At 43.7% G+C, this 115,343-nt stretch carries 129 protein-coding genes and 1 riboswitch (1 of these 130 only partly in view); of the genes, 16 read left to right on the top strand and 113 right to left on the bottom strand.

What is annotated here, in order from left to right; translation table 11 throughout:
* From JOC95_RS15395 to JOC95_RS15360, 8 genes are all read right to left on the bottom strand, one after another.
* Nucleotides 1-417, bottom strand: the 5' portion of a protein-coding gene (locus JOC95_RS15395) for a nucleoside recognition domain-containing protein (RefSeq protein ID WP_204418070.1). The gene continues 174 nt to the left of window position 1, outside the view; only the first 417 of its 591 coding nucleotides appear in the window; the start codon lies at nt 415-417; the stop codon falls past the left edge of the window.
* Nucleotides 414-1,565, bottom strand: coding sequence for a D-alanyl-D-alanine carboxypeptidase family protein (locus JOC95_RS15390; protein WP_204418069.1), 1,152 nt, complete (start codon nt 1,563-1,565; stop codon nt 414-416). The genes JOC95_RS15395 and JOC95_RS15390 overlap by 4 nt, the downstream gene beginning before the upstream one ends.
* A gap of 18 nt (nt 1,566-1,583) precedes the next feature.
* A complete protein-coding gene (locus JOC95_RS15385) occupies nt 1,584-2,156 on the bottom strand; it encodes a hypothetical protein (protein WP_204418068.1) in 573 nt (190 codons plus the stop codon).
* A 55-nt stretch (nt 2,157-2,211) separates the two neighbouring features.
* Nucleotides 2,212-3,096, bottom strand: coding sequence for a superoxide dismutase (locus tag JOC95_RS15380; protein ID WP_204418067.1), 885 nt, complete (start codon nt 3,094-3,096; stop codon nt 2,212-2,214).
* A gap of 120 nt (nt 3,097-3,216) precedes the next feature.
* Nucleotides 3,217-3,705, bottom strand: a complete 489-nt coding sequence (locus tag JOC95_RS15375; protein ID WP_204418066.1) for a YpuI family protein — start codon at nt 3,703-3,705, stop codon at nt 3,217-3,219.
* A gap of 95 nt (nt 3,706-3,800) precedes the next feature.
* Entirely contained in the window at nt 3,801-4,229 is a 429-nt protein-coding gene (locus JOC95_RS15370) for a hypothetical protein (RefSeq protein WP_204418065.1), read from the bottom strand.
* A gap of 75 nt (nt 4,230-4,304) precedes the next feature.
* Nucleotides 4,305-4,883 (bottom strand): SMC-Scp complex subunit ScpB, encoded by a 579-nt coding sequence (gene scpB, locus JOC95_RS15365; protein ID WP_204418064.1) that lies wholly within the window; start codon nt 4,881-4,883, stop codon nt 4,305-4,307.
* On the bottom strand, nt 4,870-5,652 hold the full coding sequence (locus JOC95_RS15360) for a segregation/condensation protein A (RefSeq protein ID WP_338083108.1): 783 nt from the start codon (nt 5,650-5,652) through the stop codon (nt 4,870-4,872). The genes scpB and JOC95_RS15360 overlap by 14 nt, the downstream gene beginning before the upstream one ends.
* A gap of 145 nt (nt 5,653-5,797) precedes the next feature.
* Between JOC95_RS15360 and JOC95_RS15355 the strand changes: the two genes are divergently transcribed.
* Nucleotides 5,798-6,325, top strand: coding sequence for a DUF309 domain-containing protein (locus JOC95_RS15355; RefSeq protein ID WP_204418062.1), 528 nt, complete (start codon nt 5,798-5,800; stop codon nt 6,323-6,325).
* Between the two features lie 73 nt (nt 6,326-6,398).
* Here the strand turns inward: JOC95_RS15355 and JOC95_RS15350 are convergent, their stop codons facing one another.
* From JOC95_RS15350 to JOC95_RS15220, 27 genes are all read right to left on the bottom strand, one after another.
* Nucleotides 6,399-6,746: a GNAT family N-acetyltransferase gene (locus JOC95_RS15350; RefSeq protein WP_204418061.1), complete on the bottom strand. Its 348-nt coding sequence runs from the start codon at nt 6,744-6,746 to the stop codon at nt 6,399-6,401.
* Nucleotides 6,747-6,893: 147 nt separating this feature from the next.
* Nucleotides 6,894-7,358 carry a 6,7-dimethyl-8-ribityllumazine synthase gene (ribH, locus tag JOC95_RS15345; protein ID WP_204418060.1) on the bottom strand — a complete coding sequence of 155 codons (465 nt, stop codon included), beginning with the start codon at nt 7,356-7,358 and terminating at the stop codon, nt 6,894-6,896.
* 32 nt (nt 7,359-7,390) lie between these two features.
* Nucleotides 7,391-8,584, bottom strand: coding sequence for a bifunctional 3,4-dihydroxy-2-butanone-4-phosphate synthase/GTP cyclohydrolase II (locus JOC95_RS15340; protein ID WP_204418129.1), 1,194 nt, complete (start codon nt 8,582-8,584; stop codon nt 7,391-7,393).
* A 24-nt stretch (nt 8,585-8,608) separates the two neighbouring features.
* Nucleotides 8,609-9,256: a riboflavin synthase gene (ribE, locus tag JOC95_RS15335; protein ID WP_204418059.1), complete on the bottom strand. Its 648-nt coding sequence runs from the start codon at nt 9,254-9,256 to the stop codon at nt 8,609-8,611.
* Nucleotides 9,257-9,268: 12 nt separating this feature from the next.
* Nucleotides 9,269-10,351 carry a bifunctional diaminohydroxyphosphoribosylaminopyrimidine deaminase/5-amino-6-(5-phosphoribosylamino)uracil reductase RibD gene (gene ribD / locus JOC95_RS15330; RefSeq protein ID WP_204418058.1) on the bottom strand — a complete coding sequence of 361 codons (1,083 nt, stop codon included), beginning with the start codon at nt 10,349-10,351 and terminating at the stop codon, nt 9,269-9,271.
* A 129-nt stretch (nt 10,352-10,480) separates the two neighbouring features.
* Nucleotides 10,481-10,629, bottom strand: a riboswitch (FMN riboswitch).
* 227 nt (nt 10,630-10,856) lie between these two features.
* Nucleotides 10,857-11,297, bottom strand: a complete 441-nt coding sequence (locus tag JOC95_RS15325; protein WP_204418057.1) for a peptidylprolyl isomerase — start codon at nt 11,295-11,297, stop codon at nt 10,857-10,859.
* 178 nt (nt 11,298-11,475) lie between these two features.
* On the bottom strand, nt 11,476-12,801 hold the full coding sequence (gene lysA, locus JOC95_RS15320) for a diaminopimelate decarboxylase (RefSeq protein ID WP_204418056.1): 1,326 nt from the start codon (nt 12,799-12,801) through the stop codon (nt 11,476-11,478).
* A 221-nt stretch (nt 12,802-13,022) separates the two neighbouring features.
* Entirely contained in the window at nt 13,023-14,498 is a 1,476-nt protein-coding gene (locus JOC95_RS15315) for a spore germination protein (protein WP_204418127.1), read from the bottom strand.
* Nucleotides 14,443-15,057 carry a stage V sporulation protein SpoVABEA gene (gene spoVAEA, locus JOC95_RS15310; RefSeq protein ID WP_239582939.1) on the bottom strand — a complete coding sequence of 205 codons (615 nt, stop codon included), beginning with the start codon at nt 15,055-15,057 and terminating at the stop codon, nt 14,443-14,445. Before spoVAEA ends, JOC95_RS15315 begins: the two co-directional genes overlap by 56 nt.
* Before the next feature lie 6 nt (nt 15,058-15,063).
* Nucleotides 15,064-15,414, bottom strand: coding sequence for a stage V sporulation protein AE (spoVAE, locus tag JOC95_RS15305; protein ID WP_204418055.1), 351 nt, complete (start codon nt 15,412-15,414; stop codon nt 15,064-15,066).
* On the bottom strand, nt 15,414-16,424 hold the full coding sequence (gene spoVAD, locus JOC95_RS15300; RefSeq protein WP_204418054.1) for a stage V sporulation protein AD: 1,011 nt from the start codon (nt 16,422-16,424) through the stop codon (nt 15,414-15,416). The genes spoVAE and spoVAD overlap by 1 nt, the downstream gene beginning before the upstream one ends.
* Before the next feature lie 12 nt (nt 16,425-16,436).
* Entirely contained in the window at nt 16,437-16,895 is a 459-nt protein-coding gene (gene spoVAC / locus JOC95_RS15295) for a stage V sporulation protein AC (protein ID WP_204418053.1), read from the bottom strand.
* Between the two features lie 14 nt (nt 16,896-16,909).
* Nucleotides 16,910-17,332 (bottom strand): stage V sporulation protein AB, encoded by a 423-nt coding sequence (locus JOC95_RS15290; RefSeq protein WP_204418126.1) that lies wholly within the window; start codon nt 17,330-17,332, stop codon nt 16,910-16,912.
* On the bottom strand, nt 17,322-17,942 hold the full coding sequence (locus tag JOC95_RS15285; protein WP_204418052.1) for a stage V sporulation protein AA: 621 nt from the start codon (nt 17,940-17,942) through the stop codon (nt 17,322-17,324). Before JOC95_RS15285 ends, JOC95_RS15290 begins: the two co-directional genes overlap by 11 nt.
* Before the next feature lie 147 nt (nt 17,943-18,089).
* Nucleotides 18,090-18,845 (bottom strand): RNA polymerase sporulation sigma factor SigF, encoded by a 756-nt coding sequence (sigF, locus tag JOC95_RS15280; RefSeq protein ID WP_204418051.1) that lies wholly within the window; start codon nt 18,843-18,845, stop codon nt 18,090-18,092.
* A gap of 12 nt (nt 18,846-18,857) precedes the next feature.
* Nucleotides 18,858-19,295 carry an anti-sigma F factor gene (spoIIAB, locus tag JOC95_RS15275; RefSeq protein ID WP_204418050.1) on the bottom strand — a complete coding sequence of 146 codons (438 nt, stop codon included), beginning with the start codon at nt 19,293-19,295 and terminating at the stop codon, nt 18,858-18,860.
* Nucleotides 19,295-19,645 carry an anti-sigma F factor antagonist gene (gene spoIIAA / locus JOC95_RS15270; RefSeq protein WP_204418049.1) on the bottom strand — a complete coding sequence of 117 codons (351 nt, stop codon included), beginning with the start codon at nt 19,643-19,645 and terminating at the stop codon, nt 19,295-19,297. The genes spoIIAB and spoIIAA overlap by 1 nt, the downstream gene beginning before the upstream one ends.
* Nucleotides 19,646-19,771: 126 nt before the next feature.
* Nucleotides 19,772-20,935, bottom strand: a complete 1,164-nt coding sequence (locus JOC95_RS15265) for a D-alanyl-D-alanine carboxypeptidase family protein (protein ID WP_204418048.1) — start codon at nt 20,933-20,935, stop codon at nt 19,772-19,774.
* Nucleotides 20,936-21,321: 386 nt separating this feature from the next.
* Entirely contained in the window at nt 21,322-22,626 is a 1,305-nt protein-coding gene (locus JOC95_RS15260; protein ID WP_204418047.1) for a pyrimidine-nucleoside phosphorylase, read from the bottom strand.
* 24 nt (nt 22,627-22,650) lie between these two features.
* A complete protein-coding gene (locus tag JOC95_RS15255) occupies nt 22,651-23,466 on the bottom strand; it encodes a purine-nucleoside phosphorylase (protein ID WP_204418046.1) in 816 nt (271 codons plus the stop codon).
* Nucleotides 23,467-23,478: 12 nt separating this feature from the next.
* Nucleotides 23,479-24,663, bottom strand: a complete 1,185-nt coding sequence (gene deoB / locus JOC95_RS15250; RefSeq protein ID WP_204418045.1) for a phosphopentomutase — start codon at nt 24,661-24,663, stop codon at nt 23,479-23,481.
* 192 nt (nt 24,664-24,855) lie between these two features.
* Nucleotides 24,856-25,746, bottom strand: a complete 891-nt coding sequence (gene xerD / locus JOC95_RS15245; RefSeq protein ID WP_204418044.1) for a site-specific tyrosine recombinase XerD — start codon at nt 25,744-25,746, stop codon at nt 24,856-24,858.
* Nucleotides 25,747-25,752: 6 nt separating this feature from the next.
* Complete coding sequence (locus JOC95_RS15240) at nt 25,753-25,980, bottom strand: YqzK family protein (RefSeq protein WP_204418043.1); 228 nt, start codon at nt 25,978-25,980, stop codon at nt 25,753-25,755.
* A 405-nt stretch (nt 25,981-26,385) separates the two neighbouring features.
* Complete coding sequence (gene fur, locus JOC95_RS15235) at nt 26,386-26,841, bottom strand: ferric iron uptake transcriptional regulator (RefSeq protein ID WP_204418042.1); 456 nt, start codon at nt 26,839-26,841, stop codon at nt 26,386-26,388.
* A 110-nt stretch (nt 26,842-26,951) separates the two neighbouring features.
* The gene (spoIIM, locus tag JOC95_RS15230) at nt 26,952-27,593 is read right to left on the bottom strand and encodes a stage II sporulation protein M (protein ID WP_204418041.1); all 642 of its coding nucleotides are present in this window, start codon (nt 27,591-27,593) and stop codon (nt 26,952-26,954) included.
* Nucleotides 27,594-27,726: 133 nt separating this feature from the next.
* Nucleotides 27,727-28,896: an endonuclease Q family protein gene (locus JOC95_RS15225; RefSeq protein WP_204418040.1), complete on the bottom strand. Its 1,170-nt coding sequence runs from the start codon at nt 28,894-28,896 to the stop codon at nt 27,727-27,729.
* A gap of 8 nt (nt 28,897-28,904) precedes the next feature.
* Nucleotides 28,905-29,456: an NUDIX hydrolase gene (locus JOC95_RS15220; RefSeq protein ID WP_204418039.1), complete on the bottom strand. Its 552-nt coding sequence runs from the start codon at nt 29,454-29,456 to the stop codon at nt 28,905-28,907.
* A 75-nt stretch (nt 29,457-29,531) separates the two neighbouring features.
* Between JOC95_RS15220 and mciZ the strand changes: the two genes are divergently transcribed.
* Both mciZ and JOC95_RS15210 read left to right on the top strand, forming a co-directional pair.
* Nucleotides 29,532-29,672 carry a Z-ring formation inhibitor MciZ gene (mciZ, locus tag JOC95_RS15215; RefSeq protein ID WP_204418038.1) on the top strand — a complete coding sequence of 47 codons (141 nt, stop codon included), beginning with the start codon at nt 29,532-29,534 and terminating at the stop codon, nt 29,670-29,672.
* A gap of 81 nt (nt 29,673-29,753) precedes the next feature.
* Nucleotides 29,754-30,674, top strand: coding sequence for an aldo/keto reductase (locus JOC95_RS15210; protein WP_204418037.1), 921 nt, complete (start codon nt 29,754-29,756; stop codon nt 30,672-30,674).
* A gap of 32 nt (nt 30,675-30,706) precedes the next feature.
* On the opposite strand, the gene JOC95_RS15205 is transcribed toward JOC95_RS15210, so the two are convergent.
* From JOC95_RS15205 to JOC95_RS15140, 14 genes are all read right to left on the bottom strand, one after another.
* On the bottom strand, nt 30,707-31,228 hold the full coding sequence (locus tag JOC95_RS15205) for a GrpB family protein (RefSeq protein WP_338083107.1): 522 nt from the start codon (nt 31,226-31,228) through the stop codon (nt 30,707-30,709).
* A complete protein-coding gene (locus JOC95_RS15200; protein ID WP_204418036.1) occupies nt 31,229-31,480 on the bottom strand; it encodes a YqkE family protein in 252 nt (83 codons plus the stop codon).
* A gap of 554 nt (nt 31,481-32,034) precedes the next feature.
* Complete coding sequence (locus tag JOC95_RS15195; protein WP_204418035.1) at nt 32,035-32,376, bottom strand: hypothetical protein; 342 nt, start codon at nt 32,374-32,376, stop codon at nt 32,035-32,037.
* Nucleotides 32,373-33,149 carry a class I SAM-dependent DNA methyltransferase gene (locus tag JOC95_RS15190; RefSeq protein WP_204418034.1) on the bottom strand — a complete coding sequence of 259 codons (777 nt, stop codon included), beginning with the start codon at nt 33,147-33,149 and terminating at the stop codon, nt 32,373-32,375. Before JOC95_RS15190 ends, JOC95_RS15195 begins: the two co-directional genes overlap by 4 nt.
* A gap of 7 nt (nt 33,150-33,156) precedes the next feature.
* Nucleotides 33,157-34,311 (bottom strand): FAD-dependent monooxygenase, encoded by a 1,155-nt coding sequence (locus tag JOC95_RS15185; protein ID WP_204418033.1) that lies wholly within the window; start codon nt 34,309-34,311, stop codon nt 33,157-33,159.
* A gap of 158 nt (nt 34,312-34,469) precedes the next feature.
* Nucleotides 34,470-34,823, bottom strand: coding sequence for a DUF805 domain-containing protein (locus tag JOC95_RS15180; RefSeq protein ID WP_204418032.1), 354 nt, complete (start codon nt 34,821-34,823; stop codon nt 34,470-34,472).
* Between the two features lie 181 nt (nt 34,824-35,004).
* Complete coding sequence (locus tag JOC95_RS15175) at nt 35,005-37,482, bottom strand: protein kinase domain-containing protein (protein WP_204418031.1); 2,478 nt, start codon at nt 37,480-37,482, stop codon at nt 35,005-35,007.
* A 27-nt stretch (nt 37,483-37,509) separates the two neighbouring features.
* On the bottom strand, nt 37,510-38,694 hold the full coding sequence (locus JOC95_RS15170) for a hypothetical protein (protein ID WP_204418030.1): 1,185 nt from the start codon (nt 38,692-38,694) through the stop codon (nt 37,510-37,512).
* 8 nt (nt 38,695-38,702) lie between these two features.
* Nucleotides 38,703-39,296, bottom strand: coding sequence for an FHA domain-containing protein (locus tag JOC95_RS15165; protein ID WP_204418029.1), 594 nt, complete (start codon nt 39,294-39,296; stop codon nt 38,703-38,705).
* 15 nt (nt 39,297-39,311) lie between these two features.
* Nucleotides 39,312-40,361, bottom strand: coding sequence for a serine/threonine protein kinase (locus JOC95_RS15160; RefSeq protein ID WP_204418028.1), 1,050 nt, complete (start codon nt 40,359-40,361; stop codon nt 39,312-39,314).
* A 19-nt stretch (nt 40,362-40,380) separates the two neighbouring features.
* Nucleotides 40,381-41,172 carry an FHA domain-containing protein gene (locus tag JOC95_RS15155; RefSeq protein WP_204418027.1) on the bottom strand — a complete coding sequence of 264 codons (792 nt, stop codon included), beginning with the start codon at nt 41,170-41,172 and terminating at the stop codon, nt 40,381-40,383.
* A 21-nt stretch (nt 41,173-41,193) separates the two neighbouring features.
* Entirely contained in the window at nt 41,194-41,922 is a 729-nt protein-coding gene (locus JOC95_RS15150) for a PP2C family protein-serine/threonine phosphatase (protein WP_275580569.1), read from the bottom strand.
* Entirely contained in the window at nt 41,922-43,241 is a 1,320-nt protein-coding gene (locus JOC95_RS15145; RefSeq protein WP_204418025.1) for a trypsin-like peptidase domain-containing protein, read from the bottom strand. Before JOC95_RS15145 ends, JOC95_RS15150 begins: the two co-directional genes overlap by 1 nt.
* A 1-nt stretch (nt 43,242) precedes the next feature.
* The gene (locus tag JOC95_RS15140; RefSeq protein WP_204418024.1) at nt 43,243-44,238 is read right to left on the bottom strand and encodes a PP2C family protein-serine/threonine phosphatase; all 996 of its coding nucleotides are present in this window, start codon (nt 44,236-44,238) and stop codon (nt 43,243-43,245) included.
* 256 nt (nt 44,239-44,494) lie between these two features.
* Between JOC95_RS15140 and JOC95_RS15135 the strand changes: the two genes are divergently transcribed.
* Complete coding sequence (locus JOC95_RS15135) at nt 44,495-45,004, top strand: phosphatase PAP2 family protein (protein WP_338083106.1); 510 nt, start codon at nt 44,495-44,497, stop codon at nt 45,002-45,004.
* A 56-nt stretch (nt 45,005-45,060) separates the two neighbouring features.
* Entirely contained in the window at nt 45,061-46,626 is a 1,566-nt protein-coding gene (locus JOC95_RS15130) for an alkaline phosphatase family protein (protein ID WP_204418023.1), read from the top strand.
* Nucleotides 46,627-46,862: 236 nt separating this feature from the next.
* Here the strand turns inward: JOC95_RS15130 and JOC95_RS15125 are convergent, their stop codons facing one another.
* The 20 genes from JOC95_RS15125 to JOC95_RS15030 all read right to left on the bottom strand — a co-directional run bounded on the left by JOC95_RS15125 (nt 46,863) and on the right by JOC95_RS15030 (nt 65,257).
* Nucleotides 46,863-47,522: a DUF421 domain-containing protein gene (locus JOC95_RS15125; RefSeq protein WP_204418022.1), complete on the bottom strand. Its 660-nt coding sequence runs from the start codon at nt 47,520-47,522 to the stop codon at nt 46,863-46,865.
* A 59-nt stretch (nt 47,523-47,581) separates the two neighbouring features.
* Nucleotides 47,582-48,019 (bottom strand): hypothetical protein, encoded by a 438-nt coding sequence (locus tag JOC95_RS15120; protein WP_204418021.1) that lies wholly within the window; start codon nt 48,017-48,019, stop codon nt 47,582-47,584.
* On the bottom strand, nt 48,020-48,535 hold the full coding sequence (locus JOC95_RS15115; protein ID WP_204418020.1) for a GNAT family N-acetyltransferase: 516 nt from the start codon (nt 48,533-48,535) through the stop codon (nt 48,020-48,022).
* Between the two features lie 175 nt (nt 48,536-48,710).
* On the bottom strand, nt 48,711-50,432 hold the full coding sequence (locus tag JOC95_RS15110; protein WP_204418019.1) for a WG repeat-containing protein: 1,722 nt from the start codon (nt 50,430-50,432) through the stop codon (nt 48,711-48,713).
* Nucleotides 50,433-50,853: 421 nt separating this feature from the next.
* The gene (locus JOC95_RS15105; protein WP_204418018.1) at nt 50,854-51,414 is read right to left on the bottom strand and encodes a hypothetical protein; all 561 of its coding nucleotides are present in this window, start codon (nt 51,412-51,414) and stop codon (nt 50,854-50,856) included.
* Nucleotides 51,415-51,460: 46 nt separating this feature from the next.
* Entirely contained in the window at nt 51,461-51,922 is a 462-nt protein-coding gene (gene tsaA / locus JOC95_RS15100) for a tRNA (N6-threonylcarbamoyladenosine(37)-N6)-methyltransferase TrmO (protein ID WP_204418017.1), read from the bottom strand.
* 5 nt (nt 51,923-51,927) lie between these two features.
* Nucleotides 51,928-52,452 carry a hypothetical protein gene (locus JOC95_RS15095; protein WP_204418016.1) on the bottom strand — a complete coding sequence of 175 codons (525 nt, stop codon included), beginning with the start codon at nt 52,450-52,452 and terminating at the stop codon, nt 51,928-51,930.
* Nucleotides 52,449-53,933, bottom strand: coding sequence for an FAD-binding oxidoreductase (locus JOC95_RS15090; protein WP_204418015.1), 1,485 nt, complete (start codon nt 53,931-53,933; stop codon nt 52,449-52,451). Before JOC95_RS15090 ends, JOC95_RS15095 begins: the two co-directional genes overlap by 4 nt.
* Nucleotides 53,934-54,058: 125 nt before the next feature.
* A complete protein-coding gene (locus JOC95_RS15085) occupies nt 54,059-55,060 on the bottom strand; it encodes a DUF3231 family protein (RefSeq protein WP_204418014.1) in 1,002 nt (333 codons plus the stop codon).
* A gap of 96 nt (nt 55,061-55,156) precedes the next feature.
* Entirely contained in the window at nt 55,157-55,612 is a 456-nt protein-coding gene (locus JOC95_RS15080; protein ID WP_204418013.1) for a hydrogenase maturation protease, read from the bottom strand.
* Nucleotides 55,612-56,991: a nickel-dependent hydrogenase large subunit gene (locus JOC95_RS15075; RefSeq protein WP_239582938.1), complete on the bottom strand. Its 1,380-nt coding sequence runs from the start codon at nt 56,989-56,991 to the stop codon at nt 55,612-55,614. The genes JOC95_RS15080 and JOC95_RS15075 overlap by 1 nt, the downstream gene beginning before the upstream one ends.
* 22 nt (nt 56,992-57,013) lie before the next feature.
* Nucleotides 57,014-57,919 carry a hydrogenase small subunit gene (locus tag JOC95_RS15070; RefSeq protein WP_204418012.1) on the bottom strand — a complete coding sequence of 302 codons (906 nt, stop codon included), beginning with the start codon at nt 57,917-57,919 and terminating at the stop codon, nt 57,014-57,016.
* Complete coding sequence (locus JOC95_RS15065; RefSeq protein ID WP_204418011.1) at nt 57,919-58,446, bottom strand: cytochrome b5 domain-containing protein; 528 nt, start codon at nt 58,444-58,446, stop codon at nt 57,919-57,921. The genes JOC95_RS15070 and JOC95_RS15065 overlap by 1 nt, the downstream gene beginning before the upstream one ends.
* 55 nt (nt 58,447-58,501) lie before the next feature.
* Nucleotides 58,502-59,518 (bottom strand): hydrogenase expression/formation protein HypE, encoded by a 1,017-nt coding sequence (hypE, locus tag JOC95_RS15060; protein ID WP_204418010.1) that lies wholly within the window; start codon nt 59,516-59,518, stop codon nt 58,502-58,504.
* Entirely contained in the window at nt 59,515-60,621 is a 1,107-nt protein-coding gene (gene hypD, locus JOC95_RS15055) for a hydrogenase formation protein HypD (RefSeq protein ID WP_204418009.1), read from the bottom strand. Before hypD ends, hypE begins: the two co-directional genes overlap by 4 nt.
* Nucleotides 60,596-60,829: a HypC/HybG/HupF family hydrogenase formation chaperone gene (locus JOC95_RS15050; protein WP_204418008.1), complete on the bottom strand. Its 234-nt coding sequence runs from the start codon at nt 60,827-60,829 to the stop codon at nt 60,596-60,598. The genes hypD and JOC95_RS15050 overlap by 26 nt, the downstream gene beginning before the upstream one ends.
* A complete protein-coding gene (gene hypF / locus JOC95_RS15045; RefSeq protein ID WP_239582937.1) occupies nt 60,802-63,174 on the bottom strand; it encodes a carbamoyltransferase HypF in 2,373 nt (790 codons plus the stop codon). The genes JOC95_RS15050 and hypF overlap by 28 nt, the downstream gene beginning before the upstream one ends.
* A complete protein-coding gene (hypB, locus tag JOC95_RS15040; RefSeq protein WP_204418121.1) occupies nt 63,126-63,785 on the bottom strand; it encodes a hydrogenase nickel incorporation protein HypB in 660 nt (219 codons plus the stop codon). The genes hypF and hypB overlap by 49 nt, the downstream gene beginning before the upstream one ends.
* Nucleotides 63,769-64,122 (bottom strand): hydrogenase maturation nickel metallochaperone HypA/HybF, encoded by a 354-nt coding sequence (locus tag JOC95_RS15035; RefSeq protein ID WP_239582936.1) that lies wholly within the window; start codon nt 64,120-64,122, stop codon nt 63,769-63,771. Before JOC95_RS15035 ends, hypB begins: the two co-directional genes overlap by 17 nt.
* Before the next feature lie 226 nt (nt 64,123-64,348).
* Nucleotides 64,349-65,257, bottom strand: coding sequence for an aminoglycoside phosphotransferase family protein (locus tag JOC95_RS15030; RefSeq protein WP_204418006.1), 909 nt, complete (start codon nt 65,255-65,257; stop codon nt 64,349-64,351).
* Nucleotides 65,258-65,386: 129 nt separating this feature from the next.
* On the opposite strand from JOC95_RS15030, the gene JOC95_RS15025 reads away from it, so the two are divergent.
* On the top strand, nt 65,387-65,689 hold the full coding sequence (locus JOC95_RS15025) for a hypothetical protein (RefSeq protein WP_204418005.1): 303 nt from the start codon (nt 65,387-65,389) through the stop codon (nt 65,687-65,689).
* A gap of 445 nt (nt 65,690-66,134) precedes the next feature.
* Here the strand turns inward: JOC95_RS15025 and JOC95_RS15020 are convergent, their stop codons facing one another.
* The gene (locus JOC95_RS15020; protein WP_204418120.1) at nt 66,135-67,391 is read right to left on the bottom strand and encodes an MFS transporter; all 1,257 of its coding nucleotides are present in this window, start codon (nt 67,389-67,391) and stop codon (nt 66,135-66,137) included.
* A 94-nt stretch (nt 67,392-67,485) separates the two neighbouring features.
* Entirely contained in the window at nt 67,486-68,643 is a 1,158-nt protein-coding gene (locus JOC95_RS15015; RefSeq protein WP_204418004.1) for a GNAT family N-acetyltransferase, read from the bottom strand.
* 100 nt (nt 68,644-68,743) lie between these two features.
* Between JOC95_RS15015 and JOC95_RS15010 the strand changes: the two genes are divergently transcribed.
* Nucleotides 68,744-69,472 (top strand): hypothetical protein, encoded by a 729-nt coding sequence (locus tag JOC95_RS15010; RefSeq protein ID WP_204418003.1) that lies wholly within the window; start codon nt 68,744-68,746, stop codon nt 69,470-69,472.
* Between the two features lie 20 nt (nt 69,473-69,492).
* On the opposite strand, the gene JOC95_RS15005 is transcribed toward JOC95_RS15010, so the two are convergent.
* Nucleotides 69,493-70,023: a GNAT family N-acetyltransferase gene (locus tag JOC95_RS15005; RefSeq protein WP_204418002.1), complete on the bottom strand. Its 531-nt coding sequence runs from the start codon at nt 70,021-70,023 to the stop codon at nt 69,493-69,495.
* A 202-nt stretch (nt 70,024-70,225) separates the two neighbouring features.
* Between JOC95_RS15005 and JOC95_RS15000 the strand changes: the two genes are divergently transcribed.
* Nucleotides 70,226-70,942 (top strand): vanadium-dependent haloperoxidase, encoded by a 717-nt coding sequence (locus JOC95_RS15000; protein WP_239582935.1) that lies wholly within the window; start codon nt 70,226-70,228, stop codon nt 70,940-70,942.
* A 278-nt stretch (nt 70,943-71,220) separates the two neighbouring features.
* Here the strand turns inward: JOC95_RS15000 and spoIIP are convergent, their stop codons facing one another.
* From spoIIP to JOC95_RS14965, 7 genes are all read right to left on the bottom strand, one after another.
* Nucleotides 71,221-72,228, bottom strand: a complete 1,008-nt coding sequence (gene spoIIP / locus JOC95_RS14995; protein ID WP_204418001.1) for a stage II sporulation protein P — start codon at nt 72,226-72,228, stop codon at nt 71,221-71,223.
* Nucleotides 72,229-72,491: 263 nt separating this feature from the next.
* Nucleotides 72,492-73,460 (bottom strand): DUF2268 domain-containing putative Zn-dependent protease, encoded by a 969-nt coding sequence (locus tag JOC95_RS14990; RefSeq protein ID WP_204418000.1) that lies wholly within the window; start codon nt 73,458-73,460, stop codon nt 72,492-72,494.
* On the bottom strand, nt 73,457-73,855 hold the full coding sequence (locus JOC95_RS14985) for a hypothetical protein (RefSeq protein ID WP_204417999.1): 399 nt from the start codon (nt 73,853-73,855) through the stop codon (nt 73,457-73,459). The genes JOC95_RS14990 and JOC95_RS14985 overlap by 4 nt, the downstream gene beginning before the upstream one ends.
* Before the next feature lie 53 nt (nt 73,856-73,908).
* On the bottom strand, nt 73,909-74,091 hold the full coding sequence (locus JOC95_RS14980) for a hypothetical protein (protein WP_204417998.1): 183 nt from the start codon (nt 74,089-74,091) through the stop codon (nt 73,909-73,911).
* A 290-nt stretch (nt 74,092-74,381) separates the two neighbouring features.
* Nucleotides 74,382-75,056, bottom strand: a complete 675-nt coding sequence (locus JOC95_RS14975; protein WP_204417997.1) for an HAD family hydrolase — start codon at nt 75,054-75,056, stop codon at nt 74,382-74,384.
* Between the two features lie 162 nt (nt 75,057-75,218).
* Nucleotides 75,219-75,380: a hypothetical protein gene (locus JOC95_RS14970; RefSeq protein ID WP_204417996.1), complete on the bottom strand. Its 162-nt coding sequence runs from the start codon at nt 75,378-75,380 to the stop codon at nt 75,219-75,221.
* A complete protein-coding gene (locus tag JOC95_RS14965; protein WP_204417995.1) occupies nt 75,373-77,082 on the bottom strand; it encodes an FAD-binding dehydrogenase in 1,710 nt (569 codons plus the stop codon). The genes JOC95_RS14970 and JOC95_RS14965 overlap by 8 nt, the downstream gene beginning before the upstream one ends.
* Nucleotides 77,083-77,280: 198 nt before the next feature.
* Between JOC95_RS14965 and JOC95_RS14960 the strand changes: the two genes are divergently transcribed.
* Nucleotides 77,281-78,213 (top strand): ABC transporter ATP-binding protein, encoded by a 933-nt coding sequence (locus JOC95_RS14960; protein WP_204417994.1) that lies wholly within the window; start codon nt 77,281-77,283, stop codon nt 78,211-78,213.
* A 1-nt stretch (nt 78,214) separates the two neighbouring features.
* Entirely contained in the window at nt 78,215-79,336 is a 1,122-nt protein-coding gene (locus JOC95_RS14955) for an ABC transporter permease (protein ID WP_239582934.1), read from the top strand.
* 79 nt (nt 79,337-79,415) lie between these two features.
* Here the strand turns inward: JOC95_RS14955 and JOC95_RS14950 are convergent, their stop codons facing one another.
* The 20 genes from JOC95_RS14950 to JOC95_RS14855 all read right to left on the bottom strand — a co-directional run bounded on the left by JOC95_RS14950 (nt 79,416) and on the right by JOC95_RS14855 (nt 97,851).
* Nucleotides 79,416-80,051: a YesL family protein gene (locus tag JOC95_RS14950; protein ID WP_204417993.1), complete on the bottom strand. Its 636-nt coding sequence runs from the start codon at nt 80,049-80,051 to the stop codon at nt 79,416-79,418.
* 67 nt (nt 80,052-80,118) lie between these two features.
* Nucleotides 80,119-80,961: a sugar phosphate isomerase/epimerase family protein gene (locus JOC95_RS14945; protein WP_204417992.1), complete on the bottom strand. Its 843-nt coding sequence runs from the start codon at nt 80,959-80,961 to the stop codon at nt 80,119-80,121.
* Nucleotides 80,962-80,996: 35 nt separating this feature from the next.
* Nucleotides 80,997-82,301, bottom strand: a complete 1,305-nt coding sequence (locus tag JOC95_RS14940; RefSeq protein ID WP_204417991.1) for an FAD-dependent oxidoreductase — start codon at nt 82,299-82,301, stop codon at nt 80,997-80,999.
* Nucleotides 82,302-82,335: 34 nt separating this feature from the next.
* The gene (locus JOC95_RS14935; protein ID WP_204417990.1) at nt 82,336-83,316 is read right to left on the bottom strand and encodes an ROK family protein; all 981 of its coding nucleotides are present in this window, start codon (nt 83,314-83,316) and stop codon (nt 82,336-82,338) included.
* Nucleotides 83,317-83,333: 17 nt separating this feature from the next.
* Entirely contained in the window at nt 83,334-84,116 is a 783-nt protein-coding gene (locus tag JOC95_RS14930; RefSeq protein ID WP_204417989.1) for a sugar isomerase domain-containing protein, read from the bottom strand.
* A 34-nt stretch (nt 84,117-84,150) separates the two neighbouring features.
* Nucleotides 84,151-84,933: an SDR family NAD(P)-dependent oxidoreductase gene (locus JOC95_RS14925; protein WP_204417988.1), complete on the bottom strand. Its 783-nt coding sequence runs from the start codon at nt 84,931-84,933 to the stop codon at nt 84,151-84,153.
* Nucleotides 84,934-85,905, bottom strand: a complete 972-nt coding sequence (locus JOC95_RS14920; protein ID WP_204417987.1) for a phosphotriesterase family protein — start codon at nt 85,903-85,905, stop codon at nt 84,934-84,936. It abuts the gene before it with no gap.
* 37 nt (nt 85,906-85,942) lie between these two features.
* The gene (locus JOC95_RS14915) at nt 85,943-87,022 is read right to left on the bottom strand and encodes a Gfo/Idh/MocA family protein (protein ID WP_204417986.1); all 1,080 of its coding nucleotides are present in this window, start codon (nt 87,020-87,022) and stop codon (nt 85,943-85,945) included.
* A gap of 37 nt (nt 87,023-87,059) precedes the next feature.
* Entirely contained in the window at nt 87,060-87,578 is a 519-nt protein-coding gene (locus JOC95_RS14910; RefSeq protein ID WP_204417984.1) for an NAD(P)H-dependent oxidoreductase, read from the bottom strand.
* A 36-nt stretch (nt 87,579-87,614) separates the two neighbouring features.
* Nucleotides 87,615-88,502 carry a carbohydrate ABC transporter permease gene (locus JOC95_RS14905; RefSeq protein ID WP_239582933.1) on the bottom strand — a complete coding sequence of 296 codons (888 nt, stop codon included), beginning with the start codon at nt 88,500-88,502 and terminating at the stop codon, nt 87,615-87,617.
* Between the two features lie 2 nt (nt 88,503-88,504).
* Nucleotides 88,505-89,398, bottom strand: a complete 894-nt coding sequence (locus tag JOC95_RS14900) for a carbohydrate ABC transporter permease (RefSeq protein WP_239582932.1) — start codon at nt 89,396-89,398, stop codon at nt 88,505-88,507.
* Between the two features lie 132 nt (nt 89,399-89,530).
* Complete coding sequence (locus JOC95_RS14895) at nt 89,531-90,814, bottom strand: ABC transporter substrate-binding protein (protein WP_204417973.1); 1,284 nt, start codon at nt 90,812-90,814, stop codon at nt 89,531-89,533.
* A gap of 48 nt (nt 90,815-90,862) precedes the next feature.
* Nucleotides 90,863-91,663 carry a sugar phosphate isomerase/epimerase family protein gene (locus JOC95_RS14890; protein ID WP_204417971.1) on the bottom strand — a complete coding sequence of 267 codons (801 nt, stop codon included), beginning with the start codon at nt 91,661-91,663 and terminating at the stop codon, nt 90,863-90,865.
* A gap of 16 nt (nt 91,664-91,679) precedes the next feature.
* Complete coding sequence (locus JOC95_RS14885; protein WP_204417969.1) at nt 91,680-92,774, bottom strand: Gfo/Idh/MocA family protein; 1,095 nt, start codon at nt 92,772-92,774, stop codon at nt 91,680-91,682.
* 42 nt (nt 92,775-92,816) lie between these two features.
* Nucleotides 92,817-93,650, bottom strand: coding sequence for a phytanoyl-CoA dioxygenase family protein (locus JOC95_RS14880; RefSeq protein WP_204417967.1), 834 nt, complete (start codon nt 93,648-93,650; stop codon nt 92,817-92,819).
* Nucleotides 93,651-93,851: 201 nt separating this feature from the next.
* Complete coding sequence (locus JOC95_RS14875; RefSeq protein WP_204417959.1) at nt 93,852-94,772, bottom strand: YhfZ family protein; 921 nt, start codon at nt 94,770-94,772, stop codon at nt 93,852-93,854.
* Between the two features lie 162 nt (nt 94,773-94,934).
* Complete coding sequence (locus JOC95_RS14870; RefSeq protein ID WP_204417951.1) at nt 94,935-95,771, bottom strand: phytanoyl-CoA dioxygenase family protein; 837 nt, start codon at nt 95,769-95,771, stop codon at nt 94,935-94,937.
* Between the two features lie 340 nt (nt 95,772-96,111).
* The gene (locus JOC95_RS14865; RefSeq protein ID WP_204417942.1) at nt 96,112-97,173 is read right to left on the bottom strand and encodes an LLM class flavin-dependent oxidoreductase; all 1,062 of its coding nucleotides are present in this window, start codon (nt 97,171-97,173) and stop codon (nt 96,112-96,114) included.
* A 32-nt stretch (nt 97,174-97,205) separates the two neighbouring features.
* On the bottom strand, nt 97,206-97,385 hold the full coding sequence (locus JOC95_RS14860; RefSeq protein ID WP_204417940.1) for an antitoxin VbhA family protein: 180 nt from the start codon (nt 97,383-97,385) through the stop codon (nt 97,206-97,208).
* Nucleotides 97,372-97,851, bottom strand: coding sequence for a YkvA family protein (locus tag JOC95_RS14855; RefSeq protein ID WP_204417938.1), 480 nt, complete (start codon nt 97,849-97,851; stop codon nt 97,372-97,374). Before JOC95_RS14855 ends, JOC95_RS14860 begins: the two co-directional genes overlap by 14 nt.
* A gap of 138 nt (nt 97,852-97,989) precedes the next feature.
* On the opposite strand from JOC95_RS14855, the gene JOC95_RS14850 reads away from it, so the two are divergent.
* The gene (locus JOC95_RS14850; protein ID WP_204417936.1) at nt 97,990-98,454 is read left to right on the top strand and encodes a hypothetical protein; all 465 of its coding nucleotides are present in this window, start codon (nt 97,990-97,992) and stop codon (nt 98,452-98,454) included.
* A 24-nt stretch (nt 98,455-98,478) separates the two neighbouring features.
* Here the strand turns inward: JOC95_RS14850 and JOC95_RS14845 are convergent, their stop codons facing one another.
* From JOC95_RS14845 to JOC95_RS14825, 5 genes are all read right to left on the bottom strand, one after another.
* Nucleotides 98,479-99,243 (bottom strand): hypothetical protein, encoded by a 765-nt coding sequence (locus JOC95_RS14845; RefSeq protein WP_204417928.1) that lies wholly within the window; start codon nt 99,241-99,243, stop codon nt 98,479-98,481.
* The gene (locus JOC95_RS14840; protein ID WP_204417926.1) at nt 99,230-99,766 is read right to left on the bottom strand and encodes an RNA polymerase sigma factor; all 537 of its coding nucleotides are present in this window, start codon (nt 99,764-99,766) and stop codon (nt 99,230-99,232) included. Before JOC95_RS14840 ends, JOC95_RS14845 begins: the two co-directional genes overlap by 14 nt.
* A gap of 182 nt (nt 99,767-99,948) precedes the next feature.
* On the bottom strand, nt 99,949-101,973 hold the full coding sequence (locus tag JOC95_RS14835) for a prolyl oligopeptidase family serine peptidase (RefSeq protein WP_204417924.1): 2,025 nt from the start codon (nt 101,971-101,973) through the stop codon (nt 99,949-99,951).
* Nucleotides 101,974-102,172: 199 nt separating this feature from the next.
* On the bottom strand, nt 102,173-102,976 hold the full coding sequence (gene lepB, locus JOC95_RS14830; RefSeq protein WP_204417921.1) for a signal peptidase I: 804 nt from the start codon (nt 102,974-102,976) through the stop codon (nt 102,173-102,175).
* 5 nt (nt 102,977-102,981) lie between these two features.
* The gene (locus JOC95_RS14825; protein WP_204417919.1) at nt 102,982-103,485 is read right to left on the bottom strand and encodes an RNA polymerase sigma factor; all 504 of its coding nucleotides are present in this window, start codon (nt 103,483-103,485) and stop codon (nt 102,982-102,984) included.
* A gap of 169 nt (nt 103,486-103,654) precedes the next feature.
* Between JOC95_RS14825 and JOC95_RS14820 the strand changes: the two genes are divergently transcribed.
* The 3 genes from JOC95_RS14820 (at nt 103,655) to JOC95_RS14810 (ending at nt 105,630) form a co-directional block, all read left to right on the top strand.
* On the top strand, nt 103,655-104,641 hold the full coding sequence (locus JOC95_RS14820) for a glutathione S-transferase family protein (protein ID WP_204417917.1): 987 nt from the start codon (nt 103,655-103,657) through the stop codon (nt 104,639-104,641).
* Nucleotides 104,642-104,654: 13 nt separating this feature from the next.
* The gene (locus tag JOC95_RS14815; protein ID WP_204417915.1) at nt 104,655-105,161 is read left to right on the top strand and encodes a GNAT family N-acetyltransferase; all 507 of its coding nucleotides are present in this window, start codon (nt 104,655-104,657) and stop codon (nt 105,159-105,161) included.
* A gap of 97 nt (nt 105,162-105,258) precedes the next feature.
* Nucleotides 105,259-105,630 (top strand): VOC family protein, encoded by a 372-nt coding sequence (locus tag JOC95_RS14810; protein ID WP_204417913.1) that lies wholly within the window; start codon nt 105,259-105,261, stop codon nt 105,628-105,630.
* Between the two features lie 95 nt (nt 105,631-105,725).
* Here JOC95_RS14810 and JOC95_RS14805 read toward each other — a convergent pair whose 3' ends face one another.
* From JOC95_RS14805 to JOC95_RS14790, 4 genes are all read right to left on the bottom strand, one after another.
* On the bottom strand, nt 105,726-105,914 hold the full coding sequence (locus tag JOC95_RS14805; RefSeq protein WP_204417911.1) for a hypothetical protein: 189 nt from the start codon (nt 105,912-105,914) through the stop codon (nt 105,726-105,728).
* A 78-nt stretch (nt 105,915-105,992) separates the two neighbouring features.
* Entirely contained in the window at nt 105,993-106,361 is a 369-nt protein-coding gene (locus JOC95_RS14800; protein ID WP_204417909.1) for a YybH family protein, read from the bottom strand.
* A 140-nt stretch (nt 106,362-106,501) separates the two neighbouring features.
* Nucleotides 106,502-107,695, bottom strand: coding sequence for an SLC45 family MFS transporter (locus JOC95_RS14795; protein WP_204417907.1), 1,194 nt, complete (start codon nt 107,693-107,695; stop codon nt 106,502-106,504).
* A 283-nt stretch (nt 107,696-107,978) separates the two neighbouring features.
* Nucleotides 107,979-108,857, bottom strand: coding sequence for a proline iminopeptidase-family hydrolase (locus JOC95_RS14790; protein WP_204417905.1), 879 nt, complete (start codon nt 108,855-108,857; stop codon nt 107,979-107,981).
* Nucleotides 108,858-109,099: 242 nt separating this feature from the next.
* Between JOC95_RS14790 and JOC95_RS14785 the strand changes: the two genes are divergently transcribed.
* On the top strand, nt 109,100-109,450 hold the full coding sequence (locus tag JOC95_RS14785) for an ASCH domain-containing protein (RefSeq protein ID WP_204417903.1): 351 nt from the start codon (nt 109,100-109,102) through the stop codon (nt 109,448-109,450).
* A gap of 9 nt (nt 109,451-109,459) precedes the next feature.
* The gene (locus JOC95_RS14780) at nt 109,460-109,903 is read left to right on the top strand and encodes a DUF2269 domain-containing protein (RefSeq protein ID WP_239582931.1); all 444 of its coding nucleotides are present in this window, start codon (nt 109,460-109,462) and stop codon (nt 109,901-109,903) included.
* A gap of 48 nt (nt 109,904-109,951) precedes the next feature.
* On the opposite strand, the gene JOC95_RS14775 is transcribed toward JOC95_RS14780, so the two are convergent.
* The 5 genes from JOC95_RS14775 to JOC95_RS14755 form a co-directional block, all read right to left on the bottom strand.
* On the bottom strand, nt 109,952-110,356 hold the full coding sequence (locus JOC95_RS14775; RefSeq protein WP_338083103.1) for a YbaN family protein: 405 nt from the start codon (nt 110,354-110,356) through the stop codon (nt 109,952-109,954).
* A 124-nt stretch (nt 110,357-110,480) separates the two neighbouring features.
* On the bottom strand, nt 110,481-111,197 hold the full coding sequence (locus tag JOC95_RS14770; RefSeq protein ID WP_204417901.1) for a YwaF family protein: 717 nt from the start codon (nt 111,195-111,197) through the stop codon (nt 110,481-110,483).
* 123 nt (nt 111,198-111,320) lie between these two features.
* A complete protein-coding gene (locus JOC95_RS14765; RefSeq protein ID WP_204417899.1) occupies nt 111,321-112,424 on the bottom strand; it encodes a DUF4236 domain-containing protein in 1,104 nt (367 codons plus the stop codon).
* A 51-nt stretch (nt 112,425-112,475) separates the two neighbouring features.
* On the bottom strand, nt 112,476-113,423 hold the full coding sequence (locus JOC95_RS14760; RefSeq protein WP_204417897.1) for a formylglycine-generating enzyme family protein: 948 nt from the start codon (nt 113,421-113,423) through the stop codon (nt 112,476-112,478).
* A gap of 87 nt (nt 113,424-113,510) precedes the next feature.
* Complete coding sequence (locus JOC95_RS14755; protein WP_239582930.1) at nt 113,511-114,914, bottom strand: sulfatase family protein; 1,404 nt, start codon at nt 114,912-114,914, stop codon at nt 113,511-113,513.
* Between the last annotated feature and the right edge of the window lie 429 nt (nt 114,915-115,343).

The raw sequence follows: 115,343 nt of genomic DNA, 5'->3' as shown, positions 1-115,343 counted from the left end.
GTTGATGGCAAGGAACGTAACCATCGACCTGCTGGCTTCAATCTTCCCGCCGTTCAACTCCCTCAGCTGTTCCATCGCTTTTATCCCCATTGGGGTTGCTGCATTACCAAGCCCAAACATATTCGCAATCATATTGGAAAGCATATACCCCATCGCAGGGTGGTCGGGGGGAACCTCAGGGAAGATCCTTCTGACCAAAGGCCGGAAAAGCACTGCAAGTTTTTCCAACAGCCCTGCCTCTTGGGCAATCCTCATCAAACCCAACCAGAAAACAAGGATGCTGATAAATCCGATACAGATGGTCACTGCCTCTTTTGCCCCAAGAAAAATGGCTTCATTCACTTTATCCATCGTTCCGTTAATCATGGCAAAAAGAATGCCGATGATCGTCATTGCTACCCAAATGATATTGATCATGGCAGTTTACCACCGAAAATGAAAAAAATATTTTTGAAGATCGACCAGAAGCCTCCCGAATCTTCTTTTTCCTGTTCGAAATAGATCGGTGTTTCTATAACTGCCTCATTGTTCAGGATCAACGTATAACTACCGACCACTTCCGGAATATTTCCAGATCGCTCCCATTCCTTTTGAGGCTTTACCAGCTCGATATTGACACGAACATTGTCCCGTTCCTTCTTGGTCATCGGATACTTGATATCACGTGAAATGAAAACCTTGTCCTTATAAAAACTATCCTCTAAATCCTCAAGTTTACCTTCATTTGCAATGTTGTATAGCTTGTAATCGACAAAGGCCCTATTGAACATATAGATATGATCCTGCCAATCATCCGGGCCATTGAGTGTGACGACAATGGCATCGAGACCATCCTTGGAAGCGGTAGTGATGAGAGTACGTTTGGCACGTTTGGTGAATCCGGTCTTTCCTCCGGTTGCATAGGAATACATGCCTGTCACCAACCTATGCTTATTTGTCCAGCTGCGGTCCCATGATTCACCCGGTGCTGCAGGTGCACGGTATACCTTCGTCCCCGTCACTTCCCTGAATTTTTCATTTTCCATGGCATATCTCGTAAGCATGGCCATATCATATGCAGTCGAATAGTGGTTCTCATGATCGTCCAGTCCATGCGGGTTTGCGAATTCGGTATTACTCATGCCCAGTTCAGCGGCTTTCTCATTCATCAGGAAAACAAAGCCTTCTAGACTTCCACCAACATGCTCGGCAATGGCAACGGCTGTATCATTCCCAGAACGCAGCATCAATCCATACACAAGATGTTCGAGCTTTATTTTCTCCCCAGGCTTCAAATAAACCGAAGACCCCTCAGCATGGGTCGCCCTTTCACTTACGGTGACGATTTCACCCATTTTTCCGGATTCGATGGCAAGTATGGCCGTCATTACTTTCGTGATACTCGCGATGCGCTGTTTATCATGGGCATTCTTTTCGAAAATCACCCTGCCACTCTCTTGTTCTATCAAAATTGCATTCCTCGAACTTACGCCAACCCGCTCGGCCGCTGCCTCTTGAGGAATGCCTATACTGAACATCAGCATCACAATAGAAGCGATGATGAACATCATTCTAGCTCGTACCATCCAATCCCCATCCCTTGTCTATGTTTGTACAAGTTTATGCACAAGCTGTCCCATTATGATTTTTTCGATAAAAAAAGGCAGCGCTAAGTTAAAGACAGTCAGGAACGGGTTGTCGTGGATAACTAGGAATTTAGTGAAGGGTCTAATGGATTTCTCAATGGAATTTACGTTCAAAAAAGCCATTAGAACCCTTCTATTGGATTTCTCGCCGGGATATACGTTTAAAAAATCCATTAGGACGCTCCTATTGGACTTTTCGTCTGGAATCCCCTCCAAAAAAGCCATTAGAATGCTCCTATTGGACTTCTCGCCGGGATTTACGTTCAAAAAAGCCATTAGAACACTCCTATTGGACTTCTCGTCACGTTTCCCACTAAAAAAAGCCATTAGAACACTCCTATTGGACTTCTTGCCGGGTTTTCCACTAAAAAAAGCCATTAGAACGCTCCTATTGGACTTCTCGCCAGGATATCCGCTCAAAAAAGCCATTAGAACCCTTCTATTGGACTTCTCGCCAGGATATCCGCTCAAAAAAGCCATTAGAACCCTTCTATTGGACTTCTCGCCGACATTTCCACTTAAAAAAGCCATTAGACATCCGCTAATGGCCTTCTCACTGTAATATCATTTATAAAGACTCCTTTATTCAATAAGACTGCCACTTCAGTTTTGAAGCTTCCTGGAATCGCTTTTCCACATCGCGCCAGTTTACGATATTCCACCACTTGTCGATATAGTCCCTGCGATTGTTCTTATACTGCAGGTAATAGGCATGCTCCCAAACATCCAGTCCAAGCAGCGGGATAGTATCCCACTGGGTGAACAGCTGCTGTTTTTCAGTTTGGAGAATTTCCAGTCGGTGTGCACGCGGGGACCAGACTAGCAACGCCCAACCTACACCTTCCACCTTGTCTGCCGCTTCCGTAAAATGCTTCTTGAAATTGCCATAGCCGCCAAAGTCCTGGTTGATCTGCTGGAGCAGCCTACCCTTAGGCTGACCACCGCCATTTGGAGCCATATTCCCCCAGAACATCGTATGCAAATAGTGACCGGACCCATGGAAGGCGGCTTCTCTTTCCCAATGCTTGATCAAATCAAAATTCCCTGTCACTCGTGCTTCCTTCATTTTCAGCTCCGCTTTATTGAGCCCATCCACATAGCTCTTGTGATGCTTCAGGTGATGCAGTTCCATGATATCCCTTGAAATATAAGGTTCAAGCGCGTTATAGGCATATGGAAGTGGCGGAAGCTTATGTCCACCGATCGGGACACGGCCATTGTGTTGCCTGGAACTATGCTGCATCTCCATAACCTCATGAAAACCTTCGAGCTTCTGCTTAGCATAAAGGACATCCGATTCCTGGATTGCATCCTTCTCCTGGATGCTTTGAACATAAGAGAGGAAGTTTCTAATCTCCGACTGCCACTCCGATCTAATTGCCCCTGCCCCGTTTTCCGTCAGTATTTCCAAACACCAATTTTCCGTATCCTGTAAGTATTTCCTGAAAACCTGTTGATTTTGACTGATCATAGAGGTCCTCCCTTTTTTGAATTCATCGTGACATCCTATGCTTTCAGGGAGAAAAAAAGAAATTTGTCCTATTCATTAATATAAAAACACCCTGCCACAAAATTGGGGCAGGGTGAGTGATTAGTTGCTTTGCATCATTTTTGTCCGGTAGTCTGTTTCGTAATATTCCAATTCCTCACGGATGGTTTGGAATTCGCTTTCCAAATGGCGTACCACAGCCTTCAATTGAGTTGGTGGCGCTTCATGGAATTGGATCGAGTTTTTTCCGGTATAGGCAGATCGGCTGTCCTCATACCATGCATCATTCCTTGGAGCAAAGAACTCCTCGATGCATTGATGGTAGATATTATATAGCACCTTCTCGGCGGCTGATTTACGGAACGGCTCACTCTTTAAGATAACCTGGCATGCATTGTGCCCTTCATCACAGAATACTGCAAGCCTGCGTGTATTTGCCAATAACAGGCTGACATATTCCTTACTTCCGGCACTTTCTTCCATCAGCGAGGATAAGGTCACTTCATTCAGGAACTCATTTAATTGATGGACAGTATTTCCTAAAAAACTCTCTACTTGTTCTGTTTGAGCTTTTACAATCGTATTTGCCATTTGTAATGGACCCTCCATGTTAAGGTTTTATAGAAAATTCATGAGCATATGCATTTATACGACTTACCATCTATACCTATGACGTGCTTGTTCATTTATGCAGAAGGCTGAGCTAAAAAGTGCAATGGGGATGTTAGGTTATATTCCCCTTTGTTATGAACTCCTTCAAATATCTCTTTCAGCTTCTGGATATGGACGCCTTCAAAATAAGAGGCGAAATCTTCCCGGGTGTTTATGTAGATCCTTTTCCGGTTTCGGAAGCTTGGATTTTTGATCAGGAGGGTAAGGGCCACCAGATCTTTGAACAGGATTTCCTTGTCACTTATTTTAAAAATAGGATCTCCATCAACCCCAATATTCAAAAACTCGGGAAATGTTTCATCAAAATAGCGGATATATAATACATGGAAGGTTCTTTCCTCGCCATCCTCGAAAAATGTCACTTCCGAACGGTTGAAGAAATCTTCTGATGTATTAGATTGTGCCTTTTCCAATTCATAGCCTTTGATCCTGGTTATTTTCATGGTTATGATGCCACTCCTTAAAAGATCCAAATCTAGTATGTAATACTATTTTACCATATATCTTCACAAACCGTTTTAATTTTCAAACGTTTCTTGAAACTTTTCGAAAAACAGGTCTGCCTCTTCATCCGGATCATCGGTCGTGACGGTGAGTGGCGGGAGCTCCTTGATGTTCTTGAGGCCAAAATAGTCGAGGAACTCTTTTGTAGTTCCATATAGGATGGCACGTCCTGTCCCTTCCGCACGCCCCACTTCCTTCACAAGCGCCTTCGCGGAAAGCGTCTGGAGCGGCCTTTCGCTCTTCACACCGCGAATGCTCTCAACTTCCGTCCTTGTTATCGGCTGCTTGTATGCCACAATCGCCAACGTTTCTAGTGCTGCCTGTGATAAGGATTGCGATGTTGGTGATTCCACCAGCTTCTTCAGATAGACGGAATGCTCTTTTTTCGTGGTCAATTGGAATGTGCCGGCAAGTTCTATGATGGCTATTCCCCTATCAGGAGATTTATAATCCTCCCTTAATGCGGAGATGGCATCAAGCGCGACATTCTCTTCTATCTCCAGGACGGTAGAGAGCTGTTTGAGCGTCAGCCCTTCATCCCCTGCTGCAAATAGCAAACTTTCCACAATCGACTTCCAATTAATAATATCCAACTTCCTCTTTTCCTCCTTCTTGATAGGAAATATAAATATCTGCAAAATTATTTTCCTGATCAAGCCTTATGGTGTTCTTTTTCAACAACTCGAGTATGGCGAGAAAGGTCACCACAATGTATTCTTTGCTCGACTCCGGGAAAAGGTCAAAGAAATGCTTTCTCCCTTTATATTGGCGCAGGTCCTCGATAAGTTCCGCCATTCTCTTTTCGATCGGGATTTCCTGTCTGGCAATCCGCGTCTGCAAGGGCTTTTGCAGCTTTTTGCGGCGCATAAGCTTCTGCAAGGCACCAAGCATATCATATAAAGACACATCCAGCTTCACTTCATCAGGTGCCACATTTTTCATCAGCTCCGTCAGATCACTCGGGGCTCTGGTAAAGAGATGACTCCGCTCTTCTTCAAGCTCCTTCAGATCGTCTGCCGCCTCTTTATATTTACGGTACTCGATCAGACGGTTCATCAGCTCTTCACGGGGATCCTCCTCGTAATCTGCGAAGTCATCATCTACCTGAAGCATTTCCTCCTCGTGTTTCGGAAGCAGCATCTTGCTCTTTATCTCAAGCAACGTAGCTGCCATTACAAGGTATTCACTTGCAATATCCAACTGCAATTCTTTCATCGTATGTATATAAAATAAATATTGCTCAGTAATTTGAGCAACGGGAATATCATATATATCTATTTCCAATCGGTTTATCAAATGAAGCAGCAAGTCCAATGGACCTTCAAACGCTTCAACCTTCACATTATATTCCTGCACGGGTATTCATCCACCTAACTTCATTCAAAACAAATTAACGCATCCGAATATTTTCGAACTCTATCATAGTATAAAGTATTCTGGCAACATTTTATAGTACTATAAGGATTATGATAAGATATTATTATCCTTTTTAAAAGGGGGAAAAGCATTGTATCCACAAGCCTATATCGATTATTTGCATTATTTTCATTGTGAACGAGACTATTTCGAATGCCATGAGGTGTTAGAAGAGCATTGGAAGGAAAAAGAAGCGGGAGAAAGGGATCTCCATTGGGTTGGATTGATCCAGATAGCAGTAGGACTCTATCACCATAGACGCGGAAATTTCAACGGCGCCAAACGGATGCTGACAAACGCGCTTTCGATCATCCGCACCCACACCAAAGAAATCGACCGTCTTGCATTAGATAGCAAAAGACTTATAGAATTATTGGAAATCCAGCTGGAAGGCATAAATAGGAAGGACTCCTATAAGAGCTTCGATCTGCCATTGACAGACGAGATGCTCCTGACCTCCTGTATGACCAGAGCCCTTGATGAGAACTTGGTATGGGGTGCACCAAGCGATCTTGAAAACCTATCACTTGTGCATCGGCATTCCACACGCAACCGGGATGATGTGATACAGGAACGGATTGCGCAACTGTTGAAGCGGCAACAAAAAAAGGAAGGCTAACCTTTTATACAAGGGTTGCCTTCCTTTTTTATAGAGTACTTATTGTTAACATGCTAGAAAGCTTAAGAGAAAATCACTGCTCAAAATCACATTTCTCAATAAATGCAGTTGTATACTCTGTTGTCTTTACAGATTTACCAGGATACATTTCTTTTAAAGCTTTTACCATTTCTTTACCGCAACCTTGTCCGCGGTGAGAAGGACTTACGCTAATATGCTGGATGGTATAGCTGTCTTCATCCATGACAATGCCGATTATTCCAATGATATCCTCAACCTTCCAAAGGAAAAGCTGCCAGTTATCATTTTCTTCATAATCCTTCATCGTCTGCTGAAGTTTTTTCAGTTCTTTTTCTGTTGGCATAAATGACATAAGACCCATGGCGATTTTTTCAAAGCTCTTTTTATAACGAATTAACATACATTACCCCTCATTATCGAAAAAACTTTCTTACTAAATAGTATAGGCAACCAATTTGTAATGGTTCCATTTCAGTACGTATATCTCACTCTTAAATATACATTCTATCCAATCGCCGCGGGATTGTATACCTTTTTGAAATAAATCTTAAAATTCACGTAATAGGTTGGCCATCTCGATTGCTGCAGCAGCTGCTTCCCAGCCTTTATTTCCGGCCTTTGTACCTGCTCTTTCGATTGCCTGTTCAATCGTTTCCGTTGTCAGCACCCCAAAAATGACAGGTATCCCAGATTGCATGGAAGCTTGGGAAACCCCTTTTGCCGCTTCATTGCACACATAATCGAAATGCGGAGTGGATCCACGGATGACAGTTCCCAATGTAATGACCGCATCATACTTTCCGGAATCGGCCATGCGTTTTGCCACCAATGGAATTTCAAACGCCCCGGGTACCCAGGCCACATCGACACTTCCTTCTTCCACGCCATGTCTTTTCAACGCATCCTGCGCGCCGCCGAGAAGCTTGCTTGTAATAAATTCATTGAACCTTCCAACAACGATTCCAACCTTCAGTCCTGTACCTACCAAATTTCCTTCATATATATTTCCCATTAAAAAAACCTCCAGTAAAAAGTTAATATTTTTTAAAAATGAAGCATATGCCCCAATTTGCTGTGTTTGGTTTTGAGATAGTTTTCGTTTGCTTCTTTAGTCGGCATCTGAAGTGCGATGCGATCGACCACTTCAAGGTCGTATCCCTTCAGGCCGGCAATCTTCCGAGGATTATTGGTTAACAGATTCATTTTGGAAATACCAAGATCACGAAGAATCTGTGCCCCGATTCCATAGTCCCTGAGGTCTGCCCCGAAGCCCAGCTTTTCATTGGCCTCCACCGTGTCAAAGCCTTGTTCCTGAAGCTTGTAGGCTCTCATTTTGTTTAGCAGGCCGATCCCGCGACCTTCTTGCCTCATATACAAGAGCACACCGTTCCCTGCCTTCTCGATCTGTGCAAGCGCCGCATGGAGCTGCGGACCACAGTCACAACGGTTTGAACCGAATACATCTCCTGTCAGACACTCGGAATGGACACGGACCAGCGTAGGTGTTTCAGGGTCAATCTCCCCCTTCACCAGGGCCACATGCTCTTTACCATCGACAATATTTGAATAGCCGATTGCCCGGAAGTCTCCGAATTCTGTCGGAAGCTTTATTTCCACTTCACGCTGGACAAGCTTGTCCTTCCGGTTACGGTATTGAATCAGATCCTTGATCGTTATCATCTTCAGACCAAACTTGTCCGCTATCTCCCTGAGCTCTGGCACCCTTGCCATCGAACCATCTTCATTCATGATTTCACAAATGACGCCGGCAGGGTAGGAACCGCTCATCACTGCGAGATCTACTGCCGCTTCTGTATGACCGGCACGGCGCAGCACCCCGCCCTTTTTCGCCACCAACGGAAAGATATGACCTGGACGCTTGAAGTCACCAGCTTTAGCAGCCGGGGAAAGTAGCTCGATGATAGTTGCCGAACGTTCGTAGGCAGAGATACCTGTCGTTGTAGTCTTATGATCAATACTGACCGTAAAAGCTGTGCCATGGGAATCTGTATTGTGATTGACCATCGGTGCAAGATCGAGCTTTTCAGCCAACTCCTCCACAACCGGTACGCAAATCAGACCGCGGCCATGGGTTGCCATGAAATTGATGACTGCAGGAGTCGCCTTCTCTGCAAGGGATACAAAATCGCCCTCATTCTCTCGGTCCTCATCATCACAGACGATGATCACTTTTCCCTCTTGCAAGTCTTTAAGCGCTTCGTCTATGGTATTGAAAATTTTACTCATTCCTCTTCACCCACCTTATTTGTATCCATGCTCTTCCAAAAATGATGCTGAGATGCTGGAACCCACTTTCGGTTCTTGCCTATTCAATAGATGATCCATATATTTCGCCAGCATGTCGGCTTCAATGTTTACCATATCTCCCTTGCCTTTCTCACCAAGGATCGTCTCCTTCATGGTGTGTGGTATCAAGGAGATGGTGAAGGTATTATCCGCTACCCCAAAGATGGTCAGGCTTGTACCATCCACCGTTACCGATCCTTTCAGCATGAGAAATCTAGCAATGTAAGGATCAACCGAAATGGTGTAATAGACGGCATTGGAAACACTTCTCTTATCCTGGATCGTGCCTGTCCCATCAACATGGCCACTTACAAAATGACCTCCGAATCGCCCATTGGCAATCATTGCCCGCTCCAGGTTCACTTTGGAACCAGCCACAAGACTGCTCAATGATGTCGCATGGACCGTTTCTGGCATCACATCCACAGTAAAACGATTAACGGAAAACGTCGTCACGGTAAGGCAAACACCATTTACTGCGAAACTATCACCAAGCTTGACGTCTTCTAATACTTTCTTTGCGGTGATATCAAGTACGATGGCCTTGTCGCCACGGATGATCTGCTTTATGGTACCTATTTCTTCTATAATACCCGTAAACACTGGATTTCCTCCTTACAGGGGCACGGAGATAATCTTGATATCCTGCCCGATCATAGTGATATCTTTTATCGTAAGGTTCATACTTACACCCATCGACCTAAACCCCGATCCGCCAATCATAGTTGGGGCAAGGGCACCTCCTATCAATTTAGGTGCGATATAAGTGATCACCTGATTGATGGCTCCTGCCTCAAGAAAGCTCCCATTGACCGTTGCACCCCCTTCAACAAATAGGGAGGTGATGCCACGATCACCGAGCAAAGTCAGGAGATTATCTATCTTTATCTCTTCTGTCGGCAGTTTCATGACCTTCACTTGCTGATTGATAAGCGCTTCGATCTTTTTTTCATCTGCTCTGGCACCCGTAATAATCCAGGTTGGTGCCTCTTCGTCTGTGAGGACACGGGCATCGATCGGCGTCCTTAAATGGGTATCCAGAATGATCCTTACTGGATTCTTCCCTCCATTCGGGAGCCGTGTCGTCAAACTTGGATCATCCGCAATCACTGTCCCTACACCAACAAGGATTGCATCATGCCGATGTCGGTAGCGATGAACATCCATTCTTGCTTCTTCCCCTGTGATCCATTTGCTGTCTTTTGTGTAAGTTGCAGTTTTCCCATCAAGACTGGATGCCGTCTTTAGCGTGACATAAGGTTTTTTCGTTTTTATGTAATGGAAAAAAACATCATTTAATGCAAGTGCCTCTGCTTCACAAACCCCTACATCCACGATAATGCCTGCGCTTTTGAGCTTTTTGATCCCAGAACCTGCAACCAATGGGTTTGGGTCCACAGAAGCAATGACAACTCTTTTAACCTGGGAACTGATTAAAAGATCTGAGCAAGGTGGCGTTCTGCCATGATGGCTGCATGGCTCCAAGGTCACATATACCGTGGACCCGATAACCTTCTCACCAGCCATTCTGATTGCGTGCACCTCCGCATGCGCTTCTCCCGCCTTAAGGTGTGCACCAAACCCGACAATCTCCCCATCCTTCACCACAACCGAACCAACTACCGGATTTGGAGAGGTCTGTCCTGCAGCTTTTCCTGCAAGATCTATTGCAACATTCATATAATACCGATCGTCCATGTTCCCTCTCCCTCCTATTAATAAAAATAAAAAACCCCTAAGGAATTGGCCTTAGAGGTGTAGAAGATTAAAATTGCGTATAGGAAAATAAACAGTGTCACAAATGTGTTTTTCACTGTTTTCGCAAACTTAATCCTTCTCCCATCCAGACTTTCACTGTCGGCCCTGGAGTTGCACCAGATCCACCGTTAACTATTTAAAATTAACGGGTCACGGACTAAGAAGCACAGGGCTTCATCACCGCCGGTAGGGAATTGCACCCACCCCCGAAGGACATCAAATATGTAATTGTGTACAAGATTATATTAGCATAATCATTTCATATGTAAACTTTTTAGTTTAAGCTATGTCACTTAAACGATAAAAAACCAATATATGATACCCCAGACGAGAGACATCCCTAAAAGGACTGCAGCTAAAATCCAGTTAGATTTTTTCATCCAACTTCCCACCTTTATGAGAGATAAAAAAAGGGAGCATCGCTGCTCCCTTTTTTTGGTTTGAATTATTCAGCGTCGAATACTTCCACTTTTTCCATTGTGTCGCCATTTTTCATGCCTCTAGCTGTTTCTAAGCCAGAAGTCACTTTACCGAACACAGTGTGTACACCATTCAAATGTGGCTGTGGCTCGTGAACGATGAAGAATTGGCTTGAACCAGTGTCTTTCCCAGCGTGAGCCATGGAAAGGCTGCCTGCTTCGTGCTTATGTGGGTTACCGGCAGTTTCACACTTGATTGTCGTACCGCTTCCGCCTGCACCTGTTCCTGTAGGGTCTCCACCTTGGCTAACGAAGCCAGGGATGACACGGTGGAAAGTAACACCGTTATAGAAGCCTTCGTTTGCAAGCTTTTCGAAGTTGGCAACTGTATTAGGTGCTTCATTTGGGTATAATTCGAATTCGATTTTTTCGCCGTTTTGCATAAGTATGTATCCTTGTTTTTTCATTGAGAACATCTCCTTTAAGGTTGTATCAATCAGTCTTTATCATACAGCATTCTTTAGGTAAAGGAAAGCGAGATGGTGCGTTTGTCGGGAGAATGTTCGTAGATGGAGCCCTCTTCGTCCAAGAGCGGGAAAAAAGGACCACCCCCGAACAAAAATGTCCAGTGGTGGTCCTATCCAATTATTTCAATATCTTAGACTTAGACTGAAACGGCAGGTCCAATCTTATGAGATCCTCGAAGGACTCCCGTTTGATGACAAGCTGTGCTTCCCCGTCTTCGACAAACACCACGGCTGGTCTAGTGATGCGGTTATAATTGTTTGCCATGGAATAGCCGTATGCACCTGTACAGAATACTGCGAGATAGTCTTCGTGGTTCGCCTTTGGCAATGGTAGGTCCCATATCAGCATATCCCCGGACTCACAGCATTTCCCCGCGATCGAGACGGTTTCCTCAGCTTTATCATTCACACGGTTTGCAAGTACCGCTTCATATTTCGCCTGATAAAGCGCTGGACGGATATTGTCGCTCATCCCTCCGTCTATGGCCAAATACTGGCGGATGTTCGGAATTTCCTTTTTGGACCCGACAGAATAGATGGTTGTGCCTGCATCCCCTACCAAAGAGCGGCCTGGCTCTATCCAGATCTCAGGCATCTTCATATTCAATTTTTTAACATGGGTTTGAACATCACCGATGATTTCCTCTACATATCGGGAAACCGGGATCGGACTGTCCTCCTCTGTATAGCGGATACCAAAGCCGCCGCCAAGATTCACCACGCGTGCTTCAAAACCGCTCTCCTCTTTCCACTCTTTCAAAGTATCGAACAATTTTTCTGCAGCCATTTTGAACCCTGTCGTTTCAAAAATCTGAGATCCAATATGACAGTGGATGCCCAATATGTCTAGATGAGATCTTTTAACCGCAATCTCCATCGCTTCCTTTGCCTGGCCACTCTGTAAATCAAAGCCGAATTTTGAATCTTCCTGGCCAGTCAATATATAATCATGTGTATGCGCCTCGATTCCTGGCGTCACCCTTAATAAAATAGGCATGATGTAATCATTTTTTTCACAAATCTCCTGCAGGAGGTCAAGTTCGAGGAAGTTATCCACCACTACGCAGCCTATCTTTTTCTGGACAGCCATCTCAAGCTCCTCATAGCTTTTGTTATTGCCGTGGAAATGGATGCGTTCAACCGGAAAATCTGCAACTAGTGCTGTAAATAGCTCCCCACCGGATACTACGTCAAGGGAAAGCCCCTCTTCCTTTGCCAGCTGGAACATCGCAATGGAAGAAAAAGCTTTACTGGCATAAGCAACCTGCGCCTTAACACCCATGTTTTTGAAAGTGGTTTGAAAGCCCCTTGCTCTCTCCCTGATCAGTGCAACATCATATACATATAACGGAGTGCCATACTGATGTGCAAGCTCGATCGTATCCACTCCTCCTATTTCCAAATGTCCTCTATCATTTACCTGGCTCGTTCCATGAAAGTACATATTCCGTTTCTCCTCTGACAATAGTCTATTATGTAGCAGATGTTGTACCATACCTTATTCCGAATTAGTCCAAACAGTAAGGGATACTCGCCCTGCATATGAAAAAAAACAGCTAAACAGAACTCTTTAGCTGTTTCTAATAATCCTTTAGCTCTTTATTTAAATAAACTCTACCACATCTATTTAGCCCTATCAAGCGAATATTCTTACTACTCTCTTATTTATTGAGGCTGCCTGAAGCGATTTTTAGGATGAACGATGCTTGGTCTGACTTTTGCTCCAGGGGTTGCCCTTCTGATCAGGATCATAAATAGCGCCTTAGGGCTGAACGGGAGAAATGGCCATAAATATGGCGTGTTCAAAGAACGTGTACCAGCCAGGAATAGGATGAATGCCGTCACACCGACAACTAATCCCGGTGCATGGAAGATGGCTACAAGAGCCAATAGAATCAAACGGACAATTTTATTTGCCACGCTCAACTCATAGCTTGGAGTCGTAAAGGATCCGATTGCTGCCACTGCAACATATAATATGACTTCAGGTACAAATAAGCCGACGTCTATCGCGATTTGCCCGATCAATACTGCCGCAATCAAGCCCATGGCCGTTGAAAGGGCTGTCGGTGTATGGATGGCGGCAAGCCGCAGGAACTCTATCCCGATATCTGCGAGGAATATCTGAATCACAACGGGGATATTGGATTGTTCATTTGGCCCGACAAAACTTATCGCTTCAGGCAGCATATCCGGCTCCAAAATCATTAAGAACCAGAGCGGCAAAAGGAATAGGGATGCAAAGATACCTAAGAAACGGACCCATCGGACAAATGTACCCACTGCTGGCGACTGGCGATACTCCTCCACATGCTGAACATGATGGAAAAAGGTCGTGGGAGTGATAATGACACTTGGGGATGTATCGACCATGATGATTACATGTCCCTCGAGCAGATGGGTCGCAGCAACATCGGGACGTTCAGTGAACCGGACAAGCGGATATGGATTGAATCCTTGTTTAACAAGAAACTCCTCAACGGTTTTATCCGCCATGGTAAGTCCATCAATATTGATGCTTTTCACTTCTTTTCGAACGACATCCACCAGATCCGGATCTGCCACATCTTTTATGTAGGAAAGGCATATATCGGTTTTGGAACGTTCGCCGATCTGGAAAATTTCATTCCGAAGGCGCTCATCACGGATTCTTCGACGGGTTAAGGCTGTATTGACGATGATGTTTTCCACATAGCCATCACGTGCACCGCGTACGACTTTTTCTGTGTCGGGCTCTTCAGGATTCCTTCCCGGATAGGATCGTGTGTCAATGACAAACCCACTATCCTCCCCTTCCAGTAGTACGACGATGAGACCACTTAGAACCTGATCCACCACTTCATCGAGATATTCGATGCTTTCGACCTGTTGATGAACAAGGCGGTTATGGACGATTTCTTTTACCTTACTTGACCTTCTTTCCACATCATTGAGGTGTACCAGTTCCTCGAGCAATTCAATGATATAGCTAGTATCACATAACCCATTGACATAATAGATATTGAGTTCCTTTCCCAGGACCGTGATTTTCCTTACGCCAAGATCAAAACTTTCATTCAAGCCAACCTTATCTTTGAAAAATTTCTCATTCGTCGTCAGTTTCGGTGAAATCGGAATTTTTTCCATTCCATTGTGAGACATCATACCCATTCCTCTCTAAAATGATTTCGACAGCTTTACTGGTAATGGGGGCACCGTTTTTCACATCATCTTTACGTGCCATTTTTCCAATATCGCCAATTCCTACGATGATGGGAACTTTGATGGTATCAAGGCAATATACGGTATCACCATTAATTCTTCCGATATCCATCTCCTGGATACCACTTTTATCAACGCCGAAGTGGGATACCTGTAAATCACGATCTACGGTGACATTCACTTTCGTCCATTCTGATTGATGGGTCTTGGAAGCAACCGCTATTACCCCCAAAACGTCCACTTGCGGATGGGTGGCGACATGCTTCAAGGCAACCTCCCCTGCACCTTCACCAAGATAACCACTGTCATCAAACATGACAAAGACAGGCTCCGATTTCGCTTTCAGGATCAATTGGACTATCTCTTCCCCGCTTAAAAGGGTAGGATTGCCGAATGAACTGGAAATACATCGGCCGCCGTAGTGCTTGGCAACATATTGAATGGTTTTTTTCGCGTACACATCCCCGTCCGTGACTAGAATGACCCGTTTTTTTATCATGATGAACTATCCCTTCGGCTTGAAGATTATTGCCACAAGAAAAGCAAAAAGAATGGCCGCGGAAATACCCGCTGAAGTTAATTCAAATATTCCCATTCCTATCCCGACCAATCCATGTTTATCTGCCTGATGCATCGCACCATGCAGCAAGGAGTGACCAAAACTGGTGATAGGGACTGTGGCACCAGCTCCGGCAAAATCAATGAACTTATCATACAGTCCGAATCCATCCAGGATCGCACCTATGACCACAAAAGTGCTCATTACGTGGGCAGGAGTCAGTTTGGCAAAGTCTAATAGGATTTGGCCAACCACACAAATGAGTCCGCCTACAACAAATGCGATGAAGTATTCCATCAGCCACTCACCCTCTCCAATACAACACCATGTGCAATGGTCGGTATCGATTCTTTCTGCTGGATCATGGTAGGGCTGAGCAGGGCACCTGTCGCGACAACGAGTATTTTGTTATATGTTCCATTTTTCAATTCATTCAATAGATGCCCATAAGTGACAACTGCACAACAGCCACAGCCGCTTCCTCCTGCAAAAACTTCCTGGTCAGGCCTGAAAATCATCAGTCCGCAATCTGTATGGATGGTAGAAACATCATAGCCTTCTTCTTTTAACATTTCTTTTAGTATGGGACTTCCTACACCGGACAGGTCGCCTGTGACAATCAAATCGTATACATCAGGCTGAATTTGGAGGTCCTGAAAATGCGCCTGGATGGTATCCGCCGCTGCTGGTGCCATTGCCGATCCCATATCGAATGGATTCGTAATTCCAAGGTCCATCACCCTGCCGATCGTTGCAGAGGTTATCTTCACTTGACTCGGTTCCTTGCTGACAAGGGCTGTCCCTGCTCCTGTAACCGTAAATGTCGCTGAATCCGGTTTTTGTCCGCCATATTCAGTCGGATATCGGAACTGCCGCTCTGCTGTGGCGTTATGACTGCTAGTGGAAGCCAAAACACGATTGGCAAAGCCTCCATCTACAAGCGCTGATGCGACTGCCAAAGTTTCCATCGAGGTTGAGCAGGCGCCGAACATACAAAGAAATGGGATCTGATGGTGTCTGGCAACATAGTTTGCTGTGACATTCTGATTCAATAGATCACCAGCGAGGAAAAAATCGATATCCTTGTATTCAAGATTCACTTTCCCCAAGCAAGCCTGAATCGATTGCTCCATCAATCTGCGCTCTGCAAGCTCCCAATTGTCCTCACCGCAATGAAGCTCTTTATAGGTGTGGTCAAAATGAACACCTAATGGACCGTCCGCCTCTTTCGGACCTACAGCTGTACCGGATGCAGTCAAATAGACCGGATTTTGAAAAACCCAAGTTTGTTTGCCGACGATTCTCAATTTTATCCCCCCTTATCCTGTGAAACTCATGCTAAAAAGATAACGCAGGAAGCCGACCACATAGGCAGCCACTACCCCAAACACGATGACACTCCCTGCAAGCTTGAACATGTTCGTTGCCACTCCAAGCACCAAGCCTTCACTACGATGTTCCATCGCCGCGCTCGTCATTGAATTGGCAAAGCCTGTAACCGGTACTGCAGAACCCGCTCCTGCAAATTGCCCGATTTTATCGTAGATGCCAAAGCCGGTCAATAGTGCTGAAAAAAGAATAAGGGTTGCAACTGTTGGATTACCTGCCTGTTTTTCCGAAAAATCGAATACATTTATATAGAAGTTCTGGACAGCTTGGCCAAACATGCATATCAGTCCCCCGACAAGGAATGCTTTGATGCAATTCAACATATAAGGCGGCTTGGGCTGATACTTTTTGATATTTTCTTTATAGTTATCTTTTATCTTTCCACTCATTCCTGCATCTCCTTTCATAAGTCCACAAAAACCAGCCAGTGATAAAGTGAGCCTAGTATTTTTCCAAAAACTATCGCCATCAACAAGATGGCCATCTGCCCATCCACCCCGATCCGTTTTGCAAGAATCGGCAGTACATTGAGCACCTCCGTCAAAGCCGCGGCAAGCAACCCTACAAATACTCCGCAGAAAAGCCCTATTGGAACAGCTACGATGGCCGGAAGGTGAAACGACACATGATTCAAACTGATCCAACTGCCGAACAAAGCACCACCAATGACACCCCACTCATAGCTGAATACGAACTTGGTAGTTTTGGTCAACTGGGTTAATCTCGGGATGATTCCGAGTACTGCAAGAAATGCCACAAAACCCGAACCTACCGCAAGCCCTCCTGCCAGTCCAAGAAATACGACAAATATGATACTAATGGTCATCTGTCTGTTTGGAGCTTTCTTTATTTTCATGCATGATGACATACATATCTAAATCCTGCTGATAGTTGAACATCTCCACTTCAAGCGGACTCGGCTCTTCGTTAATCCGCTTTCTAAAAACGTGGTTAAAGAACAAGATCATACCGAGCCCCAATCCGATGGAATATGGGATCTGCAGGAGAAGCGGTTTGTCATCATCGAGTCCTGTTATCGTCTTGAAAATTTTCTGGTGGACTATCCTCATGCTGACATCCTCATGGAAATTCATGATGGCCAATGCTGCACCCAGAAAGAGAAGGAGCCAGACCGCTGCAAAAAACATCGGCCGGAACTGTTTCGTTTTATAGACAATTTCTACAATTGTCTGTGCAGGCCCGACAGTTTGCACATCCAGTTCACTGTCCGCTTTTCGCAACTCCTTTAATACCCGCATGATATCAAGGACCACAATGGACTTATCGCTTCTGTTCACTTGGTGGATGGCTATCCCACTGACCTGACTTACCACCTCGTCGTCCCCTACAAGCTGCCCGACATCCCCGATTGTGATGGTCTGGTTAGGACGGGCTTGAATACGATGGCGCATACGAATATACAAGATTTTATCCATCTCCGAACACATCCCGAAATACATTATTGTTGTGTATATGTAGTATGGGTTAGTGGGAGAATTACCATGCAAAGGAAAAAATAATGGGGAGAATTACCACATAGATGATTTGGGGATTTTTAAAACAAAAAAACCGTACGGAGAATGTCACTCATCCATACGGTCCTTCATTTGTACCAGTATTTTTTTCTCGAGCCTTGAAACCTGTACCTGGGAAATACCAAGTCGCTGTGCGACCTCCGTCTGTGTCTGGTCCTTGTAATAACGCAGGTAGACGATCAGCTTTTCCCTTTCATCCAACTCTTCTATCGCTTCCTTCAAAGCAATCTTATCAAACCATCTGTTTTCCGAATGGTCTGCAATCTGATCGAGCAGGGTGATTGGATCACCGTCATTTTCATAGACGGTTTCATGAATCGATGAAGGGGCCCTTGCTGCCTCTTGGGCAAGCACCACTTCCTCTGCCGTAATCTCAAGGAATTCTGCGATTTCGTTGATCGTAGGTACGCGGCCATAACGCTTGGATAATTCATCTTTGGCTTTTCTGATTTTATTCGCGACCTCTTTCAGGGAACGGCTTACCTTCACACTCCCATCATCGCGAATGAAGCGTTGAATTTCTCCGATGATCATCGGTACCGCATAGGTGGAGAACTTCACATCATAAGAAAGGTCAAACTTATCCACTGACTTCAATAATCCGATGCACCCGATTTGAAACAGGTCATCAGGCTCGTAGCCTCTATTCATAAAACGTTGAACCACAGACCAGACAAGCCTCATGTTCTTTGAGACAATCAGGTCACGTGCCTCTTGTTCGCCGTCTTGGCTCCTTTTGATCAGTTCTTTCACTTCATGATCTTTTAAGTAAGTTTGCGTTTCGTTTTTGACCTCCACATCCATAGGCTTAGCTCCTTAATTGCAAAGCGCTTTGCTCTTGGCTAGATACTTGGTCATACGGATCGAGGTGCCTTTATTCGTGGAGTGAATGTCTACATTATCCATAAAGTTTTCCATAATGGTAAAACCCATACCAGAACGCTCGAGCTCAGGCTTAGTAGTATATAGCGGCTGTCTAGCTTCCTCCACATCTTCAATTCCCATGCCTTCATCTTTGATGGTGATATGTACGGCACCATCCTCCAGTTCTACTGAAATATAAACAGTGGCATTGGGATCATTGTCATATCCATGAATGATGGCGTTTGTTACCGCTTCAGAGACTACCGTCTTGATTTCAGTCAGCTCATCCATGGTCGGATCGAGCTGCATGATGAATGCTGCTACAGTTACCCTGGCAAAAGACTCGTTTTGACTGAGTGCAGAAAACTCAAGGTGCATCTGATTTCTCATTATGCCACCCCCAATTTCTGCAAAGCATTTTCTTCGCTTTCTTCCAGGCGGATGATCTTAAACAAGCCGGACATTTCAAACAATCGCTTGACTGCCGGTGAGATGGAGCAGACCACCATTTCCCCGCCATGGCTTTTTATCTGTTTATATCTGCCTAAAATGACACCCAAACCGGAGCTATCCATGAATGCCAATTGCTCCAAGTTCAAGATGATATGAGAAATATTATGCTTCTCGATGATACTTGAAGCTTGTTCTCGCAAATTCTCAGCAGTATGGTGATCTAATTCTCCTGCTAATCGTATACAAAGGACATTCTGTTTTACTTCCAAATCAACGGTAAGACTCACTGTACTTTCCTCCTTGTGGAATCATCGTTCAGTGAGTCAATTTCTATTTTTCTATAGCAGATTCCTGCTTATGGACAAAACTAGTGTTTATTCGCTAAAGAGTGTGTAAAACCGTCATAAATCTCATCAGTCAGATTTTGTAAAATGACCCATGGAACGCTTGAACAGCTGCCACCAGCTAGCTTCAAGACTGTCTGAACCAGCAACAAGGTCACTTTCCGATAAAACCTTATCCCCTTTTTTCAGGACGATGGTACCAACCTTATCGCCTTTATTGATCGGAGCCTGAAGCTTCATGTCGACCTTGATTTCCTTGACCACATCATCCACTTTCTCCCCTTTTTTAGTGAGGACGGAGATTGGTTCACTTGTTACAGCTTCCAGTTCCTTTTTTGAACCTTTGCTTACTTTTACCTTGGCCACTTCCACATTGCGCTCGAACATCGGATGCGTTTTATAATGGCTGAACGCAAAATCAAGCATATTGGTAATCTGCGCATTACGGTCCTTTGGTGTCGGTGCGCCGAACACGACTGCAATCACGCGCATGTTATCCTTCTTTGCAGTTGCGGTTAAGCAATATTTTGCTTCTTGTGTAAAGCCCGTTTTTACACCATCAACACCAGGGTAAAATCTAACAAGCTTATTCGTGTTCACTAACCAGAACTTCTTTTCAGTATTTTGACGAAGAAAATCCTCGTATTGTCCGGTATATTTGGTAATAGCTTCGTATTTCAATAGTTCTTTTGCCATGACAGCCATATCTGCGGCAGTACTATAATGATTCTTGGCTGGAAGCCCGGTCGGATTTTGAAACAGGGTATTTTCGAGTCCGAGTTCCTTCGCTTTCATATTCATTTTTTCTACGAATGCCTGCTCTGATCCGGCAATTCGTTCTGCCATTGCAACAGAAGCATCATTTCCGGATGCTATGGCAATGCCTCGCAGCATTTCATCTGTCGTCATCTCTTCGCCCGGCTCCAGGAAAATCTGGGAGCCACCCATGGAGGCAGCATGTTCACTTGTACGGATCTTTTCGTCCCAAGTAAGTTTGCCTTCATCCACCGCTTCCATAATCAACAGCATCGTCATGATCTTGGTCATACTGGCAGGAGGCAATTTCTCCTGTCCGTTTTTCTCATAAAGAACCTGTCCTGTATCCCGCTCAATCAATATTGCAGATCTTGCATTTTCAGTAAGTTGAACACTTTTTTCTTCCGCCTGTGCCAGTGGGCTGAATGCGGAAAAAGCAAAAGCAATGGCAATTATGGCACTTCCAAACTTTTTCATCCTAATACCTCCATTCTTTTTCCATACTTCACATTTTTTCCATAAAGAAACGTTTTATACTAAGATTTGGTAGAGGATGAAATTATTTTTGGTAAGTGGTGTTAGAAAGAATAATGCAAAATGGATATTTATGTTAAAATGATATTCTAATTAATTTTTCGGAGGAGGAGCTAGCTTGAAGGAAGATATCAAATTCCCGATGATATTTTTTATTTTGTCCTCAGCGTGGCAATTTATAGGTGATAAGGAGGTCAGGTGGATAGAAAATATATCAATCAGTATCATAATGGTCCTCATAATCTGGTTCTATCATTGGTCAAAAGTACCTTATAAAAGGAAATCATAAAAAAAAGCCCCCACCGTAATGGGAGCTGAAATACACAGTATTATTCGGAAATTGTATCATAAACAAGCGGCGGAACTGTTACGTCACCGGATACCACTTTGATGCTTTCATAAAGCTTTTCTTTGACTTTCACCATGTCTTCCTGGTTACTGTGGATGGTTGCAAGTGATTCCCCTGCCTCCACTTTGTCACCGATCTTCTTGCGAAGGACGATACCTACAGCCAAGTCGATTTCAGATTCCTTCGTTGCACGGCCAGCACCTAGAAGCATTGCTGCTGTTCCAACAGAGTCCGCAACGATTTCGGAGACAACGCCAGCTTCTTTTGCTTCCAATTCTACCACGTATTTAGCCTGTGGCATTTTTTCCGGGTTGTCGACAACAGACGAGTCCCCTCCTTGCGCTTCAAGGAATGTTTTCAACGTTTCGATTGCAGCACCGGAACGGATTACTTCTTCAAGCATCCCACGTGCTTCTTCCAATGTGGAAGCCTTCTCTGCCAAAAGGACCATGTAGCTTCCTAGAACCAAGCAAAGCTCTTCCAGATCTTTCGGCCCTTTTCCGCGAAGGGTATCGATCGCTTCTTTGATTTCCAAAGCATTACCGATAGCGTAGCCAAGCGGCTGGCTCATGTCGGAGATGACTGCCATTGTTCTGCGGCCAACATTGTTTCCGATATCCACCATTGCTTTTGCAAGCTTTTTCGCTTCGTCCAGATCCTTCATGAACGCGCCTGCACCTGTTTTCACATCGAGTACGATTGCGTCTGCACCTGCAGCGATTTTCTTGCTCATGATAGAGCTTGCAATCAATGGGATGCTGTTGACTGTAGCTGTTACATCACGAAGGGCGTAAAGCTTTTTGTCGGCAGGAGTCAGGTTTCCACTCTGTCCGATTACGGCAACCTTGTTCTTGTTCACATAATCAATGAACTCTTGATTGTCGATTTCAACGTGGAAGCCAGGAACTGCTTCAAGCTTATCGATTGTGCCGCCAGTGTGCCCTAGACCGCGTCCGGACATTTTTGCAACAGGAACGCCAACTGCAGCTACTAGTGGAGCCAATACGAGCGTAGTCGTATCGCCGACTCCTCCTGTGCTGTGCTTGTCGACCTTGATTCCTTCAATCGCAGAAAGGTCGATCGTATCACCGGAGTGAACCATTGCCATTGTAAGGTCCGCTCGCTCCTGATCGCTCATTCCCTTGAAATAAGTTGCCATTGCAAAAGCACTCATTTGATAGTCAGGGATCGAACCGTCTGTGAACCCTTTTACGACGAATTGGATTTCTTCGGTTGTCAGTTCTTTTCCGTCACGTTTCTTTTCAATAACGTCTACCATTCTCATCTCAAAAACACCTCTATTTTAGAATTACATACCTTTGATGATTGTTTTTACGAATTGCAGGAAGTTGGCTTTTACCATTTCCGTTGTTTCCATCACTTCATCATGCGTTAATGGCTGGTCAAGGATTCCTGCTGCCATGTTGGAGATGCAAGAGATGCCAAGCACTTTCATTCCGCTGTGACGGGCAATGATCACTTCAGGTACAGTGGACATTCCAACAGCGTCTCCGCCTAATGTACGAAGCATTCTTACCTCTGCAGGAGTTTCGTAGGAAGGTCCTGTGTTTCCTACGTATACCCCTTCTTGTACCTTAAGTCCGATTTCTGCTGCTACGTCCTTTGCAAGCTTACGCAATTCCTTGCAATAAGGCTCGGACATATCCGGGAAGCGCGCCCCAAGCTCATTGAGGTTCGGTCCGATCAGCGGGTTCGTGCCCATGTTATTGATATGGTCCGTCAATAGCATCAAGTCACCGGCTTCAAAGCTTTCATTCACTCCGCCAGCAGCGTTGGTCACGATCAGCTTTTCCACACCAAGGTATTTCATGACACGGACAGGGAATGTAACTTTGTCCATGGAATAGCCTTCATAAAAATGGAAGCGACCTTGCATCGCAATGACTGTTTTTCCTTCAAGCTCTCCGATTACCAATTGACCTGCATGCCCTTCAACTGTGGATACCGGGAATTCAGGGATTTCTCCGTATGGAATGGTGATAGGATTCTGGATTTCTTCCGCTAGTACGCCGAGTCCTGATCCCAAAATAAGTCCGATTACCGGTTGGTTCTTGATTTTGGCTGAAATATAATCAGCAGATTGTTTGATAGCAGCTACGTTCATGAAAGGTTCCCCCTAGTTTAAGTCTGATAAGAAGCTTTTTCCGTGCTTAGGCATTTTTGTATTAAAGTTATCCGCAACTGTTGCACCGATATCAGCAAATGTCTTTCGGATCTCCAATTCTTTTCCTTCTGCTTTTCGTGGAGTGTACACCAATAGTGGCACATATTCACGTGTATGGTCAGTACCAGGGAAGGTTGGATCATTTCCGTGGTCCGCTGTGATGATCAGTAGGTCATCCTCACGCATGTTGGATAATACTTCAGGAAGACGTGCATCGAATTCTTCCAATGCTTTTCCGTAGCCTTCCGGATCTCTTCTATGTCCGTAGACCGCATCAAAGTCAACAAGGTTCAAGAAGCTGAGCCCAGTGAAGTCCATTTCAACTGTATCCATAAGCTTATCCATGCCATCCATATTGGAAACGGTGCGAAGGGATTTTGTTACACCCTCACCGTCAAAGATGTCCGAGATCTTACCGATGGAGATTACATCAAAGCCGCTGTCCTTCATTTCGTTCATGACAGTACGCTCGAAAGGCTTTAATGCATAGTCATGTCGATTGGATGTACGCTTGAAATTATCAGGCTCTCCTTCGAAAGGACGCGCAATGATTCTTCCAACCATATATTTTTCATCCAGTGTCATTTCGCGGGCAATTTTACAAATGTCATACAGCTCCTCGATCGGAACGACACCTTCATGTGCTGCAATTTGCAGTACAGAATCAGCAGAGGTGTAAACGATCAATGCACCGGTATCCATGTGCTCTTTTCCTAATTGATCAAGGATTTCCGTTCCGGATGCCGGGATGTTCCCGATCACTTTTCTGCCTGTCTTCTCTTCAAGCTCCTGAATCAGCTCATCAGGGAATCCTTCAGGGAATACTTGAAAAGGCGTATCGATGCGAAGACCCATGATTTCCCAGTGACCAGTCATTGTATCCTTTCCGCTTGATGCCTCTTCCATCTTCGTATAGAAAGCAAGCGGCTTGGCTGCCTTTTCAACACCTTGCACTTGTTCGATATTGCTTAGGCCAAGCTTCGCCATGTTTGGCATATTCAGCCCATTCATACGCTCAGCAATATGTCCCAATGTATCTGCACCCTTGTCACCGAACTTCTCTGCATCAGGCGCTTCCCCGATTCCAACAGAGTCCATCACGACTAGGAACACTCTTTTATATGTATAAGAACTCATTTGATAACCTCCTATAAAAGCTATTTCAAACTCATGTTTTTTGTCCTAGGTATTTTCCCCTCTTTTTAAGAGGATAACCATAAGAAATACCAACTTGATTTGTCAGAAGTCTGACCTCTTTCCTCAGTATAAACAAGCGCTTTCAGTCTTGCAATCAAAAAATAAAAAAAAGACTGTTCTGACAACCAGCCTTTATGCTCTTGGATGATACATGCTGTAGACATCCTTCATTCGAGTCTTTGTAACGTGTGTATAAATCTGTGTTGTGGAAATATCCGCATGACCGAGCATCTCCTGGACCGCCCTGAGATCTGCCCCATTTTCCAAAAGATGTGTTGCAAAGGAATGCCTCAATGTATGAGGGGTAAGATCCTTCTCGATTCCCGCCTCTTTGGAGAGCTTTTTGAGGATTTTCCAGTATCCTTGCCTTGTCAACCTGTTTCCATGATGATTCAAAAATAATGCTTCTGTGCTCTTTTTCTTTTTCAGTCGGCTTCTACTTTCTTCTATATAAGTATGGACCGCCTGTTGTGCTAATTTTCCAAGGGGAATGATCCGTTCTTTGTTCCCTTTCCCGATACATCTGACAAATCCCATCGTTAAATGGACATCACTCAGATTAAGGGAAATCAGCTCCGACACACGCATACCCGTTGCATACAACAGCTCAAGCATCGCTTTATCCCTGATTCCGATTTCCTTACTTGAATCTGGTGAATCCAAAAGGGCCTGCACCTCATCAACCGATAAGACCTGTGGCAGCTTTTGCTCCGTCTTGGGACGGTCGATATGTACAGTCGGATCCTGTGTTGTCACTTTTTCCCGCAACAAAAATTGGTGAAAAGAGCGTATTGAAGCAATATGCCTCGATATGGTTTTTGAAGACTTTCCTTTTTCATGTAGGAACTTTAAAAATTGGACTATGGTCGCCCGAGTCACATGATCGAGTGTTGCGACCTCCTCCACCTTGCTGATATATAGAATATATGCTTTCAAGTCACGTTCATAGGACACAATCGTATTATCTGCCAAACCCTTCTCCACTACCAAATAATGCATAAAATCCTTTAAATGATCCTGCACGCCACTCTACTCCCCGTAATGATAGAAAAACAATAAACGCTGTATCCAGCTCTCATCCTTCTCCTCTATCATTTTTGTCACTTTCACCGCAGCCCCCTCCGGCTCGTCATAGCGGTGGTAATTCTGATATTCCTGATTGACCCACATGATGCCATAGTAAAATAGCACCGTGCAGCCGGTAAATAATATAAATACTTTAAATGTATTATAGCATGTTTCCATTATATTCTTCATGTATTACGAACCTCCAACCTGCAATTTTTCCGAATAACTTGTCTTATTAGAAGGTATGACAATTTATCAGGCTTTTATACATGGTTTTGGGAGGTTGTAGAATAAATTTGCACTTTTAAATCCGCTGTTGATTTCCGCACAAGTCGCAGCGACACGCGGGCGGGTATGGAGCCTCCTCGGCTTGAGCCTGCGGGGTCTCCCTTACTCCGCTTCTCCCGCAGGACAAGGAATGCTGCGGCAGCGATACATCGCACGAAGAAAATGCTCGCATTTTCGAGGAGTCTCCGACTTGCGCTCCAATCAACAGCTGACGACGATATAGAATATACCAATTCTTAAATATCTTTAGAATCAAAAATGCCCCAAAGCCATAGCCTTGGGACATTTCAATTATGTATGCCGGTTTTATTCTTCTGGATTATCGGGATCTTGGCAGCGGTGGCAGATTCCGTGGAATGTAAGGCGGTGATCCTTGATTTTGAATTTCCAATCACGCTCTACGATTGCTTCCACATCTTCCAATAGGTCATCCTGGATTTCATCCACTGCGCCACACTCTATACAAACTAGATGATGATGGAAATGCTTTGCTCCCTCTTGTCTCAAGTCATATCGGGACACGCCATCGCCAAAATTTATTTTATCCACTATTTTCAATTCTGTAAGAAGCTCTAAAGTTCGATAAACGGTAGCAAGTCCGATTTCAGGGGACTTTTCTTTTACGAGGAGGTATACATCTTCCGCACTTAAATGATCCTCTTCATGCTCCAATAATACACGGACAGTTGATTCCCGTTGAGGAGTTAGCTTATAGCTCGCGGAATGTAGCTGCGTTTTAATCCGTTCGATTCTGTCTTCCATAACTTGTTCCCTCCCTCGCTATACCATTTTATTTTATCGAATAGGGAGAGAACTGTCAAAGAAAATATAATTATTACAAATAACACATAATAGTAATTTTTATATAACAATTACTTTAACATAGAGATGACAGATTTCATAAATACCGGGGAAGCAACTGCTTCTATGAACGATGCCGGGATGAGCAACAGGCAGATGCATCCCATCGCGAGGCTGTATCTTAAGAATTGCTGAAAAAATGGCTCCTGTATTCTTTTTACGAACTGCTGGCGAATCATTTTTAATGAAAAGGCCACAGACAAAGTCCCGATGATGATGTACGCCGGGATGGCAATCATGTTCTGCGGCAGAATCGATACGAAGGAAAGCAAAAAGCCCTCCCAGCTTAATTGGTTCACCAAAAAGCCGACCGTAAATCCCACTACTACCCCTTTTAAGAACAATAATATCAAAATGACCGGCAATCCTATGATGGAAATCCCTAACACCCACATCAACAATACGTATTTCACATTATGAAAATAGCTCTGAAAGAATATATCCTTCGCACTTGCAAACTGTCCTTCTGCGACTTGTCCGAAAAAGCGGTTCAAGTAAACCAGCAGGTCCTGCTTTTGCGTAAAATTCATGCTGTTGACGACAATGGCCCCGAATATCACTCCCATAAAAAAAAGCACGACTGTAAACAAGTATAAAGAGGAGTGTTCTTTTAAATGCCCTAGTATATTGGAAAAGCGCGACTGTTTTTTCATCCTAGTTCCTCCTATCACTCTCTTACTAGATTGTATGAAAGAGGACAGGAAGTATGACTCGGACGTATAAAAGTTTTGGATGAAAACTACAAAAAAGCCGGCGTTCAAAAGTACCGCCGACCTCTAACTTTATTCATTTCACACGGCCAAACCTGCCACCGCCGCCGCTATGGAAATTCAATTCCCCATTTCTTGCCTTCACTATCAATCGAGCGACTTTTTCCCCGACAACTTCTGAAAGCTCTTCAAACGTGGCATCGTGCAAAATCTTCATTTCCGATCCAAACACACCACGCAGCTTAAGCATCGTTTTCGGACCAAGTCCAGGTATGAAGTCCAATGGGACCTGGTGGATGTATGGAGGCCTTTTCCTAATGGATTGTGCTTGATCACGAATTTCTTCTATTCGTACAGAAACGCCCTTGGTCATACGCGCATGGCCGCAATCAGGACAATTTCCTTCCACTGTACCCACGCCTTCCACCACACGCAAACAATTTTCACAGGCAGTCCGATAGTATTTTCCAAGATGGGGATCGAGTCCATAATTGGCTGATATCCCTCTACCATCACTTTCGGATAGAGCAGCCTTCAATTCTATAAACGACGGTTCCATCAGCCTGATTTTCTGATACTCCCGGGCGATTTTCCCGACAGAATGGGCATCGGAATTGGAGACAAATAAATAACGATCCAGTTCAGACAATGCGCTCGCCATTAGGGTATTTGCACTCAATCCGAGCTCCACCGCATCAATGAGTCCGGGATCGAACACTTCCTTCAGGCTGCGTTCAACTCCTTTGCCATAAAGGCTTTTAAAAGGGGTAAATACATGTGCAGGAATGAAGAGTCCACCCAAGTCCCGCACTTTTTCCTGGATCACCACTGCATTTTCATATACGCGTTGGGTGGAAAGGGTGATATTTTTCAGGCGTTCACTAAGCCAACGCGAGAATTCGATCATCGTTTCACGGGTTGGTAAATAGCATAATACGTGAATGAGTCCCTGACAATTTTCATCATGGACCTCAAGTTCTGTCCCGAGAATCAGCGTAGTCTCACCAAACTGGATCCCACCATCGGGTTTTTCAAGGGCCAATCCATCCTTCACCCAATTCCCAAGCTGCACCAGAACCTCCGGGACGTGGCAGTCGATGACCCCGATCATATCCAATCCTTTACGGAGCCTTGCCTCTTCGATTACCGCCTCGATGGTCATTTTTCTGGATGCAGTAATTTTTACTGGGTTGCCACTCACTGTGGATCCCAAATGAATATGTAAATCTGCAAAATAGTCCTGCATATACCCTCCTACTTTCGCATCATGGCTTGCAGCTGTAGATACTGAACGGCATAGGCCGTCTTGGCATCGTAGATTTCCTGGTTCTCTACCATCCGCTGGGCTTCCTCCAAGGTGATCTCCAGCAAATCGACAAACTCATCCTCATCAAGATGATGATCCACTGTATCCTTTCTCAAACCATTTGCTACAAACAGATGTACCAGTTCATCTGCAAACCCTGGTGATGTATAAAAGGAGATCAGTGGTTTCAGGGAATCACACGTATAACCCGTTTCCTCCTCAAGCTCACGTTTCGCGGTCGTGGCCGGTTCCTCCCCTTTTTCAAGCTTTCCTGCCGGTATCTCCACTAATACCTTTTCCATCGCCTTGCGGAACTGACGCACCATGACTATTTTATTTTTCTCAGTAATGGCGATCACAGCCACTGCACCAGGATGCTTGATGATTTCACGGCTGCTCGTATTCCCATTCGGCAAGCGAACCTCTTCCAGATACAAATCAATGATTCTTCCCGAAAACAATTTCTCTTTTTTTATAGTCGTTTCCTTTAAATGATCCATAGTAAAACGCTCCTTGTTCTGATTGTCATTATTTATTCATACATTCTACCATACAACGATTAGGAGGTTACAAACTTGCAGATTTATGTACGTCCTAACAGTATCATCCTGGTCGGGAAGGCCTGGGAAATCCGTTCCAAGCTGAAGGAATATGCAAAAAAGCATGATACGGTTGCGGAATGGATTCTTCACCTTAAAGAAAATAATGCTAAATGAGGGCTCCCGTTTGCCGGGGGTCTTCTTTTTTCGTTACACTACTAATAACAAATGATTCTTGATAAAGGAGAGAATATATTAATGGAGAAAAACAGGCTGGGGAAATCAGATCTTTTAGTCAGCAAAATGGGGCTGGGCTGCATGTCGCTTGGCACCGATGGAAAAAAGGCTGGGGATATAATAAAAGAAGCACTTGACCATGGAATCAACTACTTGGATACCGCTGACCTCTATGAATTTGGGACTAACGAAGAAATCGTCGGACATGCCTTGAAGGGGCAGCGTGACAAGGTTATCCTTGCCACCAAAGTCGGTAACAGATGGACGCCCGGAAAAGAAGGCTGGGAGTGGGATCCTTCAAAGGAACACATCAAATCCGGAGTGAAGGATAGCCTGAAAAGATTACAAACCGATTATATCGATCTTTATCAACTGCACGGAGGTACCATCGAGGACCCGGCAGAAGAATCGATTGAAGCATTCGAGGAATTGAAGAAGGAAGGCTATATCCGTGAATACGGAATCTCTTCCATTCGTCCGAATGTCATCAAGCGTTTTACAGAATCCTCTGCAATCGTTTCCGTAATGATGCAATATTCCATGCTTGATACAAGACCCGAGGAATACCTTGATTACCTTCATGCCTACAATGTCAGTGTCGTTGCAAGGGGACCGCTTGCTAAAGGGCTGCTTTCCAACAGCGGGCTGGAAAAAGCAAAAGAAAAAGCAAAAGATAAAGGTTATCTGGACTATTCTTATGACGAGCTGGTGGAATTGATTGGAAAACTCCAGGACTCTATTCAGGACCGTCCACTGCAATCAGTCGCACTTCATTATTGCCTGGCACACCCGTCAGTGGCAGCCGTCATCCCAGGTGCGAGCTCGGTGGATCAGCTTAGGGCAAACATTTCCGCCATGGAATACCCTCCATTGACCGAAAGTGAAATGGAAAAATTAAAATCCTTTCTGAAGCAGTCGCAATATGATACACACCGTGATTGAAAGAAAAGTGCCTGACATTTTGTCGGGCACTTTTAATTATACTTAGGAGACCATATCTCCGCTTCCTTATCGAACTGCTTGATTAGTGGCTCTTTCCCTTTGAGGTATGCCTCACGATCTCCGCCATGTTCCAAGGATAAACGATGCTTCAAGTCGCTGTACTCCCCCGCTTTTTCGGGATTCGCAATTAGATAGTCACGAAAGTTCAAGTGGCGTTTCACTTCGGTATGATCGGACAAAAAGCAATGTAGATGATGACTGCGCTTTATACCGCCTTTTTGAAAATAGCGCCGTTCGGCAATTCCGTTTTCACCTTTTGCCTCATAGCCAAGCTTCCCAAGCTTTTGATTTAACTGGTCCACCTCACTTAATGAAGTGACTTCTATTAAAATATCGATAATTGGTTTCGCTTTTATGGAAGGAATTGCAGTGCTGCCGATATGATGGATGTTCACCGCCACCTTGCCGAATATTTCTTTCAAAAGCTTTTCCTCCGTTTTAAACTGTTCCATCCACAAAGGGTTATGATCGACCACATAGTATTTCCTTGTCACTTATTTGAATTCCTTCCAGTTCTGATTGCTTTCCTCAAACAATTCTTCGAACGACTTATTCTTCTCCTTCAGGCGTTTTTCTTCTTTTATCCTGGCAGCTTCTTCTTCCTTGGCTTTCTGCTCTGTCTGAACAAGCTGGTCTTTCATCGTTTTTAATTTTGAAAAGACATTACCCTGCAGCTGATCCTTCAAGGAAAGCTTCTCTTCTTTTGGTTTGGAAGAATGGGTTTGTTGTTTTCTCTGCTTCTTCATACAAGACAAACTCCTTTATATGTTTTTTAGTAGTATAGCAGAATGGTAACTTATGCGGAATAAAATAGTTGTTTTTAGACTCTTTTTATAATTATTATAAATAAATATTAATTTTTATTTAATAGGTGTTATCATTAAAGTAATGACTTTTCAATGAAGAAAGGAATTGAAAACATGATCGGTACTATCTGCAGAATTTGTGAAAAACCGGAGAGAAAACTGAAGCATTCGGTGTTATGCGGATGCGGTGTAAGGATAAAAGTGGGGAAATAGCAGTTTTTTACGGAGTTTGGGGGTATTTGCTCCTAACTTTTTGAAAGCTTGTTACCGATATCAACGAAAATTTCCATATATCAACGATTCCGTACTAGATATCAACGGAAAAAAATTTATATCAACGAAAATAAAATTTTATCGATGAAAACACCCAACATATCGATAAAACGCACCTTTCAGCAATTTTCGACACACACAAAAAAATAAACGTCTCAAAGCACAAAAATGAAAAGAGACACCTCCCATACCGAAAGGCATCTCTCATAATCGATGGTCCATTAAAAAAGCTGTAACGATACAAACCCCAACAAGACACCCGTCAGAAAACCTGCACCATTTATCAAAAAGTATGTGCCTCTTCTCACAGGCATTGCATTCATCATCGCTTTATTGGTGACAATCCATACAGGGAAAAATAGTAGACTCGAAGTGATGGCTACGAACATGAAAAATTGGAGAAAGCCATCCTCAAGGGTTGAATCAATCAACCACCCAAACTTTGAAAGAAGATATCGGATGCTGATTACCCAAGAGCCTGCAACAAAAAAGAACCCGAAACCGAAGAGAAGATTACTGATTGCAGAAAGAGCTACATGCCGACCTAATTTGAATCCATTCATCCGACCTTCTCACAAACATAGACCATCTGATACGCATCCTTTGATAAAAGGGTTTCCTGCCAGTCCTGAAATACGTGTACAATCTCGAAGCCATGTTTAGTCAGCAAGCGCTCCATCTCTTTTGGATAGGTATACCTTAACGTGATCCTGCTACTGGTCTCTCTTTCTTCCATCCTTCTAATTGTCTTGTAATGCTGCAGCTGTTCGATTGGATCATATTCGCTAATCGTGTAGACATCCACTTTTTGCTGAGTGTCCCTGTCCACATAGCTTCTCCAATATTCCTCCGTACTTGGCTGAAGCAGCTCCCCGGGACTTGGAAACCTTGTACCGAAAATGAATATGCCCCCTGACTCCAGATGTTTGCAAACAGAGTTCAGCAACCTATCCTGATCTTCATTGGTCAAAAAATGCTGAAAGGAATTTCCCACCGTAAAGATCATCCTGCTCTTATTCGGAAGAACAAAATCAGTACAATCCTGTTCTTCCCACTGAACAAGGACAGAACGTTCTGCAGCTTTCCTTTTCGCCTCTGCAAGCATATTCCCATTGATATCTAACCCTATCATTTCAAATCCAGCCTCAGCCAATGGGATCGTAGCCCTGCCAGTCCCACATGCAAGGTCGACAATTGGCCCTTCCGCTTTGTCGGCCCACTTTAATAGGAATGGAATATCGTCCTGGAAACTCTCATTTTCCTGATCGTATAAAATTGGATCATTATATTCCTCTGCATTCTCCAATGCCTTTTTCAACACATAATCACCGTCCATTCATTCGCTAAACCTCATGTCCTACCACCCAATGCAAACGAGAAGCCAAAATGTCACTTGGTACTGCTTGCAGCATTAGATTCCGAAAACCAATTGCAACCCGATTCTCCAATTGCATCATTCTTGCCATTTTCCTGGAGTGATGGACCATTTTAGTTGTACGCCTTATGCGTTCTCTCTCATATTTGAAAATTGCTTCTGCCATATCTTTAGAATTTGATAAGCAATCTGCTAGTACAATGGCATCCTCCATCGCCTGCGCGCCGCCCTGCCCAAGATTCGGCAGCATAGGATGGGCAGCATCCCCTAGCAGAGTCACGCGTCCACTCCCCCACTGTGAAAGGGGCTTTCTATCAAAAATATCATGGTGAAGAATTGCCTCTTCAGCTGTTGCTTGAATTACAGCCTCTATCGGCGGGTACCAACCTTTTAAATGGTGAAGCGCAGCTTGTTTCCTTGAACCAAATGGAATTTCTTTTCCTTCAGGCGCATTAATTGCAGCAAACCAGAAAATCCGATCTTGCCCAAGGTGCGAAAACCCGAATCTTTTCCCAGGTCCCCATGCCTCAAAACCCCCGCCACTCTTCAAGCCATAACCCTCATCCTTGAATGAACAGATGCCACGCAACGCAGTAAAGCCTGCATATCGTAATTTATCATTTAGGATCAAGTTTGCACGGATCGCTGAATGGATACCATCAGCTCCTATCAATACATCCCCTTCGACTTGTGATCCATCAGTGAATAATGCTGTAACTTTACTTTCATCCTGTAAAAATCCTGATACACCCTTTTGCAGGTGGAGTCCCGCGCCATCGAATTTATCCAATAATATTTCTTGGAGGCTGGCACGATGAATGAGATAGCTGTATGTTCCATATCTCTCTGCCATTTCTTTTGTTGGAAGTTGAAATAATATTTTTCCATCCCAAGTCCGTATCTCCGCTTTTCCAACCTTTTTCCCCGAGATCTTTACCTCACCGGCTACACCAAGCCTCTCAAGCGCCTTCATACCATTTGCTGCCAAAACGATTCCAGCACCCATACTCTTAAATGAAGTAGCTTTATCAAAGACCTCTACTTGCCAACCTTTATTTTTTAATTGAATGGCTACAGACAACCCACCTAAACCTGCTCCAACGACTATGGCCTTTCTGTTCATAACAGCTTATCTCCGCCTTGAATTTAGATTTATTTTCCAAATCGTATAACCCTATACTAATATGAATCTTCTCGACTGTCCAAACGAAACCTGAATTAATATGTACAAAAAATAAAAAACCGCCCAAAAGGACGGTTTTCTAAAAAGCTATCAGACTATTAATAACCTGCTGCTTTAGGGTTTGGACCGTATTTGTTCGTACCTTCTTCACTGTCAAGGCACATAAATACAAGAAGAATAATCGCACCAACCAGTGGGATAAGTGCAATCAGGAACCACCAGCCGGATTTGCCTGTATCGTGCAAACGGCGGATTGCCACAGCCAATGAAGGCAAGAAAACAAATAAAGCATAAAGTCCTGATAAGATTGCAGGTAATTCTGCAACGAGCTCTACAATAGACAATGCCATAGAAATCAAAAAGTTGATGAGTGCGAACATCCAGTACTCTTTACGTCTTGCTCTGCCACTAAACGTAACATACTTTTTCAATACAGTCGTATACCAATGCATCTGAAATCCTCCTACAAAAAAAATAGTATTTTGTCACTTTAAGTCGATAAACAACCTGTTTAAAAATATATCACAAAATTGTAAAAATATCTCTATTAATTTTATTTATTTTCCAAGTTTTTTAGAATTGATTTTTTAAAAAAGGCACTACCAGATTAAATAGTGCCTTCTACCTTGCAATCTATTCACCTGCAACGTTAAACTCGGCAATCTGCCAATCCAGATGAGAGCCCATCATTGCATACATGACCATTTCAAAAGTAACTTCTTCATCCACTTCATTGGTTCCGTCGGTATAGGTATATTTTTTGGATACGCTCACCCATGCTTCTCCATTTGTAATCTGATTGATGGTATATCCAACCACCTCAACACTGAGTATCTGATATGTGTTATAAAAACTTTCGTAATTGGTATAAAGGTTAGAGTACTGGGGAGATTCATAATAAAAGGCACTCATGAATCCATCAAAGTCATTGGCAAGCTCTGAATATGCCTGGTAATAGATCGTCCTTTCAATCCCACTTTGCTCTGAATCATCCGGCATGTTCCCAAGTAGGATTTCATTTATTTCCTTCATATCTGGATGCGTGTATCCGGCTTCCCCAAGTATTACTAGGTCTTCCGCAATTATATCTGCCATTCCTATTCCATTGACATCGTTTTGGATCACCTGGCGATAGAAGCGGAACGCATCAGCGAAATAATCTGTAAGCAGCAGTCCATGTGCAAGATTCAAAGTACTGAAGTTATTGTTTGGGTCAAGGCCCATTGCCTGCTGGGAGGATGTGACGGATTCCTCGGGTTTTTGATTCAGGATCTGGTGCCACGCCAGGTTTTTATAGGCCTGTGCCAGATACACATTATAGGCAGGGTTGTTCAGCTCGGTCAGGATCGACACACTTTCCATGCTATCCTCGAGTGCGAAGTACGGATAATCCAATTTGGCCTTGATCTCTGCCATCGAATTGGTTACTATAGCTTCCGCAAATCTTGCATCCGGGCTTTGATTGTAGGCATATAACTCCCTTGCCATATTGCGGCCCTGCGTATAGCTTTTTAAGGCATCCTCCAATTGTCCGTTATTATAGTAGGTATCCCCTTCCACCAGATAGTCCTGAATGATGGACATCCCTTGTTCGTAAATGACGTTCACATCAACAGGCAATTCTACTCCAACACTGATGATAAGATCGATCGCGCTATTCCCTTCGACCTGTTCTTCCGCAACTACAGATTGCTCCAGCACATAACCTTTTTCCAGCAAAAGATTTTCCTCAGTCGTAATGGCTCCAACTGTCAGACCAGCCGCCTCCAGCGCTGCAATCGCTTCTTCTTCAGTCAATGCAAGTACATTCGGTACCGTTACCTGCTCAGGCGGATCAACAACCGGATCATCAGGCTTATCTGGTTCCACCGGACCAACAGGTTTATCTGGATTTACAGGATCTACTTTCTTCGTTTCGTCATCACCAAAAACAGAAATAAGGAAAAAAACCAAAAAGAATATGACAATCGACCCGACAAAGGACAGGCCAAAGATCAATAGGTTCTTATTCTTTTTCGGGGCGCTGCTTGCCTCGTTTTGTTTGAGTAGGGGGACAGTTTTGGGATCATTGGCAGGAGATGTGTTAGAAATAGGTGTTGTGTATACTTTTGCATTGTTTACAGGAGTAGTGAAGGAGTTGCTGTCAGGTTGGAGCAGTGCTTGCTGGAAGGCTCCCATGGTAGGAAACCGATCCTGGGAACGGATGGAAAGAGCCTTTAGGATGGCAGATTCCGCATGTGGTGGAATCGCTACCCCGAGCCGGCTTGGCGGTGTCAGGCTTTCCTCATCCAACCTATCCAAGGATTCCGGAGGGACTTTTCCAGTCAGCACCCGATAGAAGGTTGCCGCCAACCCGTAAATATCTGTCCAGGGGCCTTGGTTCCCTTTGCTGCGGTACTGTTCTTCAGGAGCATATCCCGGCTTCAGGATGACGGAAAGACTCTTATTCGAATCGCTTACCGCATGCCTTGCCGCACCGAAATCGAGCAGCTTCACCTCTCCCTGCATCGTGATATAGATATTGTCCGGACTGATGTCACGATGGAGTATCCCATCCTTGTGCACGGTGGCCAATGCTTCCATGACCGGTACCATGATGGCGAGTCCCTGCTCATATGGTAGCCTGCCGCCGAACTGCTCCAAATATTTTTTCAAGTCAATTCCTTCAAGATAATACATGACAAGATAGGCAGTGCCATTTTCCTTGAAAAAATCCCGGACAGATACGATGCCTGGTTGATTATTATATTTCGCTAAGATCTTTGCTTCTTCTAAAAACTTGTTCATTCCGTTCACAAAATGGGTTTTGACATTTCCCGTGTAAAAAGTGACTTCCGCCTCCCCGCTGTTCCTGGAAGCAAAATCGCGAGGCATATACTCCTTGATGGCAAGCTTCATATCAAGCTGAAGATCCCATCCAATATAGGTGATGCCGAATCCGCCCTGTCCGAGTACCCGCCCTACCAGATATTTATCCTGTAAAATGGTGCCTGGCACCAGATGCTGCGGAGAATCCGGCAGTGTCCCATCTATCCAGCCACAATGTGGACAGGGGCTCTGACCAACATTTTCGGACATGCAACCTAGACATCGTTGCTCATGAGGCTCCATGTTATTCCCCCTCGAACTTTATTGGTTTTACTTCAGCTGCTCAACCCTCCTTGCCTTCCACCTCAAAAGCATCATTATAGGAAAATAAATGATTGAATTATAAATTACCAGAAAGAAAAAGGTCACGATGATGCCATATCCCCCTATCCAGCTGCCGTTCCCTATTGATGGAAAGAGATTTATCAAAATGGCATAAAATAACAAAGCGATTAGATTGGCCAATCCAAAACCAAGGATCGGACCAATGATCCGGCGCACCCATCCTTTTTTAGATCGGATCATTACAAGTGCAGTGGCAATAATCACAAGAGTGGATATCGCGAACTCTAGGACCACGCCAAATATGTCATAAAAATCCCGGTTCATTATCCCCAAGAAAGTTCCTTCATCATTGGTCGTGGAGAATGCAAGATTACCGGAGGGCAGTTTATCATATTTACCACGATAGACATCCCATAGCGCTGGATTATGGACAATCTCATCTGGCATGAATTCAAACAACCCTGATTTCCCCTCCAGCTTTTCCATCGGTAGATTGGATGCAAAATACTGATCTTTCGGTACGGCGACCTGTACCTCAAGCCCATTGAACTCCCCCCAGGCAGATGCCGGCTGCAGCAGATATTGGTACAATTCCACCCAGTTGATGTAACTGGATTTATCAATTCCCGATTCCTGTTGATATTCCAGTCTGAGGGATACATCCGAATTTGCAGGGAAACGAACCGGAAATGTCACGACCTTAGCCTCCTCCACCATGTCATACCCGGTCCAATTCCCCATATCTTCACTTGTTAAGGGGTCTATATACAGGAAATCGGTGGATTGAAAGACTGTCAGGAAATCGCGATACTCCTCTTTATTTTCGTAAATCTGCAATTTATCCTGTAAAAGGGGTTCGTTGTTTATCGAGATTTTCAAGCTTTGACTGGCATGTGATGGTGTATAAGGAAATGCTAGCAAGGTATCGATCGCCTCATCAAGAGGATTATTAAATGTATAATCTACTACTACATCAGCCTGATAATTTTCCTTTGATAAAATGAATTGAAGACGTTCCCCCTTTACAACAACGGGACTATCCTGCACAGGAATGAGTGTGCCATTTGGTTCAGGTTTATATATCGGTGAGCTATTGGCAAATCCTATAACGGGAAACAGGATAATAAAATAAAATAGGATTATAGATAATGAAGCTCTTCCCTTTTTCATCTGACTATCTACCATTCAAATTTCTGGCCGCAAAATGGGATGAAGAGCAGCTTTGTCTCTCCCATTTCAATGGTATCTCCTTCCTTCAACTGTGCAGTATAATCTACCACCTGATCATTGACATACACAAGACCCCTCCCGCCTCCAGCCAGCAGGCGAAACTCCTTGCGTTTTGGATCATATATGACCGTCGCCTGATTTTCCCTGGATATGCTCGGATCCCCTGTTATGGAAATATCATTTGAAGTTGACCTCCCGATCGTATTCCGTTCTGAATGGATCCGGAAATCCCTGCCCCGGTCTTTTCCCTCTATGCAGACCAGCCAACCGACAACCGGATCGACACCCTCCTCCTTTTGATGAAGCCTTACTGTCTTCGCATCCTCGGAAGATGGTTGCTTCCCTTGCTGCTGGATTGGCTTCGGGGGGATAATCCCTGGCTGCGGTGTTCCCCCTCCCTGCCAGGAGTCCATGTTCACTTTCGGCGGTATGACAGGAATCGTTTTACCTGCCTGAGGCGGTGACACTTGCCCTTGACAGTGTGGACACCCCCCTGACGCAGCATTGTAGAAATGACCATTTGAACATTGCACCATACTCATGTGTCAAATCCCCCTTTATGTGATGAGTTTAATCAACACCAACACCATGACAAAACCGACAATCCATAGCCAGGCAGGTGTTTTATTATTGTCCATCGTACCTTGCTGATATCCCTTATCAAGAGGCTGTAATAGTGCCTCTTTAAATTCACGGACTGTTTGATAGCGGTTTTCCCCTTTTACAGAAAGAGCCTTCATCAGCGCATGTTCGATCGATGGGGAAAGTGAAACACCATTCCTTGAAGGTGGTGTTAATGTATCCTTCTCCAAACGGTTCATCGCATCACGCGGAATCTTTCCTGTGATAGCCTTATAGAAAGTGGCACTTATCGAATAGATGTCACTCCATGGCCCCCGGTTCCCTCTTGTTCGATACTGCTCTTCCGGTGTAAAGCCCGGCTTAAAAATAATCGAAAACTCCTGATTCTGCTGCTTCATCGCATACCGTGCAGCGCCAAAATCAATCAGCTTCACCTGTCGATTTGGCAGGACCATAATATTATCCGGACTGATATCGCGGTGAAGCATCCCGACTTCATGTACAGCCTGGAGGGCATCAAGCGCAGGAATCAGGATTCCCAATGCTGAATCGACCCCCATCCTTCCACCATTCTCCTCGATGATCTTCATCCAGGTCTTCCCCTCCACATACTGCATGACAAGATAAGCTGTCATATGCTCATGGAAGAAATCATACACGGCCACCATGCCAGGATGACGGGTAAAGCGCGCAAGTGATCCCGCTTCATCTTGAAACCTCTGAAGTCCATATTGAAAAAGTTCCTGATAACCGTCCGAAGTTGTCTCCACATCTTTATTGGGGTTTCGCCTAGCAATATCAATAGGAAAGTATTCTTTTATGGCAACTCTAGTTGAATGCTGCAAATCATAGGCTGCATACGTAATACCAAAACCACCCTGCCCGAGGACCCTTCCGATCAGATAACGTTGCTGCAGAATCACACCATGCGGGAGGGCAGATGGAAATTCATTCTTGATTTTTTCCTTCCAACCGCAATATAAACAGGTAGGTCCCGCCCCTTCCATCAACTGAAAACAAGCCATGCACCTCTTTTGCATCACTTTACAGCTCAAACTTGATTTCAAAGATTTCCTGTGACGACCCTATTCTGATCATCGAACTTGTGGCTGCTGTCAGTTGATGCTCCCCGCTAATGGGGAACCATGCACCATTTCGCTCTTGAAGGAATGTGCCATGAGTGGAGCCCATATCCTGAACAAGGACTGTATCAAATCTGGCAGGGTGGAGGGCGAGTCTGACATGGGATTTTGACACGCTATCTTCACTGATGATGATATTCGAAAGATTGGCATCCCTGCCAATCACGACACCTTCTGCAGGAATAGGGATGACGGCCCCCTGATACATTCCGCTCTTTCCGACCAGGAAAGCAGTAGAGCCAGTAAAACGCTGATCCTTTTGATGATCTATCTCCTGTAATGGAGAGGTTACCGCAAGCTGTTGCGGGACGCCATAAAGATTTGCAACAGCACCTTCCTGCGGCCTGGACGAATCCAAAGCCATGATGAAAAATGGAATACCTATCAGGGCCGTTCCAAGACCAAAAATCCAGTAATCCTTCCCCAATCGTTTGGCAATCTCCCCAAAAACAATAGCAGACCATATCATAGGACCGACAAACGGGATAAGTAATAGCAGGAGGTAATTATTAGGCAGAAAGGAGCACTGGTGGATCAAATACATATTGTAAAAAGGCACCATATAACCCCAAAATTTTCCGATGCCAAATTTCCTTCCCAGTCGGAACATACAATAGGCACTCAATACGTAAATACCGATCATGAAGATGACATATACCATAAACAGAATGAGCACTTCGAAAAGATCAACCATGCATTCACCCCCTTTTTTCGATCACAGGACAAAAACAGCCATCGCTGTATAGTTGTCATGGTTATTTTTCGCCCGACCCAACAGCCTTTTTTCCATCTTCGCAAGCCACTCTTCCGGAGAATGAGACTTGTAATAGTCGACTTCCATCTCACCCTCCATGACATACTCCCAGAATCCATCAGTGCATAGTAGAAGTGCATCCCCTGTTTGAAGCGGGGAATCCACCATGAGATAGGAAGGCTTCAGTTCCCTGTCCTTTCCCAGTGACTTCAATACTTTATTGCGGTCCTCATGCGTACGCATTTCCTTTTCTGTTATCTCCCCATGCTTCACCATCATTTGCACAATACTATGATCCCTGGTCCTTAGATCAATCCTGCCGTTTCGGAACAAATAGCACCTTGAGTCCCCAAGATGCCCGATGATTGTTTGCCCGCCATTTGTCAACGCCGCGACGATGGTGGTCTGCATGTTTTGGAACTGTGCATTTTCATTTTGAAGGTCCATTATCCTTTCATTTGCAAACAGAAAATGTGCATCGAGCATCTCCTTCGATACTGAAGGATCCCGTTCAAAATGACGCAGCATGCTTTCCACGGCCAACTGCGAAGCGACTTCTCCGCCATGATGTCCTCCCATCCCATCGGCTACAACCCACAAGTAACAATCTTCCATCCTTTCGGCGATACAATTATCCTCGTTGTACCTCCTCCCCCCTTTTTTTGAAAAAGAAGACCACCGGCAGAGCATCACATGTTCTCCAATCGGACAGTAAAGCCGTTACCAGGATTCGCTAAATAAAAGCTGTTCCCAGATTGCAAAGGGTATTTGCTGTTTGGATGCATCCTTTGTCCGTTAGCAAGATAGGTTCCATTTGTTGATTGAAGATCGATCACGTAGAATTGCCGATTCAATGAATCGAATCCAACCTGACAGTGAGTACCGCTTATATCCGAAACAGAAAAGATCAGCTGACTTGAAGAAGGATTCCTCCCAAGCGTTATTGGCTGGGATATCTTGAATTTTTGCCCGCTATACTGTCCGCTGGTGCCAATGAGATAAGGAACAGCAGTCTTGTTAAAAGAAGGACCAGATGCTTGCGGCTGTATGATTTGTCCCGGTTGCTGTGCATCATGCGGCTTCATCTGTTGAGATCCTGGAAGCACTCTTCGACTCACTTCCCTTACCATGACGCGTCCCCGTTTCGTCACGGAAAGAACAACCGCCGCTCCGGCCAACACTACCGCAACAACGACCAGTATTAGAGTTAAGGTCCCTTGTAGACCACCACCGCCATTGGAAGTCTCTTTGCGGTCTTCCAACTCATATCGGATACCAAGCTGGTCAAGCTCCACCAGTAGTTCGTCTGCCTGAATGCTCCAGCCTATGTTGTCTCCGAGACGTATTCTGTCAATTTTCTTCTCACCCGTTTCATCAAATATTTCCGTTGCAGCCAGTGATGCACTGCTATTTATCCCGATAACTGCTCCATTTTCTGTAAAAAGAGGTCCTCCGGAATTCCCTGGATTGATCGGGGCATCTGTCTGATAAAGAGCTACACCATCAATCGACATGACCTTGGCGCTTATTATCCCTTCTGCCACCTTCACCTCTGTCATTGCCGAAAAGTCCACTACTCTTGAGTCAATGGCCGCTCCCGGAAAGCCCATGACAAAAACACGGTCAGCCTTTTTTATCTCCTCTGCTTTCGTAAATGTCACAGCCGGGCGCTCAAGGTTCACCTGTGTCTGCAAAACTGCGAGGTCCTTGACAGGAGAGGCCCATATAACTGCTGCAGGTATATTATTATTTGGATCTAGCAGAACACTGACAGGCTGCCCTTCCTCTGCACAGGCAATTACATGGTGATTGGTCACTACATGTCCGCCATCCCCGACAACAAATCCTGTTCCGATTCCAAAAGAACCCGCATTCATATCACCACAAATGATAAGAACCGTACTTGCCTCCATCTCTTCGACACTTTTAGCAGAAGCGAATAGAGGCACCGTTAAAAGAAACATGAGAAAACTTATGATTGCAAGCGAGATCGACCGTCTCAAAGACATGCTAGTTTTCACCTTCTTTCTTTTCCTTCTCTTGATTAAAAAAGTCCCATTTATCAGGAATCCAATCTTTATACTTGTCAGTTCCAACCCAACTCACATAACCGAAATAGCCTCCCCCACAGACAATGACCAGAACTAAGAATGTCAGCATTAACTGAAGGATTTTCTTTTTCCGACTAGGTACCGGATGATTCCGTTGTGTTCCTTCCATCAATTGTACCGGAGCAAGCACTGCCTCCTCGTGCACATTTAGAATTGCCACAGTGGCATTATCCTGGTATGGATGTGCTTGCGCCAATACCTTTTGGATGATTGATTGACAAACATCCTTCCTGCTCTCTTTTAAACTCTCAATCATTTCCCGCTCCGATAAATACCCATAAACCCCATCGCTGCACAACAAAATCCGGTCACCGGCTTCAAGGGGAAATGGCTTTACGTTCACATCCAAATCGGAAAGCGCTTGTAATCCCACGTAGCTTGTTAGCGCATCCTTTTGGGGGTCCTCCTCTACATCCTCCTTCGAGAGCTTCCCACGAGCGACTCCCTCCAATAGTTCATTCTCATACACATGGTCTTCGGTCAATTGGATAAGCTCCTGATTGCGGAACAGATAGATGCGGCTGTCCCCCACCGATATCCAATATAAGTGATGCTCTTTGATGACCGCAGCTACCAGTGTTGTCCCGACCATGTCTTCAAGACCAACACTTTCTGCAAAACGGCACACCATTTCATTTGCATACAATACCGAGGCACGCAAAAGATGTGGAATACTCCCTTTCACAGAAAGGTCCTGGTAATACTGCAAAAAAGCCTGGACCGCAATCCCACTCGCTTCCCTCCCAGCAGTCATCCCCCCCATCCCATCTGCAACGATTGCCAAATAACCTCGCTTTTGAATCAAGTCCTCTTGATCAAAGGCGGAAAAACCGAATGAATCCTCCTGCTGTTCTCGGCCCCCGATATGCTGGGCATTATCCGGGATGATGTACATACATTCACCTCACTGAGCTTAAAAAATTATTATTTTTAAACGAGGAAAATAGCTATAATTCGCACAAATGTTCATGACTAAAGACATGTACAAACACCAAAATTAGTAAATTCCTAAGCAAAATGTATGAACAAACCTTAAGTTTTATATCTTGTACGACATAATAAATATGATTAACGTCCCTTTCCTTTCAGGCAAACGACCAAATGAATAATAAACTACTTTTGTTAGAAAAATAAAACACAGGATTTTATTAATGAAAGAGGTTTTTATGATGGATTTCAGACGACTACGAGGATACGGGTGGCAATCTTCATTTCTAGATAATTTGATGATTCTCATTTCGAGAAAGATCCGTTACGTTTATTTCTTTGTGATGGTTTTTCTTTGGCTGAATAAGAAATGTCACAAAAAAATGACCAATGATGCCCTACTTTCGATATTGGCTGCATTGGTAACCAATAGAATTATTAAGCTTTTTTACTTTCGGCCTAGACCCTTTGTAAATAGACGCATTGGAATTTTGATTCCTTCCAAAACAGATTCTTCCTTTCCAAGTAAACATACGTTGCTGGTTTTTGCACTTTCTTCATCTATCTACTTTTATAAACGAATACTTGGATCCTTTCTTTTGGGATTGTCCTTGCTTACAGGGGTTTCACGTGTCTGGGTAGGCTCTCACTATCCATCTGACATCTTCGGGAGCGGCATGATAGGTTTTTTTATAGGCTTGATGCTGCACAAACGATCAGGAACTCATAGTTAAAATACTAGTTTTAGTTTATTGGTCCACACTTTTTAGTTGCTTGGGGGTGATTTTCCATGAGAACTCGTTCTTTCCTTATCATTTTCATGATCAGTTTGATCGTTGCGGGTGTAATTATTGATAGTAATATTCATCAACATACGCAAGAGGCTGAGATTACTCATGTTCAAAATCAGACTTCAAAAAAAGTGGTTCTCCTTGTAATTGACTCTTTAATGGATGAGTCGCTAAAACAAGCCATTGAGAAAAATAAAGCACCCGCTTTAGCTTTTTTCATGAAACATGGAAACTACAGTAACACCCTTGTGAGTTCCTATCCCACTATGTCCGTTACGATTGATAGCTCTATCATCACAGGCACCTATCCCGATCAGCATAAAATCCCTGCCCTCATTTGGTTTGATAAAAATAAGCAGCGGATCATCAGCTATGGAAACGGCTTTTTCGAAATCCTGAAGCTTGGTCCTACACAAATAGCAGAGAACAGCCTCTACCACTATAATAATCTCGACCTTTCTCCAAACGTCACCACCATCCACGAGGAATTGGATAGACTAGGGAAGAAGTCCGCCTCCATCAATGCATTGATCTATCGGGGAAATGTCAGGCATACATTAAAAATCCCTAAACCGGTTGCAAATTTTACAGATCTCCCCGAAGAGTATCAAACAAAAGGGCCTACTTACCTTTCCATGGGCAGGCTGTTACAACAAGATCCCAAGAACAAGCATACAGTGAATAGATTCGGACTTAATGATGCCTATTCAGCACAGGAATTGATTTACCTTTTAAAGAAAAATATTCTACCGGCATTTACTATTCTCTACTTTCCGGAAAATGACCATCCTGTACATAAGAAAGGACCAGAAACATTAAAAGGGATTGAAGAACTTGATGAACAGCTTCAAAAAGTATTGAATGCATACCCAACTTGGGAGGATGCCCTTGAAAATATGGTATGGATAATCATCGGGGACAGTAATCAATCTTCAATTAAAGAGGACAAAAAAGAAGCGCTGATTGATCTAAGAGACTCACTTCAAGGCTATAAAGTCCTGGAACTGGGGGAAAAGGTAAGTCCTAAAGACGAGCTTGTAATCACAGCGAATGAACGTATGGCCTATATTTATAATCTAGGTGAACTTTCGGCTAGCGGAAAGATTGCGTCCACTTTGAATCGTGACTCACGGATTGCCTGGATAGCTTGGAAGGACGACAAGGGCATCCATGTCTTTTCCCCTCACCATGAAGGGATGCTTTCCATTGATTCAGATGGTCCCTTCAAGGATGAATATCAACAAAACTGGTCGCTCCAAGGAAATGTCACCATTTTAGATATGAAATTGAAAGATAATTATATTGAGTATGGAGATTATCCCGATGCACTAGCCCGGTTATACGGAGCCATGCACTCGCAAGAAGGGGAATTTTTAATTGCGGATGCAGAACCGGGCTATGAATTTGTCGGGGAAAGCTCACCGGATCATGTCGGTGGAGGGGCACACGGTTCCATGCACAAAGTCGATTCCGTCACCCCCATCCTGGTAACCGGGACGGATAAGGGCATTGACAAGCTTCGGATGGTCGATTTGAAGGAATGGATTTTGGAATTATTGGAGTAATCACAAGGCATCCTCTTAATAAATTGGGGTAAACATACTTCCATAAATCTCTTTTGCACAAAAATGGGTTGCTTATGCACAAAAATTCTATTTTGCGGTGAAATCTACCCCACTTACGCTTAAAACATTGAAAATACGATGAAAAATCATGACAATATGCACAAAACGCAATTTCTGACAGATTCTACATACAAAAAAAGCGCTCAAGGGGTCATTGATTCCTGAGCACTTTTACTTTATTTCCTTTTATTGATCTGCAGCCTTTTCGTTTTTTCATTCACATAGGCATAGATTATATCCTTAACTTCAAGATTGTTCGTTTGCAGCTTTTCCATTAACCAATCCTTCGATTTACCAAGCAATTTCAGATTTTTATCCTGAACCCTGCCGTCAATGATAACCGCTATAGGTAACCCTTCATCATCAATTGAGATTTCCAGGTGCTGAACTGTGACAGGAGTATTCTCCGGTTTTGGAATAATGCTGATTTCACCGATCGGCTCCAGGATCGCATAATCAATATCAGATATTTTCGGGTAGCCTTTACTTCTTAAAATGGAAAGCAACTGCGCGATCGACACCATCGTCTTTTCCATATTATCCTCGATGATCTCACCATTTTTCACGAGCAGAGTTGGCTCACCAAGAAAAAACCGGTTTCCCCATTGCCATAATGTCAGCTTGGAAAAGATGATATGCAGGATTACCAAAATGCTCAATGCACCAAGTGTCGGCAGAAACTCCGTACTGATCAGGGGTTCTGATGCCACTGTACCAACAATGATGATGGCAACCAGATCATAAGGGGTCATCTGGACAATCGTGGATTTCCCCATCAGGCGCATGATGGCAATGGTTATTAAATAGATGACAAAGATTTTGATAACTAAAGTCATGTTTCCTACCTCGAATAGCGTTTTAGGATATCATTCCCTTATTTTCATAATCTATCCGATTATTTAGTTCTATCCATTAATATGTTGTAGCCTTCTGCTTTCATAATAGAGATTACATTTTCTTCTGCGAATTCTTCTAATCTAATTAAATAACGGTGCGGTTTAAATCCAACAATCCTTAGCGGGAATCCCTTTTTCATCGAAATCACTACACCGGTCTGAATCCATCCGAAGCGTTTGAAATTCAACTGCCCAATCTGAGATGCATGTATCTTTCTTTTATAAATCCGTTTTTTAAGAAAGATAATATGATAGGATAGAACTTCTTTATCTATGGTCAATTCATAGCTGGTTCCCAAGGCAAGAAGAATAAAACCAATTATTATAAAATGAAAGGAAAAGAGGTTAACAGAATCAAAATTCAATGCCAATGATGCGAGTGTCAAGGCCAGTAAAAATATCAGCACTCCCCTTTGTGTTTTGGCACGATAAATCAATTAAGTCACCCTTCCTATCTGTTTGTAATAGATGACTGTCGTGTGGAGTGTTCCATCTGCGGATCTTGCATAGTTCGGTATTCTCCCCACTTCAACATATCCAAGGGAATTGTAGAGGCTGTTGGCCGGAGTTCCTTCCCTAGTATCCAAGACCAATAATGTTTTGCCATCTTGGATCGCTTTTTCTTCAGCAGCTATCATGAGCTTTCTTGCGATACCTTGCTGCCTGAAATCAGGGTGTACCATCATTTTTGCGATCTCGGCCCTATGCCGCCCATTTTGACTGGAGCATTCATGAAGCTGAACACTTCCTACCACCCTGTCCTGTATTCTGGCAATAAAGAGTGAGATTCCAGATTCCTCAACACTTTTCCAATACTCCACTGCAGCTTCTTTCGTAACCGGAGGCAGGAACCCAATGGATGCACCTTCGACAACGAGAGTGAGCATTTCTACTAGTTCATCGAGGTAGGTTTCGATCTCTTCAATTTGTTCGATGGATAATGGATTTTTCATATGTATTCTCCTCACAAAGCAATCGGAATTATTTTCCTTTTTTTAAAATTATAGCATGAATGGATATGGCGGACAGCTAGAAATAATAAATAGTTTGTTAGGTTTATTGACAAATGCATTCAATACATAAACGAAAAGGCACCCCTTGTAAAAAAAGAGTGCCCAGAAAATCTCGTTAATGGAACGACTTCCAAAACTCGCCTTCTTTATTGATGATTGAATCGATCTCCGTAAATGGAATCTCGAATGTCGGGAATCCGGCTGCAAAAGCTGCGATTTCATATGGCTGAAAGTAGATGAATAGAGATCTATCATTCACATAGAACGGCTGATTGGGACTGATCCCTTTGTATGCATCCGGGAAGTAGTAACCATCCTCCGCGGCGGCAATCTGCTTGCCGATTATCTCGCTCAGCACCTTTACATAATCGCTGCCTGGTTTGAAAAGGTCCTTTAAAACATAGATGCTTCCATTCTTTATATTGACCGGCACTTCTATCTGACTTGGCATGCCGTGAGCTGCCCCAAATGGGAAATTATAGCCGAAGAGCTCCAGGATGAGCAATGCCTTTTGAAAAAATCTCACAGAGAAGTCACCGGTATAGCTGTAGTCGAGCTGTGCATTCGGATCAATCGGCTTTACCTGGGATTTCTTTTTCAGCACTTGATTTACACGTTTCTCGGCGTTTTCATCTTTCATCCCATCCAATTGGGGGAAATACACTAGGTAATCCTTATTTGGCATGAATTTTTCCTCACGGATAAATATCTTACCAGTTAAGGGGATGGTAATATTTTGGGAATAGACAACATTGCCGTTTCTGGCATAGTACGTTAGTCGCTGGTCAACAAAGGCCTTAATGATGCTCCCCGCCAATGTAAGTGTGCCTATTCCCCTAATCACAGGAAGACCCGTTGCTCGGGTGCCCTTTTTATTGATGAAGAAGCTCGTTTCGTCTTGAGTGACAGAGCTATAGGAATCTTGATAATCATTTACACTGCTGAAGAGAAAATCAGTCAGCAGCTTTCCGCTTTGGGTATCTGCAATCGCATAAACCGAACCCAAATAAGGTTCCGCTGCATTGATCGCCTTGCCAACGGATGCCCGGTTTCCCCCGAGTATATTGATATCATTGTATTTAGGCGGGATGATATAAGTTCCCTTTTTATCAATCAATCCGAACTCATTCTTATAATCAGTGGAAGCATTCACTACTGCCCTGCCATCCTTAAAAGGCAATGCCATGCCAAACTTCGGCTCAATGACCACCTTCCCTGCCTCATCCACATACCCCATCTTATCCTGATATGTTTTCTGGAATGACAGCAAACCCTCGCTGTACCCGTTCATCTGTTCATAGGGAAACGTCTGAAGCTGTTTGCCGCTCGGGTCAAGCAACGCATATTCCTTATCCTTCACTTGGACAAGACCTCTGCCATCATTAAAATCAAAAGCATACTGGTACTTGGCTGGAATGATCTCCTTGCCATTCAAATCCAGGTAGCCATATACCATCTTTCCGTCTTTATCAGTTATCTGAAAGACAGCTCTCCCTTCTTGAAAAGGGCTGATAAATGAATACGGCGTGCTCGTCAGCTCTTTACCTTTTTCATTTATGATCAAAAATCCCTTATCATTGATCGCAACAGCACGGCCTTCAGTAAAAGCTGAGATGGAACTGTATTTCGGTTCCACGACAAAGCGGCCAGCCTGATTGATCACCCCGGCACCCTTCAGCCTGACAATGGCCAAACCATTTTCCTGAAAATCACTTGCATCCTCATATTGAGGCTTTAATACAAACTTTCCCGTTTCGTTGATATACCCCCACTTTGTCCCTTGCACCGTCCTCACCGAAGCAGGAAACAAACGCGGTAAAACACGTTTAAACCACATAGCCGCAACTCCCCATAAATAGCATTTTCCGTATTATATGGGATGGGGGGGGAATGGGTGTTTGAAGGACTTTTAATGGGAGGAAGGAAGAATGGGATGTAAGCAAACCCTATCAAAAATTGTTTAATTTCTGCGGTAATGAGAGGTCATGGCTATTGAGACCGCCATTTTCTCTTTTCCTCTGTTTCGCGGTCTCATTCCGGGCTTTTGAAACCGCCATTTTTTCTTTTCATCTGTTTTGTGGTCTCATTCCGGGCTTTTGAAACCGCCATTTTTTCTTTTCATCTGTTTTGTGGTCTCATTTCGGGCTTTTGAGACGGTCATTTTCTCTTTTCCTCTGTTTCGCGGTCTCATTCCCACATCAAAAAAAAAGAGCCTCCCCCTCAATGTCCACAACACAGAAGTCAACGCTCCAACAATATCAATCTTTTTCCCGCCTTACCTCGAACATCACCAATACGGCTACCCCGAAAACTATTCCAACAACCCATTTCAACACTGTCTCCACACTTACTCCACCTAGCTGCCTTTCCTCCAAATCAACTATATTTATCGGTGCCGTCCCCTTCCCAAGCTCTTCAAGGTCCTCTTCTGCGAGTGAAATATCACTGCTTCTGCCACAGTCCATAATATACATTACCCCGTCACGAGAGTAAGGATAAAGAAGGTATTCATTTCCTACCTGAAAGTCAAAAGTACAGCTGCTGGAGCTGTCAGTATAAATTTTAGCTTGTGAATCCTCCATCCCCTTCCAGGATTCAGAAACGGAAAAGAGCACCTCATCGTAACGCTCGCCGTCAGACCTGGTTTGATTTTTATGAATTTTTAGCACGGTGCCCCTGAATACCGCTGTGGCAACTTCCTTCGCTTCGGTTGCAGAATCAGGAGGGTCACAATCACATGCCATCGCAGAAGGTGCTGGAAAAATAATTACCGATAAAACCGTAACCAACATGAAAAGCTTCAGTACTTTTTTTATCACAATTCCCCCTTTGGATCAGGTCACTTTCCCAACCTAAATTGAACCCTTATCCTCTCCAATAATTCCTCATGATCTCATCCACCCAGGCTGGCTGCCGCACCTGTCCCTTTGGCAAAAACTCTTTCATCACCGGCTTGATATCTATAACTGGAGTCCCGTCTATGCAATCCATACCAGCGACTACAAGTATTCTTCCCTCTCGTTTAAGTAGCTTTACCGTTGTCAGGCCTATCCGGTTAGGCCTGTTCTTTCCTCGCTGGGCAAAAATGCCGACCTTTGGTAGCCTCTCGTCATTTCTGGGATGCCTCGCTCCTGGAATGATTTTTTCTTCATCCACTTTATGAAAGTGAAAAAGCACCTCAAGATGGGAAAACTCCTCTATCCCGTCCAGGGCATCAATCGGAAACGCATCATCCAGGATGATCCTCGTTTCGATTCCATCCCAATGGTCGTCCTCGATTACTGCTCTGTCATTTTTGGCAATTGCGATTGGTTTTACCATTATCATCTCTATCAGTCTCCCGTTTCAATGGATTTCTCCACAGCATCCTTTTTCCGCAAAATCTCTCCAACAGCGCAAACCAGCAACAAACACCCAAATAAATTCAGGAAAAAACTTGGTGAGAGGACATTAACAAGCGAAAGACCTATCATTGCAAATCCTACAAGTAAATAATGATGCACCGCATGCAAATGATATTCCTTCTGCTCTATATGCCAGGCCCTGAAATAGCCCTGCTGGAAACCCAATAATACTTGGATAAACAGTACTACATAAGGTAGGGAGTCGAACGGGGAACGAATCAGTCCCACTGCGAGATAGAGCGCCCCCATCCCTGTGTAAACTAGAAAAATAAAGGATTGCCCCTTATTTTTTTTCGCCTGATAAACCCGGTATCCCCATGCAGCTGCAAAAGAGAACATGGCAAAAAACCATGCAAAGAGTGTATACGTCATGGAGGCCTCTTTCAGCCAAATGATGTAATAGGGCAAGATGGCGACATTCCCTACTGTCACAATGAGGGGGATATTTTTCATGATGCGTTTCCTTCTTTTAGATAGTAGTCATAAAATAGATTCTGGAATACTTCATTCGGATCTCTTTGCAATTTCTCCTCCTGAAATTCTTCCCAATCTGGATAAGATTCCTTGAACTGTTCCTTAGACTGATAGCGATAGTAAGGAAGATAATAGGTACCGCCATGCTCAAGGGTCAGGTCAGTCCAATTTTGAATGATTTTTTTTGCACCCTCTATCTCTTCTTCCTGCAATCCATGCTGAATAAGAATCACCAGGCCGAGCATATCCTCGCTCGCATAGTTTAATGAGGTCACATCGTCCTTTGCGGCATAGCGGACAGTGATGTTGTGCACTTTGAAGTCATCCCCGCTGTCATTGGAAGAGAGCAATTCCTTCAGATCCTTAAGGTACTCTTCATAGGAATCGACAGGAACAAAATATTCCTGCAGCACCTCGACACGTCCCGGCGTGGTGTATTCCATGAAAGTTGACTCTGAACGCATTACATTATTCCTGGTAACCGTTTTACCATCGATGGAACCGATATAATGCCTTTGAGATTCCCAGAACAGGTCCTCGAGCTTACCACCTTTTCGACCAATATCAAGTGCAAGCTTACTTATGCGAATTCCTTGTTCATTTTTTAAAGGAGTATCCTTGTCGGTCTCTCCTGTGTAGTCATAATTGATGGCATACATTTCTTCGAGGAATGTTTCCGGAGCAACACTGACCCTTGCGTAATGCATCGCTGTCTTATCGTCGTCCATTAATTTTTGAAAATAATCTTCATACTGCTCGGTTTTCAACTCCTCCGTCCTGATGGTGTAGACGTCATTGTCCGTCAATTCCAACGTGACATCCAATATGATCCCGAATAGTCCATAACCTCCGAACACATACTTCATCCATTCTTCCGGGTCATCCCTCTTCACCGTGATGATTTCACCAGTCGGGGTTAAGAGTGTCATCTCCTCCACCGTTCCAGCCATTGGGCCAAAACGGATATCGCGTCCGTGGGCATTGACGGAAAGGGAGCCGCCTATCGTAAAAATGGATTGAGATTGTGTCACCTTCAGTGCAAGTCCATATGGCGTGATGGCTTCCTGGACATCTTCCCAGGACGCTCCCGCCTCGACTCGGACTGTTTTGTTCTCCTCATCAATTTCCAGGATCTTATCCATACTGCGCATATCCAGTACGACACCATCTTTATAGTAGGTATGGCCGCCCTGTGAGTGCTGCAGTCCGGCAAGAGAGATTTTGTATCCCTCTTCATTTGCCTCTTTGATAATTTTCTGTATTTCCGAACGGTTTTCCGCATCAACTACTCTTTCGATCCTCTCAGGAAGCAGCCCTGTATAATCCGTTGCGAGATTGCTTTGTGTCAGCCCATATTTTCTTTTTTCGATTGGGATGTTCCATATGATCAAACTTAGGAATGTTACAACCAATATTCCAAGAAACCATGGACGCTTCGTCATTTTTGTTATTGTCTGCATAGCAACACCTACATGTAATAATTTTGTAATATTTATCTACTATTCTATTATTCACCAGAGTAGCGACATTTCCTCTTTTTGCTAAAAAAAGAGCGCTTCCCCAGTTATAGGAAAGCGCAAATTCATTATTTATTGGTCAAGCCATTATGGTCAGTCGCGGCCGGTGGCTGTTCCATCCAGCCATTATCAATCAATAGATTAGCCCCATCTTCCGCTAACATCCCCATTTCACCTATCATTCGTGCATAGCCTGCTGCCAGATCCCTTCGTTGGCTTACCGATAAAGCTTCGCCATAATATCCGATTGCAGAAGAGAGCAAGGTAGAAATATGAAAAAGCATAAGCTTATCGGAAAATGGGGAGACCGTAGAATCAGTTACTTCTGTCTCAAGTATCTTTGGTACATGCAAATTGTCTTCTTTCAACATGGTGGAAAGGATATCAAAATGCTTTTGACAGACTTTTCTTGCCCTTACCATGTATTCTCGCACTTCTTTTGATTGTGCGACTTGAGCGAAACCTAATTCCATAACCATCTTGGCCATTGTCTTCTGCAAGTTCAGGTAGGTTCCACTGATTTCCACAGCGTTGATCGGTCTACGATTACCAAACCAACCCGTTAAAAAATTTTGTTTTTTAACAAAATCTATTTTATGTTGATTATTCAATACAGGCGGTTTTGTTACGATTCCTTTTGCCAACATCACCTTTGTTGCTCTCGAGTATAGTTCCATTGTTTCGTTGGTGCATTCAATTAGGTATTTTATATAATCTTCCCTATGTGAACTGCTTACTGCACCTGCATATCTTGTCATCCCGTGGATAGTCATAACCTGTATATAGACAATCATATATGTATCAGTAAAAAGGCGGGGTGCATCCACTTTGACATCTTCATCAGTAAATCCAATTGGAATTGGCAGACCTTCCTGATTAAAAAATTGTATTAACTTTCCCAAGTGTGCTTCTGCCAGTTGGAGGGCATAATTAAGTACATCCCTTATATTTTCATCATCTACATGGTGTAAAAAGTAGCGAAGAATACAACGTGACAAACTATCATTTAAGTATTGTGACCAAATAATACCAAGTTCCGATGCTGTGCTTTTATATTTATGGTTATCCATCGTTAGCCCTCCCACAGATACTTTCGAATGTAGTTTAACCGTGGGTTGTGATATTAATACTTTTTAATACACAGAGGTTTGATGATACCACTCCCTCTAAATTTTATATACTAAAGCATTTATAGAATCTCTTACTTTTTGGAAAATCTTATTCCGTTTGATCTCCAAATTTTCACTTAAACCAATCTGGAATTGGATCTCGTAAGGTTCGATCCCTATAAGATATCCCTTGATCTCCTCTCTCTGGTGATACAGCATCTGAAAAAGGTGAAGATTATGAGGGGAGATATCCAGAGTATTATTTTCATGCAGATTGCCAAGAGAATACACCGTTATTTCACCTGGGTCTTTTCCAGAACGAACGGCATCAATGATAATAACAAAGGATGCCCCCTCCAACTGTTCGAGGCAGTAGTCGATATCCGATTCTCCTACAATATATTCAATGGGGGATCCCTGCTCCTTTTCTGCTAATTCCTGTACGAGATAAATGCCAATTCCATCATCCATCATTAACAAGTTTCCAATACCCAAAACAATTATTTTTTCCATCAGAACACCTTTATCGTTTTCACTTTTTTCCCCGGGCGGTATACATGGGTGGCACAGGACATACAAGGATCGAAAGAACGCAGAATTCTTCCTATCTCAGCAGGCTTATCCGGATTCTCGATAGGTGTACCGATTAATGCCTCTTCCGCAACACCAAGGTATCCATTATCATCTCTGGTAGAAAAATCCCAGGTGGATGGGGTGATGATTTGATAAAAAGATAACTTCTTATCTTCAATTTTGAGCCAATGCCCTAATGCCCCTCTTGTTGTATCCACAAGTCCTCTTCCGGCTGCTGTTTGTGGAAGCTCGTATTTTTTCTGCACATCTATATCCGGGATAAGCTGCCTGAGAAGAATGTTCATGATTTCAGCAATCTTTTTTGCCTCCAGTGCTCTGGCGATCGTGCGATCCATTGCGGATATGCCGTTGTCATATGACTCACTGAGGATGAGCCTTGCAAGCGGGCCGACCTCAAAGGGAAGGTTGTCATAACGAGGAGCCTTCACCCAGGAATAGGCCTTTTTCTTGTCCATATCCGGCCCTGGTACTACATCATCCGGTTTATATGTGGTTTCTTTAGATTTGTACCAGGAATAATCAATTTTTTCCTTGATTTTATTTTCATCGAATGGTTTTACAGAATCCATCGTTGAAACAAGAGGATTTACATATAAGGTACCTAATTCTTCATAATGGTCAAATGCCCCATAGCTTAATAGGTTGCCATATCCTCCACCCATCCGGAAATAATCTGGATAGTAGCGGGCAATGTCATAAACATCAGGTATCATCTTCTCCTCAATAAATAAAGAGATTTTTTGTAGGATCGAATCAAGATGTACCACTTTTTCTGCTGTAGCCTGTGTCGTGATCCCTCCAATAAATACGCCATGATTATGAGGGGCTTTCCCTCCCAACACAGCCAGCATCTGATGGGCCAGACGACTTATTGGCAGAGAATCAAAGTAGTGCTTGGATATTCGATTATTGATAGCTTTGGGCAATCTGAAATCATCATGATCCGACTCTAAAAGGGTGTTTTGGTCCATCTTCACAAAGTCCGGAACTGTGTATTGATAAAAGTGGCGGATGTGGTTTTGCAAAAACTCACAGCAATGAATGATGTCTCTTAAGTATCTGCCTTGTTCCATTGGTTGTATGTTCAATGCATCCTCCAAAGCCAGGGAAGAAGCCATGGAGTGCGCAGCCGAGCAGATGCCGCATATCCTCTGTGTAAAATAAACCGCATCAAACGGATTTCGGCCCACGAGCATCTGCTCAAAGCCACGAAATAGATTCCCTTTCGTTTTAGCCTCCACCACCTGGTTTTGTTCAATGATAACATCTATTTCCATAAATCCGCTTATTCTCGTCAAAGGGTTGATAACCACTCGTTTTCTAATCTTCCTTCACCGTCCTTGTCGTATCAAAACTAATGAACGGAGCCATGGCATCCGGAAAGCCGAACTGTGCACATCCGATACATGGTGTATTGTCCCCTATCGGCCAATTCACATGGCCATTCCATTGCCTGGTCGGACAATCCACCCTTGTTACCGGCCCGCGGCAGCCGAGCTTGAACAGGCAGGTTTTATCTCCCAGCTTTTCAGCAAAAATGCCACGATCAAAGAATGGCCTTCTTGGACAGCGGTCATGAATGAGGGTACTATAAAACATTAACGGTCGGCCTAAATTATCTGTTTCCGGCTCACCGTACAAAAGCAAGTGCGCCAATGTACCCAAAAACCAGTCAGGATGAACCGGGCACCCGGGAAGCTTAATCAATTCCTTTTCAGGGAGGACCGTCTGCAGACCGACAGATTCAGATGGATTGGGCTTGGCTGCCGATACCCCGCCGTGAGTGGCACATGCACCCACCGCTAAGATATGGGAGGCTTTTTGTCCCAGTATTGTAGCTGCCTCCAAACCAGTTAGGGGATTGCCTTTCCAACGGCCGATTACATTATACAAGCCGTTGTTTTTTAGGGCGACGGCCCCTTCAACTGCCAAAATGTATTCCTCGTCCAGCGAATCCATCAACTTTTCTATTGCCATCTCTCCCTCTGAAACCATCAAACTGTTACTATAGCGGATATTGACCATCGAATTGAACATATACTCAAAATCGGGATTCTGTCCGTTCAAAAGAGATATAATATTGCCGGAGCAGCCATTCAGCTCAAGGTAGACGAGATTTTTCTTCTTAATTAGACCACTGTTTATCTTCTCCATGGCAGCAGCTGTCAATCTTGCGGATATGGCTTCGTTTGTCAATGGCTCAGGAGGTAAAATTAGTCCATCCATTACACCAGCCTCCCTATTATTGGAAGTGTGGCAAGTATAGATTGCTGACCAGCATGGCAGGAAGCAAATTCCTGTGTATAATCCTTGCCGGCTGTTAAGGCAAAGTGAGTTGCAGCAGCCCAAGCCCGGTTGTTCGTGACATCATAGACGATGCCGTTTACGGCGACATATGCTGGCATTCCATTCTTACCATTAAAGCGTGCCAATTCTTCAGCAGTGAAATCCTTTTGATTTGTTTGTGGTAAAGTTTGACCTGGCAATGGAGTGATTGGTGGTATTTGCGACTGAGTGTTAGTCCCCTGGTGAGAAACTCCCTGGGGAGGTGATGAAGAAGACTTATAGCAAGCCATCACTTGGTTTGCCAGAAGTTCGCTGAGAAACTGGATGCTTGATATCGAGTCCCAGAGCCGTTGAAGAATTTGCGGCTTCATGGATTGGTCGTTAAGGTTGGAAAGTGTATAAAGATCGTATCGCGCCTGTGTAACAAGGTGATTCAATTGTTGTCTGAGCATTTCAACGTTTTGCATATTATGCCCCCCTTGAAGCGACAGTTCCATTTTATGCGATTGGGATTCTAGATGGTCAACAAATTCTAGGCAGTAGAAGACCAGAAAGCCGATGAAGCCTTCTTGTCGTACCGATTGGTGTCCTTAAAAGAAGTTTTCCTGAGGGATTTTTACAGGAAGTTATACTGCCGATAACCTCTGCATCCTTTCCAAATGGGTGTCTCTTCAGGATCTCAAGTGCTTTTTGCTGTTGAGCGGCGTTGACAATCATGACAACTTTACCTTCATTTGCAAGATAAAGAGGATCGAAGCCTAAAATATCGCATGCTCCATGCACATCTCTGCGTACTGGTATAGAGGTTTCCTCAAGTTCGACCGTAAAATGAAAATCTTCACATAGCTCGAATAGTGTAGTAGCCAATCCCCCGCGGGTTGGATCTCTCATTAATCGAATTCCATCGAGTTCATGCAGGAGTTCTTGGATAAGTCGATTTAATGATGCGCAATCACTCGCCACTTCTGTAATAAGTCCCAGCTCTTTCCTGGCAGCAAGGATCGAGATGCCATGATCGCCGATTGTCCCGCTTACAATTACTGAATCACCCTCCTGGACAGTATCGGGATTCAGTCTCCATTCATCTCGAACCAGCCCGATTCCTGTTGTATTTATGAATAATCCATCCGCGTTACCTTTTTCCACTACTTTTGTATCACCGGCAATGATTTTCACACCCGCTGTTTCCGCTTCTGTGGCCATACTTTGAACGACCTCTTTTAAATCACCGAGGGGAAAACCCTCTTCTATAATGAAACCGACGGTAATGATCAGCGGGAGTGCTCCGCAAACGGATAGATCGTTGACGGTACCCGAAATCGCCAGCTTCCCTATGTTTCCACCAGGAAAGAAAATCGGCTTTACCACATAGCTATCCGTTGATACTGCCATTTTCTTTGTTGGACTGTTGAAAAAGGCAGCATCCAATTGTTTACTTTCATTTGAACCGAAGGCCTTGATGAACACATCACGAATGAGCCGGTGTGTCAATTCCCCACCTTCTCCGTGAGCCAGACTGATCCTCTGAACCACATTCATTCCTCCCACATGTATTGATAATGGGCAGCACAGGTTCCTTCGGTGGAAACCATGCATGGCCCAATTGGATTTAACGGCGTACAGCCCTTCTTGAACAAGGAACATTCCTCCGGCGTAATCAATCCCCGAATGATTTCCCCGCATCGGCACTTCGTTTTTCTGGGTTCCTCACATGCAACTTTATACCTCTTTTTCGCATCAAATTGCGCATATTTTTCTTTCAAAACTAATCCGCTGTCAGGAATGGAGCCCATCCCGCGCCACGCCTCATCGTATGGCATCAAGTATTCTTCCATTAACTGTTGTGCAACCAGATTTCCTTCCTCTTTTACAACATATGTATAATCATTGAGGATATCCACCTTTTTATTAAGTTGAAGTTCTATCAATTTATAGATTCCGCTAAGCAATTGAACAGGCTCAAACCCGGTAATGACTCCCGAAATGGCGTAATCCTCCACCAAATAATGGTACGTCTGTTTACCCAGGACCACTGAAACGTGACCTGGTAAAAGGAAACCGTCCAGATGCACTTCTCCAGAATCAAGTAACGCTCTTAATACTGGTTCCACCAATTTGGTCGTCATCCAGATAGAATAATTTTTCAGATCCTTTTTCATTGCCTCCTGAACAGCAAGCGCCAAGATTGGAATGGTCGTTTCAAATCCGATCCCCAGGAAAATGACTTCTTTATTTGGATTTTCTTCCGCAATTTTAACGCTGTCTATAGGTGAATAGACAACCCGGATATCCTTGCCTTCCGTTTTCGCTTTCATCAAGGAAAATTTCGACCCCGGAACGCGCATCATATCCCCAAATGTACATAATATCCTATCCGCTCCCTCTGAGAGTTGTATCATGGCATCGATGGACTTCTGATCAGTGACGCAAACAGGGCATCCCGGCCCGGCTATCAGGCAGACATGCTCTTTTAATCTATTTTTAATTCCGGTCCGGGCCAAAGCCATCGTATGTGACCCACATACCTCCATGAATACCGGTTTCCTACCTCTTTCTAATTTGAATTTCTCAGCTATTCCAATAACTGCAGTAAGTGAATCCCGTGTCAGGGTTGCTTCAGAAAACATTTCCATGTCCTTCATTCAGCACTTTCCTCCATTCTTCTATACTTTCATTGGCATACTGCTCATCGACGATGGTCATGGCCTGGCCGGCATGAAGCAAGACATAATCATTCTCTTTCACCTCGGGGACAAAAATGGTACCAACATACATCCTCGAACCCATCACATCGACAAGCGCAAGTTGGTTATGAATTTCTATCACCCTTGCAGGTACTCCGATGCACAAAAATCATCACCACCTTTTTTGTTCTGGGCTATCGCCTGAGAAGCAATAATTATTTGTCCCAATGATAATCCTCCATCATGGCAAGGTACATTCCGTTGTATATAAACATTGAATCCTTCTTTTTGAAGAGAGCATTGAATATTCCTGGCAAGATAGACATTTTGGAAGGATCCGCCGGACAACACAACGTCTTTATTTAAATCAGGTCTCATTTTCATAAGGCGTAGAATGGTGTCCACACAGCAGGAAACAATGGTCCGATGGAATTTTTGGATGATAGTGGGAAGTGGTTGTCGATTTAACCTTTCCTGGACGATTTGATAAATCATGGGAGAGAAATCGACCTGAAGTTGATCGCTAATGTTTTTCTTTATGTGATATGGATAGGTGGTCGCCGAACTGTCCATTGGTTCTCTTAGCATATAATCTGATAGTTTAATAGCTGCCTCCCCTTCATATGTTGAAATGGTACATATGCCAAGTATGGCACTGATTGAATCAAACAAGCGCCCACATGTCCCTGCCATAGGAGTATGAAGGTTGTTGTTGATTAGGTTGGACAGGATACTTATTTCAGATGACTTTTCTGGAAAAAGGTTCCGGGATAATTCCACCCCCTCTTGCCCCCAGTAAAAAGTGAGCATACCAACCGCATTCCGCCAAGGTTCCTTCACCGCGATTTCCCCTCCAGGAAGTGGTGTATATTGCAGATGGGCAAGACGTTCAAAGGAAGCGGCGTCACCATATAAAAATTCAAATCCCCAAATCCTACCGTCTTCCCCGTACCCTGTCCCATCCAATATGATGCCTAAACAAGGTTTTTTAAGACCATTGTCCTCCATACAGGACACATGATGGGCATGATGATGCTGGATTGCTATTAATTTACCTTCCGATTCTTTCCCAATGTAGGAAGTCGCATAAAGCGGATGCTTATCAACTGCCAAGTATTTCCCCTTCACACCAAGCCATGCCTTAAAATGCTGAAGCTGTTCTTGAAAGGACTGAATCATTTCTTCATTATCCAAATCCCCAATATGTGGACTTAGAACGATATGTTGCTGCTTGCCAACAGCAAATGTATTTTTCTGATTTCCGCCTAAGGCAATGATTTCATCCACTTTGAAATAGGTTTTGATTGGGTCAGGGACCATGCCTCTCCCCTGCCTGAGATATAGCATGTTTTCCCTATCAAATTGAACGACAGAATCATCTATGGGAAGATAAATATTCCGGTTATGATTTAACAAATAATCACTGATATCTTTTATATGTTCGAGACAGTCTGATTTATAAAGGATGGGGTATCCAGACGGATTTGCACTTGTCATGACCAGGCAATCCAACATATCATTTTCAAATAAAAGATGGTGAAGTGGTGTATAAGGCAACATGATACCAAGAGTGGAAAGCCCTGGAGAGAGATTTTCCGGCAATAGGCGCCCCTTTTTCTTCTGTAAAACCACTATTGGCATTTCAGGACCAGTGAGTATTTCTTCTTCGCTTTTAGTAATGTGGCAGAGTGATTTTGCCACCTCTAAGGACTTTACCATGATGCCCAGAGGTCTATGTGGCCGCTTCTTTCTTAATCTGATTTTGTGAATCGCTTCTGCTTGATTGGCATCGCAAGCTAAATGATAACCACCAATTCCCTTTATTGCGATAATGTTTCCTTTTTTAATTAGATTCACAGTTTCAGTAATAGCATCATAGTCATCTGCTACAGCAATCCCATCTCGATTATGAAGCGTAATTGTCGGACCGCACACTGGGCAGCAGATCGGTTGAGCATGATGCCTGCGATCCCCAGGGTCTTCATACTCTTTCTGGCAGTCCCCGCACATAGCAAACTCTTTCATAGTCGTATTCGGTCTATCATATGGGAGCGCCTGAACGATTGTATATCGTGGTCCACACTGGGTGCAATTGATGAATGGATATCGGTATCTGCGATTTTGTGGATCTTTCATTTCTTCCACACACTGATCGCATATCGCAGCATCAGCTGAGATCCTTGGGATGGAGCTGCCGCTACCTTGACTAGAAATAATTGTAAAATCTTGAAAATTTCCATTAGGTATTTCTTTTATAATTATCTCATTAATTTTTGCCAGTTTAGGAGGAGACTTTTGCAGATCACCAACCATGTTATTTAGATTGTCCGAATCGCCTTCTACATGAATGATGACACAATCGAGGTTATTGTGAACGGTACCATGAAGTTTATATTTTTTTGAAAGGGCATAGATAAAAGGCCGGAAGCCAACTCCCTGCACTCTCCCCTTTACCATTATCCTTAATGTTTTACGAATTGATGATATACATCCTTTATCCAGTTTATCCATTCTTCCATCCCTTCCCCCGTTTTCGCGGATAATGCCGTAAACTGTGCATGTGGATTTATGGCATGTAAATCGTTTCTTGCTTCTTCAAGGTTGAAAGACACATAAGGTAGGAGATCTATTTTATTTAAAACCGTTACATCTGTACGCCTAAACATGACCGGATATTTCGGGATTTTATCATTCCCTTCCGGAACACTTAAAATAACTACCTTATAATCTTGTCCCAAATCATACCCCGAAGGACAAACGAGGTTCCCGATATTTTCGATGAATAGAATATCCACCTTCTTCAAATCGAGTTCCGGCAATACTTTGGCAATCATCCTTGCATCGAGGTGACAGCCGCCCACCGTATTTATTTGTACCGTTTTTATGCCATGTGCACGTAATCTCTGGGCATCCAAGTCCGTTGCAAGGTCTCCTTCAATCACCGCGATAGCAAACTCATTTGACAGAGCTTTTACCGTTTCTTCAAGCAAAGTTGTTTTTCCTGATCCAGGAGAGCTCATTAAGTTAATAACAAGGGTTTTGTTTTTAGAGAAGGCAGCTCTATTGAAATCCGCAGCCTTGTTCAAATCTTTTAATACTTCTTCTTTAAGTCTCACTTTCATCTTCATCACTTCCTTCATATGATTCCACCCGGAAGGTTTCACCAGAAACCAACAAACAGTCTGTCAGCCCGCAGTTTGGACAAAGTGCTATGCGGTAGTCGGGTTCAAACTCGTGCATACAGGATTGACATTTTGCTTTCGCCGCCTCACGGATTATGGATAATTCCGTCTTTTCACTCAGAATTCCATAGCCCTCTTTGCGAAAATAATCAAATGCCAGCTCCATGGCATCAGGCAATACATTAGAAAAGTCTCCGACCAGCACCTCTATATGTTTCACTCTTTTAAAACCATATAATCTTGCATCTTCTGAAACTATGTTGATAATCTCCAACATAAGTGACACCTCATGCATAGAAACACCTTCTATTAATTCTTTCCTATATTTTATGTTGGATTGGTATTAATAAGACCTCCTGTTCTATATCACTATTGTTCAAACCAAAGGCGACATCCAATCTTTGGATGCCGCCTGTTTTATACACTATTTCATCATTGTTATTAAACTTTGCAGCACACAATGGCGCCCTTGATGTAGCTAAGTGTGGTTTTATGAATTTCTATTACAAAGTGTATTGATCATACCACCATGGGATTGATCGGTTGAAGTCATCGTGATCCTTCAGCACATCCATTGAATAACCATAAAGGACCTCATATTGGTCCGGTCCCATTTTCATGCCCCAAACAATGGCTGACACGACATGCATGGCACTGTACAAATTGTAAAGCTCCCAAAACTCCTGGGTCACCCCTTTATCTTCATGATATCCATCGACAACTCCTTTAGTAAAAGGGACACTCACTCGCTTGGAGAAGAATCCAAGCTTTTGCAGATCATGGATCGGATCTCCCCAATCCATCCTTTGAAAATCGATGATCCCTGCAAATGCCTTGTTATGAATGACAAGATTGGAGGGATGGAAATCATCATGTTGAAATCGATTTGGCCGCTCCTTCATTAAATGTTCATTTTTTTGGATGTAGCTTTCAATCAATCCCTTCAGACTTTCGTCTATATCTATCTTCTTCAGTTCTTCTAAGTATTTATCGCTTTTTTTCTTTTTAAGGATGTGCCATGGTTCATAGTCAACCGGGGCCTCATATTCATGCAGCTTTTTCAACTCCCTTCCAGCGTCAAATCCGGCATAGTATTGCTCTTTTTCCGTTAATCCTTTCATGGCTGTTTCCGCATCTTCCCCCGGCAGGTAGGTGAGGATCATATATGCTTTATCAAGCTCCTCCAACGTATTGAACTCTACTCCAGCAGGAACATAATCCGAATAAGCTGATAGCGCGTGGATTGTATCGTACTCTTTTCTTCTCAGATTTACATCCTCTTTAGGAAACAATCTCAAAAGGTATTCATTATCGATAATATACTTCTTGTCGAAGGAAAAACCCTTTTTGAGCTCTACAATGCTTTTTGCATTTTTTAGATACGTAATCTTTTCTGGTAACTGACTATCCATTGTATTCCCCTCCTTTTTACAACATGGGGACATGTCCCATGGCCCCAGTTTATCTTATGTATTGTGAAAAGGGGTCTGGCCCCCATTCATGCTATAATGAATGTAGCATTTACAAAGGAGTAATGGAAGATGGATAAAAAAGAAGTAGAAAAGAGAATCATAGAAAACTACCAACAAGAAGAGAACATGATGATTTTAGTGTTTGCCCAATGGTGCGTCAATCATGGACTCGATCCTGAAGCACTTTACATCAAAGCTTACCCAAATCAGGGGAACAACCCTGCTCTATTACAGGCTTTGGAGCTGACCGTATCGAAGGAAGAAGCTGGGGACATCAGCTACGAGACACTTTTAGGGGTGTTATCGCTGTTTGGCAATGATGACCTTGCTTTCGTTGTGAGTGAAGAGATGGAGAGCTTGAAAAAGAATTGAGTAAAATGAAAAGGCGGCATCCGGATTACTGGATGTCGCCTGCTTTATTTCTCATGTTCCTATTCGTGCCGTGCCTCGTGATAAAAGAGATAGAGACGGTAAGTAATCTGCTGTTTAATACCGCCGCCCAGTGAAAAAAAGGGGTGTGACGGTAAGATAGCCGCTTTTTCGTGCCGTCACCCAATGAAAAAAGTGGCTGTGACGGTAAGAAAACCGCTTTTTCGTGCCGTCGCCCAGTGGAAAAAAGGGGTGTGACGGTAAGAAAACCGCTTTTTCGTGCCGTCACCCAGTGGAAAAAAGGGGTGAGGCGGTAAGAAAACCGCTTTTTCGTGCCGTCGCCCTGTGAAAAAAGAGGCTGAGGCGGTATGCAATCTACTATTTCGTACCGCCGCCTAGTGAAAAAGAGCGTGAGGCGGTAAGAAAGCCACTTACTCTTTGATTATTCCTATTTTGCTATTTTCCGCGACCAAATCACCACAGGAACAAGTAGAAGCGCTAGAAATCCTCCAGCAAGTGAGAGTGATGCATAACTCGAATTAGCTACAACCATACCTGAGAGTGCACCACCAGACGCGCCTGACAATGCAATCAGGACATCCACCGATCCTTGTGTCTTCGCTCTTGTTGATGGAGTGGTGGAATCAATGATAGTTGCAGTCCCGCTGATCAAGCCAAAGTTCCAACCCAAACCGAGTAAGGCAAGTGCGATGATGATTCCGATCAGGCTGCCTGGTGGAGCAAAGGCAGCAACGAGACCTGAAAGAAGAAGGGTGGCTCCCGCAACAACTGCCATTGCGGTACGCCCCACCCTGTCCACTAACATACCAGTGACCAATGAAGGAAGATACATAGCGCCGACGTGTATTCCGATGACAAGACCCACTTGTCTTAGTCCATGACCATGATGCCCCATATGAATCGGAGTCATGGTCATGATTGCGACCATCACCACTTGGGTCAAGATCATTACAGTGGCACCTACCACAACTCCTTTATTGGATGTCTGGAGACTGCTAGTTTCAGAGATATCGGACGTATTTCTTCTATTCCATTCTTCCAACTTTTTTGCAATTAAAAATGGATCTGGTCGAAGAAAAGCCAGCAGAATAAGACCTGCAGTTATGAAAGCTGCTGAGGCTAAAATAAACGGACCTGCCAACGGGGGAATGCCCATGGATGTCGCGAAATCACCCATTACCCCTACCAGATTCGGTCCAGCCACGGCACCCAATGTCGTAGAAACGAGTGCTATACTGACTGCTGTTGCTCTCTGTTTGGAGTTCGCAAGATCCGTACCCGCATAACGGGCCTGAAGATTAGTGGCTGTCCCTGCACCATAAATAAAAAATGATGCAAATAGCAACGGTACATTACTTGTTATGGCTGCCAGTATGACTCCTATCGCACCTAGTCCCCCAGTGATGAATCCAGTTGCAAGTCCGGAACGTCGGCCGAATTTTTGTGAAAGTCTTCCTACTACTAGTGCAGAACCTGCTGATCCTAGTGTAAACAGCGCAACCGGAACGCCCGAATAAGCATCCGTCCCTAACATATCCAATGCCAGAAGCGCCCCCACAGTTATCCCTGCGGCAAGCCCCGCTCCACCGAAAATCTGCGAAAGCACTACTATGAAAAGTGTCTTCCTGTACAATCCAGCTAGTTTCTCCGGAGAACTTATATATGGATAAATCTCTTCATCCATTTCCCCCTCCAGGGCATTTGAATCATCTATCCTTTGTTTGTTTAACATGATGTAAGCCGCCTTTCGGGGACAGGTCCCGTGTCCCGCTTATAAATCAGAAGAAATCATAAAAGAATGAAGGACGGTTCGGTAAAAGGCTTTCCAATCTTTCAATATCTTCTTTTCTTCCATCCAATAATTCCAATTCGTACAACTCCATAGGGCGTTTATACCCGAAAAGAATGGTAGACAATGAGTTTATATCCATTTTTAAAATTGAACCATCTTCAATCCCATGGGTGTCAATCACTGTTATTTCACCATTATTCAAGGAAAATGTTCTTTCATTCCATCTCGCATATGGATCCGAAATTTGCAACAAAACCTCTGTGTCACTCCACTGAAACTCGTAATCTTTTAGAAACTTTTCAGCATCCACAATCCTCACCATAAAGTAAGGTGCAATCTCTGCCTTCACATTCGGTTCCTGGAGTGAGAATAAGAGTGGGTCTTTTTCCTGCAGGATCATTTCCACTTGTTCGAGCATCGAATCGTGCTGGCAGATAAAATTCCATAGACCTATCCTTGCTTCAGAAGTAAGTGCGACAAACTCCTCCACTTTCATCTTGGAATCCTTGATGGAATAGAGGATATACCCTATTGCCTGCTGACTCTTATTATAGTAGATTGCAGTCGATTCCCCGTCACATATGTTTTTCCACCAGGATTCCTCTCGGACGAGCATTCCAGAGAAACGAGTGGCAAATTGAGAATAGACTTCGTTCAAATCTTGATAATTGTGGTCCTCTATCGCACGTTTAACACTGCCAGGAGCTAGACCCTGCAATACCAGATCCGCTCTTGTTATGGTACATTTGACTCGATTCGTCAGAAGCTCCCAACCATACTTCCGATAAAATGAAATTTTAAAAGGATGAAGCATGGAAACAAGATATCCCTCTTCCTTCATCTGCTTTAACGATTGTTTCATCAATTCCTTAACATAGCCTTTGCGGCGATACTCTGGATAGGTGGCAACACCTGCGATGCCACCCATTTTCCACTTCTGCTCACCTGTATGTACTTCCAAAGGGATAAGGTGCAGCTTTGCAGCAAGCTGCTCATCCTCAAAAATCCCAAGTATGGCATGCTTCTTCACCTGCTCCATGCGTTTTGGGATGTCCGCTTCTGGAACCTTATATTGAAATGCATACTCGGATAATGCGATTGCTTCCTTGAAATGTTTTTCTTTTAATTGAACTATTTCATTCATAGTGTTTTCCTCCTTGAAGCTCCAATTCTACTTTTAAAGTTCCTCCCAATTTTTAAATATTATCTATGGTAATAGGGCAACCTTTTAAAAAAAGATAGGGGTGATACCTATAATTAGACAAGCTATATTGATTATTGCATTTTTATTTTTTATTGTCTCTACTGTGAATTCCGTCACTAAAAACATTACTGTTAATACTGACGCACTGAACGAAGAAAAAGAAAAGATTCTAGGTTCTATCCCCGAAGCCAAGCTCACTTTCTATGCACAGGAGAATGAAGGCAATCTAGTGAATTTCCGCATGAGCGTGAATGGGCAGACGAAGTATTTCCCCTACTGGAGAAATGTATCCAATGAAACATATGCTCCACAGTTCCTTTACAATGATATTAATGGGGACGGCAAAAAAGAATTGATCGTCATCCTCACCCAAGGTTATGGAACTGGTGTTTTGGAACAGAATGTACATGTTCTACACCAAACGCGGACTAATGCAGGAGAGGCGTACCGAGAAATAATCGTAGATGATCCAAGGACGATCTTGCTTAAAAATGTCAGGACCAACCTGACAAAATCCGAAGCAATTATCACCATCCTTAACAGAAAAAAGACTTATAACATTGAAAAAATCGTGACAGGACCTGAAGGCTTATTCTCCAACATTGTGACAGATAATTTGATTAGCTACGAGGTCGTCGAAAATCACCTTATCGCAAAAATGGGAGCACAAATTGGTCCTGGTATACTTATCGGCAGCTTTTATATAACCTACGAGTACAAGGATGGCTTCTATCAAATGGAAAGCATAGAGTTTCGATGGGGTGAGTAGGGACAGGTCCCGTGTCCCGCTCACCCTCCAAAAAATTCACGCGGATATTCAACCACTCCAGAAACCCCGTCAAGCGCACTCTCCTTAAGTTCCAGGGCCATGAACACTTCATCGGGCACTTCGAATGGAGGTTTTATCCCCAAAATTGAGGCCTTTTTAAAACCGAACTTTGGGTAGTAGGTGGGATGACCCAGGACAATTACCGACTCGAACCCGAGCTCCTTCGCTTTTCTCAAAGCTTCCTCTATCAGCCTCTTTCCAATTCCTTTGCTTTGGAATTCAGACACAACCGAAACAGGCGCTAGTGCCAAAGATTCAACTTTTTCATTCTCATTTACTATGTTCACTTTTGTTAAAAGTATATGTCCTACAATCTCATTTCCCTCTGCAACCAACGACAATTCAGGGACGAAGGCTTCTGACCTCCGCAGCAGCGAAACCATTTCGTGTTCTGTTTTATCACTGATTTCCACAGTAGAAAATGCCCTCTCTATTACCTTCTCCGTTAATTGATAGTCAGAAGGCTGTTCCTGTCTTACGGATACATTCATTTGATTTTCTCCTTATGTAATATGCTGTACTATGATTATTCGACAAAAGAGACTAAGTTCCTTTAAGAGTAAAATCCACACTTGGGGCTTTAGTTAAATGGCGGTTAAGTTTAAAAAGCGGACCTATAGCCCTGTCCCCATGGTATATTCCCTCCAAACCCTACATAAAGAAATAAAAGAACATTCCGAGGGGGGTTGCATTATGCTTATGCGAACAGTGTATCGAAGGTGGTCGGAGTATCCGTATCAGGGTGAGCAGGTTCCCCCTAGGGGTGCCCCGGAATCAGGATATTGGCCGATGTTTTTTTTCAGAAGGGAAAGTGACGGCCGGTTTATCGACCCCTTTGGAAGACCGATCCAATGGCAGATTAAAAATCCCCTGGACATCAATTGGGAATCCGAATTGCAACTGGTGGAACAGACCAGGCTTGCCATTACACCCCAACAAATTCAGAGTGCACAATATTGGGCAACTGGGGAATTCACCGCTAAGTTCAGTAGACTTATTTATGAACTAGGCACGAAGTATCCAAAAGGATCACCTTCTATTGCCAGGATGCAAGGCTTCTATCAGGCTGCGATGAATGACGTCTTTGTCATCTCTTGGTACCTGAAATACCTGTGGGATGTAGCACGTCCAAACCAATATGGCCGCAGTTTCAGCCCTGTCCTCGACACCCCCCGTTTCCCTGCCTATCCATCCGCACACGCCGTCATTGCAGGGGCATCGGAAGTCATCATCAGCTACTTCTTCCCTCAGGAAGCCGCAAATCTTAAATCAATTGCTGAAGATGCCGCGGTATCCCGCTTATATGCAGGCGTTCATTTCAAAGCCGACAATGATGAAGGATTAAGATTGGGAAGGCAGATCGGTGGCTATGTGGTGGAATTGATGAAGGGGCAGAATATTAATCTATGATTGGATAATTAGGAAACAGACCAAGAAACAGAGTGAGTTCATTTCTGCTTCTTGGTCTGTTAGGCTTAACTAAAATTATGGCCAGATAGAGCTCTTTTTTCCTAAACTACTGCTCTTCCTTTTTAAACTCTTCAAAAATAGAGATGGATGTAAGGATAATACCTGCTATGAAAACAGCGATTGTTGCAAGCCATTGGAGGAAAGTCATGGCGACGATGGTTGACAAAAAAGTAAAGAAAAGCCAGCGATAACTGTTTTTGATATTCTCATCTCCTCAATTAGAATTGACCTGCATTTTTTTCTTCCCATACAAGCTTGCTGAACTCTTCCGCAAAAACTTCCACAGCATTATGCAATTCCTCTAGATTATTGTCCACTCCGCCAACCTCTAAAAGTAGTGAACGCTCCGAAAGGTCCTGATTATAAATGCCGTCCCCTTGCGATTTATTTTTAATCAATACACCTCTGCACAGTCCTGGATACTTTTCTTCAATTGCATAATATAGCCTATCTGCGAACTCCAAGTTTTTTTCAAAGTTTGCATGATCTTCCCCCACCACAAACAACAATCTGGCGTACTTCTTATCATTAATATTTATCGTGGTTCTTTCTTTTCTAAACGAATCCCTATGAATATCAATTACATACCTTACTTCCTTATTTGTGGACAAAACCTCTTTAACTACTTCTCTTGAAAGCTGGTAAGAATTATAGTAATTCCACCCTCTAGCGTGTAATTGCTCGGTCACATTGGAAGTGTTATGCTTTGACTTTACCCCTGCACCCATGAGGGAATTCTTCAGCATATTTCCAACTGCGATTACATTTGCACTCGAATTGTTGCTAGTTGCTTCATCTGGTTCTGATACTCCTTTTAATAATGGTAAAAAAGATTCCCAGCTATGTGAATGGTGGATATAAACCAATTCTTCCTCAAGCATCTTATCTGGAACTAGAGGAGTATTGATCTCATCTGCATCCAAGAGGGACTGTTCTGCAATTTCCCTTTCTTTTAACAGCACTTCCATGGGGGCGGATGATTCATGAAGCAAATTGGTATAATCCGTTCCTTCACCAGCAATATGTATTTTATAATCATAGGCAAAAAAACCAGGAATCTCATTCCCCAATAAGCTTCTGACATCATTCGGTTTAACATTTGTAGCTAATTGAAAGAGCATGTTTCCTATGGGGATCTTTTTCACTTCAACATCATTACCCACGAAATATTGGTTTTGACTCTGTATAATCGCTAGGAATAAATGTTCCACTTCAATATTCTTCATCCATTTTGTGATAACTTCAGAAGACATTCTGCTGGAGAAGACTGTACTAATAGAAGAGATGATGATGAATGCAATAAATAGAGTTAAAAATGTGCCATTCATATAAAAAACGAGTATTTTCTTTGTGGAATGTTTAGGACGATTAGTAGTGTTAATAGATATCCCCTCCTTCAATACCATTTATATTCCAATTAAAATGGTATAGAAGTGGAAAATGAGTTTCTCTATTTAATGATAGGGATTACTTTGAAAAATCTTAGATGCTACTCTCTCAAACTGACTCCGCTACCCTCCATAATCTTCTCCGTCTCCAACCTTGTCCAGTCCTCCACAGACATTTCAGGATGTTTGCTGATGAATTGCTGCATAATTTGATAGCCTAATCGATAATGAGACCATTGTGGAATACCGAGTGGGGCATTTCCGTTATGCATGATGCTATAATCTTTATGGTCATAGGAAGTTTGCTTTTCTTGAAGGAAACGCTTTACATTTTGTTCCTCCTCATCATCCAGAGGCTCGATCCAGCCAACATAATAATCCTCATATACTATGCTCGTAAATGCATCCGCTTTTCCTTCCATCATCATGATATCGAGAAGCTGCGGTTTACTGATTCTGTAATCTGAAATATCCATGAATACAAGGTGATGGTACTCGTGGGCAAAGAAAGTTTTTATACTTTCTTCCGTATATTCATTTGGATCTATTTGCATGACCATTGCGTCCTTTGTCGTGGCAAAACCTGCAACACCGTTCATGTAAGCCAAACTTTTTTCAGGGTTACTTGGAATAATATATATTTGGAAATCTCCTCCTGGCAGGATAGGAACAGAATCGTCGATTGCATCTTTTACAGCCTGTACAATCTTATCGTGATCTTGATCAAGCCGTTGAATGTAGGTTTGAAGCTTCTCCATATTTCTTGGGGGATAAAAGTGTGGGTCATCAAGTGTAAAACCGTGGTTATAGCCGTATATCTCTGTACTAAGGGGGTTCAGTACGTGCAAAAGAAAGCTTTCATTTATATTGCCTGTATCCGTTTTCTGAGCTTCTATGTAATCCCAATACTGTTCATAATAAGGTATGATTTGAAACTCCTGTCCGTTGAAGCTATATGTAACAGCAGAACTTTTGCTTAACTCCAATCTATTATTCTTATTTTCTGTATCTGATTCTTTAGAGCATGCTGCAGTAAGCATGAGAAGTATAAAAATGAAAACCTTCTTCAACCATCCTGTCCCCTTTCAATCTGTTTTCCATCAAACCCCTTACCCAAGACCTTCTCCTTTTCTTCATCAAGAAAGACAATCAAGTTTCCTGAATCAGCTGTCTCGGTATGATGAAACGTAACTGCATACACTGTGTTCCCCAAATGTTCTTTTCCGAGACTTTCACCTAACTCCTCGTCGACCACCACTTTCTGGACAGTGGAATCCTTCGGGCTGATCATTAAACTCTGCTCCTCTTGTGACAGGCTGTTAAAGGCAACCATTTCAGCTGATGGCTTCCTTTCATCAGTAAAAAATCCACCTAGCATGAAGCTGCCAAGCACGACTAGTAGAACTGCAATACATATAAAAAATATTCCGAAAAATGAGCGTAGACTTGAAATGGTACTTAACAATACTACACACTCCTTTCTGAATTATCTTCGATTACTAGACTGAGATTCTATTCTTAAGGCAAAAAATGATTATTATTGGCTGGATTATGATGTTTCTGCGTTTCATCTTTGACGGCCTCTATCTGATCCTTTGTTTTACGATCATCATTTGACTTATACCGGTCCGTTCTTTTATCGATTATATAGCCCAAAATCAAGAATGCAGCGACAAAAAGAATCACAATTCCCCAAAACATCAGCATCTCCTCCTTTATAGGTACTATATTCTACAAACGTCCAATAATTTCCTTTTATATTTCGTTTTTAACCATGGCGCACCATATCAGAAAGTGCTTTACGATGAAAAATTTGTATTTACGATGAAAAACCCCTTGCTTATGCTGAAAAAAATCAATTTGCGCTTAAAAACCCTACCTTTACGGTGAAAAATTTGAATTTATGCACAAAGCGCAATAGTAGACATCAGTCGACACGCGCTGCTCAAAAAATTAGGGCGGAATCCAATTAGGAATCCCGCCCTTGACAATTATATGTTCACTGTGTCGGTCACTATCTTCTTCAATTCCATCAAATCATCAATCACCAAATCCGCCAAGGCTAGCTCCTCTTCTTTGGCAAAATCAAAATTGCACCCTACCGCTAATAGGCGATTCGCTTTGGCAGCGTTGATATCCGACAGTCTGTCACCGACAACCGCACCAGAAGTAATGCCATACTTATCCACGATACCTTTGACTAACTCCCCTTTATCCAACGAATCTATCTGCTGGATGCTGAAGGTTTCCGTCACCCAGTCTTCAAGCTGATAATGAGTAACAATCGCTTTCAAATAATCGGTCAGCCCATTGCTTGCAATAAAAATGGAATATCCATTTTCTTTTAAAAAGCTTAAAGTTTCGAGTACGTTTGGGTAAAGGGCACCTTGTCCATTCCTGATGTTTTCTATTAGCCTCTCGAGGAAGATTTCATTTGCTTTCTCCCTGATTTGATTGGAATGCAGCGGTAATAATGTTTCCCAGACGACCTGTAACGGAACGCCCATGATTTCCCGGTATTTATCAATTGGCGTGAGGGTGTGCCATTCATCCCGCTCCCTCAAAAAATCAAATGTATCATCCAGTGATAGCTCCAGGATTTTATCTGTCTGGAACAGGGTTCCGTCCATGTCAAAAATAATCGCTTTCAAATCAAACCTCTCCATTCCTCAAACTGTTCAAGTTATTATGTAGGAGTTCCTGATAGTTTTCCTTACTCCATAAAGTAACCATTTATATATGCTTCCGTTGACTCATAGTTTACCAGAAAGTCAGAGACTGTGTTGTGGATTTTCATGGCAGATACCTCCATTGGAAAGCAGATTTCTTCAAGACTTCTTCATTTTATGAATACATCTAATAAGATAGATATTAAACACCATGGAGGCCGCCAGTACACCCAACATGGCATTTTCCAATTCCGGGGTCACACTTATGATAAAGATGGATAAAATAAACACGACAACAGCAAGTACTATACCATTAAACATGCGACTCCTCCTGATGACCATTGTTAAGCAATGCCGCTTGACCTGTTCCCTCGGACACACCTGCGATGGCTCGCCCCGCAATTCTTCCGGAGAAAAGGCAGCCGCCGAGGAAGGTGCCTTCCATTGCCCGATAGCCGTGGAGTCCGCCACCGCCGAAGCCGGATGCTTCGCCAGCTGCATAAAGGCCTGGTACAACTTCTCCTGCTTGGTTTAAGACACGTCCTGATAAATCCGTTTGAAGGCCACCGAGTGTTTTGCGGCTGACGATGTTGAGTCGGACGGCGATAAGCGGACCGTTTTTCGTGTCCAGTATTTTGTGGGGAGGAGCGACCCGGATCAGTTTGTCCCCGATGTAATTTCGTGCTCCTCTAATAGCGGTAATCTGCAGATCCTTCGTGAACTTGTTCTCTATCTCCCTGTCCCTGGCAGTGATCTGCCGTTCGATGGTTTTCAAGTCCAATAGATGATCACCTGTCAGGTTGTTCATTCCTTCCACTAACTCTGCCAAATTATTTGCCACGATAAAATCTTCACCCTTATCCATAAATGCCTGAACAGGTGCTGGTGCACCAGGCAGTACTCTGCTCAGCACCTTTTTGATGCTTTTTCCTGTCAAATCGGGATTCTGTTCCGAACCGGATAAAGCAAACTCTTTTTCGATAATTTTTTGGGTCAAAATGAACCAGGAATAGTCATAGCCTGTTTTTCTGATCTCCTCAAGGGTTCCCAGTGTGTCAAAGCCGGGAAAATTAGGTGCTGGAAAGCGTTGTCCTTTGGCGTCAAACCAGAGCGAGGATGGTCCGGGAAGAATCCGGATGCCATGTTCTTTCCAGACGGAACTCCAGTTTTTTATTCCTTCTGTGTAATGCCACATGCGGTCCTTATTTACGATTCGCCCCCCTGCTTCCTCCGTTATTCCAAGCATGCGCCCGTCCACATGCTCGGGAACCCCGGAGAGCATACTGGTTGGTGGATCCCCCAACCTTTTTGGCCAGTTTTTCCGGATCAATTCATGATTGCCTCCGATCCCACCACTTGATACAAGTACAGACCGCCCGCGACAGCTAAAGCTGTCCGCTATTTCCCTTGAACTCCTTTCTCCGCGTGCTGCATCACTTGGCACAAGGATGTCACCATCAACGCCGACTACCGCCCCATTTTCTGTAAGCAGTTTATTCACTCGATGTCTAGGTCTGTAATCGACCAGACCACTTTTCATATGTTCCCTGACCCGCTTCTCAAATGGCTCGACAATCCCAGGGCCTGTTCCCCAGACGATATGGAAGCGGGGTACAGAGTTACCGTGCCCCTCCGCCAAATAGCCCCCTCTTTCTGCCCATCCGACCACAGGGAAAAAGCGGACTCCCATCTTTGTCAGCCACTCACGTTTCTCCCCTGCAGCAAAGTCCACATATGCCCTCGCCCATTTTTTTGCCCAGACATCCTCGTCCTCCAAGCGGTCAAACCCGGCTGTCCCAAGCCAATCCTGCCAAGCAAGTTCCTTTGAGTCCTTGATCCCCATCCGTCTCTGTTCCGGGGAATCTATGAGGAACAAACCTCCGAATGACCACCATGCCTGTCCGCCGAATGAAGCTTCAGGCTCCTGATCCAACAGCAGCACCTTCTTACCGGCATCGGCAATCTCTGCTGTTGCCACCAGCCCAGCCAAACCTGCCCCAATCACAATTGCATCCCATTCCATCCTGCATCCCCCACTTACAAATTATTCTTTTTTAGCATTTCGACATCCAACGACATATCCCTCTTTTTCCTTTACCTCATGCACTTCTGTAAAATTTCACTTTTTAGCCATATAGAAAAAATCCGAAAATATAATAAAGAATGTTAAGTCCTATTCCGGACCACTTATGGGGAACGTTTTGGAAAGCGAGGAGAATACATGACCACCGTATTGGAAGTAAAAGAGCTTAAAAAATCATTTGGGAACATCCATGCAGTTCAGGATATCAGCTTTTCGGTCAAGGCAGGAGAAGTGTTTACCATCATCGGGCCGAATGGAGCAGGAAAGACGACCACATTGGAAATGATCGAAGGGCTAGTGACGCCAGACTATGGTCATATCCATTTTGGGGATCTTAATTGGAATAAAAATGCAAACGACATAAAAAGGAAGATCGGCGTACAACCTCAGTCCAGTGCAATGTTCGACCTACTGACTCCAGAAGAGAACCTTGATCTTTTTGCCACCTTTTACGGCAGGGCCCGGCAGACGGAAGATATCCTTGAGTTAATCAATTTGACGGAGCACAGGCAAAACCGGGTAAAGAATCTCTCGGGTGGACAGCGCCAGCGCCTGGCAATCGGACTCGCCATGATCAGCGACCCTGAAATCGTTTTTCTGGATGAACCTACGACCGGCTTAGATCCCCAGGCCCGCAGAAATATTTGGGACATCATTCTCCAATTGAAGTCACTTGGGAAAACCATCATTTTAACGACGCATTATATGGAAGAAGCGGAAAAGCTGAGTGACAGGGTATGCATCGTTGACCAGGGGAGGATCGTCACGCTGGACACCCCTAGTGCCCTCATAGAAAAGCTTACCGAGGAAAGAGAGGTTCGGTTATCGTTTCTTGATGGAGAAGAAGCGGCAAAGGATGGCGAGTTTTTTGCAAATACTCTTGCTTCCGTTTCCAGGACGGAACGGGAAGCGACGTCCCTGATTCTGTGGACGGCCAAACCTGAGGAAACCCTTTACGACATTTTTAAATTTACAAAAGAAAAAGAGTATCAGATCGAGCAGGTTTCGATCCGGGAAATGAGCCTGGAGGACGTCTTCATCTCCTTTACCGGCAAGGAATGGAGGGATTAGCATGGGTAGTTTCAATCAGTTCAAGAAAATGTTCTCCACCCATCTCAAACTTACCATACGCGAAAAACAGGCCTGGTTCTGGGGAATCTTCTTTCCTGTCATCCTGATGGTCGTGTTCATGGTCATCTTCACCGGAGATTCGGACGATGAATTCAGTTCCGAGATTGCCATCGTGAACGAACAGCCGAACCCGACCTCAGATATGGTGTTGAACCAGATCAAGCAGATTGAGATACTGGATATTAAATCCGATGAAACGGTATCGAGGGCACAGGCTGAGGATTGGGTAAAAGAGAAAGAGGTCGATGCGGCAATCATCCTGCCGGAATCCGCTGACGCAACCTCCATCACGCTGATTGTAAATAAAGAAAATGAACAGGGAGTGACCGCACAGGCGCTTTCTGGGATACTAGATAAATTCATCCAACAGGCAAACCTCTTTGTAGCAGGGGCAACACCAACCTACGAAATGAAATTTGAATCAATCTCTTCCGGCAGTACAGAGCTAAGCTATACCGATTTCCTGCTGACGGGGATGATTGCACTCGCGATAGCCCAGGGAGGCATGTTCGGCATGATTGACCTGGTTGAAATGCGTCGAAAGGGTCTGCTCAAACGTCTCCGCATGACCCCTGCCAACATGGGAATATTCGGACTGAGCGACATGACGATGCGACTCTTGTTCAGCATAGTGCAGATCATCCTGCTGTCTTTGATTGGCGTGTTCGTCTTTGGCGCCAATCTTTATATCAACTTCCTTAGCCTGCTCGTCGTATTTCTGATCGGTGCACTTACCTTTAATGCACTTGGTTATTTCTTCTCGTCTTTCAGCAAAACAACCGAAGCATACATGGGAATGGCCAATATCGTCAACTTCCTCATGATGTTCCTTAGTGGGGTATTCTTTCCGGTAGAGACGATGCCAGGCTGGCTGCAGCCGCTATCCAACGTCCTGCCGCTCACACATTTTGCGGAAGCATTAAGGCAAAGCATGGCGTACGAAACAAGTCTTTTCTCTTCTACGCTTTGGTTGGGAATCGGGACTTTGGTGCTTTGGGGTGTGGTTGCGTTTACAGCGGGGGCACTGCTGTATAAGAGAAAATCAATTGTAGCAGTGCGATAAGGTAAGTGAACTGTCCGAAAAGACCAGAAAATTACTTTTCGGACGGTTTTTTTAATTGGCTTAAGGACAAGCTATGGCTTCACTCCCCAGCAACCAGGCTAAGCTGCTTTTCTTCTAATTTCCTGAAAACGCGCTGGGTATGGAGGGTGATCCAGAACACCGGTGCACTGATGCCGAAAACCACAATCAGACCGGGCAAATAACCTAGGATCAGTCCGAATAATGCCATTCCAAAAATACAGAATAGTGTTGGAACTGGATTCATGATCGTAACGAAAACTGTATTTTTCACATAGCTATATACATCCAATTTATAATGGACGAACATTGGGAAAACAAATACAAGTATCCATATGTAAACGAAGAATAAAAGGAATGCAACCGATTTAAGAATGACAGCTAACATGGCAGTCTGTGAAGAGAATATGTAAATGTATAATGCCAGTGCCACACCGATAATGAGTGTGATAAACCCGAGAATCTGAGACTTCCAGAATTCCGCTTTATAGGAGTGAAAGAAAGTCCGGAAGATCGGTATATCACTTTCACCCTGGACCCATTTTCTTGCGACTGTAAAAGTCGCGACCGTTGCAGGAAAAATGCCGAGCACAACCACACCTGCAAGGGTAAATAGGATCCAAAGCAGATTTAAGTATGCCAATTTCATGATCCATTCACAACACTCGTAAAGTTTATTTGCATATGTCTGAATCATAGGTTTCCTCCTTGTAAGGGAAAAAGAGGCTGCATGAAAGCATCCCCTCGTTCCTATTGTGTGCTTTTTAAGATGTTACAGAATCCCTTGAAACCTCGCGTAAATTCAGCTTTTCCATCAGTTTTGCAGTCTCTTCATAAGCTTCTGTGACCCATTCGACGATTCCATCCGGATTAGGGGCAAACTCAAGCTCACAGGAAACGACTCCATCATAACCTACCTCATCAAGCACTTTCAGGTAGCCTGCCAGATCGGCATTTCCTTTTCCTGTCGGCCAATCATTATGGACGGTCCCATCATTGTCGGAAATGTGTACATGACCGATTCTGCCTTTAAGCCTTTTGATTTCTTTTGCATCGATATCCTGAACATGCATATGTCCCAAGTCCACATTTGCGAGGCAATTTTTCCGATTTACATCATCCAAAAATCTTTCCATCGTATCAATGTCATTCACCAGTGAGTACTTGAAAGGCTCTAGTTCCACCACAATTTCCATGCCACATTTCTCTGCGTAATCGCTTAGTTCCTGTATCGCCTCTACTGCATACTGCCATTGCACTTCAGGGGCGATGACATTTTTCTCCCAAATGTATTCACCAAAGCATACCAACAGATTTTTCGCATCAAGGAATACACCCATATCGAGGATTTTCTTATAGCAGTCGATGGCAAACCGTCTAACATGTGCTTCCAGGGAAATCAGTTCCGGATAGGCGCTGGTCATCGAAATGATCGGCAAGCCATTTTCATCACAGATTTTTTTTATTTTCTTGATATCATAGGATTTGAAATCCATTACAGGAAAGATATCGATTGTATCGAACCCGATATCCTTTATTCTCTTGATTCCTTCGAAATACTCCACCTTACTTCCAAACCATGCAGAATTGATACAACCAAGTTTCATAAACGATACTCCCCTTCTAATAGACTTATTGGATTTTATTGAACCGAAGTCTCAACAGCTTCGTTCAGGATTGCCTTCTCTTCTATCAATCTTTTCTTCAAGCTATCCACATCAATGGAATGGAAAGCCTTGTTTTCTGCGATACTGATTGCCGCTGCAATACCTGCTGCATGCCCCATAGCCATGCATTGTGCAGAATTACGGGCTGATGCATGGGCGCCATGAGTGGCGGAAAGACAACGGCCGGCAACGAGCAGATTGTCCAATAGCTTGGGAACAAGAGCCCTGTAAGGAATATGATAGATTCCATCCCCTTTCACATAAGCCCAGCGCGTCCCATTTCCTGGCTGGTGATCTTCTACCGGTGCACCGCAGCAGGCAATCACATCTTCAAATTTCCTTCCCTCTACCACATCCTCCTCTGTCAAAATATAATCCCCTATGATTCTCCTGGTCTCCCGGACTCCGATATACTGACTCGTAGAAAGCAATGAGCACTGTTCAAAACCTCGGATATTTTCCTTCAGGAAGCGCGAGTACTCTTGAACCTGCCTCCTGCCTTCGATTTCAGCCAATGTCACGGCAAAAGGATCTGTTCCATCGACCCCGGGAACCCTAACCATATTGCACTGCACCACGCCAGGGTGAGGGGTGATGTGCCAGGAACCATCCTCTCTTGGTAGCTTGTAGTCTCCAAGCCTGTTCCCTTTTTTCATCAATCGGACAAGTTCCTTATGGGATACTTGTTTTGCCTCTTCTGTATGAACATTTCCTAGGAAAAAGATGGTGGAAAGCGACTGCATCTCGTTTAATGACGATTTTTCAAAAGGGGCACCTCCCCGAAAGGCTAGGTCTCCATCTCCTGTCGTATCAATGAATACTTTCGCCTGGACCTTTGTCATTCCACTTTTATTCGCCACCATGACATGTGTGACCTGGTTTTTTTCACTATGTACCTCACAAGCATAGGAGTGATATAGCAGGGTCACTCCTGCTTCCACGGCCATCGTTTCATAGACAATCTTCAATTTTTCCACATCATACGTAATACCTGTACCGGCTCCATAAGTGTTCGGTCTTTCAAAACACGCTTGTTCTTCTACAAGTTTCTGAACGATTTCCCAGGGTATCCCACCGACGATTCTTCTGACATCATTTCCAGGAGTGTAGAATCCGTAGAAAGTGTCCACCCCGGTTGCTGTGCGTGAACCACCAAGGCACCCTTGGGATTCAATCAATAGGACCTTCAAGCCTTGACGCGCGGCAGCAATGGCAGCGACGGTCCCTGCCGCACCGCCTCCTGCTACCAGCACATCCACATGTATTGTACCAATGTCCATCCTGTCACCTCTTTACGGGATATGTCATCATCTTTTAATGAATAAGGTGCTTGGAAGAAAAATTTGTCCTTGCCCAGGCAGCAACACCTATTGCCCCGGCGAAATAATCAAATTTTGACTTCACTATTTTTACACTGCCCAATGCTTCAGGAAATAGGATGTTCTCCTCTGACAGCTTATTCTTTACTAGATCAAGCAGGAGGCCTGACTCGGATACGCCCCCTCCAAAACAAATCGCTTCAGGATTCAGGAGGGCAATCGAGTTTCGGATTGCGGTTGCAAGGCCGTTTGCAGCTTTTTCCAGTATGTCGAGGGCTGCAATATCCCCCTCTAAAGCCGCTTTTGTCACCACTTCCGTTGTAACCTTGTTCAAGTCATTCTTTACGAGGTCTCTCATTTTCGTTGGTAGTCCTTGTGCGATGCATCTGATTGCGGAAGTAGCTATCGCCGGGCCGCTCGCAACAGTCTCGAGACATCCCCTGTTCCCGCAGCCGCAACGCAGTCCTCCAGGCTCCACTACCTGATGGCCGAATTCACCTGCAACTCCACGGCTACCTAAAAGCAGCTCTCCATTAGAGACAATTCCCCCACCAACTCCAGTCCCGATAGCGATGTAGATGAAATCACGGAATTCCTGTGTTGCCCCAAACATCTTTTCACCATACGTTGCCGCTCTGGCATCGTTTAAGAGAAAAATGGGCAAGCCGGTGCATGCTTCAAGTTTCGCTTTTAAGGGTATACCCCGCCATTGATTGTCTGGAAAATTCGGCATCAATTCTACCACGCTATTATATTCCCCTAGAACTCCCGGAACCGTTACCCCAACTGCTTTTATCGGAAAAGCAAGCATCTCTTGAAACTGTTCGATCATTCTTTTCATTTTGGAAATGACATGCTCACTCCCACGATCCGCTTCCGTTTTCACCAGCATCTCATGCAAGATCTCTCCGGAATTATCGATTGCCATTGCTTTGATGTTCGTACCACCAAGATCAACGCCTATATAGTAAGTCATGGCTGCATTCCTTTCTTCTATAGATAGCGTGTACTTGCCCAATACTCTTCGTACGATTCTTCAAAAAGCTTTTTGGACTCTTCTTCGCCTACAAAAACGGAACTGGTGATGACCTTCGGTGTTTTCCCATTCTCGACCAATTTCTTTGCCACGTGACATTTGATCAGATTTACAATGACCGTGTTTCCGATCGTAGATCCCGGACCAACAGGCGTTTCAAGCTGGTCTATCTTCACCATTGCATCTCCTGGTATCGTACAATTATCAATCACCACATCGGCAAGCTCATATAGCTTCTTCCCTGAACTATGCTTGGAGGTGGCCATTTTACTATGGGCCAGTGACGTTACCGCAATGAGGGGAATCCCCCTTTCTTTCATTCCAAGTGCAATGTCGACAACCACCTTGCCTGTTCCGCTGTTGCTGAAGAGTATCATACTGTCGTGACCTCCGAAATGATAGTTCGATAGAATGACATTTCCGAAGCCCTCGACATTTTCCAAAAAGATCGCCTGTCTTTGTCCATTGCTGCCAACCACATTATGGTGATTGGTCAGAGACAGCTCTACCATCGGATGAAAACCAGGGAAACTACCATAGCGGGGATAGATCTCTTCCACTGCCATCCTGGAATGCCCGCTACCGAATAAATGAACAACATTTTCGTTCAAAATACTATTTGTACATATCTCGACTGCCTTCATGATATTTTCCATCTGTGTATCTTCTATTTGTGTCACGATATTTTTCACACCGGTAATGTAGTCCGTTACCAATCCCATCGTTGCTTCTTTTGTCATCTGGTATCCCTTCCTTCACATGTCATTTTGCTTGCTATTGTGCGCTCCACCCGCCATCTATCGGCAGTGCGATGCCTGTAATGAATTTTGCTTCATCGGACGCAAGGAATGCGATTGCCTTGGCTACATCATCCGGATATCCGACATGCGGTGATAGCGGCTGATAGAAAGTGAGCGCCTCCCGAATGACGGAATCATTGATTGCCCGCTGTGACATGGGGGTATCCAACAACCCGGGACAGACCACATTCAATCTTATATTGTCCTTCGCATAGTAGACAGCCGCCGAGCGGGTCATCGATATGACAGCTCCTCTGCTTGCTGCATAGGCGTGGGTACAAAAATGATCCTGTGTACCGATAAGGCCCAAAACAGAGGACACATTGACGATCGACCCTTTTTTCTGTTTTTTCATGATGGAGAGGGCATGTTTATTTGTCAGATAGACGCTCTTCGAGTTGGATTCCATTACAACATCCCATCCCTCCTCCGTGCATTCATCCAAAGGTCCGTCTCCCCACTTCCTGCCACTGATGCCAGCAACATGGACCAGGATATCGAGTCTACCAAATCTATCCAAGGTTTCTTCAAAGATTCGTTCCACATCTTCGGAACTTGTTGCATCGCCTTGGACCGATAGTACTTCAGTGTCTCCCTCTGTTTCTGCCTTTAGCTTTTTTCCTGCCAGACCGGTTTTCTCTTCATCCCTTCCGACGATTGCCACATCTGAACCTTGTTGAAGAAAGCAGCGTGCCGTTTCCAGGCCGATTCCGCTCGTCCCTCCGATTATCAGTGCCACCTTACCTTTTAAATCCATCTATCTACCCCTCTCTTTCAAGGAGAACGCATTTTGCGGATTTTTTGTCATGATCCCCATCACCAGCTCTTCCGCTATGCCATGTCTGATCAGTCTCGGAATGAACGACTCGAGTAGCGATGCCATCCCTGGACCGCCGCCATACGCTTTCCAATAACTCCGCAGTGCAAAATCGGTACCTAAGAGTATCTTATCCTGATAGCCTGCCTCTATCATTCTTTCAATCAATTGCACGGAATGGATATCAGGATGATACTTGATCCTCGTTGCATTATCATACTCGATATAACAACCGGTTTCGGCGAGTTCTTTATGCACATAGAAATCGGGATTGCGATCCATATGGCATATAATCACATTTTCCGGTTTTACTCCGAATCTTGTGAGCAGCTCGACTTGCTCGATCCCACAAGTACCGTGTTCCGTATGTGTTGCGATAGGTATTCCAGTTTCCAGATGTGCCATAGCCACAGCCTCAAAAAGCTTTTGGGAGACGGGCTTTATGACGTTGTAATCTGACGCCCCCTTGAGGACCCCTGCTTTTGCAGAAACCCTTTCCACCAACGGACCGTTATAGCTATGCCTGTCCATCCCCACTTCACATTCCTGGATCAATAGATCCGTAATGTCATCGATGGAGTAATGATAGATCCAGTGCAGATCATCGTAATAATATGGTTTATGGAATCCGGTTGTCGCAATGATATTTGTTTCTGATTTTCTCGCAATTTCCATCAATGCCACTGGATTCCTACCTGAGTCCAGCGGCATGAAATCGACGAAGGTTTTGGCGGCAAAACGTTTACAATCAGAGATTTCCTCTACCGCTTTTTCGATGCTATCGAGCTTCAGGTCGCTCTTTTTCATGACGCCAAGCCCGCCCTGTATGATCAGATGTTCATGGGCATAGACAATTCCCAGCTCATCCTTCGGGATATCCCCCAGAACAGTCCGGACTACCGATTCTCCCATTCTGTTTTCCCCTTTATATTGTATTTTCTTTATACCATCACCGAACAAGATTACCTTCCAAAATCTCTGAAATCCCGACCGCTCTTTTCTTTTGATCTGATTCATAGCAGGCATCCACCATCGCCATGGTTTCTAGATTGTTCCTGCCGCTGATAAAGGACTCCTCACCTGTTTCAATCATCTTGAACAGTTCTCCCATTGTGTAACGGAATGCTCCCGGGAACCAGCTTCCCTCCAATGTAGGTGTATACCAGACGTCTCCAAGCTGCTTGGAGTAAAAGGAAATCTTACTCGGATCCCCGCTTGGCCAGCCGAGGTTCATGTTGATGACACCTTCTGTTCCTTCAATTTTGTACGTGACCCCATAGCTTGGCGGGTCCCAGGTGAATCCGTCATCCAAAGCGGTGGCCATCAGTCCGTTATCATACTCAAGGATATAGGAAGCGGAATACTCCCCTCTAAATGCACCCTCCGGATGAGGAATGGAGCTCGCATAAAGACGCTTTGGAGTTCCGAACAGATAGCGGAACTGGTCAAGATGATGAATGCTCATGAACAGGTACATCAAACGGTCATACTCCTTTTGGTATTCCTGCCAATGCGGAGTGAAGCGCAGTTCGATGGATGCAATGACAGGCTTTCCGATATGTCCGTTTTCCAGAAGGTTTTTTGCAGCCTGTATCGCCGGATCGAAGCGGCCATTCTGATTTACCACTAAAGCGACCCCGGCATCCTTGCAGATTTCCACCGCTTCCAAGGCTTGTTGATAATTCATGGCCAAAGGCTTCTGTGCCAATATATGTTTTCCGTGACCTGCTACCTTTTTGATAAGCTCAAGCTGGCTGTGGGGAGGGACAGAAATGTCCACTACCTCCACTTTCGGATCAAGGAGCATCTCCTCAAGTGTGCTATATACTTTAGGAATCTCGAATTGAGCTGCCACCTCATGCGCCTTTGCTTCTGTCCGATTATAGATCCCGACCACATTGTAGCCGGCTTCCCGATATGCCGGCAGATGGCATTCCTTAACGATGAAACCTGCACCTATGATCCCAATTCCGTAATCCTGTTTGTTACCAAGCTTCGGGATATAATCAAGATTAAAATTCACATTCATGCCGATGCCTCCGTTCAAGTATTCTATTATTTTTTTCCTACTGTTTTTTTACATAGACAACTAGTTCCTCTGCACTCTCCCTGATCTCTCTTTCACTGATATGCGGCGCCCTGTATAAAACAAATGGATCCAGGTATTTCATTTCCGTCAGTAAAACAGTAGCCGAAAGAGGCAGGAGGAACTGTTCGATGGTGTATTTGCTCGAACCTTCCGGACTATAGGATTCCTCCGGTTTACCTGCCGATATCACCAGCCCATATTCTTTTCCCTTCAGTTGGTTCCCTGTTCCATAGGCAAAACCGTATTTATACACTTCATCCTGCCATTTTTTCAAGAGGGATGGTGTACTGAACCAGTAGAAGGGAAACTGGAAAAGGATTCGATCATGCCCAAGCAACAAGCTCTGCTCCTTTTCCACATCAATCTCCCCAGTCGGATATTTTCCGTATAGATCATGGATTGTTACGTTTTCTTCCTGTTCCAGTCTTTCCTTCCAAATGGCATTCACTTTGGATTCATTCAGATTGGGATGAGCTACAATAATTAGTGTTTTCATAGATGTTCCACTCTCTCCATTTATTTTTCTATTTCCTTATTTAAAAGAGGACAATGACGCCCCTGCTTGCATGAAGTACTTTTGACCAAAGAAATATATCAGTATTGATGGAATGGTGAAGATGGTCGCGGCAGCCATCAACAATTCCCACTGTCCGCCATGCTGTGATAGGAATCCTTGAAGACCAAGCGAGATTGTCCATAGACTGTCATCATTCAGATAAATGAGCGGCCCCATAAAGTCATTCCAAACTCCTGTAAAGGTGAAAATCGTAATCGTTGCCAAAGGCGGCAAGAGGAGCGGGTAAATGATCTGCAGGAAAATACGAAGCTCCGATGCCCCATCGATCCGTGCTGCTTCTGATAATTCATTCGGTATGCCCATGATGAATTGCCTTGTCAGAAAGATGTTGAATGCCGATCCGAAAAATGCGCCAATCGTCAAAGGCAAATAAGTATTCACCCAGCCCAGCTGAGCAAAAATGATGTATAACGGGATCATGGTAACCTGCCCCGGGAGGATCATGGTCGAAATGATGATCGCAAATACCACCTTCGATCCCTTCCATTTTATTTTTGAAATGGAGTATGCCGTCAAAGGCGCAGAAATCAGTTGACCGATAATATTGACCACACAAAGGAATAAGGTGTTCAATGTATAGTGCCAAAATGGCATGGCAGTGAACGCTTTAATAAAGTTGTCCCATTGTGGCACCTCCGGAAAAATCGTTGGAGGAAATTGAAAGATCTCACTCGGTGTTTTGAGGGAGGAAAGGATCAGCCAGATAAAAGGGAAGAGAAAAAATAGCCCGACTACCCCCAAGACCAGATGTGAGAAGATGGATTTGATCTTCTTCTTTTTAATCTTCATTCCCACTTTATTTTCATAAGAGGCTGTCACCATCGGTTTTGTAGATGCATTCATCCTTACTCACCTCCATAATAGACCCAACGCATCGAGGTCTTGAAAATCAGGATTGTTATCAGTACGACGATAATGAACAAAATCCATGCGAGTGCACTTGCATAACCCATGTTCAAATTCACAAATGCCTCATTATATAGATAAACAGCATAGAAGAGCATACTCTGATCAGGTCCTCCGAGCGCACCACCGGTAAGGATGAATGCTTCCGTAAAGATCTGGAATGCACCGATCAGTCCCATCGTCAATAAAAATAATGTAATCGGTGATAAGGCAGGCAAAATGATATACCTGAACTTATGCCACCAGCCGGCTCCATCGATGGAGGCAGCTTCGTAGAATTCTTTCGGTATCCCCTGAAGGGCAGCAAGATAAATGAGTGCACCGCCACCTGCCCCGAATAGCCCCATGATGATCAATGATGGCTTCGTGAAATCCGGATCTATCAGCCATGCTGGATCCGGCAAGTTTAATGATCGCAAAATCGTATTCAATATACCTACATCAGGGTTCAAAATCCATAGCCACAATATTGCCATTGCAATCCCTGGAACCACGGTCGGCAAATAGTATATCGTCCTGTATACGGCTATTCCCTTTACTTTAAGGTTGAGAAGCAACGCAATCAGCAGATTTACTACCAGGGAAATCGGTACATAAATGAATGCCATATAGAAGGTGTTGCTCAAAGACTTATAGAATCGGTCATCCTGAAATATCTTGATATAATTATCAAATCCCACCCACTTTGGCGGGGAAAAGATATCATAGGAGGTGAAGCTGTAATAGAGCGATTGGATAAAAGGGATTACTGTAAAGAGCAAAAAACCTATAATATACGGTGCGGCGAACGCTAATCCAAGCCAAAACTGTCGTTGACTCCTACTTAAGGCCATCGTAAACATCCCTTCAGATTTATTGGAGATTACTGACTAGTGTATATGTATTAATTGGATAAGGGTCTTTACCGATCCATTTTCATGTACCGGTAAAGACCTCGACTGATTTTTTAAATCTTATGGAGGCTATTATTGATTCTTTTCGTCTGCGATAGGCTGGATTTTATCCTTGATCTTTTGCAACCCTTCATCGACTGACACCTTGTCCCTCATAATTTCATCCTGTACTGTCCACACTTCCTGTAAAAACTCTTCCAAAAAAGGCACGGAAGGTACGGATTGCATGTTCCCATTCACAACATAATTCATGAAAGTGTCATACTCAGGTACATCGTCAAAAATCGGATCATCCACAGCACTTGTCCGTGTTGGAAGGTTACCAAGGGATGCGGCGAACTTGACCATCTGCTCCTTTTCGGTCAGCCAGCTTAAGAAATCCCATGCTTCTTCCGGATGTGAGGCACCTTTAGGGATATACAACGTACCTACATTGATGAATCCGGAATTTTTCGTTTCAGGATTGTTTGCATCATACGGCATAGGTGCTATCCCGTAGTTGAAATTCGGCGCATAGCGCTTGATGAAGGTTGCCAGCCATTCCCCATCAAAGGACATGGCATATTTGCCTGTAAAAAAGGAGTTCTGTGCAGAATCATACTGTCCTTCAGCACTTGCCATCCGATCGATGGCATCGCTTCCGAACATATCCCACATTCTTTTATTCAGTTCCATGGTATTTTTAAAGCCCGGCTCAAGCACGGCTACTTCTTTCTTTTCGGCATCCCATAATTGACCACCGAAAGCATTCATCCACATATATGGATTACCTGCCGGCCAGATACCCAGTCTTTCAATTCTTCCATCCTTAACAACACTTAGCTTTTCATTGTACTCTTCAAGCTCCTGAACCGTTTCCGGAGGACCATCCAATCCTGCCTCTTCCAATAGATCCTTATTGTAGTAAAGCATCCACGTATTCATCACAATCGGTAACGCATACGTTTTTTCCTCATACTGAACGGCAGCTCTTGCAGCTGGCAGGAAATCTTCCATGTCATATTTATCTTTTTCTATAAATTCATCAAGCGGCGTGATCGCCCCGCGTTCTGCCCATGTTGCAATTTTGTTTTCATCCGGGTGTGATGCAAGATCAGGCGGATTTCCTCCAACGATGGATGTCATCTGCTTTTGTACATCCCCTTGGCTTAATCCTTTAACAAACACTTCATCCTGACTGTCATTGTACTCCTTGATGAGCTTTTTCATTTCCTCCGCTTCATCGCCTCCCCATGTATACCAGAAGTCGATTGTAACCTTTCCGTCATTGCCTGCAGAAGAATTGGAACAACCAGCCATAATAACCATGGAAAGAATCAAGAGTATGGAAACACCTGCTATAAACCTTGAACGCATTTCATTGACCTCCTTGAAATAATAGAATTTTAATAATCAAGAATAATTTCAGTGGTTCTGTATCGCTTTTCTTAAAAATTCAATGGAGTGCCTGGTATCCTCTACCATCGTTCGTCTAGGTTGTACTTCCTCGCTATGGAGCAGTTCAAAGGTGAGCCAGCCATTATAGTTGACATCATGAAGGGCTTGGATCAACTGTTTGAAATCCATATCGCCTTCCATCAGGTCCTCTGTTGGGACACGGCCATTCTGGTTTCTTAAATGGAAGCTATAAATTTTTTCATGATACTTCCTGACCCATTCAATCGGATCGAATCCGGCAACATATGCCCAGCCTGTGTCGATGCATAGTCCAACCTCCGGGCTAGCATAGTCTATGACGGACCGCAGATCACCTTCAGCATTATGCCGGTCATCAGCATGGTTATGCATGCTTATCTTCAGGCCAAGATCACTGACGGCTGCCGCAATGCGTGATAGATGGTCTCCTTGACGTTTAAACTCCTCATCGGTTTTGGGAAGGGAAACTCCCCACCCACCTTTAGGATCGGCATTGATCAGCAAGTCCCGTCCACCTGCTTCCGCTAATCTTCGTGCAACGGGCATGATACTTCCTTCAAGGTCGATTTCCTTTTCATGCAGCTGAAGGCCCACATATGCACCGGAAACTGATAGATTAAAAGATTTGGCCATTTCAACCAGCTCGGGGAGCGGGTCTAATTCGACAGCATCCAATCCCGCTTCTCTTAAGCTTTGAAACAATTCCTCCCAAGGGGCATCCTTTTTATGCTCGAGCCAGTACCTTTCCGCCCAGCCATACAAGCCGGTTGAGAACCCTAAGATTTCCATACCTGTAATCCCCTTTTTAATTTGTTGCCGCTTTTTCAGCAGTTGCCAATTTTTGTACTATTCCGGTTTCAGCACAATCGTACAGTCCCTGTAGACACGAGAAATTAAACAGTGTTTGTTCGTTAACGAGTGCCGGGGATTCCTCACCCCTCACGCTCTGATAAAAATAGTGGACCGGATGATCCATGAATCCTATCTCACCTTGATTTGGAAGCTCTTTTTCTTCTGTTACTACTTCCCCATTCTTATCAAAAGAGAGCACAACCTTGTCCGATTCAAAATATGGCGACCATTCCAATGCACCGCGAGTTCCTTCGATTTCCACATGATGATAAGGTTTGCCATGTGTGCATGACGCACGCTCATACTGGACCCAGACGGTTTTCCCATCAAGGTGATACTTCATCATGGCCCCGACATGGCCTTCCACATCATAAACAACATCTGATGGATCTGCCTCTGTTTCGGGCTTGCTTACCCATGCCGATGTAATATCAATAGAACTTGGCTTTAACACATCATTCAGGATGGCAATGTCGTAAGGACCCCAATCCATGACAATGCCTCCCCCACTTTTGGATCTGTCCAGGAACCATTGGCTCTCCGGCTGATATTCTACCCCCGGCCTGGACCTTTGACCACGGTATACAAATGTAACTTTATAAATATCACCCAAAACTTGTGATTCCAGCAGTCTTTTAACCTCTTCCGTTTTTGGCAGGCCAATGAATCTGTCACTGCAGCATCCTAGCAACTTCCCTCTTTGTTTGGCGATTTCAAGCAGGTTTTGCGCCTCCTGTCCATTCATGACAAGCGGTTTTTCGCAAAGCACATGACGACCGGACTCGAGTGACATGCGGGACAATGGATAATGGGTAAAAGGCGGTGTACCGATAACGACGATATCGTCCTCATTTGCGTTTTCTGCTAGCATCTCTTTCGCATCCGAAAACCCTAAGGCATCTGGATAATGCTGAAGAAATTCATTCAACGCTTTTGAATTTGGATCTGCGACTTTCACTTGAATCTTTTCCTGATCTGGGAGCTTTCTGATTGCTTCCGCATGTGACCTGGCAATTACACCAGCACCTATTAAATAAAATCTCATCATGACACCACTTTCCTGTTGAATGTATTTACTAAGCTAACCCGATTATTCCCAAGGCATTTTAACTGGAGAGCCGATTTTTTCCATGCGATAAAGCTCTTTTGCTTTCTCTGGAAGCTTATCGTATGTTTCCTGTGGGATTGAGATGGAAGAACCTGCACCATACCAGCTTCTGTTGAAAATCATCGCCAAATTTGTTCTGCGATCATTTGATCTGTTAGGTGTCCCACGGTGCCACATGCGGATATCCCTTATGACGATGGACCCCGCTGACATGTATACCTTTTCAGAGTACATGTGCTCAGCCGCACGGACGATATGCAGATGCGGATTGACCGTATTGTTTAAAGTATCATGATTGGAACGATCGGGATTCTGATGCGTTCCACCCGGCCAAACCTCAAGTGGTCCATTTTCTTCTGTCACATCCACCAATGGGATATTCACCACAAGGCTGAACGGAGGAAGCGGGATTGCCAATTCAGGAAACAAAGGCATAATATCGCTATGGGCATTCTGATAATCAGAACCAGGCATTGGCGTATCAGAAGCGAAGTAGTTGCAATGGTTCCACTCCCCAAGAATCTCATCGATTACCTGAGTGACAATGGGATGACAAATGACATCCTCATCAATGAAGGGCTCCATGAAAGGAAGGAACATCTGGGCACGATTCGTACCAGTGTTGTAGCCTTTACGCTCGATGAACTCATCGAACAGTGGATCAAAGTTGTTGCGGATATTGGAGATTTTCTCCTCGGATAGTACCTTGTCAAAAAGGATATATCCGTTAGCTTTCACTTGCTCGACAGCTATGGCAAGTGTTTCCGGGTCTAATTTCCTGTTAGCTTTTTCCTGCTCTGATAATTGAATTTTCATCGTATTCCCTCCAAGTTTTGAGTTTTCTATGTAGGTTCCATGATGATGTATATAAAAGCCTTTTGTTTCAGCTTTTATTAATTTACTGTTTTAATAAAACGCTTTCATTTACACTCAAAAATTTTTTACTTCCGACTGAAATATAGAAACGTTTCGATGAGCTTTTAAAAGAGACACTACATGTAATGAAACAAGTAGCGTTTAGTAATAAGGACTTCTCTTTCTCGCAATGACCTCTTTTTGTATCTCGAGGATCCGTTCGATATCACATAATTCCTCCAATAATGAAACTACATCTCCTCTATCCTTGTTTACAAGGATAGCACCTGCCATGCTATTCACTCCCTGCCTTTTACCTTCATAGTCAACTTCGCGGAATGTCAGCGTATCAATCAGCATGGTTGGTACGAGCTGGGAGCTATGCCAAACCGCTGCATCAATCACACCATCAGCAATGAGATAGGGACTGTGCATATACATGACCTTGACCTTTTTGTTCTTTTCAAAAATAGTATTCGTAAACTCGATGTGATCCAGGGAGGTTTCGTCCACCCCGACCTTCCATTCACTCATGTCTTCCGGGGCATTTTTCCCACATAGGATGATCATATCCCCATAATAGCTCTTGTCGTCAAACGAACCGAGTACCATCAGGTTATCATATAATCCACGTCCCCAGACTGCCGCTTGATGAGAGCAGAGTACAAAGTCACATTGGTTGTTCAACAATTCATTGATCCTCAGCTTTGCCCCGTTCTTAACGGAAAAGCTGCAATCTACATTCTTTTCTTTCAATGATACAGTCAACCCTGTTGCCAGCCCTTGAAATTCAAGTGTATTTGGCAATGGCAGCGATCCTCTAATCGGCCCGGAATCCATAATGGACCACAATGCAGCAGAATTTTTCTCCAATAAGTAAGTTCCCATTTGCCCTTTTGGCTGAACTTTGACTGCTTCCATCTCCTTTAAAGCTGTCATGGCTTTTTCGATGGTTCCATAACCGACAGAAAACTTGTTTGCTAACTCATGAGTTGTGGGGATCTTTTGCCCAAGTTGACATGCCAGCAATTCACCGGCAATACCCTTTGTCAAATCTGAAATTTTAGAGTTTAAAGTTTTCATATTTTCAATATACAGAAAAATGAAAATTAAAGTCAAGGTCTTTTTTAGAAAAAATAGAATTATTAAAATATTCGTTATTTAACGATAGTATTTGAGGGATCTTTGGAAATATATGAAAAGCCCGAAACGATTCAGCGTCTCGAGCTTTTACAAAATTCTATCTTACCATTCCCACGGCATCTTCACCTTGCTGCCGATTTTCTCCATGCGATATAGCTCTTTTGCCTTTTCCGGTAGCTTTTCGTAGGTTTCCTGAGGGATATCAATGGACGAGCCTGCACCATACCAGCTTCTGTTGAAAATCATCGCTAGGTTTGTCCGGCGGTAATCGGATTTGTTCGGTGTTCCGCGGTGCCACATGCGGATATCACGGATCACGACGGAGCCTGCTTTCATGTACACCTTTTCGGAATACATATGTTCCGCAGCCCGTACGATATGCATATGAGGATTCACCGAGTTATCCAAAGTATCGTGGTTCGCTCGGTCCGGGTTCTGATGCGTCCCACCTGGCCATACCTCTAGCGGTCCATTTTCTTCTGTCACCTCCACCAATGGGATATTCAGAACAAGACTGAAGGCCGGCAGCGGGATCGCCAATTCTGGGAAAAGCGGCATGATATCGCAATGTGCATTCTGATAGTCGGAACCAGGCATCGGCGTATCGGATGCAAAGTAGTTACAATGATTCCATTTTCCAAGCAACTCATCAATGACCGCAGTCGCTATCGGATGGCAGATCACATCCTCGTCAATGAATGGCTCCATGAAAGGAAGGAACATCTGCGCACGATTCGTTCCTGTATTATATCCCTTGCGCTCGATGAACTCATCGAACAAAGGATCGAAATGGTTACGGATATTTGTAATCTTTTCTTCTGGAATCACACTATCAAACACAATATACCCATTTGCCTTGACCTGCTCCACAGCAATTGCCAATGTTTTCGGATCTAATTTTCTGTTTGCCTTTTCCTGCTCTGTTAATTGAATGATCATTGTATACCCTCCCCGTAATTAAACCGCTTACAATTAAGTCGAAACGTTTCGATATCAGATAAAAAGAAACACTACAGGCTATCGATCAGACATGTAGTGTTCTTTTATATATACAACATACAGAAAAGTGAAATTGGTAGTCAAGAAGTTTTTTAGAAAAAAAGCCACTTCATAAAGTATTGGAAGATAATAATCATCAGAAAAGTGACTCCTACATCAAGACAAACCTCCCAGTACTTCCTAGTGTACTTTTTATCAAAAACAATACGAAACAGATATAATATGATGACAACAAAGAAAATACCAGGAATGTTCATTAATCCCTCTGAATTGAACATATTTATCCAAGGTTCCCTTCATCAGCTTCCCATTTTTCCACTGCCTCCCGAACCTTAGGTGCTACCTCTTTTCCGAAAAGCTCGATGGCATTCATAACATCATCATGTGGCATTGTGCCAACCGGAATGTGGATCATGAAGCGCGTGATGCCGACGTTCTTGCGGAGGTGGATGATTTTTGCAGCAACCGTATCCGGATCTCCTACATAAAGGGCACCGTCAAAGCTTCTGGCCGCATCAAATGTGGCCCGTTCATATCTACCCCACCCGCGTTCTCGGCCGAGTTTATTCATCACATATTGAGTGGAAGGGAAGAATTTATCCGCAGCCACTTCTGTTGTTTCTGCAATAAAACCATGGGAATGTGACGCAACCGGAAGCTTGGAAACATCATGACCCGCCCGGCTTGCTGCCCGCTTATATAGCTTGACGAGCGGTTTGAAGTGTTCAGGGCTGCCACCTATGATGGCGAGCACTAGCGGCAGACCGAGCATTCCGGCACGTACTACCGATTCGGCATTACCGCCACTGCCTATCCACACCGGCAACGGATCCTGGACAGGTCTCGGATATACTCCTAGATTATATATTGCAGGTCGATGGCCGCCTCGCCATGTGACCTTTTCCGATTCACGTATTTTCAACAGCAGTTCCAGATTCTCTTCGAACAGTTCATCATAATCCTTCAAATCAAAACCAAAGAGCGGGAAGGATTCGATAAAAGAGCCTCTGCCTGCCATGATCTCCGCCCTGCCGTTTGAAATGGCATCAAGCGTCGCAAAGTCCTGGAACACACGAACCGGATCTGCGGAAGATAGCACCGTTACTGCACTTGTCAGCCGGATTCGTTTTGTCTGTGACGCAGCCGCGGCAAGAAGCATTGCTGGAGAAGAAGCGGCAAAATCTTCCCGATGATGCTCGCCCACCCCGAAAACATCCAATCCTACCTGATCTGCCAGGACAATCTCCTCCACCACCTCTCTAATTCGCTGAGCATGGCTGATCACTTCTCCCGTAATGGGATCTGGTGTTGTTTCGACGAACGTACTTATTCCTAGTTCCATAAAATTAAGTCCCCCTTGGTGAAAACGTTGTGCTATTTCTCTTTCGCTTTTTCCAGCGCTATTTTCAAAAACTCTTCTTCTGTTATTTCACCTTTCAGTTTAGCCCGCACCAGTTCCAGATGTTCTTCAGTTATGGAAAACCCAGAAAGCTCCATGGATGCTTTTGCATTAAGCATCGCTTTTTCATAGCTTTCCTCATTAAGTTGACTCATTTGCATCACCTTCTTCCGGGGGAAGCACTTCATTCTCCTGCTTCCACTCCACGAATTTATCGATGTCCTTCTTCACCTTCCTAAGGGTAAGTGCAATTACCGCTGCATCATCGGTAAATCCGAGTGCAACCATCGCATCGGGTATGGTATCAAGCGGCATCACAAAATAAAGGATGGCTCCGACAATCATTAAGAGGGAGCCGTAGGGAATGTTCCTGTAATCACCTTTTATATACGCCTTCACAAGCTCAAACATCGTTTTCAGGCTTTCCCATGTTTCTTGGACAAATCCTATGTCTTCTTCTTTTTTCTTTGCTTTATTTTCCGCTCTTCTTAGCAGGTTTTTAAGCTTGTTCATATCTTTGAGATATTCAGCTGCTTTGTTTTTCGTCTGTCCGTTTATCTCTTCCATATCAATGATCTCAGTTTTCTTTTGTTCTGATATGTTTTTCTTTTTCCAGAACATGCCTCTCACTCCTGTCAGTTCACGTCCACTTGCTTCTACAATAGCAGAAATCTTCCTTATTTTGTATTAGATTGCTTGTTCGATGCAAGAAAGTAACGAAATATATTTTCTCCCATAGGATACATGGAGGTGATTATCGTGAAAAACTGGTTAATTGCAGTGATTCTCACGTACCTATTCCTTCTGTTCTTCGGGAGTTTCATCGCAGTCGGTTTCCTCTGGACAGGGCAACTCGTAAAAGCTTTACCGGAAGTCGCGGGAATGGAGCAGCTTCTCTATTATTTCTTTGCAGGGGCAATCGGTGGTTCGCTGAGGCATCTCTATATGTTCTGCACCCACTATATGAAGGATGAACTTCACAACCACAGAGAGTGGATCATGTATATCTTCTACCCGTTCTTTGCGACAGGTACAGCAGTGATTGCAGTGACCTTGATTCAAAGTGGCATCCTATTCATAGAATTCACCAACCATAACGAGGCCCACCCTTATGCTGAAATCAGCATCGCCTTCTTCATCGGCTTCGGCTTCAACCGATTCCTGGCAAAGCTGAATAAGGTTTCGGAAAATATGTTTGATGCAAACAAAAATAACGCCAAATAAAGCCAAGGGGACTGGCCCCTTGGCTCATTTGTTTACCTGTTTCAGGAATGATGTAACAAATGCTCTTGCTTCTGTTGGAGTTTCTGGTCCGGTCACTTTATGGGAAAAGGAATATGTTAGGTGGTTAAGTAAAAAGTTATATTTGATATATCTATCAGTATCCATTTCTATTTCCTTATAATAGACTCTTGTGCCTTCAATATCTATCTCCTCGCCGGAAATAGCATTCACATTGGAAATATCTACTCTTATTTCAGAATGGATATCTTTAAAAGGGTTGATAACAGGTTTGCCGTAAACAAAGTCGCCCATTTCCCTCAATTTTTCAAGATCCTTATTATCCAAAGTATTGCTTTCAGCCTTGTATATAATTGTTGCTCCTAGTGGTCTATCTCTTTCATAAGTCCCCCCACCCATAGATGAGCCCGAATATGGAACCCAGATCATTTGCGCATGATACTTAGGATGATTCGGTATAATAACCTCTTTGTTGAACGTGTCAGATAACTGCTTCTCTACCCCTTCATACGCTGCCGGGCTTGATTGTTGAACAGGATCCTCCTGGAGGATCTGATTCGCTACAAAATAACCTCCAACCATGAGAAATGCGGCTGCTAGAATAGCGGAAACGACAGGATTGAAAACATCCCTGAACAATCTTTTCTTCTGAGGTAATTCCACACTATTCATCAGCCTGGAAAAAACCTCCCGTTTGTCCGCCTCCATCATATCCATAGACTCATAGCTTCTAAACTCCCGATCAAATTCACTTTCCTCAGTATGTTTCATGCTTGTAGCCCTCCTTTATCATTTGTTTCTTTAATGCCTCCAATCCCCTGAATAAAGTTACTTTCACCTTGTTTTCGCTCCAGTTGAGGACCTCTGCCGTTTCTTTGATGGTCAACTCTTTTATTTTTCTCAAAATGATCACTTCCCGGTAGGAACGCTTTATTGCTTGGAGCGCACGATAAAGCTCTTCCTCCCGCTCTCCCAATTGTGCAACATTTTCCGGCAAGGGATCTTGGGAGGTAAGCGATGCGAAGGAATCCAACAAATACCTCAACGGCTTTCTTTTTCTCATATCATCAATGGTGACATTTCTGGCAATGCGGTACAGCCAATTTTTGTCGCTCGTTTCCCCTTTAAAGGAAGAAAGGCTATGATAGGCTTTCAGAAACGTATCATGGGTCAAGTCCTTTGCCCGTTCATGATCCCCAATCATCAACAAAATGTATCGAAATATATCGTCACTATACTGGTGGTACCATTCTTTTAATTTCTCTTTTGCCTTTTCTTCCTGCACGTTGTACATTCACCCCTCTCTAGCGAAAGAATCTTGATGAATAATTTCTTGCCTTAAAGACGGCTCACTTTATTAAAAGTTACACTATTCCAAAATAAAAATATGTATATCAGTAAAATTGTACAAACATAAAAATCGGGCACCATTCTTTTTAAATAAGAATGGCACCCGATTTCTGTTAAGTATCTTTCCTATTCTTTCAACTCTTTCTCCAAAAACGCATAAAAGTCCACCCATTCATCGATCTGCTTCGATGTTGGTTTTCCAAGGCCGTGGCCTGCTTTCTTTTCGAGGCGAAGGATGACGGTCGTGGATGGATCCGCTTTTTCATTCAGAGTCGCCGTGAATTTTTTGGCGTGTGCCGGGACTACCCTGTTATCGCTGTCTGCCGTGGCTATTAGAATCGGCGGATACTTTACCCCTTCCTTGACATTATGAAGCGGTGAATAGGCATAAAGGAAAGGGAATTGTTCAGGATTATCGGCGTTACCATATTCAGGTATCCAGTACTTCCCGATGGTTAACTTATGATAACGCAGCATATCGATTACCGGGACTCTGCAGATCACTGCCCCGAATAAATCAGGACGCTGCACCATGCATGCCGCAACTAGCAGGCCGCCATTGGAGCCACCCATGATCGATAGCTTCGCAGTGGAGGTATACTGGTTTTCGATCAGCCATTCCCCGGCTGCAATGAAATCATCAAATACATTCTGCTTATTTTCAAGCATCCCGGCTTTATGCCACTCTTCCCCATACTCCATGCCACCACGCAGATTCGCGACCGCATACACGCCGCCCTTTTCCAGCCAGCGAAGGATTGCCGGGTTAAAGAAAGGCGTCAAGCTCACATTGAATCCACCGTACCCATACAGGATCACTGGATTTTGACCATCCAATTCCAATCCCTTTTTATGGACGAGGAACATCGGGATTTTCGTACCGTCCTTTGATGTATAGAATACCTGGTTCGTTTCATAATCCATTCTTTCAAAAGGAATGTTGGATTCCGACACCAATGTCAATTCATTCTTTGAAATATCATAATGATAAACAGTGGTAGGATCAATGAAGGAAGTGACGCCAAAATACATCTCGGTACCCTCGGCGTTCACCGTCAAATTCGTTAATGATCCGATAAAAGGAAGATCGATTTCCTGCTCAAACCTGCCTTCTTTATCATAAAGATGGATAGCATGGTGTGCATCCTGGGACAGGACCATGACAAATTTTCCATCAACATATTTGATGTACTCCATCACAGCAGCCTGTTCAGGAATGATTTCCTCCCAGTTTTCCCGCTCAGGATTCATTATGTCTATTGCGATTACACGCATTTTTGGCGCATGAAGATCCGTTTTGAAATAAAAGACCGGACCTTCATTGGTGATATAAGAATATTCGGCATCCTGCTGATCCAATAGCTTAGTAAAGCTCTCATCCTTTTCGATATCCTTATAATAGAAACGATTTTCAGATGCCGTGCCGAAATTCACATGCAGGCAAAGATATTGCTTGTCTTCAGATAGGATCGGAGTGAACATCAATTCCTTTTCTTCCGGCTGTTCGTGCAATAGGATATCTTCACTTTGATCTGTACCGAGCTGATGGTAGAACACTTTATGATGTGTACCTTCCTCTTCGTCTGCAATCGTGCCGAGCTCCGGGAACCTGCTGTAATAAAAGCCTTTTCCATCCGGTGACCAGACAACCGCCGTAAATTTCACCCATTGTATTACATCGGTCAAGTCTTCACCGGTCGTGACATCCCGGACCCTAACCTCCTGCCAATCGCTCCCGTTAGCTGCCGTAGCATAGGCAACATAGCGCCCCTCCCTGCTTACCGTAAAATCCGTCATCGCAACCGTTCCGTCATCCGAAAGTCCATTCGGATCAAGGACGACCTTCTCCACACCGTCTTGCTTCAAATAAAGGACAGCCTGATTCTGCAGCCCATCATTTTTTTGATAAAATAATTTGCCATTCACCTTTTTCGGCACAAAATGTTTTGGAAAATTCCAAAGCTCCGTCAAACGTTGCTTATCGTGTGACTTTGACTCTATTTCAGCAAAATAAGCCAGGCATTCCTTTTCTTTTTCTTCCACCCATGCCAATGTTGCCTCAGAGCTGCTATCCTCCAGCCAACGATAAGGATCCGCAACCTTCGTCCCGTGAAAATCCTCTATAATATCACTCTTATTTACAGTAATCATATTCCACACTCCTTCCAATCTGTTCCATTACCATTTCGATATACGAAATATGAATTCCTGCAAAAAGATAGAAAAATACCAAATGGGATACGTTTCTTGGTTCTTTCATTCGGGGTTTTTGATTCCCTCTCCCACCGCTTTTTGACTACCTTAAGGTAACAATCAATAACCAACCCGGTGTACTGGCCCCTGGCTCGCTTCACCTATATCCCTCGACCAAACCAATCATATTATCTATTGGAACGGGCCCATACTTCCTGCTGTCCACACTTCGCCACCACAAGTCCCCCATCAAGAAGTAATGGCCGTCCGGCACAGTCATTTTTGCAAAATTGTATTCCTTCATATGATCCAAGTTGCGGAAATTACTGGATCCATCTCCATAGAAGGTATCAAGCTTTTTATCATTAATAAACACTTGCCCCTTTACTATTTCTATCGATTCGCCAGGCATAGCAATGATTCTTGCGATTCTATTATTATCTGATTGTATATCTTGGAAGGTGTCTCCCGGCTCCACATAATAAACAACATCCCCTCTGCTAAGATCTTCCCCATCAAATTCCTGTGAAATCACTAGAGATCTAAGCAGATAATTATAAGGGTTGTCACCCCGTTCCATATTATCTGTCTTATAATCCACCACACTCATACCATCCTCAAGTTTCACTTTTTCCAGATTTGGCACCGTAAATGGATCGGTGATAGTATGGTCTGCCTCTTTTTCTTTTAAAGTATCACTTAAACCTTCCCATATGTCAGTGGCAAGGCGTCTTCCGTTGTCAGTATTAAATAACAAGTACAGAAGCATTGCTGCAGTTACTGCAATCACACCGTACTTCCATATCCTCACTCTACTCCTGCTTTTTTCAACTTTCTGAAATTGCTGCTCATATTGAGTGATAGATTGTAAGTGAGAATCTTTTATGTCAGGATTGATTTCCATTTTGGGCATTCTATTTAATTTCTTCAAATATTCTTGGTCGTAAAGGTCGCTCCCCATCCTTATTACCTCCTTTCCTTGTACTGATGGATTTCCTTTAATGCATGAATGGCTCTATAGCATGTCAGACTCACTTTCGGTTCGCTCCAGTTCAATATTTCCGCAGTTTCAGAGACAGTAAAATCTTTTATTCCCCTCAGAATGAGAACTTCCCGATAGCTTGCTTTCAACTTTTTTAAAGAATCATAGAGATCCTTTATCTCCTCTGAAGCATGTAGTATTTCTTCGGGTGTCTTTTCGCTCGATTTCATCGAATGAAGAAATTCGAGCTGAAGCCATTTGTACCTCTTTTTCCTGGCGCGGTCCATTGCTGCATGTCGAGCGATACTATATAGCCATGTTTTGGGAGAGGAAATGCCCCTAAAGGTGTGGAAGCTCTGTATAGCACGTATAAACACTTCCTGTACCAAATCCTCCACATCCTTATTCCCTGTATAATATATAAGATATTGATAAATTCCATCTGCATATTCCCTATACCAATTCTGTATCTGTTCGTTCCGCTCCATCCTGCACCCCCTCTTTTCACTGTACATAAACATAGTCGAATCAAACAGGAAAATCTTTCACATTTATGAAAAAAAATCAAACCTCACTTATAATTGACTGAAAAATACAAAAAATAATACAATACTCTAAAGGCTACTATTTACAATGATTACAAGGAGATGATAATACTTGGTACAAAATAAAGCACAGGAGATATCCACGGACGGTTCTTTCAAAAGGCAGACAAACCGATTTACCACCCCTTTCGGGAGCAAGCCCGGCGAGTTGCCAGTAGAAGCAAAGCGATATCGACTTCTCTGGACACCGGCTTGTCCATGGGCCCATCGGACAGTCATTGTGCGGAATCTGCTCGGACTGGATAAGGTAATCAGTTTGGGGACAGCAAGCCCGCTCCGTCCCAAGACAGCACAAGTGGATTGGGAGTTCTCTTTGGATGAAGCAGGCGTCGACCCTGTCTTGGGGATCAGATACATGAGTGAAATCTATAAAGCGACAGATCCGGAATACAGCGGCAGGCCGACGGTTCCGGTGATGGTCGATCTAATGAGCAAACAGGTGGCAAACAACGACTATTTCAAGCTGACCAATTACCTGGAGACTGCATGGAGACCTTTTCATCAAGAACATGCCCCAAATCTTTACCCAGACCATTTACAGGCAGACATCGACGCCTTGAACGATGTCATTTTCAATGACATCAATAACGGGGTATACAAATGCGGCTTTGCCCTATCACAAGAGGTTTACGAGGAAGCCTATGACCGCTTGTTTGCAAGATTGGATGAGTTGGAGGAACGCCTCTCCACACAACGTTTCCTGTTCGGCGAATTCATCACCGATTCAGATGTTCGTCTCTATTCCACCTTGGTGCGGTTCGATGTGGCATATTACTCTGCTTTCAATACAAACAGAAACCTAATAAAAGAGTTTCCTAATCTCTGGGGCTATGTACGTGACCTGTATCAGACAGCATGCTTCGGCGATACAACGGACTTTGATGCCATCAAAAAGCATTATCATGTTTCGATTACGATTTTCGTAGATAAGGAGGATGTCAAAATCCTGCCGAAGGGACCGGATTTAACAGGCTGGAATGTCCCACACCATCGTGAGCGCTTGAGCAAAAAGTCAGATAAATTTCTATATGATTTCTAAAGGAGTGGGTGATATGATTCTGAGAGACGCCATGCCAAACGAAATCCCTTCCATTCGACAACAGCGGCTAGAGGCATACCATGAATATGCTCCACTACTTCCCGAAGCACATTGGGAAGCGTTAAAAAAATCCATCCTGTCAGAGGCCGATATGCAGCCAGGTGTGGAAATCATCGTAGCCGAGTCTGAAGCTGAAGGGAAGATTCTTGGGAGTGTCGTGCTATTCCCGCCCAATATAAAAGCATATGAGGGTTTCGGGGACGTACTTGAGCATTCAGAGATCCGGATGCTTGCCGTGTCGCCATCATCGCGGGGGAAAGGAGTCGCTTCCACCCTGGTAAATGAATGCATCATCAGGACCAAAGACAAAGGGTATCCTGCCATTGGCCTTCACACCGGCGAATTTATGGAAGGCGCCCTACAATTGTATACCCGGTTCGGATTTCTACATACTCCCGAACACGACTTTGAACCTGCAAATGACGGGATTATTGTAAAAGCATTCAAAATGACCCTGTAAGAATGGTGAATATTGTCTATTTTTAACTGTAACTATATACTGAACATACCACATGATTTTCCCATACATAACAATTCTTTTATTAGGAGATGGAAAAATGAAACTTGGCGCTTTTTCTGTAAGTTTAACTGTAAAGGATCTTCAAATCTCTAAAGCATTCTATGAAAAATTGGGTTTTCAGTCATTAGGCGGTGATATTTCCCATAATTACCTGATTATGAAGAATGAAAATTGTATCATTGGGTTGTTCCAGGGAATGTTTGAAAAGAACATTTTGACTTTTAATCCAGGATGGAATGAAAATGCGGAGAACCTAGCATCATTTACGGATGTTCGAGAGCTTCAAAAGGAGCTGAAAGAAAAAGGGATAACCGTGCAGACAGAAGCGGATGAATCAAGTGAAGGACCGGCTTATTTTACATTAGAAGATCCAGATGGCAATCAAATCCTTGTTGATCAGCATAGATGATTAGATCGGTATCATAATAAAACCTCACCCATTGCAGTGAAGCTAATCAATAGGTGAGGTTTTTTCTAACAAATACTTTAAATCAATACGTTTAATTACTTGTTATTCATCATGAAAATGACCAATTGAATGATTTCACTTACTAAAAATCCAAACATCGCTATAAAAAATAGATTCACAAGCGTGTACGGCATCTCTAAAAGATTAAGAATAAACCAACCAATAAACCAGCCGGGTAATAACCAGAGTGATTTTATTGAGTTCTTCATTATGGATGGGTTCATCTATTTCTCCTTGTTGGAAGATTAATTCATACTGCATCATTTTAAAGTGTATTTTATTTATGGATTTTATGACTTCATTCAAGAGCTCAAATGTTCATGAACCACTTTCCAACCCTCGTCATCTTTTTCAAATACATTCGTCCCTCGACCTTTACCTTCTTTATAAACCCCGTCTATCAAACCGGACCATTGAAATTTATAGACACAGGCTGCATTAGATTCACCTATTGTAAGCCATTGGACATCATGGATTTTGTACACTTCATCACGAATGTAATCCCAAGTTTTTTCAAAGAACTCCTTAAGAGGCTTGTGCCCTTGAACCGTTGCATTGGAAAAATAATATATTGCATCTTCTCTAATTAATCTACGTACGTTTTCAAACTCATGAGTATTAGTTGCTTCCTCGTACATTTTTAATGCTTCTTGTGGTGATGATGCAAACATCCGGGAGCCTCCCCTATATTATTTACTCAAACCGCAAATCATTTATAAAAAAATAATATCATATTTTTATGTAGTCAATCTCAGAAACAATCAAAGTATCAAGTTCACTCAGTACGAATGATCTTGATGCTTTGATTTCATCATTTCCCCAAATCCTCAATTTCCTTAACCAAACCACCCTCCCTATCTTTCACTTTAAGCATACAAGCTAACGCGGCGAGCATACTCACGGCCGCAGCGAAAAAGAGGATGCCAAATCCGAATATGTCGATCAGCAGGCCCAGGACCGGTGGAGAGATGATGGCGGCTAATGATGATACAAGATAGTATAAGCCTGTGCGCGCACCATAGCTTCCTTTACTTCCAGTAGAAATAATGAATGGGTAAGCATTGATATTGATACATGCCCAGAACATCCCCCCGATCAGCAGCAGAGTTCGTAAAAAGAAGACGGAATCCACCCAGTTCAGCAGGAGAAATACGATGGTCAACCCGATGATACCAATCACAATCATCTTTTTCTTGCCGTATTTTGCCCCCAGCAACCCACACGGTATCGCAGAGGCGACAAAGGTCAATGAAAAGAAAGCTAATGAAAAGGCAGATGCACTTTTGGATAACCCAAGTTCATTTACCCCATATAAGGTGAACAATGCCTCCATGCCCTGTATCGAAATGAACCAGAAAAAGATGGCAGCCAACAAGAATAGCGTTTGATTGCTGAGTTCCTTTTTATAATTAAACTTATGCGCCGTCGTGACGGTAAAGGATATGGCATCCCTATCTTCTTTTATATTTTTATATACAACCCACAAAGCAAATAGGAAGAGTGCTGAAACCAATAAAAAAGGAAAAGATTCATCAAGATGAAACAAGAAGGAGCCTGCACTGAAGGCCAATATCGCCCCGCATCCACCCATGAAATTGATGATGCCATTTGCTTTCGTGCGCATGGGTTCCGGTGTGATATCCGGCATCAAAGCAATGGTCGGAGAACGGAAAATGGCCATCGATAAATTCATGCAGACCATAAAAACAATCAAGGTCAGCAGGCTGGTATGAAAGGGTATGAGCGCAAAAAACAAAGCGGCCATCGGTATCCCGATAAGCAGATATGGCATCCGCCTACCAAAACGAGTATGGGTCCGGTCACTCTTCTGCCCAATGTATGGCTGCAAAAAAAGGGCGATATAATTATCTATCGTCATCAGGAATCCGATCAACGCCGTACTTGCGATATAATTGTCCAAAAAGAACGGAACAAATCCGTTATACAGTGACCAACCAATGCTGATGCTAAAGAACCCAAAACCCAACAGCCATGTTTTTCTCATTATCGTTCCCCTTGTTGTCGATTTACCCTGTGAGAAGGCATATAATTGATGACCAGTTATGTATTTGTAAGAACAAAACCGCTTCATTGAGATATTTATAGTGCTACTATCCTATGCAATCCTTCCCTCCCATTTGCTTGTTCGATTGTTTATTCTTTCAAAAATCGTAGGGGTCAGGCCCCTTATTTCGCGTCTCTAAAGAAAAAATAAAAACCACTCTATTTTGGGTAGCTATAGGGTGGTTTTTATACTGCTATTTAAATTTTATTTACGAACCTAGCAATCACTTTTTATCATCGACTTCTTTCATAAAGTTTCCGATGACGCTTATATATTCCTCAGGCTCTTCCAGATAAGGCATATGTGCACTTTGCTGAAACACATGGAATTGCCCATTTGGTGTCAAAGAACTAAAGTACTCTGTTGATGAAGGGGTCGCTTCATCATAACGACCGCAACTGTAAAGGGTTGGGACATGAATGTCCTTCAGTTCCGATGTGCAGTCAAAATCTTTTAGGTTTCCAGTCACATGGAACTCGGATGGGCCCCACATGATATTGTACACTTCCGGATTCTTATAATGACCCCCTTTTTTAAGAAATTCAGGATACGGGTCAAGCCGGCAAACAAAATGCTTATTGAATATACTGGTTGCATCCTTATACTCCTTGGAGTCGGTTGTTCCGTTTTCTTCACATGTTCTTAGCGTCAGTTGAACATCAAGGGGCAAAAGCTCCCGATTTTTCTCCTGATCCTCTGCCCACAATGGAGCACTTAAGCAAGGACTTGAAAAAATGATGCTTTTTACGCCACCCGGATTTGATAGATAATAGGCTGCAGCGAGCGTTGTGCCCCATGAGTGACCAAGAATGTGGAAATCTTCTAGAGAAAGAGCCTCTTTAATTTGACCCAATTCCTTCACAAACCGTTCAAGATTCCATAGTGTAGTGTCAGTTGGACGATCAGACTTGCCACATCCTAATTGATCGTAAAAAATGACTGGTCGATCCTCTGCCAGGATTCGCAAGCCCTGCAAGGAATAATGGGAAGATCCAGGTCCCCCGTGCAACACAATCACAGGTACCCCATCCTTCTTACCTTCATGTTTCTGATACCACACCTTCCCACCAGTCACTTCGATAAACCCCTCAAGCATAGACATTCAACATTCCCCCATATGTATGTATTTCTTTTATTATCCAGTAAAACGTATGAAATTGGTAGCTTGGATAAGAGGCGAAATCAGAAAGTTTCTCATAGTACAGCCAAGATTAGACCATACTATGGTAGCTCCATCCTAGGCATGATTTGTAATGTTCACTACTTTTTACATGTGTTTATAGTTTCACCTGAAAAAAGTATGATAAAGTATGAGAGATACATAAGTTGAAGGGAGTTTTTTCTGTGTCTAACAATAATGAAAACAATACACTGCCACCAAAAACCTGTACCATTGACCGTCTCGTTACGATGCCGGATGATGTGAAAAAGGTGTTGGATGGTATGAAAACAGCGACACGCCGAAATGGCAGATATGCTGATGTCGGGGAAATCATGGAATTGGAAGGTAAACAATTCGTCGTAGAGAGTGTGTATTCCCAGTCACTCGGGGAATTGACGGATGAACATGCCCGTCATGAGGGATATGAGACTGTTGAGCAATATAAAGAGTCTATCCTATCCTATCATCCTGGCATGCCATGGTTGCCACAAATGAGAGTTTGGGTGCACGAATTCAGTCCTGTAAACGACTAAAGGATGCACATGTTGGATTTTATGTACCGGATCATTATTTACATACATGTACTAAGCGCGATAGCTTCTATCGGACCGTTCTTTGTCCTTCTACCGATTGCAAAAAAGCTGAGCTCGGCTAAAGAGCATGCATTGAATGGCTATCTGGAGACATTTCGGTTTGTAGTCCGTCTATCCAAACACACCGGCCATGTTTTGGTCGGGTCAGGCATTCTGCTTGTTGTTCTTGGGCCATGGACCTGGGGGACACCATGGATCATCATGACATTGATCATTCTGTTCTGCTCCCTGTTCTTTTTGGCACGGGCTTTCTCGCCGACACTTCGCAAGTTCGAAGAGGAAGGTCACGATAAGGCTGAGCTAGCCGCCAAACTGAATCGGACCGTTTGGATCTACCTTATTCTACTTTTGGCGATGCTATGGTTCATGGTCGTCAAACCGCCATTATGGTAATGATAAATAGGTTCAGCCCTTTGGCTGAACCTTTTATTATGTATGTAGCTAGACTTTACTTAACTCACTATTCGGCTTCACTGTCTTTATTTTGAAGATAAAATAATAATACTTATAAATGACAATCACAATGAACATGATTTTGATCGGGATGCTGTCCAGAATAAAAAACGGAAAAGCGATGGTAAAATCGGCGAACAATAGGATGGTGACCTTCTGCTTTAACGTCATGCTTCTCTCTTTAATAAAGCCTTCAAGATGCTTCTTGTAGATCGAAGTCCCCTGAAACCAGACCTCAAACTTTTTTGAGCCTTTCACGAAGAAAAAAGACGCCAACAATAATAGAGGAGTCGTTGGTACAACAGGCAGAACGATTCCGATGATACCCAGCCCCAAACTGATAAAACCCGCTGCAATATATAAACTGCTGATAATTCTTTTGATGAGGACCACCCCTTTCCTGATCCCTGGTAAGTGAAACACAGGCTATTTTAATGAAGAAGATAGACCAATTTATTTGGTTTATCTTCTTCATATTATCTCACAAAAAGTGCGATGGTGACAGGTCTCTTCTCCCCTAGGCTACTTCGCTTTTTCGTTTTTCTTTTTTCAGCAATAGCCACATCGGAATATAGGTGATGAAAAATACAAATAAAGCAGCCAGTTCTAGATTGATATAGTACCAGACTCCGGATCCGAAAAAGGATAGGATGGTTTTAGATTCTGTCGGGTTTGCAAGATAGAAGAAGTTGGTGTCGAGAAAGATATTAATGAAAAAGATCGGTGCTGCAATCAGATTGGCAGTCAGGAAGCTGGTAAGAATGGCCTTGCGCGGTACGCGGTAACCCTCATAATATATGAAGTAAAGTACTGCCCAAGCGATAGCTGCGTGATGGATGAAGTATTTGATATAGCGGTAGTGTGGGAAGCTGTAGACCATTTCTGGTGTGACCATGCTGAGAATGGGAGGAATGAAACCAATGAAGAAAAGCAGATGAAACAGTTTGGTATTGGACTTAAGGAACAGATACATTGCGATGAAAGTGCTGAAAGAGCAAAGCTGGATGGGAAGGTCATCCACCCCCCACTGATTGGTTGCTACTACCCAAATTTGATGGGAAATCTCACTGATTAATAAAATAGCAAATAATGTCCATTTGATTCCCTTTTGATAAGGCTTTAGGCTCTTTCTGAAATGAACCAGCACGTAACACACGGCCAAAAAGACCAAAAACGTCACGATATGCTCAACCGAAAACAATTCAAATGTGCGCATTTCCATAACCGAAAACATTATGCCACCTCTCTCCCTTTGGAATAAAGCGGTATCATGGATAATGTATTCGGGAGTTGAAATGAATACGACAAAAAGGAATTAAAAACAGGGCCATGAACGGTTCAGGCCCTGAAACTTTTACTATTCTGCCGCGATCCTTTCAACCGGGGCAAATCCCTTCGTTTTTCTAAATTTCATGTGATGATCAAAGTTAGCCATGCTGTCAGAGCAATCAATCAGATCAAAGTTTATACCTTCTAATTCAGAACGTTTGATTTTGACAGAAAGGATGGTGAGCTTCTCAGAATGGCCGGTGCTTGAATCAAGCTGATCGTCGACTGCATGGATGATGACTGTCCCGATAGGCAGAAGTGCAAACATGTCTCTTGCAATACGAAGGGTACAGCTGCAGACATAATCCTGCTGAATGTCGTAAAACTTGGAAATCGGCATTTTTTTTACAGAAATTTTCCCGGTTTTAGTTAAGGATTTTACTTCCTTAGGAATGATATCGTTTGTGTGGACGTCAAACTCCACTTCCATGCAATCTGGACTTTCTGCAAAAAATTCGAAGCCACTGCCAAATTCAGTTAAGTCATCAAGAGGGGCAAATTCATCGATTACTTCGAAATAGGCGTCAATATCACCAGAAGTGATTCTATCAGCCATCTTTACTATAGCAGTCCAATTCTCATATTGATTCCTGTCTTCATCCCTTGCCTTTAAAATTTCCTCTTCCAATTCCTTTCTTTTTTTCTCATCCTGTTTAAAGAGTTTGGCAAAAAATCCAGGACGATACTTTTCAAGATTCAAGGCGGCTGCCTTCTCTAGCGGACCTTCTTCTTCCCCTATCCTGAATGGCGGCTCGGAGCCTAGAATCACCTTCCAATCAACCGGATCATCGGACTCCTTATGTATCGACTTGATCATTTCCAGCCTGTTTTCAAACAACTCCACTTCTATACGGTTTCTTTCTAGTTCCTGTAGCTTATCCTGGGCTTTCCTCTGTTTCTCTAATTCTCTCTGGCGCTGATAGGAGGAAGATTTATAGTTTCTACGACTACCAGAAGTGCTGCTATATGATATCCCGGTTCCGGGAATGGAAGCGGTTGTTCTCCGCTGACCACTGGAGTTCACCGAATACCTCAGCCCCTTCACACCGACACTTGCCCCGATTCCACGTTTCCCTACATTCACCCTGACACCTGGTGCAATTTTGAAGCTTTTTCTGAATTTCAGGCCCATCTAACATCCCTCCAAAGAAATAGTACAAACAGTAAATACCTGAATTCTGATTTACAGATCAATATCCACCACACACCGAAAGCCGATATTCCCAGTTGAACTGTCCGGCGTATTGCCTGTTCTGGCAGCAACCCGATACCTATTACAGTAGGACTTATGACAAAGGTAGGAACCGCCTTTCATCACTTTGGCATTTCCATTGTGTGGTCCTTTTGGCGATTCAAGTACCTCCCCTTTCGGGTGTATGGGTGAGAACCAATCAGAACACCACTCCCACACATTTCCTGCTACATTATAGAGGCCAAAGCCATTTGGTTTGAATGCATCCACAGGAGCAGTTGATAAAAAGCCATCTTCCTGTGTATTTTCAGCGGGGAACTCCCCTTGCCAAATGTTACACTGATGGATGTTATCCACTAATAGATCATTTCCCCAAGGGTATGATTTGCTTTCCAATCCGCCTCTCGCGGCATACTCCCATTCCGCTTCTGTAGGCAGTCTTTTTCCTGCCCAATTACAATAAGCCACAGCATCATTCCAGGATACGTGGACCACGGGATGATCGAGGCGCTTCTTAATAGTGGAATCAGGGCCTTCTGGCTTCTTCCAGTTAGCCCATTCCACAACAAGCCACCACGGTACTCCATGTACGACATTTTTTACTCTTTGTTTAACAGCCTTCGAAGGCAAAAGATGAAAGACAAACGACCAGCCGAATTTTTCTGCTTCTGTTTTATAACCTGTCTCATCTATAAACTCCTTAAATTGCCTGTTTGTGACAGAATAGCTATCTATCGCAAATGGTGCTAAACGGACCTTTCGAATTGGACCCTCTCCATCGGAAGGAAAACCTTCTTTATCTTCAGTACCCATTAGAAATTCACCACCAGGCAAAGTCACCATATCCTCGTAATGTCGCAGTGGCTTTTTTTGTTCTTCAGGTAATATTACTTTAGTTGAAGTCCCTCTGCTAGCAGCGCAACAAGATGTATTTTTCATGAAAGACACTCCCCATAATTGTTAAAACCAGTATACCAATTATGTAGCGGAATTTTAATATAGTGGGGAATTGTTATTAAACAATCGTTATTCATGATCATGCACAGATTGTTTTAAGCATCTTAGTTCTTCTTTTAAATTCCTTACCGCCTCTACATAATTCAGGTCATTGTATACATTGTTCATTTCATATGGATCTTTCTTCAAATCGTATAATTCCCATTCAGGTGTTCTTGGCTCATCTTCTGCCGAGGAAGAACCCAATGCTTCCCCATAATAATGAATAAGCTTATAATGGTGCGTCCTTATGCCATAGTGCGCGCCAACTCGATGCTCCAGACTTAGGTGCTCCCAATAGCGGTAATACATGGAAGTCTGCCAATCTTCCGGAGTATGATCCTCAAGTATAGGCTTCAAGCTTCTCCCTTGCATAAAATCAGGGATTTCGATACCAGCGTAATCCAGGAAGGTTTCGGCAAAATCCACATTCAAGGCAAAATCCTTTGAAACGGAGCCAGCCTTGATTCCCTTAGGATAGCGGATTACAAATGGCATTCTAAGGGATTCCTCATACATGAAGCGTTTGTCATACCAGCCATGGTCCCCAAGGAAAAAACCTTGATCAGAGGTATACACGACGATCGTATCTTCGGCGATCCCCTCCTCATCCAGATAATCCAGCAGGCGGCCGACATTATCATCTATAGATGCGACACATCGCAGATAGTCCTTGATGTAACGCTGATAATACCAGCTCTTTAATTCAAGTGCCGATAGTCCTTCAGGGGGATTGGCTTTCACGTCTCGATAAACAAGGTCCCTATCGATCCGCATCTTGGCTTCCTTCACCACATCAGCCTTCCCTTCGTAATCGTCATGGAAGGATTCAGGCTCCGGAATATCAACATCCTCATACATGTGAGCATGCTTTTCATCCGGATCCCATGGGCGGTGAGGCGCTTTATGGTGACACATAAGCATAAATGGTCTGTCTTTGTCACGCGACTTCATCCAATCAATCGATAGGTCCGTTACAATGTCGGTTGCATAGCCCGGAATGGTGATTTCCTCTCCCATTTCATACATGACTGGATCATGATAGAGGCCCTGACTGCGAAAGATCGTCCATTTGTCAAAATCAGCAGGAGCGTGATGCCCGCCGTGTCCAAGATGCCATTTGCCAAAAAGGGCTGTCTGATAGCCATTTTCCCCCAAGATTCTTTGAACAGTTGGCTGACGGCTATCAAATTTATCTCCCAATGTTTTTACTCCATTTTTATGATTGTATAAGCCGGTTAGGATACTGGCACGGCTGGGGGCACAGATGGAGTTTGTACAAAAGCAGTTATCCAATCGCATTCCTTCCTTGGCAATTCGATCAAGATTGGGTGTTTCATTGATTCTGCTCCCATAGCAGCTCATGGCATGTGCTGCATGATCATCACTCATGATAAAAATAATGTTTGGCTTTTTATGTTCATTCTTCATCATCTCATTCCTCTCTGCACTCACCTTTTTTATTTCAAAGGCATTGTTAATCAATCGGACTTTGTTCCGCTACCTCTACACTAACCTCTTCTCATCCGGACTAAGAAACCGACCTTAGCCAAGTAGATAGAATGTTTCCACAAGCCAGATGAGGACCAAAACTACGGCCCTACTATATAGAATTGGTCTTCATTGCCTGGATGAAGACCAATTCTACGGTCCTTTTGTAGAGAAACAGTCTTCATTAACCGGATGAAGGCCAATTCTATGGTCCTTCAGTAGAGAAACGGTCTTCATCTACCCGATGAAAACCAAAACTACGGTCTTCCTGTAAAGAAACGGTCTTCATTACCCCGATGAAGACCAAAACTACGGTCATCCTGTAGAGAAACGGTCTTCATCTACCCGATGAAAACCAAAACTACGGTCTTC

The sequence above is a fragment of the Sutcliffiella tianshenii genome, assembly GCF_016908565.1.
Lineage (GTDB): Bacteria > Bacillota > Bacilli > Bacillales > Bacillaceae_I > Sutcliffiella_A > Sutcliffiella_A tianshenii.
This window is presented reverse-complemented; position numbering and strand designations above follow the sequence as displayed.

Coding starts and splice junctions, on each gene's coding strand:
- JOC95_RS15225 (WP_204418040.1), bottom strand. CDS start 28,896: ATGCAGGACTATTTTGCAGATTTACATATTCATTTGGGATCCACAGTG.
- hypE (WP_204418010.1), bottom strand. CDS start 59,518: ATGAATGTGGTTCAGAGGATCAGTCTGGCTCACGGAGAAGGTGGGGAA.
- hypB (WP_204418121.1), bottom strand. CDS start 63,785: ATGAAAGTGAGACTTAAAGAAGAAGTATTAAAAGATTTGAACAAGGCT.
- JOC95_RS15255 (WP_204418046.1), bottom strand. CDS start 23,466: ATGAACGTAGCTGCTATCAAACAATCTGCTGATTATATTTCAGCCAAA.
- JOC95_RS14895 (WP_204417973.1), bottom strand. CDS start 90,814: ATGCGTTCAAGGTTTATAGCAGGTGTTTCCATACTCTTGATTCTTTCC.
- spoIIAB (WP_204418050.1), bottom strand. CDS start 19,295: ATGAGAAATCAGATGCACCTTGAGTTTTCTGCACTCAGTCAAAACGAG.
- JOC95_RS15025 (WP_204418005.1), top strand. CDS start 65,387: ATGGATAAAAAAGAAGTAGAAAAGAGAATCATAGAAAACTACCAACAA.
- sigF (WP_204418051.1), bottom strand. CDS start 18,845: ATGGATGTGGAGGTCAAAAACGAAACGCAAACTTACTTAAAAGATCAT.
- JOC95_RS15065 (WP_204418011.1), bottom strand. CDS start 58,446: ATGCAAAACGTTGAAATGCTCAGACAACAATTGAATCACCTTGTTACA.
- JOC95_RS14975 (WP_204417997.1), bottom strand. CDS start 75,056: ATGGAGAGGTTTGATTTGAAAGCGATTATTTTTGACATGGACGGAACC.
- JOC95_RS14980 (WP_204417998.1), bottom strand. CDS start 74,091: ATGTTTTGGGGAATTGTGATTCTTTTTGTCGCTGCATTCTTGATTTTG.
- JOC95_RS14795 (WP_204417907.1), bottom strand. CDS start 107,695: ATGAGAAAAACATGGCTGTTGGGTTTTGGGTTCTTTAGCATCAGCATT.
- JOC95_RS14855 (WP_204417938.1), bottom strand. CDS start 97,851: ATGTTCTGGAAAAAGAAAAACATATCAGAACAAAAGAAAACTGAGATC.
- JOC95_RS15195 (WP_204418035.1), bottom strand. CDS start 32,376: ATGAATGGATTCAAATTAGGTCGGCATGTAGCTCTTTCTGCAATCAGT.
- JOC95_RS15350 (WP_204418061.1), bottom strand. CDS start 6,746: ATGTTAATTCGTTATAAAAAGAGCTTTGAAAAAATCGCCATGGGTCTT.
- JOC95_RS14960 (WP_204417994.1), top strand. CDS start 77,281: ATGACCACCGTATTGGAAGTAAAAGAGCTTAAAAAATCATTTGGGAAC.
- JOC95_RS14755 (WP_239582930.1), bottom strand. CDS start 114,914: ATGATGAAGAATGAACATAAAAAGCCAAACATTATTTTTATCATGAGT.
- JOC95_RS15160 (WP_204418028.1), bottom strand. CDS start 40,361: ATGGCTTGTTTTCAGTTGATGGAAGGGGCGGGACCTACCTGTTTATAT.
- JOC95_RS15000 (WP_239582935.1), top strand. CDS start 70,226: ATGCTTATGCGAACAGTGTATCGAAGGTGGTCGGAGTATCCGTATCAG.
- spoIIP (WP_204418001.1), bottom strand. CDS start 72,228: ATGAAGAATATTGAAGTGGAACATTTATTCCTAGCGATTATACAGAGT.
- JOC95_RS15155 (WP_204418027.1), bottom strand. CDS start 41,172: ATGGTTGATCTTTTCGAAGTGCTCATTCTGTTTATGGTATATGTCATC.
- JOC95_RS14880 (WP_204417967.1), bottom strand. CDS start 93,650: ATGAAAATTCAATTATCAGAGCAGGAAAAAGCTAACAGGAAATTAGAC.
- JOC95_RS15240 (WP_204418043.1), bottom strand. CDS start 25,980: ATGAAGAATATAATGGAAACATGCTATAATACATTTAAAGTATTTATA.
- JOC95_RS15375 (WP_204418066.1), bottom strand. CDS start 3,705: ATGGCAAATACGATTGTAAAAGCTCAAACAGAACAAGTAGAGAGTTTT.
- JOC95_RS15185 (WP_204418033.1), bottom strand. CDS start 34,311: ATGAACAGAAAGGCCATAGTCGTTGGAGCAGGTTTAGGTGGGTTGTCT.
- JOC95_RS15200 (WP_204418036.1), bottom strand. CDS start 31,480: ATGAAGAAGCAGAGAAAACAACAAACCCATTCTTCCAAACCAAAAGAA.
- JOC95_RS15005 (WP_204418002.1), bottom strand. CDS start 70,023: ATGAATGTATCCGTAAGACAGGAACAGCCTTCTGACTATCAATTAACG.
- JOC95_RS14920 (WP_204417987.1), bottom strand. CDS start 85,905: ATGGGAGAATCGGTAGTCCGGACTGTTCTGGGGGATATCCCGAAGGAT.
- JOC95_RS15130 (WP_204418023.1), top strand. CDS start 45,061: ATGAGAACTCGTTCTTTCCTTATCATTTTCATGATCAGTTTGATCGTT.
- tsaA (WP_204418017.1), bottom strand. CDS start 51,922: ATGATAATGGTAAAACCAATCGCAATTGCCAAAAATGACAGAGCAGTA.
- JOC95_RS14800 (WP_204417909.1), bottom strand. CDS start 106,361: ATGTTTGCATCATCACCACAAGAAGCATTAAAAATGTACGAGGAAGCA.
- JOC95_RS15020 (WP_204418120.1), bottom strand. CDS start 67,391: ATGGATGAAGAGATTTATCCATATATAAGTTCTCCGGAGAAACTAGCT.
- JOC95_RS14770 (WP_204417901.1), bottom strand. CDS start 111,197: ATGTTTTCGGTTATGGAAATGCGCACATTTGAATTGTTTTCGGTTGAG.
- JOC95_RS14780 (WP_239582931.1), top strand. CDS start 109,460: ATGTTGGATTTTATGTACCGGATCATTATTTACATACATGTACTAAGC.
- JOC95_RS15370 (WP_204418065.1), bottom strand. CDS start 4,229: ATGAAAATAACCAGGATCAAAGGCTATGAATTGGAAAAGGCACAATCT.
- JOC95_RS15080 (WP_204418013.1), bottom strand. CDS start 55,612: ATGGAAAAAATAATTGTTTTGGGTATTGGAAACTTGTTAATGATGGAT.
- lepB (WP_204417921.1), bottom strand. CDS start 102,976: ATGGGGAGCGACCTTTACGACCAAGAATATTTGAAGAAATTAAATAGA.
- JOC95_RS15165 (WP_204418029.1), bottom strand. CDS start 39,296: ATGAGTATGGTGCAATGTTCAAATGGTCATTTCTACAATGCTGCGTCA.
- JOC95_RS15035 (WP_239582936.1), bottom strand. CDS start 64,122: ATGTTGGAGATTATCAACATAGTTTCAGAAGATGCAAGATTATATGGT.
- lysA (WP_204418056.1), bottom strand. CDS start 12,801: ATGTACTTTCATGGAACGAGCCAGGTAAATGATAGAGGACATTTGGAA.
- JOC95_RS14760 (WP_204417897.1), bottom strand. CDS start 113,423: ATGAAAAATACATCTTGTTGCGCTGCTAGCAGAGGGACTTCAACTAAA.
- JOC95_RS14810 (WP_204417913.1), top strand. CDS start 105,259: ATGAAACTTGGCGCTTTTTCTGTAAGTTTAACTGTAAAGGATCTTCAA.
- JOC95_RS14845 (WP_204417928.1), bottom strand. CDS start 99,243: ATGAAACATACTGAGGAAAGTGAATTTGATCGGGAGTTTAGAAGCTAT.
- JOC95_RS14825 (WP_204417919.1), bottom strand. CDS start 103,485: ATGGAGCGGAACGAACAGATACAGAATTGGTATAGGGAATATGCAGAT.
- JOC95_RS14900 (WP_239582932.1), bottom strand. CDS start 89,398: ATGGCCTTAAGTAGGAGTCAACGACAGTTTTGGCTTGGATTAGCGTTC.
- JOC95_RS15140 (WP_204418024.1), bottom strand. CDS start 44,238: ATGTACATCATCCCGGATAATGCCCAGCATATCGGGGGCCGAGAACAG.
- JOC95_RS15070 (WP_204418012.1), bottom strand. CDS start 57,919: ATGGATGGACTAATTTTACCTCCTGAGCCATTGACAAACGAAGCCATA.
- JOC95_RS14935 (WP_204417990.1), bottom strand. CDS start 83,316: ATGACTTACTATATAGGCGTTGATCTTGGTGGTACGAACATCAAAGCA.
- JOC95_RS14950 (WP_204417993.1), bottom strand. CDS start 80,051: ATGATTCAGACATATGCAAATAAACTTTACGAGTGTTGTGAATGGATC.
- JOC95_RS15210 (WP_204418037.1), top strand. CDS start 29,754: ATGGAGAAAAACAGGCTGGGGAAATCAGATCTTTTAGTCAGCAAAATG.
- JOC95_RS15380 (WP_204418067.1), bottom strand. CDS start 3,096: ATGATCAGTCAAAATCAACAGGTTTTCAGGAAATACTTACAGGATACG.
- JOC95_RS14835 (WP_204417924.1), bottom strand. CDS start 101,973: ATGATTACTGTAAATAAGAGTGATATTATAGAGGATTTTCACGGGACG.
- spoVAC (WP_204418053.1), bottom strand. CDS start 16,895: ATGAGTGGAAAGATAAAAGATAACTATAAAGAAAATATCAAAAAGTAT.
- spoVAE (WP_204418055.1), bottom strand. CDS start 15,414: ATGGAATACTTCATCGCATTTGTTGTAGGCGGACTCATTTGTGTGGTT.
- JOC95_RS15180 (WP_204418032.1), bottom strand. CDS start 34,823: ATGCATTGGTATACGACTGTATTGAAAAAGTATGTTACGTTTAGTGGC.
- JOC95_RS14875 (WP_204417959.1), bottom strand. CDS start 94,772: ATGAAAACTTTAAACTCTAAAATTTCAGATTTGACAAAGGGTATTGCC.
- fur (WP_204418042.1), bottom strand. CDS start 26,841: ATGGAAGACAGAATCGAACGGATTAAAACGCAGCTACATTCCGCGAGC.
- JOC95_RS15015 (WP_204418004.1), bottom strand. CDS start 68,643: ATGAATGAAATAGTTCAATTAAAAGAAAAACATTTCAAGGAAGCAATC.
- JOC95_RS15290 (WP_204418126.1), bottom strand. CDS start 17,332: ATGACCATTAGTATCATATTTGTCGTATTTCTTGGACTGGCAGGAGGG.
- JOC95_RS15190 (WP_204418034.1), bottom strand. CDS start 33,149: ATGGACGGTGATTATGTGTTGAAAAAGGCATTGGAGAATGCAGAGGAA.
- JOC95_RS15385 (WP_204418068.1), bottom strand. CDS start 2,156: ATGGCTTTTTTAAGTGGAAATGTCGGCGAGAAGTCCAATAGAAGGGTT.
- JOC95_RS15030 (WP_204418006.1), bottom strand. CDS start 65,257: ATGGATAGTCAGTTACCAGAAAAGATTACGTATCTAAAAAATGCAAAA.
- JOC95_RS14860 (WP_204417940.1), bottom strand. CDS start 97,385: ATGAGTCAACTTAATGAGGAAAGCTATGAAAAAGCGATGCTTAATGCA.
- JOC95_RS14925 (WP_204417988.1), bottom strand. CDS start 84,933: ATGGATTTAAAAGGTAAGGTGGCACTGATAATCGGAGGGACGAGCGGA.
- JOC95_RS14885 (WP_204417969.1), bottom strand. CDS start 92,774: ATGATGAGATTTTATTTAATAGGTGCTGGTGTAATTGCCAGGTCACAT.
- spoVAEA (WP_239582939.1), bottom strand. CDS start 15,057: ATGATAAAAAAACGGGTCATTCTAGTCACGGACGGGGATGTGTACGCG.
- JOC95_RS14970 (WP_204417996.1), bottom strand. CDS start 75,380: ATGTTTAATGGTATAGTACTTGCTGTTGTCGTGTTTATTTTATCCATC.
- JOC95_RS15150 (WP_275580569.1), bottom strand. CDS start 41,922: ATGCTCTGCCGGTGGTCTTCTTTTTCAAAAAAAGGGGGGAGGAGGTAC.
- JOC95_RS15220 (WP_204418039.1), bottom strand. CDS start 29,456: ATGGATCATTTAAAGGAAACGACTATAAAAAAAGAGAAATTGTTTTCG.
- ribD (WP_204418058.1), bottom strand. CDS start 10,351: ATGGACGATCGGTATTATATGAATGTTGCAATAGATCTTGCAGGAAAA.
- JOC95_RS14940 (WP_204417991.1), bottom strand. CDS start 82,301: ATGGACATTGGTACAATACATGTGGATGTGCTGGTAGCAGGAGGCGGT.
- JOC95_RS15145 (WP_204418025.1), bottom strand. CDS start 43,241: ATGTCTTTGAGACGGTCGATCTCGCTTGCAATCATAAGTTTTCTCATG.
- JOC95_RS14870 (WP_204417951.1), bottom strand. CDS start 95,771: ATGATCATTCAATTAACAGAGCAGGAAAAGGCAAACAGAAAATTAGAT.
- JOC95_RS15390 (WP_204418069.1), bottom strand. CDS start 1,565: ATGGTACGAGCTAGAATGATGTTCATCATCGCTTCTATTGTGATGCTG.
- JOC95_RS15115 (WP_204418020.1), bottom strand. CDS start 48,535: ATGAAAAATCCATTATCCATCGAACAAATTGAAGAGATCGAAACCTAC.
- JOC95_RS14890 (WP_204417971.1), bottom strand. CDS start 91,663: ATGGAAATCTTAGGGTTCTCAACCGGCTTGTATGGCTGGGCGGAAAGG.
- JOC95_RS15110 (WP_204418019.1), bottom strand. CDS start 50,432: ATGTGGTTTAAACGTGTTTTACCGCGTTTGTTTCCTGCTTCGGTGAGG.
- JOC95_RS14910 (WP_204417984.1), bottom strand. CDS start 87,578: ATGAAAACACTAATTATTGTAGCTCATCCCAATCTGAATGAATCCAAA.
- JOC95_RS14930 (WP_204417989.1), bottom strand. CDS start 84,116: ATGACAAAAGAAGCAACGATGGGATTGGTAACGGACTACATTACCGGT.
- JOC95_RS14955 (WP_239582934.1), top strand. CDS start 78,215: ATGGGTAGTTTCAATCAGTTCAAGAAAATGTTCTCCACCCATCTCAAA.
- deoB (WP_204418045.1), bottom strand. CDS start 24,663: ATGAGTTCTTATACATATAAAAGAGTGTTCCTAGTCGTGATGGACTCT.
- JOC95_RS14840 (WP_204417926.1), bottom strand. CDS start 99,766: ATGTACAACGTGCAGGAAGAAAAGGCAAAAGAGAAATTAAAAGAATGG.
- JOC95_RS14865 (WP_204417942.1), bottom strand. CDS start 97,173: ATGGAACTAGGAATAAGTACGTTCGTCGAAACAACACCAGATCCCATT.
- JOC95_RS15265 (WP_204418048.1), bottom strand. CDS start 20,935: ATGAAAAAGTTTGGAAGTGCCATAATTGCCATTGCTTTTGCTTTTTCC.
- JOC95_RS15175 (WP_204418031.1), bottom strand. CDS start 37,482: ATGGAGCCTCATGAGCAACGATGTCTAGGTTGCATGTCCGAAAATGTT.
- JOC95_RS14905 (WP_239582933.1), bottom strand. CDS start 88,502: ATGAATGCATCTACAAAACCGATGGTGACAGCCTCTTATGAAAATAAA.
- JOC95_RS14915 (WP_204417986.1), bottom strand. CDS start 87,022: ATGAATGTGAATTTTAATCTTGATTATATCCCGAAGCTTGGTAACAAA.
- JOC95_RS14965 (WP_204417995.1), bottom strand. CDS start 77,082: ATGGAATGGGATGCAATTGTGATTGGGGCAGGTTTGGCTGGGCTGGTG.
- hypF (WP_239582937.1), bottom strand. CDS start 63,174: ATGGATAAACTGGATAAAGGATGTATATCATCAATTCGTAAAACATTA.
- JOC95_RS14815 (WP_204417915.1), top strand. CDS start 104,655: ATGATTCTGAGAGACGCCATGCCAAACGAAATCCCTTCCATTCGACAA.
- JOC95_RS14790 (WP_204417905.1), bottom strand. CDS start 108,857: ATGTCTATGCTTGAGGGGTTTATCGAAGTGACTGGTGGGAAGGTGTGG.
- JOC95_RS14805 (WP_204417911.1), bottom strand. CDS start 105,914: ATGAACCCATCCATAATGAAGAACTCAATAAAATCACTCTGGTTATTA.
- JOC95_RS15170 (WP_204418030.1), bottom strand. CDS start 38,694: ATGAAAAAGGGAAGAGCTTCATTATCTATAATCCTATTTTATTTTATT.
- JOC95_RS15315 (WP_204418127.1), bottom strand. CDS start 14,498: ATGTCTCACAATGGAATGGAAAAAATTCCGATTTCACCGAAACTGACG.
- ribH (WP_204418060.1), bottom strand. CDS start 7,358: ATGGGAAATATATATGAAGGAAATTTGGTAGGTACAGGACTGAAGGTT.
- JOC95_RS15260 (WP_204418047.1), bottom strand. CDS start 22,626: ATGAGAATGGTAGACGTTATTGAAAAGAAACGTGACGGAAAAGAACTG.
- JOC95_RS15125 (WP_204418022.1), bottom strand. CDS start 47,522: ATGACTTTAGTTATCAAAATCTTTGTCATCTATTTAATAACCATTGCC.
- spoIIM (WP_204418041.1), bottom strand. CDS start 27,593: ATGAAAAAACAGTCGCGCTTTTCCAATATACTAGGGCATTTAAAAGAA.
- hypD (WP_204418009.1), bottom strand. CDS start 60,621: ATGAAGGACATGGAAATGTTTTCTGAAGCAACCCTGACACGGGATTCA.
- JOC95_RS14765 (WP_204417899.1), bottom strand. CDS start 112,424: ATGGGCCTGAAATTCAGAAAAAGCTTCAAAATTGCACCAGGTGTCAGG.
- JOC95_RS15325 (WP_204418057.1), bottom strand. CDS start 11,297: ATGAAAAAACAAGGATACATACTTATGCAAAACGGCGAAAAAATCGAA.
- JOC95_RS15090 (WP_204418015.1), bottom strand. CDS start 53,933: ATGCAGACAATAACAAAAATGACGAAGCGTCCATGGTTTCTTGGAATA.
- JOC95_RS15285 (WP_204418052.1), bottom strand. CDS start 17,942: ATGGATAAAATCTTGTATATTCGTATGCGCCATCGTATTCAAGCCCGT.
- JOC95_RS15135 (WP_338083106.1), top strand. CDS start 44,495: ATGAAAGAGGTTTTTATGATGGATTTCAGACGACTACGAGGATACGGG.
- JOC95_RS15095 (WP_204418016.1), bottom strand. CDS start 52,452: ATGAAAAATATCCCCCTCATTGTGACAGTAGGGAATGTCGCCATCTTG.
- JOC95_RS14945 (WP_204417992.1), bottom strand. CDS start 80,961: ATGAAACTTGGTTGTATCAATTCTGCATGGTTTGGAAGTAAGGTGGAG.
- JOC95_RS15085 (WP_204418014.1), bottom strand. CDS start 55,060: ATGGATAACCATAAATATAAAAGCACAGCATCGGAACTTGGTATTATT.